This window comes from Salinimonas chungwhensis DSM 16280 (assembly GCF_000378185.1).
Classification (GTDB): Bacteria; Pseudomonadota; Gammaproteobacteria; order Enterobacterales; family Alteromonadaceae; genus Alteromonas; species Alteromonas chungwhensis.
In genome coordinates, this window is sequence record NZ_KB899382.1 from 1 (window position 1) to 115,343 (window position 115,343).

At 47.0% G+C, this 115,343-nt stretch carries 87 protein-coding genes (1 of these 87 running past the window's edge); 34 read left to right on the top strand and 53 right to left on the bottom strand.

Features of this window, described 5'->3' with window-relative positions:
- The coding region (locus F458_RS20930) for a hypothetical protein (protein WP_211213196.1) at nucleotides 1-238 on the top strand (238 nt) is incomplete at its 5' end.
- A 315-nt stretch (nucleotides 239-553) separates the two neighbouring features.
- Here F458_RS20930 and F458_RS0111470 read toward each other — a convergent pair.
- The 3 genes from F458_RS0111470 to F458_RS0111480 all read right to left on the bottom strand — a co-directional run bounded on the left by F458_RS0111470 (nucleotide 554) and on the right by F458_RS0111480 (nucleotide 5,185).
- Nucleotides 554-754, bottom strand: a complete 201-nt coding sequence (locus F458_RS0111470; protein WP_018983571.1) for a hypothetical protein — start codon at nucleotides 752-754, stop codon at nucleotides 554-556.
- A gap of 143 nt (nucleotides 755-897) precedes the next feature.
- Complete coding sequence (locus tag F458_RS0111475; protein ID WP_018983572.1) at nucleotides 898-3,264, bottom strand: DNA polymerase II; 2,367 nt, start codon at nucleotides 3,262-3,264, stop codon at nucleotides 898-900.
- Entirely contained in the window at nucleotides 3,251-5,185 is a 1,935-nt protein-coding gene (locus F458_RS0111480; protein WP_018983573.1) for a tetratricopeptide repeat-containing diguanylate cyclase, read from the bottom strand. The genes F458_RS0111475 and F458_RS0111480 overlap by 14 nt, the downstream gene beginning before the upstream one ends.
- A 199-nt stretch (nucleotides 5,186-5,384) precedes the next feature.
- Here F458_RS0111480 and F458_RS0111485 point away from each other — a divergent pair, with 199 nt between their 5' ends.
- A complete protein-coding gene (locus tag F458_RS0111485; RefSeq protein ID WP_018983574.1) occupies nucleotides 5,385-6,404 on the top strand; it encodes a patatin-like phospholipase family protein in 1,020 nt (339 codons plus the stop codon).
- A 160-nt stretch (nucleotides 6,405-6,564) separates the two neighbouring features.
- On the opposite strand, the gene F458_RS0111490 is transcribed toward F458_RS0111485, so the two are convergent.
- The 16 genes from F458_RS0111490 to F458_RS0111565 form a co-directional block, all read right to left on the bottom strand.
- Nucleotides 6,565-7,074 (bottom strand): Ig-like domain-containing protein, encoded by a 510-nt coding sequence (locus tag F458_RS0111490; RefSeq protein WP_018983575.1) that lies wholly within the window; start codon nucleotides 7,072-7,074, stop codon nucleotides 6,565-6,567.
- A 9-nt stretch (nucleotides 7,075-7,083) separates the two neighbouring features.
- Nucleotides 7,084-8,670 (bottom strand): DUF4331 domain-containing protein, encoded by a 1,587-nt coding sequence (locus tag F458_RS0111495; RefSeq protein WP_018983576.1) that lies wholly within the window; start codon nucleotides 8,668-8,670, stop codon nucleotides 7,084-7,086.
- A gap of 243 nt (nucleotides 8,671-8,913) precedes the next feature.
- Nucleotides 8,914-9,606: an anti-sigma factor gene (locus F458_RS0111500; RefSeq protein ID WP_018983577.1), complete on the bottom strand. Its 693-nt coding sequence runs from the start codon at nucleotides 9,604-9,606 to the stop codon at nucleotides 8,914-8,916.
- Nucleotides 9,603-10,124: a sigma-70 family RNA polymerase sigma factor gene (locus F458_RS0111505; protein WP_018983578.1), complete on the bottom strand. Its 522-nt coding sequence runs from the start codon at nucleotides 10,122-10,124 to the stop codon at nucleotides 9,603-9,605. Before F458_RS0111505 ends, F458_RS0111500 begins: the two co-directional genes overlap by 4 nt.
- Nucleotides 10,125-10,482: 358 nt before the next feature.
- Nucleotides 10,483-11,526 (bottom strand): protein-glutamate methylesterase/protein-glutamine glutaminase, encoded by a 1,044-nt coding sequence (locus F458_RS0111510; protein ID WP_018983579.1) that lies wholly within the window; start codon nucleotides 11,524-11,526, stop codon nucleotides 10,483-10,485.
- Nucleotides 11,523-12,149: a chemoreceptor glutamine deamidase CheD gene (gene cheD, locus F458_RS0111515; protein WP_018983580.1), complete on the bottom strand. Its 627-nt coding sequence runs from the start codon at nucleotides 12,147-12,149 to the stop codon at nucleotides 11,523-11,525. The genes F458_RS0111510 and cheD overlap by 4 nt, the downstream gene beginning before the upstream one ends.
- A complete protein-coding gene (locus F458_RS0111520; protein WP_018983581.1) occupies nucleotides 12,142-13,017 on the bottom strand; it encodes a CheR family methyltransferase in 876 nt (291 codons plus the stop codon). Before F458_RS0111520 ends, cheD begins: the two co-directional genes overlap by 8 nt.
- Entirely contained in the window at nucleotides 12,998-15,169 is a 2,172-nt protein-coding gene (locus tag F458_RS0111525; RefSeq protein WP_018983582.1) for a methyl-accepting chemotaxis protein, read from the bottom strand. The genes F458_RS0111520 and F458_RS0111525 overlap by 20 nt, the downstream gene beginning before the upstream one ends.
- Nucleotides 15,170-15,664: a chemotaxis protein CheW gene (locus F458_RS0111530; RefSeq protein WP_018983583.1), complete on the bottom strand. Its 495-nt coding sequence runs from the start codon at nucleotides 15,662-15,664 to the stop codon at nucleotides 15,170-15,172.
- Nucleotides 15,661-17,526 (bottom strand): chemotaxis protein CheA, encoded by a 1,866-nt coding sequence (locus tag F458_RS0111535; protein ID WP_018983584.1) that lies wholly within the window; start codon nucleotides 17,524-17,526, stop codon nucleotides 15,661-15,663. The genes F458_RS0111530 and F458_RS0111535 overlap by 4 nt, the downstream gene beginning before the upstream one ends.
- A 13-nt stretch (nucleotides 17,527-17,539) precedes the next feature.
- Nucleotides 17,540-17,905: a response regulator gene (locus tag F458_RS0111540; RefSeq protein WP_018983585.1), complete on the bottom strand. Its 366-nt coding sequence runs from the start codon at nucleotides 17,903-17,905 to the stop codon at nucleotides 17,540-17,542.
- 48 nt (nucleotides 17,906-17,953) lie between these two features.
- On the bottom strand, nucleotides 17,954-19,231 hold the full coding sequence (locus F458_RS0111545) for a methyl-accepting chemotaxis protein (RefSeq protein ID WP_018983586.1): 1,278 nt from the start codon (nucleotides 19,229-19,231) through the stop codon (nucleotides 17,954-17,956).
- A 167-nt stretch (nucleotides 19,232-19,398) separates the two neighbouring features.
- Nucleotides 19,399-20,151: an endonuclease/exonuclease/phosphatase family protein gene (locus F458_RS0111550; protein WP_018983587.1), complete on the bottom strand. Its 753-nt coding sequence runs from the start codon at nucleotides 20,149-20,151 to the stop codon at nucleotides 19,399-19,401.
- Nucleotides 20,139-22,325, bottom strand: coding sequence for a VTT domain-containing protein (locus F458_RS0111555; protein ID WP_018983588.1), 2,187 nt, complete (start codon nucleotides 22,323-22,325; stop codon nucleotides 20,139-20,141). The genes F458_RS0111550 and F458_RS0111555 overlap by 13 nt, the downstream gene beginning before the upstream one ends.
- Before the next feature lie 257 nt (nucleotides 22,326-22,582).
- A complete protein-coding gene (locus F458_RS0111560; protein ID WP_018983589.1) occupies nucleotides 22,583-23,419 on the bottom strand; it encodes a DUF4198 domain-containing protein in 837 nt (278 codons plus the stop codon).
- A 4-nt stretch (nucleotides 23,420-23,423) separates the two neighbouring features.
- Nucleotides 23,424-24,497: a PepSY-associated TM helix domain-containing protein gene (locus tag F458_RS0111565; protein WP_026294645.1), complete on the bottom strand. Its 1,074-nt coding sequence runs from the start codon at nucleotides 24,495-24,497 to the stop codon at nucleotides 23,424-23,426.
- Between the two features lie 204 nt (nucleotides 24,498-24,701).
- Here F458_RS0111565 and F458_RS0111570 point away from each other — a divergent pair, with 204 nt between their 5' ends.
- Nucleotides 24,702-25,616, top strand: coding sequence for a LysR family transcriptional regulator (locus F458_RS0111570; RefSeq protein ID WP_018983591.1), 915 nt, complete (start codon nucleotides 24,702-24,704; stop codon nucleotides 25,614-25,616).
- Between the two features lie 60 nt (nucleotides 25,617-25,676).
- On the opposite strand, the gene F458_RS0111575 is transcribed toward F458_RS0111570, so the two are convergent.
- Complete coding sequence (locus F458_RS0111575) at nucleotides 25,677-26,276, bottom strand: porin family protein (RefSeq protein WP_018983592.1); 600 nt, start codon at nucleotides 26,274-26,276, stop codon at nucleotides 25,677-25,679.
- 670 nt (nucleotides 26,277-26,946) lie between these two features.
- On the opposite strand from F458_RS0111575, the gene F458_RS0111580 reads away from it, so the two are divergent.
- Nucleotides 26,947-29,799 carry a TonB-dependent receptor plug domain-containing protein gene (locus F458_RS0111580; protein WP_018983593.1) on the top strand — a complete coding sequence of 951 codons (2,853 nt, stop codon included), beginning with the start codon at nucleotides 26,947-26,949 and terminating at the stop codon, nucleotides 29,797-29,799.
- A 164-nt stretch (nucleotides 29,800-29,963) separates the two neighbouring features.
- Here F458_RS0111580 and F458_RS0111585 read toward each other — a convergent pair whose 3' ends face one another.
- On the bottom strand, nucleotides 29,964-30,923 hold the full coding sequence (locus tag F458_RS0111585; protein ID WP_018983594.1) for a carbohydrate kinase family protein: 960 nt from the start codon (nucleotides 30,921-30,923) through the stop codon (nucleotides 29,964-29,966).
- A gap of 378 nt (nucleotides 30,924-31,301) precedes the next feature.
- Between F458_RS0111585 and F458_RS19440 the strand changes: the two genes are divergently transcribed.
- Nucleotides 31,302-31,592, top strand: a complete 291-nt coding sequence (locus F458_RS19440; protein ID WP_018983595.1) for a putative quinol monooxygenase — start codon at nucleotides 31,302-31,304, stop codon at nucleotides 31,590-31,592.
- A 33-nt stretch (nucleotides 31,593-31,625) separates the two neighbouring features.
- Here the strand turns inward: F458_RS19440 and cyoE are convergent, their stop codons facing one another.
- From cyoE to F458_RS0111625, 7 genes are all read right to left on the bottom strand, one after another.
- The gene (gene cyoE, locus F458_RS0111595) at nucleotides 31,626-32,510 is read right to left on the bottom strand and encodes a heme o synthase (protein ID WP_026294646.1); all 885 of its coding nucleotides are present in this window, start codon (nucleotides 32,508-32,510) and stop codon (nucleotides 31,626-31,628) included.
- 53 nt (nucleotides 32,511-32,563) lie between these two features.
- Nucleotides 32,564-32,914 (bottom strand): cytochrome o ubiquinol oxidase subunit IV, encoded by a 351-nt coding sequence (gene cyoD, locus F458_RS0111600; RefSeq protein WP_018983597.1) that lies wholly within the window; start codon nucleotides 32,912-32,914, stop codon nucleotides 32,564-32,566.
- Nucleotides 32,914-33,549, bottom strand: coding sequence for a cytochrome o ubiquinol oxidase subunit III (cyoC, locus tag F458_RS0111605; protein ID WP_018983598.1), 636 nt, complete (start codon nucleotides 33,547-33,549; stop codon nucleotides 32,914-32,916). Before cyoC ends, cyoD begins: the two co-directional genes overlap by 1 nt.
- Nucleotides 33,546-35,534 (bottom strand): cytochrome o ubiquinol oxidase subunit I, encoded by a 1,989-nt coding sequence (cyoB, locus tag F458_RS0111610; protein WP_018983599.1) that lies wholly within the window; start codon nucleotides 35,532-35,534, stop codon nucleotides 33,546-33,548. The genes cyoC and cyoB overlap by 4 nt, the downstream gene beginning before the upstream one ends.
- Before the next feature lie 2 nt (nucleotides 35,535-35,536).
- The gene (gene cyoA / locus F458_RS0111615; protein ID WP_018983600.1) at nucleotides 35,537-36,487 is read right to left on the bottom strand and encodes a ubiquinol oxidase subunit II; all 951 of its coding nucleotides are present in this window, start codon (nucleotides 36,485-36,487) and stop codon (nucleotides 35,537-35,539) included.
- 149 nt (nucleotides 36,488-36,636) lie between these two features.
- Entirely contained in the window at nucleotides 36,637-37,056 is a 420-nt protein-coding gene (locus F458_RS0111620; RefSeq protein ID WP_018983601.1) for a hypothetical protein, read from the bottom strand.
- Nucleotides 37,057-37,410: 354 nt separating this feature from the next.
- Nucleotides 37,411-38,721: a mechanosensitive ion channel family protein gene (locus tag F458_RS0111625; RefSeq protein ID WP_018983602.1), complete on the bottom strand. Its 1,311-nt coding sequence runs from the start codon at nucleotides 38,719-38,721 to the stop codon at nucleotides 37,411-37,413.
- Nucleotides 38,722-39,012: 291 nt separating this feature from the next.
- Here F458_RS0111625 and F458_RS0111630 point away from each other — a divergent pair, with 291 nt between their 5' ends.
- Nucleotides 39,013-39,774, top strand: coding sequence for a hypothetical protein (locus F458_RS0111630; RefSeq protein WP_018983603.1), 762 nt, complete (start codon nucleotides 39,013-39,015; stop codon nucleotides 39,772-39,774).
- Between the two features lie 83 nt (nucleotides 39,775-39,857).
- Here the strand turns inward: F458_RS0111630 and F458_RS0111635 are convergent, their stop codons facing one another.
- Nucleotides 39,858-41,741, bottom strand: coding sequence for a methyl-accepting chemotaxis protein (locus F458_RS0111635; protein WP_018983604.1), 1,884 nt, complete (start codon nucleotides 41,739-41,741; stop codon nucleotides 39,858-39,860).
- Between the two features lie 19 nt (nucleotides 41,742-41,760).
- Nucleotides 41,761-42,543: a hypothetical protein gene (locus F458_RS0111640; RefSeq protein WP_026294647.1), complete on the bottom strand. Its 783-nt coding sequence runs from the start codon at nucleotides 42,541-42,543 to the stop codon at nucleotides 41,761-41,763.
- Between the two features lie 253 nt (nucleotides 42,544-42,796).
- Between F458_RS0111640 and F458_RS0111645 the strand changes: the two genes are divergently transcribed.
- On the top strand, nucleotides 42,797-44,464 hold the full coding sequence (locus F458_RS0111645) for an acyl-CoA dehydrogenase family protein (protein WP_018983606.1): 1,668 nt from the start codon (nucleotides 42,797-42,799) through the stop codon (nucleotides 44,462-44,464).
- A gap of 2 nt (nucleotides 44,465-44,466) precedes the next feature.
- On the top strand, nucleotides 44,467-46,026 hold the full coding sequence (locus F458_RS0111650; protein WP_018983607.1) for an AMP-binding protein: 1,560 nt from the start codon (nucleotides 44,467-44,469) through the stop codon (nucleotides 46,024-46,026).
- A 37-nt stretch (nucleotides 46,027-46,063) separates the two neighbouring features.
- Here the strand turns inward: F458_RS0111650 and F458_RS19445 are convergent, their stop codons facing one another.
- Complete coding sequence (locus F458_RS19445) at nucleotides 46,064-46,912, bottom strand: helix-turn-helix domain-containing protein (RefSeq protein ID WP_018983608.1); 849 nt, start codon at nucleotides 46,910-46,912, stop codon at nucleotides 46,064-46,066.
- A 141-nt stretch (nucleotides 46,913-47,053) separates the two neighbouring features.
- Between F458_RS19445 and F458_RS0111660 the strand changes: the two genes are divergently transcribed.
- The 4 genes from F458_RS0111660 to F458_RS19450 all read left to right on the top strand — a co-directional run bounded on the left by F458_RS0111660 (nucleotide 47,054) and on the right by F458_RS19450 (nucleotide 50,807).
- On the top strand, nucleotides 47,054-48,859 hold the full coding sequence (locus F458_RS0111660) for an acyl-CoA dehydrogenase (protein ID WP_018983609.1): 1,806 nt from the start codon (nucleotides 47,054-47,056) through the stop codon (nucleotides 48,857-48,859).
- A 19-nt stretch (nucleotides 48,860-48,878) separates the two neighbouring features.
- A complete protein-coding gene (locus F458_RS0111665) occupies nucleotides 48,879-49,364 on the top strand; it encodes a MaoC family dehydratase (protein ID WP_018983610.1) in 486 nt (161 codons plus the stop codon).
- Nucleotides 49,361-50,278, top strand: coding sequence for an SDR family NAD(P)-dependent oxidoreductase (locus F458_RS0111670; protein WP_018983611.1), 918 nt, complete (start codon nucleotides 49,361-49,363; stop codon nucleotides 50,276-50,278). Before F458_RS0111665 ends, F458_RS0111670 begins: the two co-directional genes overlap by 4 nt.
- Nucleotides 50,279-50,465: 187 nt before the next feature.
- The gene (locus F458_RS19450) at nucleotides 50,466-50,807 is read left to right on the top strand and encodes a hypothetical protein (RefSeq protein ID WP_018983612.1); all 342 of its coding nucleotides are present in this window, start codon (nucleotides 50,466-50,468) and stop codon (nucleotides 50,805-50,807) included.
- A 294-nt stretch (nucleotides 50,808-51,101) separates the two neighbouring features.
- On the opposite strand, the gene F458_RS0111680 is transcribed toward F458_RS19450, so the two are convergent.
- The 4 genes from F458_RS0111680 to F458_RS0111695 all read right to left on the bottom strand — a co-directional run bounded on the left by F458_RS0111680 (nucleotide 51,102) and on the right by F458_RS0111695 (nucleotide 55,051).
- On the bottom strand, nucleotides 51,102-51,530 hold the full coding sequence (locus tag F458_RS0111680; RefSeq protein WP_018983613.1) for a hypothetical protein: 429 nt from the start codon (nucleotides 51,528-51,530) through the stop codon (nucleotides 51,102-51,104).
- Nucleotides 51,530-51,736, bottom strand: coding sequence for a hypothetical protein (locus F458_RS0111685; protein WP_018983614.1), 207 nt, complete (start codon nucleotides 51,734-51,736; stop codon nucleotides 51,530-51,532). The genes F458_RS0111680 and F458_RS0111685 overlap by 1 nt, the downstream gene beginning before the upstream one ends.
- A gap of 119 nt (nucleotides 51,737-51,855) precedes the next feature.
- Nucleotides 51,856-53,001 carry a DUF1624 domain-containing protein gene (locus F458_RS0111690; RefSeq protein ID WP_018983615.1) on the bottom strand — a complete coding sequence of 382 codons (1,146 nt, stop codon included), beginning with the start codon at nucleotides 52,999-53,001 and terminating at the stop codon, nucleotides 51,856-51,858.
- Nucleotides 52,991-55,051: a TonB-dependent siderophore receptor gene (locus tag F458_RS0111695; protein ID WP_232362656.1), complete on the bottom strand. Its 2,061-nt coding sequence runs from the start codon at nucleotides 55,049-55,051 to the stop codon at nucleotides 52,991-52,993. Before F458_RS0111695 ends, F458_RS0111690 begins: the two co-directional genes overlap by 11 nt.
- 964 nt (nucleotides 55,052-56,015) lie before the next feature.
- Between F458_RS0111695 and F458_RS20155 the strand changes: the two genes are divergently transcribed.
- The gene (locus F458_RS20155) at nucleotides 56,016-58,121 is read left to right on the top strand and encodes a hybrid sensor histidine kinase/response regulator (RefSeq protein WP_018983618.1); all 2,106 of its coding nucleotides are present in this window, start codon (nucleotides 56,016-56,018) and stop codon (nucleotides 58,119-58,121) included.
- On the opposite strand, the gene F458_RS0111710 is transcribed toward F458_RS20155, so the two are convergent.
- From F458_RS0111710 to F458_RS0111720, 3 genes are all read right to left on the bottom strand, one after another.
- Complete coding sequence (locus tag F458_RS0111710; RefSeq protein ID WP_018983619.1) at nucleotides 58,098-60,209, bottom strand: EAL domain-containing response regulator; 2,112 nt, start codon at nucleotides 60,207-60,209, stop codon at nucleotides 58,098-58,100. The two genes, F458_RS20155 and F458_RS0111710, sit on opposite strands and share 24 nt — an antisense overlap.
- 92 nt (nucleotides 60,210-60,301) lie before the next feature.
- A complete protein-coding gene (locus tag F458_RS0111715) occupies nucleotides 60,302-60,910 on the bottom strand; it encodes a response regulator transcription factor (protein WP_018983620.1) in 609 nt (202 codons plus the stop codon).
- A 272-nt stretch (nucleotides 60,911-61,182) separates the two neighbouring features.
- Nucleotides 61,183-61,665, bottom strand: coding sequence for a tetratricopeptide repeat protein (locus F458_RS0111720; protein WP_018983621.1), 483 nt, complete (start codon nucleotides 61,663-61,665; stop codon nucleotides 61,183-61,185).
- A 220-nt stretch (nucleotides 61,666-61,885) separates the two neighbouring features.
- Between F458_RS0111720 and F458_RS19460 the strand changes: the two genes are divergently transcribed.
- Nucleotides 61,886-64,204: a winged helix-turn-helix domain-containing protein gene (locus F458_RS19460; RefSeq protein WP_018983622.1), complete on the top strand. Its 2,319-nt coding sequence runs from the start codon at nucleotides 61,886-61,888 to the stop codon at nucleotides 64,202-64,204.
- Nucleotides 64,205-64,237: 33 nt separating this feature from the next.
- On the opposite strand, the gene F458_RS0111730 is transcribed toward F458_RS19460, so the two are convergent.
- Nucleotides 64,238-64,789, bottom strand: a complete 552-nt coding sequence (locus tag F458_RS0111730; RefSeq protein WP_018983623.1) for a hypothetical protein — start codon at nucleotides 64,787-64,789, stop codon at nucleotides 64,238-64,240.
- Nucleotides 64,790-65,182: 393 nt separating this feature from the next.
- On the opposite strand from F458_RS0111730, the gene F458_RS0111735 reads away from it, so the two are divergent.
- From F458_RS0111735 to F458_RS0111765, 7 genes are all read left to right on the top strand, one after another.
- Nucleotides 65,183-66,412 carry an MFS transporter gene (locus F458_RS0111735; RefSeq protein WP_018983624.1) on the top strand — a complete coding sequence of 410 codons (1,230 nt, stop codon included), beginning with the start codon at nucleotides 65,183-65,185 and terminating at the stop codon, nucleotides 66,410-66,412.
- A 53-nt stretch (nucleotides 66,413-66,465) separates the two neighbouring features.
- Nucleotides 66,466-67,416, top strand: a complete 951-nt coding sequence (locus F458_RS0111740; RefSeq protein WP_169334837.1) for a helix-turn-helix domain-containing protein — start codon at nucleotides 66,466-66,468, stop codon at nucleotides 67,414-67,416.
- A 207-nt stretch (nucleotides 67,417-67,623) separates the two neighbouring features.
- Nucleotides 67,624-70,101 carry a glycoside hydrolase family 3 C-terminal domain-containing protein gene (locus F458_RS19465; protein WP_018983626.1) on the top strand — a complete coding sequence of 826 codons (2,478 nt, stop codon included), beginning with the start codon at nucleotides 67,624-67,626 and terminating at the stop codon, nucleotides 70,099-70,101.
- Between the two features lie 28 nt (nucleotides 70,102-70,129).
- Nucleotides 70,130-71,320, top strand: coding sequence for a porin (locus tag F458_RS0111750; RefSeq protein ID WP_018983627.1), 1,191 nt, complete (start codon nucleotides 70,130-70,132; stop codon nucleotides 71,318-71,320).
- A gap of 149 nt (nucleotides 71,321-71,469) precedes the next feature.
- Nucleotides 71,470-72,693, top strand: coding sequence for a sugar MFS transporter (locus F458_RS0111755; RefSeq protein WP_018983628.1), 1,224 nt, complete (start codon nucleotides 71,470-71,472; stop codon nucleotides 72,691-72,693).
- Between the two features lie 13 nt (nucleotides 72,694-72,706).
- Nucleotides 72,707-74,578 carry a methyl-accepting chemotaxis protein gene (locus tag F458_RS0111760; protein WP_040610389.1) on the top strand — a complete coding sequence of 624 codons (1,872 nt, stop codon included), beginning with the start codon at nucleotides 72,707-72,709 and terminating at the stop codon, nucleotides 74,576-74,578.
- A 230-nt stretch (nucleotides 74,579-74,808) separates the two neighbouring features.
- Nucleotides 74,809-75,405, top strand: a complete 597-nt coding sequence (locus F458_RS0111765) for an outer membrane beta-barrel protein (RefSeq protein ID WP_018983630.1) — start codon at nucleotides 74,809-74,811, stop codon at nucleotides 75,403-75,405.
- A 160-nt stretch (nucleotides 75,406-75,565) separates the two neighbouring features.
- Here F458_RS0111765 and F458_RS0111770 read toward each other — a convergent pair whose 3' ends face one another.
- Both F458_RS0111770 and F458_RS0111775 read right to left on the bottom strand, forming a co-directional pair.
- Nucleotides 75,566-77,140 carry a carboxylesterase/lipase family protein gene (locus F458_RS0111770; RefSeq protein WP_018983631.1) on the bottom strand — a complete coding sequence of 525 codons (1,575 nt, stop codon included), beginning with the start codon at nucleotides 77,138-77,140 and terminating at the stop codon, nucleotides 75,566-75,568.
- An 86-nt stretch (nucleotides 77,141-77,226) separates the two neighbouring features.
- Nucleotides 77,227-78,087, bottom strand: a complete 861-nt coding sequence (locus F458_RS0111775; RefSeq protein WP_018983632.1) for a poly(ethylene terephthalate) hydrolase family protein — start codon at nucleotides 78,085-78,087, stop codon at nucleotides 77,227-77,229.
- Between the two features lie 416 nt (nucleotides 78,088-78,503).
- Here F458_RS0111775 and F458_RS0111780 point away from each other — a divergent pair, with 416 nt between their 5' ends.
- A complete protein-coding gene (locus F458_RS0111780) occupies nucleotides 78,504-79,505 on the top strand; it encodes a family 43 glycosylhydrolase (RefSeq protein ID WP_018983633.1) in 1,002 nt (333 codons plus the stop codon).
- Between the two features lie 70 nt (nucleotides 79,506-79,575).
- Here the strand turns inward: F458_RS0111780 and F458_RS0111785 are convergent, their stop codons facing one another.
- The 3 genes from F458_RS0111785 to F458_RS0111795 all read right to left on the bottom strand — a co-directional run bounded on the left by F458_RS0111785 (nucleotide 79,576) and on the right by F458_RS0111795 (nucleotide 84,340).
- Nucleotides 79,576-80,238: an META domain-containing protein gene (locus F458_RS0111785; RefSeq protein WP_083928624.1), complete on the bottom strand. Its 663-nt coding sequence runs from the start codon at nucleotides 80,236-80,238 to the stop codon at nucleotides 79,576-79,578.
- Nucleotides 80,239-80,506: 268 nt separating this feature from the next.
- Complete coding sequence (locus tag F458_RS0111790; RefSeq protein WP_018983635.1) at nucleotides 80,507-82,249, bottom strand: PAS domain S-box protein; 1,743 nt, start codon at nucleotides 82,247-82,249, stop codon at nucleotides 80,507-80,509.
- A gap of 387 nt (nucleotides 82,250-82,636) precedes the next feature.
- Nucleotides 82,637-84,340, bottom strand: coding sequence for a protein adenylyltransferase SelO (locus F458_RS0111795; RefSeq protein WP_018983636.1), 1,704 nt, complete (start codon nucleotides 84,338-84,340; stop codon nucleotides 82,637-82,639).
- 713 nt (nucleotides 84,341-85,053) lie between these two features.
- Here F458_RS0111795 and F458_RS19470 point away from each other — a divergent pair.
- The 6 genes from F458_RS19470 (at nucleotide 85,054) to F458_RS0111825 (ending at nucleotide 95,892) form a co-directional block, all read left to right on the top strand.
- Nucleotides 85,054-87,981, top strand: a complete 2,928-nt coding sequence (locus tag F458_RS19470; protein WP_018983637.1) for a choice-of-anchor D domain-containing protein — start codon at nucleotides 85,054-85,056, stop codon at nucleotides 87,979-87,981.
- 70 nt (nucleotides 87,982-88,051) lie between these two features.
- The gene (locus F458_RS0111805; protein ID WP_156824229.1) at nucleotides 88,052-89,254 is read left to right on the top strand and encodes an MFS transporter; all 1,203 of its coding nucleotides are present in this window, start codon (nucleotides 88,052-88,054) and stop codon (nucleotides 89,252-89,254) included.
- 16 nt (nucleotides 89,255-89,270) lie between these two features.
- Complete coding sequence (gene pdxR, locus F458_RS19475) at nucleotides 89,271-91,064, top strand: MocR-like pyridoxine biosynthesis transcription factor PdxR (protein ID WP_018983639.1); 1,794 nt, start codon at nucleotides 89,271-89,273, stop codon at nucleotides 91,062-91,064.
- 106 nt (nucleotides 91,065-91,170) lie between these two features.
- Nucleotides 91,171-92,025 (top strand): carbon-nitrogen hydrolase family protein, encoded by an 855-nt coding sequence (locus tag F458_RS0111815; protein ID WP_018983640.1) that lies wholly within the window; start codon nucleotides 91,171-91,173, stop codon nucleotides 92,023-92,025.
- A 92-nt stretch (nucleotides 92,026-92,117) separates the two neighbouring features.
- A complete protein-coding gene (locus tag F458_RS0111820; RefSeq protein WP_018983641.1) occupies nucleotides 92,118-94,526 on the top strand; it encodes a TonB-dependent receptor in 2,409 nt (802 codons plus the stop codon).
- A gap of 10 nt (nucleotides 94,527-94,536) precedes the next feature.
- The gene (locus F458_RS0111825) at nucleotides 94,537-95,892 is read left to right on the top strand and encodes a tetratricopeptide repeat-containing sulfotransferase family protein (RefSeq protein ID WP_018983642.1); all 1,356 of its coding nucleotides are present in this window, start codon (nucleotides 94,537-94,539) and stop codon (nucleotides 95,890-95,892) included.
- Here F458_RS0111825 and F458_RS0111830 read toward each other — a convergent pair.
- Nucleotides 95,872-96,816: a LysR family transcriptional regulator gene (locus tag F458_RS0111830; protein ID WP_018983643.1), complete on the bottom strand. Its 945-nt coding sequence runs from the start codon at nucleotides 96,814-96,816 to the stop codon at nucleotides 95,872-95,874. The two genes, F458_RS0111825 and F458_RS0111830, sit on opposite strands and share 21 nt — an antisense overlap.
- 103 nt (nucleotides 96,817-96,919) lie before the next feature.
- Between F458_RS0111830 and F458_RS0111835 the strand changes: the two genes are divergently transcribed.
- Together F458_RS0111835 and gabT are read left to right on the top strand one after the other, a co-directional pair.
- Nucleotides 96,920-98,359: an NAD-dependent succinate-semialdehyde dehydrogenase gene (locus tag F458_RS0111835; protein ID WP_018983644.1), complete on the top strand. Its 1,440-nt coding sequence runs from the start codon at nucleotides 96,920-96,922 to the stop codon at nucleotides 98,357-98,359.
- A gap of 1 nt (nucleotide 98,360) precedes the next feature.
- A complete protein-coding gene (gene gabT / locus F458_RS0111840; RefSeq protein WP_018983645.1) occupies nucleotides 98,361-99,647 on the top strand; it encodes a 4-aminobutyrate--2-oxoglutarate transaminase in 1,287 nt (428 codons plus the stop codon).
- A 102-nt stretch (nucleotides 99,648-99,749) separates the two neighbouring features.
- Here gabT and F458_RS0111845 read toward each other — a convergent pair whose 3' ends face one another.
- Entirely contained in the window at nucleotides 99,750-100,337 is a 588-nt protein-coding gene (locus F458_RS0111845; RefSeq protein ID WP_018983646.1) for a hypothetical protein, read from the bottom strand.
- A 429-nt stretch (nucleotides 100,338-100,766) separates the two neighbouring features.
- Here F458_RS0111845 and F458_RS0111850 point away from each other — a divergent pair, with 429 nt between their 5' ends.
- On the top strand, nucleotides 100,767-102,470 hold the full coding sequence (locus F458_RS0111850) for a diguanylate cyclase (RefSeq protein ID WP_018983647.1): 1,704 nt from the start codon (nucleotides 100,767-100,769) through the stop codon (nucleotides 102,468-102,470).
- A gap of 207 nt (nucleotides 102,471-102,677) precedes the next feature.
- A complete protein-coding gene (locus F458_RS0111855; protein WP_018983648.1) occupies nucleotides 102,678-103,145 on the top strand; it encodes a DUF6314 family protein in 468 nt (155 codons plus the stop codon).
- Nucleotides 103,146-103,181: 36 nt separating this feature from the next.
- Here F458_RS0111855 and F458_RS0111860 read toward each other — a convergent pair whose 3' ends face one another.
- Nucleotides 103,182-104,054 (bottom strand): DMT family transporter, encoded by an 873-nt coding sequence (locus F458_RS0111860; protein WP_018983649.1) that lies wholly within the window; start codon nucleotides 104,052-104,054, stop codon nucleotides 103,182-103,184.
- 442 nt (nucleotides 104,055-104,496) lie between these two features.
- On the opposite strand from F458_RS0111860, the gene F458_RS0111865 reads away from it, so the two are divergent.
- Nucleotides 104,497-107,049, top strand: a complete 2,553-nt coding sequence (locus tag F458_RS0111865; RefSeq protein ID WP_018983650.1) for an acylase — start codon at nucleotides 104,497-104,499, stop codon at nucleotides 107,047-107,049.
- 773 nt (nucleotides 107,050-107,822) lie between these two features.
- On the opposite strand, the gene F458_RS0111870 is transcribed toward F458_RS0111865, so the two are convergent.
- The 4 genes from F458_RS0111870 to F458_RS20165 all read right to left on the bottom strand — a co-directional run bounded on the left by F458_RS0111870 (nucleotide 107,823) and on the right by F458_RS20165 (nucleotide 110,318).
- A complete protein-coding gene (locus F458_RS0111870) occupies nucleotides 107,823-108,857 on the bottom strand; it encodes a rhomboid family intramembrane serine protease (RefSeq protein WP_018983651.1) in 1,035 nt (344 codons plus the stop codon).
- Between the two features lie 51 nt (nucleotides 108,858-108,908).
- Nucleotides 108,909-109,097: a hypothetical protein gene (locus tag F458_RS20935; protein ID WP_018983652.1), complete on the bottom strand. Its 189-nt coding sequence runs from the start codon at nucleotides 109,095-109,097 to the stop codon at nucleotides 108,909-108,911.
- A gap of 182 nt (nucleotides 109,098-109,279) precedes the next feature.
- Nucleotides 109,280-109,858 (bottom strand): hypothetical protein, encoded by a 579-nt coding sequence (locus tag F458_RS20160; protein WP_169334838.1) that lies wholly within the window; start codon nucleotides 109,856-109,858, stop codon nucleotides 109,280-109,282.
- Complete coding sequence (locus F458_RS20165) at nucleotides 109,776-110,318, bottom strand: hypothetical protein (protein ID WP_156824231.1); 543 nt, start codon at nucleotides 110,316-110,318, stop codon at nucleotides 109,776-109,778. Before F458_RS20165 ends, F458_RS20160 begins: the two co-directional genes overlap by 83 nt.
- Nucleotides 110,319-110,690: 372 nt before the next feature.
- On the opposite strand from F458_RS20165, the gene F458_RS19485 reads away from it, so the two are divergent.
- Nucleotides 110,691-111,878: a dimethylsulfonioproprionate lyase family protein gene (locus F458_RS19485; protein ID WP_018983653.1), complete on the top strand. Its 1,188-nt coding sequence runs from the start codon at nucleotides 110,691-110,693 to the stop codon at nucleotides 111,876-111,878.
- A gap of 173 nt (nucleotides 111,879-112,051) precedes the next feature.
- Here F458_RS19485 and F458_RS0111890 read toward each other — a convergent pair whose 3' ends face one another.
- Together F458_RS0111890 and F458_RS0111895 are read right to left on the bottom strand one after the other, a co-directional pair.
- On the bottom strand, nucleotides 112,052-113,974 hold the full coding sequence (locus F458_RS0111890) for a methyl-accepting chemotaxis protein (protein WP_018983654.1): 1,923 nt from the start codon (nucleotides 113,972-113,974) through the stop codon (nucleotides 112,052-112,054).
- Between the two features lie 285 nt (nucleotides 113,975-114,259).
- On the bottom strand, nucleotides 114,260-115,343 hold the 3' portion of the coding sequence (locus F458_RS0111895) for an AI-2E family transporter (RefSeq protein ID WP_018983655.1). It continues 50 nt past the right edge of the window; the window shows 1,084 of its 1,134 coding nt (coding positions 51-1,134); the start codon falls outside the window, past its right edge — the gene reads right to left on this strand; it ends in the stop codon at nucleotides 114,260-114,262.

Here is a 115,343-nt window from a genome sequence, read left to right on the forward strand (position 1 = left end):
TAGGTTTATTTGGCTATTGCGGATAGCCCTTTTACTCAGAAGCGCACTGGCGTGCTCACCCCACGGGAAACCTAACCCATCGGGTAACCGCAAGCACGGTTATCTGCACAACAATCAGGTAACAACCCGTCCCTGGTGTAGCCACCAGTCGCGCCCTCCATGGCGCGCCGCTTCGGTTGCTGCGAATGTTTGTGACATTCGGTCAACCTACGCCCAGTGTGGGTCCAACCCCATGTGACAACGTGGTTGGCAGAGTAGCACACTGTCCCTTGCCGGCTACGGCGCTTCCGTTGATGAAGAAGCCCTTGTCGGAATACAGGGACTTTTTTATTGCGTATAAGAAATGTCGCTGCAGTGAGTGTATGTAGCGAAAGGGGGAGCGCATTTATGAGATATAATTTGCGCGACTGGTTCTGCACTGATAAACCAATCCTGCGCAGAAAAGTCGGTAAACCTAAGCCCAGCGGTGGACTAATAGATCCCTGGTGTAGTGCTACTATCCGAAAACCATCGTAATTAAAAGGCTTCGAAGTTAGACAACAGTATATTGTATTTAATGCATGGCTATTCTCTTGCGCGCAGATTTTTTGATAACACTGTTGAGATACAGACCTACTTCAACAGCAACAAATAAAATGCTCGCGGCAACGATGATCTGTGGCTTTGCTATGTATTCAAAAACAAAAAGCAGTAGGCTTACCATAATGGTAATGAGAGTGATACCGGAATGAATTTCCAGACTCCATTTTTGCATTGCTTAGCTTTCCTTATATCTTTTAATGGTATCTACTACCTGTGGCGCCGAGCTTAATCTTACTGACAGGTTACTGATCTTCTGACAGTTTATTACTACATTTAACTTGTTTTTGTTTAGCATATTATTGATAATTTTTGTTATCAAAATAAATCCAATTGTTGCTCTGCGATTTTATCAAAAGACACATCAGTATAGGGCAAGATGCTTTCAGCAATTGGCCTGATCTGCTTATCAATATAGTGTTCATAATCAAGTGGCGCATCCTGATGTTCTATCGACTGGGGGCCATTTTGAGTCATCACGTATTTGATAATTTTCGAATTATATGTCACAACTTTGCCTGAAATTTTTTGCTCTGCGGCCAGTGCGTGTTGCGCCGCTTTTACGTGGGGCGGCCGGGAACGGGTATAGTTCTCTAAAGGCTTGCGTAGTCGTTTTTGATAGACCAGTTGACTATCCCACCGACCCTGTCGAATTTTAAGTAGCGTATTACTAATGAACTGTTCAGTCGGCTGTGACTTGAACACTTTAAGATATAGCTTTTCCTGAAAGCGCTTAGCCAGTGGGGTCCAATCAGATCTTACATTCTCCAGTCCTTTAAATATAAGTTCTTCATCGCCGTCTCGGTAAACTAATCCGGCATAACGCTTTTTGCTCCCAGTGGCGCTCCCGCGGATTGTCGGCATGAAAAATCTGTCAAAGCAGGTTTCAAATTCCAATTCTAAATAACAATGCAGATTTAATTCTGTGGTAAGCCTTTTCTGCCATTTTTTATTGAGCTCTGCCTGCAATTGCTTACCGGCTTCTATGGCGAAACTCCGGTCTATTGCTTGGGGCAGGCTTACAAATAGTGAGTCTGTATCTCCATAGATTACCTCAACGCCACTTTCTTCTGCCCACTGTGCGGTAATTTGCATAATTTCATGACCCCGCAACGTTATTGAACTGGCCAGCCGTGGATCGTAAAAAGGACAGCCCCCGCTGCCTAACACGCCATAGAATGAGTTCATTAATATCTTTATGGCCTGAGAGCGTGGTTGATCTCCGGCCTTTTTGGCTTCGTCTCGCTGGCGCCACAAATTTGCAATAATCTCTGGTAAAAAGTGTTCGGTACGGGAAAAACAAGCCCCTTTGAAGCCCGGTATCGCTTCTTTCGGAGCTTTTAAACCTTCTGCAAGACCCAGCGGATCAATCTTGAATGTGCGAATAATAGAGGGATACAGACTTTTGAAATCCAGCACTAGGACAAAGTTATACAATCCCGGCTTTGAATTCATCACATAACCGCCTGGCGAAGCGAGCCCGCCGTCTGCAGGACGGATACCACTGACATATCCTTTGCGGTGGAGGCGCGGTAAATATACATTGATGAACGCCGCTACAGAGCCCCCCGGCCGCGATAATTCAAGACCTGTAAGCGTGCTGCGTAAGACTAAAAAATCGACAAGTCTGGTTTGCTCAGCAATCCGGTTAACCAACCGGCAGTCGCGGAAATTATATTCAGCCAACACCTCCGGTTTTTGTTCATACAACGTCTTGATGGCGTTGAGCTGATCATTTTCTTTTATTAGTTTACCGGCGCCCAGAAGACTCGCTGCAACATGGTCCAGCCCAAAGCTATCGAACTGATAGGTCATTGTCTTGAGTGCTTCGATGCCGTCTATAATACTTCTTCCGGGCAACTCAACCAGCGTTTGACCATCTTTCCAGCTTTTTACCCGCAAAAGGTTACCTGCGCGCCCCAGTCTAAGGGAAACACCCAACTCCTCAGCACGTTTGGTCAGAACTGAACAATCAAACTGCTTAATATTCCAGCCTATTATAATGTCGGGATCAGCAGCTTGCACCAGTTCGCACAGGCGAATCAGTAAGCTTTGTTCATCAGCAACGGTTTCAAGGAAGAACTCATCACTGCGATGGGTGACATGTTTATTATAGACAAGCACAACGCGTCTGAGGTTGTTACCATCAAGTCCCAGCGAATACAGGCGACCATTTTCATCACATTCGATATCCAAACTAAGAGAAGACAAAGCAGGCCGATAGTCTACACCCTTGACCTGCGCATCGGTTATTACGCCATCCTTTATGATGCCTTTATAGCTCACACTGCCATACGCAAAGCGTTCCATTAGAAAACGCTCAGTCAGCTTAATATCACTTTCAAAAAGCGTTATAGCCTGCGCTGAAAATAAACGTCTTAACTTGGCGATAGCATTTTCTCGTTTTACACGCAGCAGCGATAAAACACGCTGCTCAAGTGTTTTCAAGTTTGTTTTTTCTATAGATACCGGTAAGTGGTACTGGGTAATCAGATCACGAGCGCGTGATTCGTCATTCCTCAAGATGAAACATACATTAGTCTGCGGTGGTGACATCAAACAAACCGGCCCTGCTTCTGTGGCCAGCCATAATTCAACATGATCCTGGTTGTGCTGACGCACTAATCTGCGGCTTAGAATATGACCTTTGCCATACCGTAGCTGAGAAGAATTATGCTGAGTCATTATCATCAGGTGAAGGACCTAATGGGTAAAGCTTAATCTGATCACGACCTGATTTTTTTGCATCGTAGAGCGCCTCGTCTGCCTTAGCAATGAGCGTAGAGATATCTTGTGAGTACTGACCGCTGACCAGGCCAACAGAAACAGAAAGCGAAATAGATTCGCGGCCTATAGTCGCTGGTATTTGTTTAACTGCTAAGGAGAAGCGGGATAATAATTTACAGGCATCTTCTGTAGAGGTGTGAGGAAAGGTAAACAAAAACTCTTCACCACCAACACGCCCAAGTATATCGGTTCCCCGGAACGTCCGGCGAGCTAACGAGGCAAATCCTTTTAAAATATCATCTCCTGCCTGATGCCCATATGTATCGTTAATTTGTTTAAAGTAGTCCAAATCCAGGATTGCTATACTAATTTCATCGTCGTGACGATGAGCAAGATTCAGTTGCTGTTCCATGTCCTGCATGGTTTTGCGGCGGGTCAGCAAGCCGGTAAGGCCATCGTGATTAGCCAAATTCTCCAGTCGGTTTTGATGCTTCCTGCTAATGCGGTACTGCCAAAATAAGAGCAGACTAATGATCACCAGCAAGGTAACGACAAGTGCGGTATAACGCTGCCTTTCCCGTTGCTGATCAAGCTCTGTTTGTTGCCGGAGATTTTGCTCTTGCAGTAAGGCATTGCGATCTCGCTGCTGTTCAGTGTCGAAAGCCGATTTTAGTTTAATAAGGCGCTGACTGTTTTGCTCTTTGCGAAATGTTCTTTCATCTTCGAGCATATTAAGCAACAAATGATAGGCCTCTTCATAATCCTTCAGCGCGGCCAACGCTTCAGCTTTGAGATAATTAATCTGAATTTTATGAGGAAGAAAAGCATCTCCTACCGCAATGCGCTTGGCTGCCTGAATAAGAAAAAGCGCCCGCTCGTTGTTGGTTTCAATCAGTGCTATACGAGCCTGGAGTAGTAAAACACCAACTTGCTGATATGGATTATTGGCTTCCTGGAAAAGATTCAGCGCATCATCCAGATAGTCTTCTGCCTCACTGAGTTGACCGGCCTTAATCAGCTGCTCAGAGATTTGCTGGTAGCTGTACGCTGCACCCTGAATATCTCTGATATCAAGGGCCAGTCGGGCTGACTCGATCAGTAATTTGAGGCCGACCTCGGTATGACTGAGTTTCAAATGGCTGCGACCCAGGCCAAATAGCGTGTTTGCCAGCTCGAGGCGTCTGTTGGACTTACGATAGTATATCTGGGCCTGTTCAAAATACGGTATCGCGAGTGAGGGTTCATCTCTGTATTCATACACAAGAGCTATCATGCCGCTAAAATCCTCTGGCGCGATATCCAACAACTTTGTTTCGGCCAGACGATAACCTTTTTGAAAATTAGACAATGCCTCATCGGTCTCACTTAGTGTCAGGCTCATATAACCGGCCACACTATATGCATACGCTAACAAATTATATGACTGATGGTTTTTGGCCCATTGAATCGCGTCAGCGACCTGCTTTTCCCCCTGACGAGCACGCCCCAGCCCCTTCAATGCCTCAGCACTGGCAAGCTGCATATAATGATATCGTTTTGGTTGCCTGATTTGATCCGTATGGAATAAACCCTCCCGGGCCGCAGCAAGTGCTTTGTCGTGAAGCATTAATGAGGAATAGGCCCGGCTTATTACGTAGTAAAGGCTGGCCGAGGTCTCTTTATCATTACGTGGACTGACCTTCGGCAGAATATCATCCAGTACCTGTTGAGGATTATCACGAACGCGTTCCAGATAAGACATGATAGGTTGTGACCAGTCTGGTTCAGGGGCATTTTGCGCAGCGTAGGAGGCAAAAGAGAGAAAACAGCCCATTGATAAAATTAAGGTTGTTAGCAACACTCGGCAGACCAGAGTGGCCCAGCCGCTATAAAAATTCAAAATATCTGCTCATCAATGGCATGGTTTACATAGTGCTATAATAAATTGGGCGTTTGCGCCAAACAATGCTTAGGTTGCATTAGTAGTAATTGAAGTTCATTCGTAGGTCTGAAAATTCATTTGAACTCGCCATAAGTTCAGTTGACTTACTGCAACACCAGCTTAACGTAATATCTGGCAAGCGAGAGTAGGAGAAATTATGGGAAAGCTAATACTGACGCTGGATGGTGGTGGGATAAGAGGCGCTGCTTCCACTGAATTTTTGCACAAAGTCGAGTCAAAACTTAAAGCCAGACACGGGGTAGCGTTGCGTGATTGTGTGGATTATTTTGCCGGTACCAGTACCGGTGCCATTATCGCGTTAGCGCTGGCTACCACAGATATGCCTGTGGAGCGCATCAATCGGTTGTACAATCATCGCAGCGGCCGAGAGGTATTTCAGCGAAATCGCGGCTTTTTTGAAATAGATGGTATCAATGCTCCCAAGTACGAAGGCGCAGGAAAAACCCGCTTTCTCAGGCGCTGGTTCCAGGATGCCACCTTAGCATCGGCGGCTGAAAAAGCGCGCCACGTACTAACTGTGACCTTTGCTGTGGAACGACACCAGCCGCTGGTTTTAAAAAGCCATCATCCGGATCATGCAGCATTGAAAAGCTCTGCTGTGGCAGATGCGACATCAGCGGCACCTACTTATTTTCCCAGTCGCCCGGTAAATTTAGGCCCTGCGGCCTCACAATCGTGGTTAATAGATGGTGGCGTGGTGGCAAATAACCCAACATTATGTGCTATTGCTGAGGCGCAACATCTCTGGCCTGATCTTGCTAAAAAAGATCTGCGAGTGCTATCAATTGGCACGGGCAAACGTACCAGAAAAATCAACGGGCCAGCCACAACGCAATGGGGCGCCTTTCAGTGGATACGCCAGGGTCAGATTATAGATGTACTTTCAGATGAGCAGCTTGTGGCCTATCAGGCGAAGTCATTGGTTACAGAGGGTAATTATATTCGTGTTAACGCCAGCATGTGCGCGCAACCAGGTCTGAAAAGTCCACCAGATGATGCCATGGATGACTACAGTAAAGATAATATTGCCTTACTTAAGCAGATGGGGGATTTCTGGTTTAAACAGTATGGCGAGGCGACCATTGCTTTGCTACTTAATCACTATCAGGGACGGTCTTTGGATGCCATAGATCCTGCTACCGGTGAGCCGGGCTAAAAAGCGACTTAATCAAGACAGTTTACTTTCGAAAAATGGTAATAACTGATTGAAGCTAACGGCTGTTAGACATGATAAAGGAGCAATGCAGAGATTCTAAAATAAAGGTAAAAGCAGCAGGCTAAAAATAAAACGGGCCATCCATGGCCCGGCGGTTTGGTTATTGATCGATTAAATCGTTAAACGCATCGGGATCCTCGACATCCTGTTGGAACTCACGACCGTTAACAGGTAGTGGTTCGTCAGTGGGCGCCTGATTAAAGGCAGCACGCACGTAACTCGATACCGCTACTTGCTCGGCTTCGATAGTAATCGTAATGGTTGCTGCAACCGGGTCGTTAACACCATCACTCACAGTGAAAGTGAAACTATCCTCTCCGGTGGCTTCCTCAGATGGTGTATAAGTAAAACTTCCATCATCTGATAACTCTAAAGCACCCCGCGCAGGCTCTTCACCTACAGCATAGGTCAGCTCATCACCATCAGCATCAGATGCTGTGAGTTCTTCCGAGAAAGCAGTATCTACCTGCGTAGTGAAGCTTTCAGAAATAGGCTCTGGTGCAACATTTTCTTGATCCGGCATTCCATCGTTATCATCGTCATCATCAAAACAACCTGATAACGATAATGTAAGGGGAAGTGCCAGTAAAAGTGATAATCTCTTTTGCATAATGTCTCCTTACTCAGCTGAGCCAGAGATTGGCGTCGTCAGATAAGGGAAGCTGTTATCAAACATTGAAGCGTCTACAGGCGCGCCGTCAGTAAAGGGTACATTACCAACTGCAGCATCTTCCGGCGCACAAAGTCCAAGATCTGTATCTTCGCCATTAACCGGAACCGGATAGCATAAGCGTCCCATTACAACCCGCAGCGCAATATCTACTACATCATCACCAGGGCGACGGCCATTTGGAAAACCGGCCAGATCGTCTCCGGCTACACCAAATGCAGACTGCTGATCAGCTGGAACAGCAGGGATGCCTGTGTTTAATCGCAGCATTTCAGACGGTGTCACAGTAGATTGCTGATTTACACCTTCAAAACCGGTTAAAAATGCAGTAACGAGGTCATTACGCGGGAAATTTGTCGGTGCTAATGTATCTAGCTCTGTGCCCAGCGTTTGATTCACCGGATCCAGGAACAGAATACTTAATAGTTCTGGCAGCACGGGATTAGTTACATAATCCGCAAACTGGCCATCGCCAGCCGGTTCTGAAGATGAAAATTTATCTTTATCACCTATACCAATTACCAGTTCATTGACCAAAGGACTACCCAAACGGGAAACCTGTGTCATCGCACCGCCTGATACTGCTGGTTTTTCGAACGTCGCATTGGGGTTTAAAATACGAGCCTGCGGTAAGCTAGCAGTGGTCCATCCACCAATTACGCCATTACCGTCACCAGTTACACACGAAGCGGGAACTTCTACCGCAATTGACGTGACGTTCTTATCAATCAGATCGTCATTGGCGCTATCCTGAGTGATGCCTCCAGGGAAACCACCTTCATCACCAGCACCTGGTGCACTGTCACCTTCTACAGGAACATAGTTTACCAAATCAAAGGTATCACCAAGGTTTACCACGAACGGGTCTTTACGCTGTCCAACAAAAACACGACCCTGGGTGTCACAACCGTCAATGGAAAACATATAGACAAATTGATTCGCGTACTCGCTATATCCTTCGGGGCTGCCGAATGTTTTATCGCCAATATAATCTAATGGTTTTTTGAATGTGTCACCGTTAGCCGGCATAAGTGATGTTCTGGTGCCTGTGCGCATGTCACCCGAAATCATTTCAATCTCATAGGTTTCCATAAAATTAGCTGCAGAGGCGTCACTGGCAGAAACCGGTCCGACATTTTTCAAGGGCACCTTAATCATCTTTTGATCGCCTTCCGGTCCGACCGGAAGGGCAATACCTTCGCCGTCAGCAGCCAGCATTTTGTCGAAGCTAAATGCAAAACTGATGTCTTCCACCGCATCGCCATCGTTATCTATGTGAATAACATATTCAGCTGAAGGGTCCATTGGGAAGTAGTTTGGACCGCCATAAGGATCTTGTAAGGGAATATAATTGGCGATCATGGTCACGAAACCTTCTTTTCCTGACTCATAACTATTGAACATATAAAAATCAGTGGCATCCACAGCTGGCATTTGTGTCAACTGGGGCGCTTCCCGGTGACTTGATGCCTGGGCCGCTGATGAAATGACCAGGGCGCTGCTTACTGCTGCAGCCAGATAGGTAAATCTAAGCATACTCTTTCCTTTTCTTGCTTGATAATTAACCTAACCTTACGGGGCGAAGCTCGCTTTAGATGCAATTAAAGTTAACAATAAGATTAACTTTAATTAACAAATTGGGCGATTTCGTAGATATTCAAACGTAAACTTCGCTGGTGTTTACGAATAAAGCTTTTAATTTCGAGAATACGATTTGCGACTTATCGAGATGTACTGGGCACTTGCTGTTCCTTATTGAAACAGCAAGCGCACGCCGTTTTAAAGTGATGCCAGTGTAGTGGTAAATAAAACTTCGGCAGGAGAGCCGGTGCGCGAACCGCCTTTATCCTCTAAGCTCACCGCTAATGCTTTTACCGCATTTTTCACAATAAGCGGATGTAAGGGGCGCTGCCATATGCCTGATTGAGGGATCACGCCAAGCGAGACTGGCGCGGTTCCATCTTCGGGAATAACCCACAACTCATAATCTCTGGCGTTGCGGTTTTCAATATTGCCAGTGGCTTTCACGATAAGCTGATCATTTACCACTTCAATTAGCCACAGTGGCGCAGACTGCTCATTGTTGACCACAGCAATTTGAGAAGGGGTTACTTCCTGAGGTGAAGGCAGGCGGGTCCATAACAGTAGCGCCGCAATGAAGAAAGTCGCTGCAAGCCCGCCCCATAACCACCAGCCAGGCTTAGTCGAGGCCTTTGACGCGGGCACATTAGCTGTTCTGTCCAGGTCAATAGTGCGCCCGGCGATATTCTGCCAAACATGTTCAGACGGCGTCTGCCCGGGTAGTGATGTGGTTAGTGAGTTAAGCTGACGCTCCCAGTACCAGGTTGTGCGCGCCAGCGCTTCGTGTCGCATCATTAGTTTTCTAAAACGTTCTCTGGCAGGCCCTCGCAGGGTGCCAAGCACATATTCAGCCGCCAGTGCATGGCGTCTTTCCCGATTTAAATAATTCATAATGAAAGGCACCGCATTAAGTTTTTCAGCCCCCGGCGAATCCAGCTTTTTACCGTTCCCAGCGGACTTTCCAAATGATTTTTTACTTCCTCATGAGACAACCCATGAAAGTAAGCCAGCGAAATGGCCTGACGTTGTTCATGGTCCAAATCTTCAATACACTGGTGAAGTTTGCGCTGGTCATCACCTCTAAGCGGCGCATCTGAAATGCTGATTTCACCGTCAAGGGACTGCTCCGGGCGGGCTTTTTTGTATCGAATACTGTCCAGTGCACGATAGCGGGCGATACTGACCATCCAGGTTAATACCGTGCCCCGGCCCCGGTGATAGCTGTCTGCGTGTTGCCAGATCTGTACGTAAGCATCCTGCAACGCTTCCTCAGCCAAATCACGGCGTCGTAACATTTTCAAAACGACAGCAAAAAGATGGTCACTGGTGTGCTCATATAATGTGGCAAATGCTGCTTTTTCGCCGCGGCTGACATCATATAAAAGCGGGAGGAGTTCTTCTTGTTCCATTTATTGTAAGGCCTTCATGCTGGCGCTTGCTGTGTTTTCCCTGCGGGACACAGCAAGTATAAGGATATGTTATGAGTACCTTTTTAACACGAGTAAGGTTCAGGTGCTAATTGTCACCAGGGACTTGTGGTGGACTATGGGTGCTGAAGAGCGATGGAATACAATGCGACATTTATCAGCGCCTGCACGGGTAAGATTGCAAAAAGGTATCTAGTCATAAAAAACAACGTTCAGGTTTAACTACTGTTGGAAAATGAGAGTCTTTATTAAAAGCCGTTAACATGTCTTTGGCGAACAAAAGTGTAACTGAGTAATATGTAGTCCCGATGCTGTAAGCCCAAAAAAAGCCTGACAGGCACTATACCCTTGAGCCCGCGTTCGTCGCCTCCAGGTAACGTATAATAGCTGCCGGGATCTGCTGAAGACTGAGGACCTCGCTGGCTGCGTTAAGCGCAATGGCTGCTTTTGGCATACCAAACACCACACAGGTTTCCTCATTTTGACAAATAGTGTGCGCGCCTTGTTTATGTAACGCCTGGAGCCCACGGGCGCCGTCTTTGCCCATTCCGGTCAGTAATATACCCACCGCATTGTGCGCAGCATGCTTATTGACGGCCTCAAACATGACATCTACCGATGGCTTATGGCCACTCACCCGGCCTGAGTCGAGCAGGGCAGTTCGGTAGTCAGCGCCACTTTTCTCGATAATCAGATGTTTGTCGCCAGGCGCAAGATATACAGTACCTGGTAATAGACGTTCGTTACCTGCAGCCTCACGAACTTTGACACGGCTGCAGTTGTCCAGTCGTCGGGCAAAATTTTTGGTAAAACCGGGCGGCATGTGCTGGGTAATAATTGTCGCTGGTGCATTAGCAGGCAGCGCTTCAATAATGTATTTGATGGCTTCTGTCCCACCCGTTGAGGCGCCGATGGCGATAATTTTTTCGGTACTGGTGTAATGAGTAGGTAGCACGGTGGTTACTGGTGGAGGCGGTTTGATTCGTCTTGCTGTGGCTGCAGCATATATTTTCTCGGCAATGAGCGACTGGTACTCTTCAATACCTTTGGCAATATCAATTTTGGGTTTGGGAATAAAGTCAACGGCGCCCAGCGCCAGCGCGCGCAGCGTTGCATCCGCTCCGGCTTCGGTTAAGGTAGAAATCATTACTACCGGTGTAGGGCGGGATTGCATAAGAACTTCTAAAAAACGCAATCCGTCAACTTTAGGCATCTCAATATCCAGCGTAATGACATCCGGAGCCTGTTCAATAACCATCTTTTTTGCTACATAGGCATCCGGGGCCACACCTGCCAATGAAAGGCCGGGCGTTTGGTGGATAATCTCTGCTAGCAATTGACGGATGAGGGCTGAATCATCCACCACCAGCACCTTAATCGTCATTGCGGTTCCACGTTAAAAAAATCAAAGGTAGTGCGCAAATGCTGCTCTTTGAGTTTGCGCTGGTAGATAGACTCACGATCGATGATTGTCGTATTCTGCAGTCGTTTAATTTTCTTAACTCTCACTTGGCCTGATTCTGGAAGAAAATAAATTTTACGCGGATAGTCGCCTAATAAATCTTTGGCTCTCACCGGGATGTGCTCTGTGCGCAGATAGTCAATAACAAACTCGGCGTTCTTTTCGCCCACACAGGAATGAGAAAGTTTACTCATTACATTGCCGCCACCAAATACTTTTGCCTGGATGTGACGCCTGTCAGCCCCCAATCTGATCATATCGTTAATCAGCAGCTCCATAGCATGCATGCCGTAACGCGCCGGGCCGCCATGGCCGTGGTTATCGCCTGGATAATCACAGGGTAATAAAAAATGATTCATACCATGGACTTTGTTCTTGCAGTCCTGAAGGCACGCGGCCACGCAAGATCCTAAAACCGTCACAATCATAGTGGCTGTGTTTGAGGCAAAATATTCGCCGGGCAAAATTTTAACCGCCTGACGCTCGAACCGCTTGTCAAAATAGGTGTTCAGTCCGGACAGGCGTTCTCGGGCAGGTTCAGCCATTAGACTTCCGTTTTACTGGCTGATAAGTGGTATGCCCAAGCGGTTGGACTAAATGTGGTGCCATTGAAAAGTTTTCGGAATGTCCGGCGATGTACAAGCCTCGCTCAGGTAATAACGTCACCATTTTTTCTAAAAGGCGTAGCTGGGTCTGCTTGTCAAAGTAGATCATCACATTGCGACAAAAAATAATATCAACCTGTTTAGGTAACGGCCATTGAGGCGCAGTCAGATTAATCTGGCGAAAATCCACCATGGCTCTGAGTTCAGGGACAATGCGTACTCTGCCTTTGTTGTTATCCCGCCCACGGTGCAGAAAATGTTTACACTGCTGCACTGATAAATGCTGGCTCACCTGTGCCGGATAAACACCTTGGCGAGCTTTATCGAGCATGTTGCTGTCGATATCTGACGCGATGATTTTTACCGGTGTTTTGAAGCTCCCAAAGTGCTCGGCCACGGTCATCGCTATTGAATAGGGCTCCTCGCCTGAACTACTGGCGGCGCACCAGATGGTTTTTACGCCCGGAGTTGCTGCCAGATATTCAGACAAAATTGCAAAATGATGGGGCTCGCGAAAAAATGACGTCAGATTTGTCGTCAACGCATTTATAAAATGCTGCTGTTCGCGGGGCGTACGTTTCAGATAGTCTAGATAATCAGTAAAACTTCGCTGTTTTAATGTTCTCAGTCGCCTGACCAGGCGACTGTAAACCATGGCGTCTTTCGTATCCGCCAGGCGGATCCCGGCGATACGGTAGAGCGTTTGCCGCACACTGTTAAAATCATCAGGGCTATAGGCAAACTCGGTGGCAACAGCACACGCCGGTGTACCGTTGCCATCGATACCATCAGAAACTTTCCCATTCATCTTCTTCAGGCGCCGATGTTTTTAGTTGTGCAAGTTTATTGACGGGTTTCTCAACGCTTCTGGCGGTTGATTTTGGTAACGCTCTGGGGACCGCCGCCAGTTTGATATCATCTTCTTGCTCATCGGTTAGCTTAAAAGTGGCTACCCGTTCGGCAAGCTGTTCTGATTGTTGTTGCATACTTTCGGCAGCCGCAGCGGCTTCTTCCACCAAGGCAGCATTTTGCTGGGTCATTTCATCCATTTGTGACACGGCTTTACTGATTTCGTCAATGCCGGTGGCTTGTTCGGCTGATGCTGCGGCAATTTCAGTCATGATATCATTGACTCTTTTGATCGATGTCACCACATTACCCATGGTCTCACCTGACTCATTGACCAGGGTGTTACCCGAAGCTATTTTTGCCACCGAGCCGGAGATCAACTCTTTGATATCTTTTGCCGCACCCGCTGAACGCTGGGCGAGGGTACGTACTTCTGAGGCGACCACAGCAAATCCACGACCTTGCTCTCCAGCCCGCGCAGCTTCCACCGCAGCGTTTAGTGCCAGAATATTGGTTTGGAACGCGATCCCATCAATCACCCCAATAATGTCAGAGATTTGCTGGGCCGATTCATTAATACTGGCCATGGTTTCGACCACTTCCTGAATAACTTTTCCGCCTTTAACTGCAATCTCAGACGCCTGCGACGCAAGTGAACTGGCTTGTTCAGCGTTTTCAGCATTGAGTCGTACAGTGCCGGTAAGCTGCTCCATGCTTGATGCTGTTTCTTCCAGGCTGGACGCTTGCTGTTCTGTGCGACTCGACAGGTCGGCGTTACCACTGGCAATTTCGCTGGATGCTGAATTAATAGTTTCAACCGCTGTATTGATGCGATTGACGGTATTGCGTAAATCTCTGATGAAATGATTAATAGCTGAACCGAGAACCTGAAATTCTCCTTCCAGTTCATGGTTAATTTCACAGGTTAAATCACCCTTTGCCAACTGGCCCATTACTGCTTTGATATCATAAATAGCGGTAGTTCGGGCAGTGACATCCGTTGCGTATTTTACTACTCGGAAAGGGTCGCCATTTTGGTCGAAGATGGGGTTGTAGGACGCCTGAATCCAAACTTCTTTTCCGTTTTTGCCGATACGTCGATACTCGCCTGACTGGTACTGACCTTTGTTAAGTCCTTCCCAGAAGGTGCGATAATCAATGCTATTACGGGTTTCACTGTCGACAAACATACTATGATGTTTGCCTTTGATATCTTTTAACGCGTAGCCGGTGACACTTAAAAAGTTCTCATTGGCATCAAGTATCATGCCGTCCATGTCAAACTCGATCACTGCCTGGGACTTACTAATAGCGGCAATCTGGCCTTCAAAGTAGGCGTTTTTCAACTTATCCGCAGTAATATCAATGGCAAACTCAACCACCTTTACCACACTGCCTTTGGTATCAAGAATAGGATTATAAGATGACTGCAGCCAGATTTCTTCACCAGATTGTGTAATGCGCTTAAACTCACCGGATTTGCGTTCGCCTTTGCTTAGCGCTTTCCAGAAAGCCTGATAACGTTCCGGCGTACGATCTTTGCCATCTAACAAAATGCTATGGGGCTTGCCTAATACATCGTCTTTAGCGTAGCCAGTTAATACAGAGAAGTTGTCATTGCAGTCAACAAATTCACCGTCTACCGTATATTCAGCAAGCGCCTGGGCATTACTTAAGGCAGTAAGCATTCCGCTTTTCACCAGTAATTCGGTTTGATCAACCCATTCGACCATGGTTCCAATATTTTCATTATTGTGGTCGAGCATCGGATTGAGGGTGAGCTTAAAATTCAGACTACCTACTGTTATAGAAGAAACCATTGGCTCTTTCAGTGAAGCGAGAGTGTCACGCTGATGGGCCGGGTGGCGATGGAACTGGTCTATATTCTGCCCCACAAGATTGTCGGCGGAAAAGTTGGGCAGGGCTTTTTGAAGTTCGTCTTCATTTTCTTTAAGAAGACGCTGAACGGCCTTATTGGCATAAATAATATTACGGTCTTTATCCGCCATCATTATACAGGTGGTTGTGGCTTCCAGTGACTGTTCAATGCGCAGCATTTGTAATTGCTGAGCTTTGATAGCTTCGGCTTTAAATAGATTAAACATTCCCATTTATAAATCCCCGGTTTGATTATGGGTGTCAAAGAGGCCCAGTTCGCTACTGGATATCAGGTGCTCAATATTTACTAAAATCACCATGTTTTCTTCAACAGAGGCTAAACCTTGCAGATATCTGCTATCGAATGCCACGCCAAACTCGGGTGGCGGTCTGATTTCGTCATCGTTAAGCCGGATAACATCCGACACGCCGTCCACTACAATACCTACAATGCGATCCAGCACGTTGAGCATGATGACAATAGTGAACTCGTTATAAACAGGGGCGCCGACATTAAACTTAATGCGCAGGTCGATAATAGGTACGATATCGCCACGCAGATTGAGAACCCCTTTGATAAAGTCCGGCGCATTGGCAATTTTTGTCACTGGCTCATAGCCTCTGATTTCTTTTACCGCGCTTATGTCCAGAGCGTAATGTTCTTCGCCCAAAACAAAGCTCAAAAATTCGTTTTTTGTTTGAAAGTGTGTTTGCTCTGCTGCACTCATGCCAGCATTTCCTCCTGGTAAGCGGGGCGACACTGATAAGCGATAGCATCTGCATCCAAAATCATGGCAACCTTGCCATCGCCCATAATAGTGGCGCCGGAAATCCCCGGAACTTTACGGTAGTGCTGCTCCAGGCTTTTAATGACGACCTGTTGCTGTCCCAGTAAATTGTCAACTAAAATACCGAATTGCTGTTTGCCGCTTTGCAGTAAAACAACAATCCCCTCAGTAGGATCGGTAACGGCATCATCCACATCCATAAGCTCATGGATGGCTACCAGAGGCCAATACTGATCCCGAATATGTAAAAGAGTGTCACTGCCTAATCGCTTAAGCTGGGCGCTGGCAGGTTGAATGGATTCGATGATGTTGACCAGAGGCACCACGAAGATTTGATCCCCAATAGCGACAGTGATTCCATCCACAATCGCCAGTGTCAGGGGAAGATGAATATAAAACGCAGAGCCGCTGCCGGCTCTGGATTCAATGTCGATGCGTCCACCGAGCGCTTCAATATTACGCTTTACCACATCCATACCTACGCCACGACCAGAGACATCTGTGACTTGCGCTGCGGTGGAAAAACCAGGCTCGAAGATCAGTGGCCAAACATCTTCGTCCGGCATATCGTGGCTAGCCACCAGCCCGTTTTCACTGGCTTTCTCCAGAATGCGCTGACGATCAAGACCGGCGCCATCATCAATGATACTGATAACAATGTTGCCGCCTTTTTGTTCAGCCCGAAGAATCACGGTGCCAGACGCAGCTTTACCAGACTGTTCTCTGATGTCAGGAAGCTCAATACCGTGATCAATACTGTTTCTGACTAAATGCGTAAGCGGGTCCACCAGCTTTTCAATCATGCATTTATCAATTTCTGTGGCGCCGCCTTCAATCTTCAGCTCCACCTTCTTGGCAAGCCGAGAGGCTAGATCTCTGACGACCCGCGGAAAGCGGTTGAAGGTCATATTAATCGGCAGCATACGCATCGACATTGCAGATTCCTGGATCTCCCGGGTATTGCGCTGAAGCTCGGCAATCGCCGATTGCAGTTTCTCTCCCAATGCGCCTTCAATTTGCTCACCAATCAGAGAAAGCATGGATTGGGTGATAACCAGCTCACCAACCTGGTTTACCAGCGCATCAATCTTACCGGTATTAACACGAATAGATGAGGAGGACTTATGGCTTGCGTTGTTATTGACTGAGTTTGCAGTGCCTTTCGGCGCAGTACTGTCAGAGTCAGATACGCCACGGGGTGCCTCTACCTGATTGGTTTTTTGCGTATTGAAAAAGCCAAACTCGTTGTTATTTGGTTCAGCGCCGGCATTGCTAGCCTGCGCAGACTCTGTTTCGGTATCGAAGAAGCCGAAATCGTCTGTATCTGCGTTTGCACTGACGTAATCTTCGTCATCAAAAAATCCAAAATCATCATCGTCAGGTTTTTCAGAGTCTTGCTGCGCGGCGGCAGGCTGACCAGCTAACACGTGTTCCAGCTTTTTTTTTCCCGTTTCAATTAGCGTCTCTGGAAGGGGATCCTGATCCCGGTATGCATCCAGAATTTGCTTAAGGATATCTACTGTTTCAAGGAGTAAATCCACAGTGCTGGTATCGATGTGAAAAGTGCCAGTTCTGGCCTTGTCCAGTAAATTTTCCAGAACATGAGTGACTTCTCCTAGCGCAGAAAAGCCAAATATACCGCTGCCGCCTTTGATTGAATGAGCTGCACGAAAAATACTATTAAGTTGCTCATGATCAGGTGATTGCACATTAAGCGCCATCAGCAACTGTTCCATCGTATCCAGGTGTTCCTGACTTTCCTCAAAAAACACACCGTGAAACTGCTCAATATCAATAGACATAGCAAGTAAGGCCCTAACTTAAAACTTTACTGGTCACAGTAAGTAATTTATTCGGATCAAACGGCTTGACCATCCAGCCGGTAGCGCCGGCCGCTTTTCCCTGAGTTTTCATGCTGTCACCTGCCTCTGTGGTAAGAACCACGATAGGCGTACTGGTGTAGGCACTCATTTTGCGCAGCTCGCGAATCAGGGTAAGACCATCCATGCGAGGCATATTCTGGTCAGTAAGGACAAAATCGAAACGATTAAACTTGCACTGTTCAAGTGCGTCCTGTCCATCCTGCGCTGTCGTCACGTCGTAACCTGCTGACTTAAGCGTCATCTCTACGACCTGACGAATAGAGGCAGAATCATCAACTGCAAGGATTTTTTTACTCATTAGTGTTTCTCGTGTTTCGGATTAACGTTAAAGACATGGAAGCAAGGTTTAGAAAAATTCTACGTCTCCGGCCTCTACGCTGGTGGCAGAGACGGGGTTGTGACCAGGGCGCCCACGCTCGGATATTCTGGCTTGATAATCATTAAGGTGTTGGGCTATAGCTTCGGGTGAATCAGCCGCATTTAAAGCGTCAGTTATGCTGTGCAGAACTTCTTTTGTGTAGTCAATATTCTGCTGATTGATATCACCAAACTGTAAGCCGCGAATCGTATTACTTAACGCGATGTCTAGCTGCCGGCCAACTGCTTCCAGCGCCTGGGTGGTTTTTGTATCGTTTTGCGCTTTGGCAATAATCCTATCGAGTTCTGTCTGAATAGTCTGTTTAGCGTGCGCCATGTAACTGGTGTCCTGAGAAGCCAGCTCACGCACATTTTTAGTCAGCTCGTCGATCAAGGCACTCATGCTTTCAATCTGTTTTTTTATAACGTCACTAAACTGGGTAGAGCGATTTGACAGGGCCCGTACTTCATCGGCTACAACCGCGAAGCCTCTGCCGGCTTCACCGGCTCGGGCTGCTTCAATAGCTGCGTTGAGAGCCAGCAAATTGGTTTGGGATGAAATGTCATCAATGTCGCCCAGTGCCTTCATGACTGTTGGCATGGTTTCATGCACAACATTGACCTTTTCGAGAATTGTACTGGTCCCGGTTGAGATAGTTTCTGTCGACGCTAGAAATTGCTCAAGGGAGCGTTCCGTATTGTCGGCAAATGTCTGCATACGGCTTGCGTACATTTCTTCAGAATCACTGTCGGTGTGGATCAGATTCTGAATACAGCTGTTTTGCTCATCAACCATAGTGCGTAACGTTGCAAAAGAGCCGCTTAGCGTCGTCATTGCACTAGACTGTGTGCTTATTACATCATTGAGATTATTCTCACAGGTGGTGATAATTTCACTGAGTGAGTGTTTCAGCGGCTCGACGTCACAGTTTGTGCTCTCTGGAATAGGCGCATCAATATACTCTGTCTGGACAGCGTTGCGTGCGGCTATAAAGCCTAACGAGGCCAGGCCGCTTATCATTCCGGTAAGCAGGATTGCACTGTAGTGATGACCAAAGTGCATCAATAAACCGCCAGCAGCCATACCTGCCAGTGGCAGTAACCAAATCAGAGAGGAAAAAGGAAAAGAACCGCTTGCGTGAATATTTACAGTGTTACCACTTGCCATGTTGATACCTGTTAGGCGCTGCGCCTGTGTGTGCGTCCAATTTTGCGAAAACCTAGCTTCAATGCTGTACTGCTCACCGGAGCCGGCGGCAGTTTCCATAAAGTTATAGACAAGATTTTTCGGAATGAAAGGAAAAAAATAAAAAAAATAAAATTTTTTTTCAGACGTTTTTTTGACACTTTTAAAATTCTATAACTATCAGATATATATAGAAAAGTTGTCAAAAAATTGACAGGTGTGAAGATGGCTGCAGAAGGCGGAACCGCTTATGCGGAGGCGCGGTTCCTCTCTTCAAAAAATGTCGGCATCTTCTTTTTTTCGGGGAGTTCTATATCTACCTGGACAGGCAAGTGATCAGATAAAATACGAGTATTAGTATTCTTGAGTTTTTTGATCCGCTTTACCCGAATATCATCAGTTGTCCATATTCTGTCTAGAGAAAACAGAGGAAACTGACTGGGAAAGGTAGCACCAACTGTATGATGGTTCAGGGTCTTATTCAGTTGTTTAAAAGCAGATGTGAAAAACTGCCACTCATTGAAATCTCCGCCCAGAATAAGAGGGGTGGGGTGGCTTTGCAGACGAGCAGCAATATATTCATGAAGGAGCGCAAACTGTGAGCGCCGTTCGTGCTTTTTCAATCCCTTGTGTGTATTAACCACCGTCAACGGCCCATCCGGTGTATCGATAACAACAGCCTGGATGTTCCGGGGCTGAAAACCATCCTGACTTACATCCAGTGTCTCATTACTTATCACTGGAAACCGGGTAAGCACAGCGTTTCCGTACCATCCATTGTCCTCGCTAAGTGCCGGGGACGGGACCAGGTGATAAACGTTTGCTGCACAAATATCATGGATATCCTGAGTAACACTTCGTTCAGCTGGTCGCGTGTCCATTTCCTGCAACAGCACGATATCAGCATCGCGCTGTGCGAGATAATTGCCTATTCGACGATAATCATGCTTTTTGTCTCTGCCTACCCCACTATGAATGTTGTAACTGATTATGCGACACATTCTTCCGCCTTCGCTTTATTTTTCTGTTTGCGTTCCTGATACCAGCGAGCAAATTTTTGTGAGCCCCATATCATCATACCCCACAAAATAATGCCGCCAGCAAGATAGGAAATAGTTTCAGGTGATGGGTTACGGAATATCTGAGTTATGGAGTCACCCACAAGACCTTTTGCAATCATTGGAGGGAACATGCCCAAAAAAGTGCCCATCAAAAACTGAAATAACCCGATTGAAGATATACCAGCAACCAGATTAACCAAACTGAATGGCGCGATAGGAAGCATACGGATAGCTGCGACACCGACAATGCCACTGCTTTTTAATTTCTGATCGACAGCTTCAACTTTAGGGCCACCAATTTTCTTTAAACCAGCATTACCCAGCAATTTACCAACACCAAACATGGTCGCAGAGCTTAACAAAGCGCCGAGGATACCGTAAACAGGCCCCCAGATTGGCCCGAATACGGCCGCCACTGCAATGGAAAGCACAGTGACCGGGAAAAAGAGTATGCCGCCTACAAGATAAACCAGCAACACAGTTGGCAGGGCAAAATAGGTACCCCGGCTTTCCTCAAGAAATGCATTTATACTATCAGCACTTAACCAGGAAATTGACTGACTGGCCCAAAACATTAACCCACCTAAAATGGCGATAATCAGTACACCCAACCCAACCATAATTGTCCGACGGCGCGGGTTTTTGACGGGCATTGACGTACCGTCCATAGTCGGCATCGCAATAAGTGGTTCTTCAGGATCCGATAAGCTTCTAAAAAGGTTGTCCGAAGAGGGCTCGGTAAATATTTCATCATTGACCTGCGTAAGCACATAACCATGCGCCAGCTGTCCTTCCATCAAGGCTCTGGCAGGATTGTCACCTTTCATAAGTTGCGCTGTGGCGGCCACTTCGCGCCCGCTGTGCTCAGCCAGCAGGTCATCACGCACCCGGGCAATCTGCTGCGAGTTATGTTCGTCATTGCCAAAATAAACTGTATCTATCTCAGTATCCAGCGTCATTGAGCGGTTACTCAGATTTGATGAACCAATGACCAGATATTTTTCATCAATTGTCATCACTTTAGAATGGATACGTTTATAAGCAGCACGACCCTTTTCATCTGTAATCGACGAATAGGTCATAATTACGCGGTTCGGGTCTATGTCTTTAAACAGAATGTTTTTAAATTCAATACGGCTTGCCCAGAATGCCTCACACTCAAAACGACCTTTTGGTTCGTAGGAGCTGACCACTACCACGTTAAGTTCAGGGCACGTTTTTAGACGTTTATTGAGCGCCTCGGCAATTTCCTGACGGCTGGTAAACTGGTTTTCAATGTAAATCACACGCTCTGCCTGATTGATTAGGTCCAGCAGCATGTTTCTGACTTCCTGCACGGGCTCAACTTCATCCATAAACGGAATAGTGCGAGCCAGAGCACAATCTACATTTTCAAACCACGGATCATAATGGTCAGGCCATGCATCAGGGATACCATCGCTAAGGCCAACTCGGGCATCTTCACGAAAATCGATGGGGTTGGATTCTGCCACACGTAGCCAACGCCACCTCACCAGTTCAGAAAACTCTTTTACCAGTGGGCCGCTGTAAACTGCCTGCACATCGTGCAGGGGACCATACTCGCCATCAGGGCCATCCCGCTCTTCGGAAACAACCGGGTGATCGCGGGTATCCCAACGGTTAGTTGAAACATCCATACCACCGGAAAACACCACCTCGTCATCGATAATAACAATTTTCTGATGCTGGCTGCCGCCCATTGGGATTGTATCGTCTAATACTGTCTCGACATTGTCTGGCGTATTTTCATCCCAGACTTCTTTCGCCCACATTTCCCGCTGAGCAAAAAATGCTAATGAAGAGTCCCACCGTAACAGGTACACCCTCAAATCGGGATTCTGCTCTGCTTTCCAGGCAAGTAAATCACTGATAACTGAAGGTGCTTCTGAATTCGCTTCTTCTTCCCCACGAATCAGGCGAATCCGGCTGTCAATATCCCACCCGACGATAAAGATAGAATGTTTAGCCTTTACAATCGACGAGTGCAATGCTCTGTAGTAATTGGCACAGTCAATCAGCGGGGTCGCGTGGCTCGCTTTACTGCTTACCCAACAGTTCTCTCCCTGTTTGAAAATCGACGCGGTTGTCGACATGACGCCTCCTGACTTTATACGACGCTTAAATAAAATAATAACGTATACTGCAAAAATCGCTCCATTAATAAAAAAGTGCTATATTTTTTCAAATTATTGTTTAGTAAGTGTTTTTTTGTGTTCTCAGGAGAGTGGGAGACAATCAATATATAGAGATAAGTCAAAGTGTACAGGTGCTTTGTACAATTTACTCAGGCACCTGATCATTGGAATCGGTATCTGTGCAGACGGCACCGAAACTGCACAGATTTTTCGTTCTAAAGAGGTAATACTTCAAGCACTACGACATAATTACCACGTCGCTCACTGGCAGGGGGCTGAGCATTCTTATCTTCATAAGTGGCTTCGAGCCAATACATTCCCGGTTTATCGAAAGTGATTTCAACTTTTCCTGATTTATCCGCGGTGTAAGTCTCAGCAGTGTTGGTATCACGATAACGAGCGTTTTCCCTTACCAGGGTAACTGATGTGCCCTTTGCGGGCTGGCCATCAAAGGTGAATGTTAGCTCATTGGGTTCAGCGGTATACAAATCGTTGGGGTGGCCGAGAAACGACATTGTCAGGCCAGTTGCATCATCACTTTCAGAGATGTCACTGGGCGCGCCCAGAGTAACAAACGTTTCTAACCTGCGAGAGTAATCAACGACATTTAACCCTTTAGCATCCATAGGCACCGCCGCCATCAGCGCTTCTTTGGTCCCCGTTTTTCCTCGTTCAGGCCACCTTACCCGGTCACCGTTTTCATCTTCCCATGATGCCATAAGTGAGCGACTGCTATTAACCACCCGGTATGTTCCTTCTTGCTGCATATGTAAGTCGAACACACTTCGGTATTTCAGCTTTGCAGCATTTTGCACGGAGATTTCATCGCCTCCCGGGGCGATAGCAGTTAGCTGCTCAAGGGGGTAGGCATAGTGATCAGGATTGAAAATATCGTTAGCGATGGCCGCATCGAAAGTTACCCAGGCTTCATCGCCTGATACGACTGTGGTATTAGGTTTAACCCAAACCCGGTGAGCTGAAGCGTTGGTGCTTAATAGCGCCAGAGTACCGGCAAGGGCAAGCAAACGCTGTTTTTTTGATATTAAGTTCAAAATGTTAAGGCTCCGTTTTAAGTGTGATTGTACCAAGTTCCTGGCGGCCGCTGCGAGTTAACTGAACAGGTGATGAGAAAGGGAGTTGCAGGGGAATTTTTACCAGTTCCCGGCCCCCCAGCTCTCTGGCAGCTTCCACGAATATGAAATAATCGCCAGCTGGGAAGCGTGTAAGCTGGTTCATATAGGGTGACAAATTGACAGTGAAAGAACCCGGAGGGCGTGTGGCTCCGCTAACGCCATCGATGGGTAAGGTGGCGAAACGGCCAGCTCTGCGCCACCAAAGGCGTAAATCCTTAAGCCACTTTTCCCCTTTACTGTTGGCCATCCGACCATCGTACAGCACCTTGATATTCATAAGTTTTTGATGACGTGTATCAGCAAGCCAAATAGCCAGGTAAGGATTGTGATATTCCGCCACATCTTGACGCTGGATCTGAACCGTTAGCTCAGATTCTGCTGCACTGGCAGTGGTGCTGATAAACAACATCAGGGCCGGCAGACCTATACCAGCGAACACGAGTGGCCAGGTGGACTGACGGCCTTTTGCGTAACGCTTAAGTAGCCATAACCCAGTAGCAGCAAAAATTAACGTAGCCACTGAGAACAGATCTAAAAACATTTGCCACCAAAAGCCAGTGTTGCGGCCCTTGTGTAAATCGTTAAAAAAAGCAATCCAGCCACCGGAGACTGATTCCTGATACATTGTTCCGGTTTCAAGATCCAGACTGAACCAACGCTGCGTAGCTGGCTGGGCGTATTTGCCGTAAAGCTCATATTCACTCCATTGGAGCTCAAAATTATTGAGATCCAACCCGGTATGGGCATCCATCCATTTTTCAAAGCTCAGTGGCAACGTTTTACTGTTTCTCGATCGGTTTACCGTTTTAAGCAACGGTGCTGGTAATGTTTTCTCCACACTCTGAACAGAGGCTTTAGATTCGACGAAGTCGGCATGATTAAGGGTTATTCCTGTCACCGCAAACATAAGCAGTCCCGCTAAGCATATTGCAGAGCTTATCCAGTGCCATGATCGGATATCCCCCCATAAGCTTTTCCTCTTTCTGTTACGTCCCATCGAATATGCTCCCAGGCTGGATAAAACAGTCGGTATTACTATGCAACTTTATTGGCAGCGTAAAAGCTATTGAAAAAAATGCCGTCATAAAATGGCTCAAGCCCTCTGAAATGTAAATGATATCTATTCGCATTGATGGTAAGGTTAGAGCCTGTATGAGAGCAACGTTTAAATGCTTAAAGGTTCAGTAAGGAATGCTTAAACATGAACAATAAATTGACAAAAGCGCTGCGTGTGCTGGCTAAAACGGTGGAAACCGGAAGTATGAGTCAGGCTGCACTGCAACTTAATATGACTGCGTCTGCCGTATCGCAGCAGATCTCTAAACTTGAGCAGGATGCCGGTCTGTCTTTATTCAATCGTAGTACGCGAAAACAGACACTTACTGAAGCCGGGCAAATTTATTACAGCTCTGCTAAGCAACTGCTGGCTACAGCTGAAGAAGCGCAACGCCAGCTTGAACGTTTACAGCACACGCCGAGTGGTCAGCTAAAGCTAATCGCGCCGATTGGCTTTGGGGGGGGGTTGCTGAGTCATCCTATCAAGCAGCTAATCGAAGAGTTTGGCGAAATCAATATCGATCTGACCCTTACCGACGATCCTGTAGATGTAATTGCCTCTGGAACTGATCTTGCGATTTGTATTGGTCCTTTGACATCCTCTAATCTCATTGCCCGGCACCTGGCAAGATGGAACTTGGTGATGTGTGTCAGTCATAAACATGTGTTGGCTGGCGCCGTTATAAATCATCCGGATCAGTTGCGTGATTTTACCTACGTAGGACATACCAGCGTCAGCCGACGATATAATGAGTTATCGCATGCAGCGTCCGGTCAGTCGTTTGAACTGGAGCCACCGCGAGTTCGGGTTAACAATATGCAGGCAGTTATTCAGCTTACCCTAGACGGATTTGGTTACGGGCTATTACCAGAGCCGGAAGTCCGTGAGCATTTGAAAAGAGGCAGGTTGATTAATTTGCTGCCAGAATGGCAAATGGGAAGTTATGATGTTTATGCTGTTACGCCACAGCGCGATAGCATAGCGGCGAAAACTCAGGCGGCTATCGCTAATTTGCGCCAGTGGTTCGATAATGTATCAAAAGAAGCCTTAACGGTCTGATGAATCAAAGAAAGGCCCTGCATCGGGCCATTCTCTGATAATAGTGCCAGGTAGCCGATCTTAGAAACGATATTCGATACCCAGGCTGGCTTGCTTCAGATCTGTTTCAAAATCGGTATCGCTGAAGTTTTCACTTAGCTCATCAGTGTCCAATTCCGTATCATAGATTGTGTATTCAGCATTTATGCTCAGGTTACGGGTTATGGCATAGTTTACGCCTGCTCCGATAAACAGGCTTTCGTCATCAAAGCTGCCGCCAAATTCACCTACAGCATAATCACTTTCCCACCATAACTGACCGCCTTTTACAAATAGGGCAATGTTTTCACTAACTGGAAGCATTCCCTTAATTGCCGCGGTGTAGCCGTCTGTATCCGCATTGGCCATTGACGAACCGTAGTCACCGAAATCAACATAACTGCCTTCAACAGCAATATAACGATTAAAACGATAGCCAATCAGTCCTTGCCATACATCATTGTCATCATCAAAATCATCCTCACCATCGACTTTAAGATAACCATAGTTGCCGCCAACGTACACGCCCTGATGGGCCTGCAGGGTATTATCCGTCACCTGTGCCATCGCCTGGCTCGCACTTAAGCCGGTAGCAAATAATACGGCTGATAACGTCATTGAAAGTTGTGTTGACTTTTTCATCACTAAATCCTCATTTCACAATCAAAGTTAAGAATTTACCCATCAAAAAACAAAAACCTCAAATAAATGATGATTGAATGCTTTTGCAAAATGATAAGTTTTATTCAATGTATTCCTGCCAAATACCATCAAATACTGTGCCGAGTATAGTTGATTTAATAATAATCAAAACTTGCTTAAAAAGTGATAAATACTAACCATTAAGTATTATATTTCGTGTATTACATTCCCATTAACATTAATTTTACTGAATTTATTTCATATTAATAATGTAATAAATTCTAATAGCTATAACTTAAGTTGCTATGTCGTCAGCTATCTCATGGCTCTACGCCTATATCGCGGCAGATTAATTTAAACAGGCTCTGCAGCAGCGCTTTATAGAAAAAATTAACTAATAGTGAGTTAATATCCTCCTCGTAATCTCTTAATTTTAATAATACAAATCTTAAAAGTTTAAAGTTTAATCATTTTAGTTTTTTCTTAACTTTTATAAGCAATTGAAATTAGGCGTCAAAAAAACAAATTAATAAATTTTATACAAATAATTGAGTTTTATATCGATGAGTTATTAAAATATTCAAGAACCAATCAATACTATAAAAATAAATTAAATAAGGTCTGCACAATTTACGAACAGGCTAAATAAAATAACTTTTAGGATTTGAAGATGAAAAAATTAGCTTATGCTGTCCAGATGGCACTTGCAGGAAGTGTGGCACTCAGCACCGGTTCTGTCAGCGCACAGGAAAATCAAGATTCATTGCAGGATGCTGCAGTGGAAAAAATTCAGGTCACTGGCTCGCGTATCTCTCGTCAGGGCGCAATTGCTCCTTCTCCCGTTACGGTATTAAGCGGCGAATCGCTATTAAATACCGGTGCAATGAATATCGGTGAAGTTCTTAACGAGCTGCCAGCGCTGGCGAATACTTACTCTTTGGCAAACTCTGGCCAGTATATTGGGACTGCCGGACTCAATATACTGGACCTGCGCGGAATGGGCACTGACCGCACGCTAGTTTTGGTGGATGGCAAGCGTCACGTATCTAGTTCAGCCGGCACTGCGTCCGTTGATACCAATACGATACCTACAACCTGGATTGAGCGTGTAGAAATCATTACTGGTGGTGCCTCAGCGGTTTACGGGGCTGATGCGGTAACGGGTGTGGTCAATTTTGTGTTAAAGAAAAACATTGAAGGTTTTGATATAAGTGCTACGCGCGGTTACGCCAACGATAACAATTATAAAAATGAAAAGTATCAGGCGTCATATGGCTTTAATTTTGATGATGATCGCGGAAATATCGCGTTCGCTGCAGAATACAGCAGTCAAAATCGCTTAAATGCACTAGATAACCCGTGGACGGCGACGCCATACCGAAATATGAGTTATCAGAGCATTTTCGGTGTGGAACGAACACCTGAACAAGAAAATTCGCTCGCTTACCCTGATAATATTTATACACCGAATGCTGGTTACTATGCGTTGAACAACAAAGGTGTTTTTGGTGCTGGCTATGACAAAACATTTAACAGTGATGGATCTCTGGAAAATGTGTATTTAGGTGACAGTGTCGATGAGCTCTCCTGTGCGGGCCCCTGTGACTTTTTCAATCTGCGTCAGTTTACCGATCTGCAGCCAGCTTTTGACCGCACAAATTTCAACGTCAAAGGTAATTATGACTTAAACGACGATACCCGGATTTATGCGCAGGCAAAGTATGCCCGTACCCGCGCGGAGAGCCTGGGCCAGCCCGCATTTTTCTTTCGGGACTCTACGCATACTATCAACCGTAATAATGGATACCTGAGCCCCTCTGTTGCCCAATACATGGATGAGCAGGGACTGGATAGCATAGAGGTTAATCGTATGATGACCGACTTAGGTCGTCGTACGGAAAACGATGAGCGTGAAACCACACGCATTGTATTGGGCGTTGAGGGCATGCTCAACGATTATTGGGAATACGAAGCGTTTATTAACTACGGTAAAACCGAACTTGAGCGCGTAAATAGCAACAACATGATCTTAGCCAATTATAAAAATGCCCGCGATGCCATAAAAGTCGACGGTGAAATTGTTTGTGCGGATGAAGATGCGCGGGCAGCAGGATGTGTACCGGTAAATATTATGGGCTTTGGCGCGCCCAGCGACGCCGCTCGAGACTACATAAACACAACCTCTGTAGGTACTAGCAAAATAGAGCAGTACAATATAGGTGGTTCGGTTTCCAATTCTGGTATCTATGAATTACCCGCCGGCTATGTCGGCTTTGCTGCGGGTGTTGAATACCGCAAAGAAGAAAGTCAGATTAACGAACCTGACAATGCGGCCGGGACCTTCTTCAACGCACTCGGTGAAGATCGGGGCTACTATGAAGTTTCTGAGGTTTTCACTGAGGTAACTGTACCGGTTCTGGCAGATTTACCCGGCATCAACATGATGACAGTGGACGGTGCAATTCGTATCGCCGACTATACCTCCATTGGTAATGCAACCAGCTGGAAACTCGGTTTGGACTGGGAAATTTTCGATGACCTGCGTATGCGCGCCACCCGTTCGTCAGCCCTGCGAGCGCCCAATATCGGCGAACTGTTTGGTGAAGCGAGTCAAACCTTCTTTACTGTCGATGACCCATGTCGCGAGGACAATCTGGCAGATTTGGAAGACAGTGAACAGCGACGCACTAACTGTGCAGCGCTGGGTATTCCGGCAGGATTTGACTCCAACTATGACTCGCAAACTCTGGAAGGTGAGATTGGTGGTAATGCAGAGCTGGATGCTGAGCAATCAACGTCTGAGACAGTTGGTATAGTTTATACACCTGGTTGGTTTGAAGGATTCACGGCCACAGTGGATTACTGGAAGATTGAACTAACTGATGCTATTTCATCGGTTGGCGCCCAGACCATTCTGGACCGTTGCGTTGACTCACTTAATGGCGTTGATAATGAGTACTGTAATCTGGTCACTCGTAACAACGTGGGCGAAGTTACGCTTATCAGAAGTTATGCCCTGAACCTCGCTGGTCAGGAAGCCGAAGGTGTAGATTTTGAGTTTGGCTATGACTTCGATGCACTAGGCGGGGCATTTCGCTCTAATCTCATCGCCACCTATCTGGATGAGCGCAAGGAGTTTCCGTTCCAGGATGACCCTGCTGATTTTTACCAGTATGCGGGTACAGCCGGTGAAGCTACCTGGCAGGGCACCTTTAGTCTGAATTACGATCGCGGCGACTGGGAAGGAAGCTGGAAAACGCGATTTATCGATGAAGTGAGTCTTTATGATAACCGGGAACTTGCACTTAACCCAAACCCCAGCAGTCGGATGACATATGGTTCGTACGCTATTACGGATGTAACAGTAGGGTACAATTTCAAGAACGGTATTAGTGCCTCAGTTGGCATCGATAACCTGTTTAACCGTGAGCTACCCTTAGGTACTACCGGCACAGGGGCTGGCGATGCAGCTTATGATAACATTGGTCGCTTCGGGTACGTGACCATTAGCTACGCAATGTAAACTCAAAGACGTGCAACAAGCCGGCTTCAGGAAGCCGGCTTTTTTGATCCTGGACGGGCTCAACTAAGCTGCATCAGAGCGGCGCGCGTGGGCTGTTTGTCAACGGCAATGCAGCATTGCAAAGCAATAAGCGGTGGCGTTAGCCCATATGAGGGCAATACCCCCTAGCTTGAGGCAAACATATCCTCTTGATCAGGCAAGGCATCAAAGGCACCAAAACGAGATACGGTTATGGCACCGCAGCGGGTGGCAAAATCCAGTAGGGTTAAAACATTCTGCTCATCTGATAAAAATCTATTTAGCCCATCTGACGTTTTTAATTGTCTGGCCAGTTGGTAAAGAACACCACCAATAAATGCATCGCCTGCCGCGGTAGTATCACTCACCTGAGTGGCCGGTACGTCAAATTCGCCTGCCAGCGTCGGGGTGTAATAGTGCACTGGCATTGCCCCATTACTGATAAGTACCAGTTGAACGCCTGACTCCAGCCATGTCTTGATAATGTCGCAAGGGTCGTCAAACAGTTCGTCCAACTCTTCCTGGCTGGCTTTAATTACGTGCATTGAGCGGGCAGCGGCGTCAATAGCAGCCGGTGCGCAGCCCGGTTCAGACCAAAAGCCCGGCCGAAAATTGATATCCATACACAGTAATGCTTTATCACTGGTTGCGTTTTGAATTAGCAATTGCGTGCTTTGCGTTAAACTGTCTGTGGAAAAAGAACCAGAGCACAGATGCACAATGGTATTGTCATTGAGCGGCAAGTGGCGAACGTCATCCTCAGTGATATTTTTATGTGCGGCATTTTCCACGTAAAAATCAAAGGTTCGCTCACCATGCTCGTCCAAATCCACAAACGCCAGTGCAGTTTTACCATTATCTGACTTTATAAAGTGTGTATCTACGCCAAAGTCTGTGAGCGTGTTTAGCAGCATTTTTCCAAAGCTGTCCTTACCGACCTTAGAGACCAGCGCACTTCTGCCACCAAGTTTTGCAACAGCCACAGCAACGTTTGCAGGCGCTCCGCCAGCAAAAGGCTCAAAGATCTTTTTAGAATTTTTTTCGGGCGCGGAAGTCTGCTGGCCGAGCATATCAACCAACACTTCTCCTAAGCATAAAACCTGCATGATCACCTCTGGCATGGGAATTATTGTGCATGTATTCGTATTGTTCGCGTCAGATACAATGAGCAAAGAACAATGAATATTAAAGTCTGAGCAGTAAGTATGTAAAAGTTATCCGATTAAATCAACTTTGTTTACTTAATCGTAACACGACGTCTCAGCGGGTTTAATTTATAGACTGTCTGCTCGCCCTGACTTCTCGTTTGAGGATATCTGGCAAACTAGCGAACGTTTTCTTATCGCCCACTGATTGCGACTAATTTGACTGGATAAACACAGTAATGTTACCCCTGAACAGGCAGATGGCGAGGAAACAAATCGTAAACCTGTTGTCAGCGTAGTAAACAGTATGATGAAGATAATTCTATCCGGGAGAAAATTATGATTGCTGTTATTGCTACATTGCATTGCACTGAGGAAAACGAAGAGCATCTTGTCAGTGCGCTTAAAACATTGCAGTTTCATTCCAGACAGGAAGAGGGGTGTCAGCGTTACGACCTGTTACAGCGTAAAGTGGGCAAGCAATCCGAGCTTATTTTGAGTGAGTTGTGGGATAATGAAGATTCATTGGAAGCCCATTTTAACGCAGGGCACTTCAATCGTTTCACCGCACAGGCGGAGGATATCGTTGAAAACACTGAGATTCGCAAATTTGATGTGCTGGAAGAGTAAAAAAAATGGCTCCGTGCAGGAGCCATCTTAAACTTAACTAAATACGAATAGCCGGGGAGCGACCGTGTGATAATCCACGGCCATTGCAACACTTAACATTGTGATATTGAGGATGGAAAAGCCGAAAACTCGTCTGGCCCAGCCGTTATCATCAACATCGCTGCGATAGCCACGCAAGGCCATGACAAGCCACCAAATGCTGGTGGTTGCTGCCACAGCCATGAAGCCAAGACCAGTGTAGCCGCCCAGGGGTAACAACATAGTTACCAGCGCGTACACCGCAATATACAATACGATATGCAGCTTAGCGCGCTCTATGCCCTTTTCCACGGGTAACACCGGAATGTTCGCCGCCTCGTAATCTTTGTAACGAAAAATGGCGATGGCGTAGGAGTGGGGCATTTGCCAAAGGCTGAACATCAACAACAAAATGGCTGCTCCGGCATCAAATTGCGCTGTCACTGCACAGTAACCTACTACTGGTGGCACCGCTCCGGAGAGGCTACCAACCAGGGTGCCGTAGACTGAATTCCGTTTCATATACAAGCTGTAGATACCGACATATACCACATAGCCCAGCGCAGCAAAAAATACTGCTACAGGATTAGTGTAGATAGCCAGCAATGCAAAACCGGCAATACCCAGCACGATACCGTGGGCAAAAGCGGCTTTCACCGACATCTCGCCAGTCACGGTCACCCGGGTCTTGGTGCGTTGCATTCTTGCATCGATATCACGGTCAATGCAGTTGTTAATTGCACAGCCAGATGCCACTACCAGCGACAAACCTAAAAGCGTGGCAATCATTAGCATCCCATTCACGTCGCCCCGAGAGGCTAGCAAAAAGCCTCCGGCGACAGAAATCAGGTTGCCCATGATGATGCCGGGCTTCGTCACTTGTAAATAACGTCGGAACATTTACTCAGTTACTCCAGATACTTCTGCACAGCGAGTGCACCAGCCCAAGAAGGCTAGTACATCATCATGGCGTTGGATTCGTAAATAATCCAAACAGACAGTCCTACCACCATTACAATAACAAGTGCACTGAATAAAAACGAAAAGGTGCTCGCTCGTCCGTCTTCAGTAATAAAGTTAAGGTGTAGGAAAAATTTAAGGTGAACCCAAATCTGTACAATTGCCGCAACGACGATTGTCCACACTGTTGTTGATTTGGCTAAATCACCTTCCATCACTGCCCAAAAAGGAATCACAGTGAGAATAACCGATAATACAAAGCCGATTATATAAGACTTCACATCCCCGTGGTCAGCTGAATGTGATTCAGTCTGTCCGGGGGTAGTAGAATGACTTTGACTCATTACATAGCTCCCATCAGATAGACAACGGTGAAAACACAAATCCAGACAATATCCAGAAAGTGCCAGAATAAGCTCAGGCAGCTTAACCGGGTTACTGTTTGTGTGCCCAGACCACGACGAACTATCTCAATGATCATAATTGTCATCCAGATAAGTCCTGCACTGACGTGCGCGCCGTGTAAACCAACCAGTGCGAAAAAGGCGGACAGAAACGCACTTTCACCTGGTCCATTGCCATTCACGATCAAGTGGTGGAATTCATAGATTTCCATACCGATAAAGGTCGCACCAAATGCAAAGGTGATACCCAACCAGGTCAGCGTTAACGCTTTTTTCTGGCCGTGGGCAGCAATCATGGCAAAGCCGAAGGTAATACTACTTAATAGTAAGGCTGCGGTTTCTACCGCCACGAAATCCAGCTCAAAAATATCCTTACCAGATACACCGCCTGCGGTGTTCATAAACAAGACTGCGTAAGTTGCAAAAAACGATGCAAACAACAGGCAGTCAGTCATCAGATATAGCCAGAAACCAAAAATGGTGTCTCCGCTAGTATCATGATGCTCGTGGTCATGGCTATCGCCATGACCTCCGATATCACTGTTCGGGTTTAGGCTTGATGGAATTGAACTCATGCTGTTACCTCTTTTGGCGCATTTTTCAAATGTTCATCCTCGATTTTCTTAATCTCGTCAGGTTGAACGTAGTAATCTACGTCCTTGGTATAGCAGCGCTTGATGTAGAAGCCGATAGCAGCTACCAGTCCTACAGCGGCTAACCACCAGATGTGCCATATCATGGCAAAACAAAAGACCGTCAGACTGCCGCTGATCGTAACACCTGCAGATGTATTCTTGGGCATATGAATAGGGTCATAGCTCTCGTAGCGCTTATACGCTTCACCTTCTTCTTTCATGTCCGTCCATGTATCAATGTCTTTAACATGCGGAAGTTTAGCGAAGTTATAAAACTGCGGCGGAGAAGCAGTTGACCATTCCAGCGTGTGTCCATCCCATGGGTCGCCGGTTTTATCATTCAATTCATCACGCTTCATGAAGCTCACTACCAGCTGAATAACCTGGGACAGAATACCAAACGCAATAACGACGGCGCCGATAGCTGCGATGTACAGCCAGATATTCCAGTCTGGGTTATCAGTAGAATTAAGACGACGCGTCATGCCTAAAAAGCCCAGCACATAAAGTGGCATAAAGGCTAGCAGGAAGCCAATTTGCCAACACCAGAAGGCAGATTTGCCCCATTTTTCATCCAGTTTGAAGCCCATCGCTTTCGGGAACCAGTAAGTAAATCCTGCCAGATAACCGAATACAGCACCGCCAATAATGGTGTTATGGAAGTGAGCAATCAAAAACAGACTATTGTGCAAGACATAGTCCGCGCCTGGAATGGCCAGCAGAACACCTGTCATACCGCCAATGGTAAAGGTCACCATGAAGCCCAGTGTCCATAATACTGGCGTTGTGATGTGCAGACGACCGCGATACAGCGTGAATATCCAGTTAAACAACTTCACCCCGGTGGGTACCGCAATGATCATTGTCATGATACCGAAAAAGGCATTAACGTTAGCGCTGGAGCCCATGGTGAAGAAGTGATGCAACCATACAATAAAGCCAAGAATGGCGATGGCACCGCTGGCGTAAACCATGGATTTATAACCAAACAAGCGTTTGCCGGTGAAGGTTGACAGTACCTCTGAGAAAATACCAAACGCTGGTAGAATCAGAATATATACTTCCGGATGTCCCCATGCCCAGAACAGGTTGATATACATCATAGAGTTACCACCGGCTTCATTGGTGAAGAAGTGGAAGTCCATGTAGCGATCAAGCGTCAGCATAGCAAGCACTGCTGTCAGGATTGGGAAGGATGCCGCTATCAAAATATTCGCCCAGGTACATGTCCAGGTGAAAATCGGCATTTGCATCAGTTTCATGCCCGGTGCACGCATCTTCGCTACAGTAACCAGAAAGTTAACTGCAGTCAGTAGCGTACCGAGCCCGGATATTTGCAAGGCCCATATGTAGTAATCGACTCCCACGCTCGGACTGTAAGTCAGGCCTGACAGAGGAGGGTAAGCCACCCAACCGGTTTTAGCGAATTCACCTAAGCCCAATGACAGATTGATCAGCACGGCACCGCCGGCTGTCAGCCAGAAACTTAAGTTATTCAAAAATGGAAAGGCCACATCTCGGGCACCAATTTGCAAAGGCAACACGATATTCATCAGACCGACCATAAATGGCATTGCCATGAAGATGATCATGATTACACCGTGGGCGGTGAAAATCTGGTCGTAATGATCCGGCGGCAGATAACCTTCAGCACCGTTGGTGGCCAGGGCCAGTTGGGAGCGCATCATGATGGCATCAGCAAAGCCGCGCATAAGCATGATGAGCGCCAGAATGATATACATAACGCCAAGGCGTTTATGATCAATAGAAGTGATCCACTCGCTCCAGAGAACGCCCCACTTCTTATATTTAGTTATCAGGGCGGCAATGACGACACCCAGAATAGCGACTACCGTAAGCGTACTCATGATAATAGGATCATGATACGGCAGTGCTTCTATAGATAATTTACCTAACAAAGACATGACTACTCCTCGGCCTCTGTTTCATGAGCGCCGGAATGCTGCGCGTGACTACGCGTTGCTTCAGGACGACCCTGGACCGCATTTTTAGGTTTGCTGTAGTAATTCATTTCACCGTGGTCTTTCATGAATTTCATAATGATGTCGTGAAACAAACCGTCTTTGACATCGGCGAAATACTCGACCGGATGAGACTTGGTCGGCTCTGTCAACGCTTTATACGACGCTGAATCAAGCTCTCCCCCTTCGCGTTTAACCTTTTCTACCCACGCCTCAAAATCATCGTTGGTAGGTGTGGCAATCGCGTCAAAATTCATTCCGGTAAACCCTTCGCCACTATAGTTGGCTGAAAAGCCATCGTAAGTGCCAGGCTCATCTGCAATCAGATGTAGCTTGGTTTCCATACCTGCCATTGAATAAATCTGACTACCTAACTGCGGAATGAAAAAGGAGTTCATTGTTCCTTCAGAAGTGATCTTGAACGCCACTGGCTTATCAGCGGGGAATACAAGTTCATTAACTGTTGCAATACCCTGTTCAGGATAAATAAACAGCCACTTCCAGTTCAATGAAACCACTTCCACGGTCATATGCTCCCCTTTGCCTTCAAGCGGCTTGTAAGGATCTAACGCGTGAGTGGATTTCCACGTGATAACGCCCAGTACAACGATGATCAGAATCGGGATAGACCAGACTGCTGATTCAATTTTTGTCGAATGAGCCCATTTAGGTGTATAAACTTCAAAATCCCGACTGGCGCGATACTTCCAGGCAAAGTAGAGAGTCAGCACGATAACCGGAATAACAACAATCAGCATCAAGAGTGTGCAGATTATAATCAGCCACTTTTCTTCAACACCAACCTGTCCTTTCGGATCGAGTACTCCGCCACTACAACCTGCTAGTGTCAGCACGACGGCGGTAAAAGCAATTGTACAAAGGTTACGAATAAGCAAAGGAATTTTCCTACAACCCAGAGGTTTACAATCCTGCCGCCCCGGTAACAGAACGACGCTCAGATTCGGGAATTACCGTAAGGTAGTTCCCAGCTAGTTTAAGTTCACCCGTATTTTCAGACCGCTAAACAACCGCTGTCTGGCAAATACTAAGCAAAACTTAAAGGGGGTGCGCGGGAGCCATGTGATAAACGAACACGAGGGCTAACGGCAAATACGGTATGAGTAAGTAACGACTTACTTAGTATGACGCCTGCGCGACGCGCAGACATATAACGAAAAAGTTCACTAAATATTGCATTACGAAAAGCTCTGAAAACGGCTTTGCAAGCAACCAGAAGACCCAGCGAAGCCACGGTGACCGGGCCAATAAAGGGGTTTTCTATAACCGCTGAGACCACATCTGTGGAGTCAGCGAGAGCTCCACATAATAATAATGCTATATTCAGTACACTAATGAACAAAGTGGCACCCACACCTTTACACAGCCAGTGCACTACAGCACTCGCTTGTTGTTGGCCAGGCAATACCTGTCTGCAGGTTGTCATCAATAAAGTCAAAATAGACATTTGCCACTCACTTCACATTTAATCTGAGCAAAAATTAGTCAGTCATAAAATTTGCCGCGAAAGAATAGCAAAATCGATGGTCAAGTAAAATGAGATTTACTGTGTAAAATGTGAAGTAACACCCAAAAGAATTTAACAGCAAATTAACATTGATGTATGTTCTTGATATTAAATAATAAAAAAGTTCGAATAATATGTTTAGTCAGAACATAACTGCATGTATTTTTTGTCATTAAACACAATTAAGCTAAGACTAATCTAAAAAATCGGGTGAAATTTAATCGTAGACCGTATTTTTCTTATTTATTGAAAGACGATTGGCTTCGTTTTGAGATAAACCTGAGTCTGGACGAGTTACCTAAGACTATCCCGGTCTAGAATTCGTACTTCGCGTTGAGGGAAGGGGATAGTAATATCATGTTCACGAAGTGTTTCAAAAATCAGCAGTAATAAATCACCGCCTACGCGGTTTTTACCATCGTCGATACCTTCCATCCAGAACTCGACAAACATATTCACGCCCGAGTCCCCAAAGCTGTCAATTTCACAATCGGGTCGCTCTTCAAGAGGAATGTCGTTACCACTAAGCACCTGCGGATGCTCAGCGACAGTGGTTTTGATAATTTCTACCATGCTTCTGATATCAGTCTGATAAGCGACGCTAAAATCAATCCGGTAGCGTTGTTTGGGATCTTTATGCGTCCAGTTGACCAACAATGAACTGATGAACTTTTCATTAGGAACAAGAATGTCCTTCCCATCATATGTCTCAAGAACGGCATATCGCATTTTGAACTCGCGAACAAAACCTTTGCTACCGTCTTCCAGTTCAACATAGTCGCCTACGGTTAGCGAGCGGTCCAGCAGAATGATAATGCCTGAAATAAAATTAGAAGCGATGCTTTGTAAACCAAGACCCAGCCCTACTCCCAGCGCTCCACCAAACACCGCCAGAGCGGTAAGGTTAATCCCCATCACATTGAGTAATAGCAGGAAGATAACGCAGAAAACCGCTACCTCGAATAACTTGGCGAAAACTTCTTTGGTCGCTACATCCAGCGATTTCTGGTTGCGGATAATATCTTTACCTACTGTATTTGACGCGCGCCCCAGCCAGAAGAGCAAAGCACCAAAAATCAGCACCCGGAAAATTCCATAGGCCGAGAGCCGGATGTTACCCACTGATACTGACACCGACTCTAATGCAGTTACTACCAGGGGTAATACACCTATCAGATGTAAAAATACAATGGGCAGCCCTATCCAGCGCATAAAACTGGCAATAACAGTATTGGCCACAAGGCTTTTGATGCAATTGTTTAAAAATATGAGTACAGCCAAAACCAACGCTATATCAAGCAGCCAAGCGTCCAGTTGAAAAAGAACGCCCAGTCGCGTGGTCAGTAGCAGCAGAAAAACCGTCAGCAGGGGAAACAGCATCGTTCCAACCCGGTAGCCGATCATTTTTAATGAATGAATTTTTTGATTTTCGGGACGTCGCATAAACGGCACAGCGTTACGAATCTGTCCTGCGATCAGATACGCCACCAGGTAAATACCCAGGATGAGTAGTAACTGGTACAAAAACTCCGTGCTATACAAGGCATCCTGCACCCGCGCAAAGTGTTGCTTAGCATTTGAGAGCCATTCATTAAAAACCGGCATTTGCAATTTGTCCTTTTTACAACCGAGCGACAACACGTGGTTTTAGCCTGAAGCGAGCGTCACGTAAAGTAAAATCACTACAAATTCGCCGGTCTGATTGGGTAGCTAGCGGAATTAATTTGAATCTTAATAGTTTTAAGCTATCAGTTGAGTGTCAGTAAAATTTACATTCTTATATAGGGGGAAATTTATGTCACTGATTTAAAAGGTATATTTTAAGGGTATAAAAATTGCTCAGCAAAATTGAAGTATAAATAACAATCAAAGTGTATTGAAAAAAGGAATGAAAGCATGGCTATAAAAAAACTACTTCTAGTCTGTGGCATTTTAGCAGCATTACCCGTTAGTGCAGACGTCATCAAGGTGGCTTCGGAAGATTTCACAGCAAACGCGAACCTGATTACCTTTTCTGAGGTTGGGTTAGGTACGACAAATCCTGTTTACACTGCCGACATGTATGGTGGTACCGGTGACGATCCAACGGTCAGTTTTGGCGGCTATTTTTTAGGTCAATCGTTAAGTGCTGATGCGGGCAATGATTGCCCGGGTGCGGCCGCTACAGCTTGTATTATAGGCAGCCCCACCGGCCCGTTGTCCCTAGACCCTGATGCGCCAGCAACCCTCACAGTCAATGATGGCGCAAACCCGACGTCACCAGTACTTTCAGGGACGCCTACTTTTAACGGTGGTGTGGCCCTGCTATTCAGTGAAGATCAGTTTGCGGTCGGTTTTGATGGCGGCTTCTTCGATGCTGTAGCGTCAACTGCTATTACTGCCTTTGATCGTGACGGTAATTTACTGGGCTCAGTCAGTAACGAAGTCACCGGCATTGAGTTTCTGGGCCTTGCTGTTGCGTCTGGGGCTAATGGCATTGCCGGCGTGTTCTTAGATTTGATCGGCAGTGAACCGGCGGGATTTGCTATTGATAATGTTCGTTTCGGTCAAAGCGATGATGTGGTGGTCGGCCCTCCTATCAATGTCAATGAGCCTGTTACCTTTGCGCTATTTGGCATGCTGATGGCAGGCTTGGTAAGCGCCAGAAGAAAGTTCTAGGTTAAGTGATAAAAGACACTACCAGCTGTTATTTAATGGTAGTGTCTGCATATTTGAGCTCTTAATTTTGCGCTGCAAAAATATTATTTCAGGGTAAACCGCCCGATGGTCGCGTTTAGCCGCTTTGACTCCTCATCAAGCTCGCCGACCAGCCTGACTGTTTCAGTCATACTATGAGACGTTTCGTGGGCAGTCTGAGAGATAACCGCAATATTACTACTGATTTCATGGGTCGCCGTCGACTGCTCCCGCGTGGCGCTGGCCACATGAGTATTGACCTGGGTCAACCTGGAAACTTCGGCAGAAATATTTTCCAGGGCCTGCACACAGCTTGAAAGATATTCAGAGGTGCTGTGTGTGCTGCTGCTGCCTTGCTGGATATCCTGAACCGTTTGGAAAGCTTTGGCATTGAGCTCGGTAATCATGCTGTCAATTTCTTCAGTAGATTCATTGGTTCGCCGGGCCAGATTACGCACCTCATCAGCGACCACAGCAAAGCCGCGCCCCTGATCACCAGCCCGTGCCGCTTCAATCGCAGCATTTAAAGCTAATAAGTTGGTTTGTTCTGAAATATCCCGGATAACATTCAAAATCCGCGTTATCGAATCAATGCTATCAGACAGCGCGTTAACTGAATCTACCGAACGATCCATCAGCGTATTGAGTTGAGCCACATTTTGCATGGTGTCATTAATGATGCGGGAGCTTCGGGCGACATTCTCCTGGGTGGTATTTGCCACCTCGGAGGCCCCCTGAGCGCTGTCAGAAATCTCTTTTACGGTAAGATTCATCTCCTCCACAGCGGCGGCTACTGACTGTGTACTATCACTTTGGGTGGTAGAGTAGGACTGGGTCAGCTCAATTTGCCGGTTAACATCCATCGCAATGCCTTTAACGTGCTCTGCACTGTGGGAAACCTGAAGAAACATGTGTTGCAGTTTTTCGATAAATGTATCTACCTGACTTGCCAGTATACCGATTTCGTTATTCTGGCTAATATTAAGTCTGGCGGTAAGATCTCCGTCTTTTTGATTAAGCGCCGTAACTGCATGGGTGATACTTTCGATAGGCTGAAATATACGCTTTGAAACAACCATCACCACAAATGTGCCAACGATAATAATGATACAGGCCACAATCAGGTTAGTAATAATTGCCTCATTGAGCGGCCCGTATAATTGTGCAGAAGGCACCTCTGTTACGACATACCAGTCCACTGTCTCAAGCTTTGAGGCAAGCTGTGTAATTCGCCCGTTGTCACTGTTAATTTCCCGGACATTACCCGTCGTGATCTCCGCCAGGGGTATTTTTTCGCCATGCCTGCCAGGATTTGGATGTAATTTAATAACACCATTGCTGTCAGTAAGATAGACAATGCCATTACGGCCAATTTTGTATGAGGAAATAAGCGCCGACATGTTATTAAGCGATTGACCAATACCGGCCAGACCTACCCGTTCACCATTAATAGTTATTACATAATTGATAAACGCTGAGGCGATATTAGTTTGTTTATCCACATCTATGGCAACTTCCATTTCTACAGCGCTGTTTATGAACGCGTAAAACCAAGGGTCAGAGCGTTTTGAAATGACCCTGCTCACCCCATTCGCGGTGTAATAGTTGCCCGTCTGCGCAGACACAACATACGCACTCATGCCGCCATTTTCAGTTTTAAGGGTATTCAAATGTCTGGTCAGAAGAGTGGTGCCAGTTTGCGGTTCACCACGGGCCAGCCAATCCTTAAGGTATTCACTGTTGGCCAGTGTGCGCGACGGCGCAATAGTTTTAAGCAGATCCAGCTCAACAGCATTTTTTATTTCTCTTAATGCGGTGGGCAGGTCTTCCTGTTCAACCTTGTTGGTAAGAAACGATGTCATTGAGGTAGCAAAAACGGTAATCGTAATAACCACAGGAACAACAATGGAGGCAAAGAGCACAAGATATAACAGCTTTTTTAATTTCATTTTTTTACCTCAATAGGCACTAGAACCGCCACACAGCTAGCAGCTGCAGAGCGCTTTCATCTTCACTGGTACCAAGTTTGTTGTTCCAGTATTGGTATTCGACACCCAGAAACATCACATCCTTTTGGTTAAACCAGATGTTACCTGCATCCCAGCGCAACTGAATTTGCGCCAGCACCCAGTCTTTGACCCTGACACCGGGGAGCTCAGTGTTTCTGCCCTGAATATATTCAGCATGGCCTTCTACTGACCAGCGCTGTTGGCCGGTTTCGATAGGATATCGCCAGGCGGCATCTATCATATAGCTGTCACCTTCAGCAGGCGCTCCACCGGCCGTAATACCCTTACTGTCATCAACATAGGCGGTCAGCAGAGTGTTAAAAAAAGCAAACCCCGGAATATCCCAGTTTATTTGTATACCGGGTAAATATTTCAGCACATCAGAATCCGGTGCTGCATTAACGCCCAGTACCAGGCCAATGTCTCTAAGCCCTCCTGCATACTCAATATCAAACATGGCCTGGCTGCTAAAAAAAGGATACCACTCAGCGTAAAGCTCATCGCCGTGATCAGTTCTGGCATAGTCGAAGAACAAAAAGTTGGCGCCATATTCCCAGCCACTGGCGTGTTGAAATGTAATGATGGTGGTATCGGTATGGGTGCCAGGTTGCGCAGCGAAGGGCTGATTAAGCTCTCCTTGCTGCAGGTGGATCTCATTTTCGCTCCAGGTTGTTCCTGATACAGCTAAAGGCCACATCAAAAGACAGACAGCAAGGCAGGAAGATCGTTTAGCTCGTGCCATTAATCGAATCCTAAGGGGGTTGTTGATAAGCCATGTGAATGTTGTCGGCAATAAGGCTGGAGATATAAGCCTTGACTACTTAGCCTTTGAGCATCCCTATGCTCACGTAGGTATAAATAAATATACACAAAATCAATTTAACGGACTGGCATTTTCTGTGACTTGCAAGGTGCGTTACACTGAGGTGTGAAATCTGTGTTAATGTCAGGTAAATTGATGTTTGTAAGAGACATCAGACCACATGGGAGTAGCTATGGCTCAGCCTGTTTTTCATTACGACACTCACAGTGTGTTTAATCAGCCAGCCCCGTTAGCAAATTATAACGTTTATTCTGCTGACACTATTTTACAATATTGGGTAAATCGCTTTGACGCCCCATCAGACCAATCCCTCTTACAGGATTTTGGTCACAATATCGGCCACCACCTACAGGAGGCGGGCTTTCTGGCTAACCGCCATAGCCCCGAATTTGAGCCGCACAATCGGTTTGGTCATCGCGTCGATGAGGTTATTTATCATCCCGCTTATCATCAGCTTATGGAGCATGCCATAAGGCAGGGCCATTGCAGCTTACCGTGGGTCTCTGAACAATCTGGTGCTCATGTAGTTCGAGGTGCCATGGCGTATTTGCACACTCATGCGGACCCAGGTTCGGGCTGCCCGTTAACCATGACATTTGCATCTGTGCCGGCTATATCTGTACAGCCCGATGTGGCCCGACGCTGGCTGCCCAAAATACTATCCGGCATCTATGATGGCAGTAATCGGCCGTGGTATGAAAAAGAAGGCGTAACTATCGGGATGGCCATGACCGAAAAGCAGGGCGGCAGCGATGTACGGGCCAATACAACCACTGCCATACCGGTGAATGAAGCCGGACCTGGTGAATGCTATGCATTAACCGGCCACAAGTGGTTTTGTAGTGCCCCTATGTGTGATGCTTTTCTGGTGCTGGCGCAGACCGGTAGTCGCCTTTCGTGCTTTCTGGTGCCACGCTGGCGTGAAGATGGTACAAAAAATCCCATTCACATACAGCGTCTCAAAGATAAGCTGGGGAATAAGTCCAATGCCAGCTCGGAAATTGAATTTCGCGAGGCCCATGGCTGGCTGCTGGGTGAAGAAGGCAAAGGCATCAACACTATTATCCAAATGGTCGCATTGACCCGGTACGATTGCATGTTGGGGTCGAGTGCGCTGATGGCCCAGGCGGCTAAAGAGGCCATTTGGCATACCGCAGGTCGTGAGGTTTTTGGTAAGCCACTTCACGAGCAACCATTGATGGTGAATGTCCTGGCTGACCTTGCATTGGAAGCGGAAGCCGCGCTGGCTATCAGCCTGCGTATTTCCAAAGCACTGGATCATCAGGACGATAATCACGAAGCCGCACTGGTCAGAAGCGCTACCGCCATCGGTAAGTACTGGATTTGCAAACGCGCTGTTCAGCACACTTACGAGGCGATGGAGTGTATTGGCGGGGTAGGCTACGTAGAAGATAATGTAACCAGTCGGTTGTATCGGGAAGCGCCGGTGAATGCAATTTGGGAAGGATCGGGTAATGTGCAATGCCTTGACTTGATTCGCGTATTGACCCGTGAGCCGGAGACACTAGAAGCTTTGCTCGCCGAGTTAAATAAAGCAAAAGCGCATTTTTCGTTATACGACGATGCGCTGGACGCGGTCAAAACCGATCTTATCAATACCGAAAATCTGGAGACGCGCGCGCGGCAGTTAATGGAGAAGCTGGCCATCTGTTGGCAGGCAGCCACGCTTATCGTTTACGGTGAGAGCTGGATTGCTGAAGCGTTTGTCAGCTCGCGGCTGGATCCACAACAATTTCATCAATACGGTACATTGCCGGCAAATATCGATGCCCAGGCAATCGTTCAACGCGCTATGCCTATTACGCAGGAGAACAAATAATTATGTCACTGAATGAGCAATACACCAACTTACGTGAGTTTACCGACCATCAGTTTGAACGCTTCGGGAGCCGGCTGGCATACCGGTGTATGGGTCAGGCGATGTTGTACAGTGAGCTGGACAGACATGCTACCCATCTAGCGCGCTACTTTGAGCACGAGCTGGGGCTTAAAGCCGGGGATCGGATAGTTATTCAGCTTCCCAATCTTATTCAGTATCCGCTGGCAATGTGCGCAGCAGTACGTCTGGGCCTGGTGATAGTAAATACTAACCCACAGTACACGCCGCGGGAAATGCTGCATCAGTTTACTGATTCAGGCGCCAAAGCCATTGTGATTCTGAATGATTTATTGCCTCAGTTAGAACAGATTAAGGCCAAAACTGATATTGAGCAGGTTATTGTTACCGGTGCCGCCGACTTTATTCAGCCTGTCGCACCGGATAACAACTACCACTGGCTGATGAACGCGCTGGAAAAAGGCGAATCCCTTGCTGAATATACTCCGGGTAATGCCACCCGCGACGATATTGCCGTTTTACAGTACACCGGAGGGACTACCGGTGTATCCAAAGGAGCTGTGTTGTCCCACGGCAACCTGCTGGCCAATGCCGGCCAAATGGCGGAGAGACTGCAGGCGCGCTGCGAAACGAGCGAAGGCGTATTTGTCTGTCCGTTGCCGCTGTATCATATCTACGCATTTACAGTGAACATGATTGGACTGTTTGGTATGGGCGAAGCTAATCTGCTTATCCCTAACCCCAGAGATATGGACAGTTTTGTCAATGCGATTAAAGCCGTGCCCTTCAAGGGGATTGCCGGCATTAACACCCTGTTTGTGGGGCTCTGCCAGCATCCGGGGTTCAAAGACGTTGATTTTAGCAATCTGAAAGTCACTCTTTCTGGCGGGGCGGCCCTAACCCAGTCTGCCGCTCATATGTGGGAGGAGGTTACCGGCTGTCCGGTCACTGAAGGTTATGGATTGTCGGAAACCTCTCCGGTGGTCACCTTTAACCTCTTTGGGGAGGAGGAGCTGGGAACGGTAGGTAAACCGCTGACAGAAACTCAGGTGGCAGCATGGGATGAAAACAACCAGCCACTTCCGACGGGCGAAGTAGGTGAGCTGGTGGTAAAAGGACCGCAGGTCATGAAAGGTTACTGGCAGCGGCAGGATGAAACTGATAAAGCCATGATAAACGGATGGTTTAAGACCGGCGATATGGGAATGGTGCAGCAAAACGGTAACGTCAAAATCGTTGATCGTCTTAAAGATATGATTATCGTGTCAGGCTTTAATGTATTCCCGAATGAAGTGGAAGATGTGCTGAGTGAGCATCCGTCAGTGATGGAGGCGGCTGTGGTCGGGCAGCCGGATGAAAAATCCGGTGAGGCTGTTAAGGCTTATGTCACGCTCAGTGAATCGGTCAGCGAAGAGGTGTTGCGGGATTATTGCCGGGAGCACCTGACTAATTACAAAGTGCCTAAAACTATTATTGTGTTAGATGAGTTACCTAAATCCACCGTGGGTAAAATCCTTCGCCGCGAGCTTCGCAAAAGCGAATAATGTAAAGATTGCCCGCTCATCCGACGGGCAATAACATTTAATAAGCCAAAAGAGGATGTTCCCACTGGTCGGTACAGCAATCGGGCAGCGTATTTTGCGGGACCTCCTGATAAAGCGTGTTAATCGTGAGGCGAGGCTCAGACACATAGGCGGTCGGACCCATTGCGCCGACGGTTTGGCTGACGCTGAAAAAACGCTGCAACTTACCGTTAATCATTAGTTCTACCCGAAAACTTGCCATGGGGTCGCGCTGTGCGGCCCGTCTGGCCCAGTCATCGGGTATCCCGGGTGTTGCCAGTAACCGGCGCAGCCGAATTTGCATAGCGGCATCCTGCGTAAGTAATACATCTTGCTGAATACTCATCAAAATCAGGCACAGCGCATCCGTATAGGCGTCTGAACCGGTAAACTCATTGTGCAGACTGAACAGCAAATCAAAGTGGTTGGTAATATTCTTTAGCGCATCTTCACCGACAATGGCGCGATATAGTCCTACCCAGCTTCGGTTGACCATTAAAATATCGCCGCTACCATCAATTAAAATAGTCGGGTTGGGGTCAAGAGCGCGTAACGTTAATGTCATTGCTTTGCGTAACCATTTTAACTCTGGTGCAGCAAAGCTGGCTTTTTCCCCCTGCGCCCTAAAGCCTGCAGCGATGAGCAGGTGATTCGCGTCGCGCTCCAGCATGCCCAGACTGTTTACGATACCCAGGGTCATCTCGTAGCTGGGACTGACATGGCCATTTTCCAGTCTGCTGATATGTCGAGCTGATGAGCCGGTGCGATAGGCCAGCTCTTCCTGACTGACCTGATGCACCTGGCGCCAGAATCTTAACAATCCGGCAAAAGGCGGCGTCAGCGCTTGTGTTGATTCAGTTTTGCTCATTACTGCCTGTTTTGTGCATCCGGTAAGTAAGAAGACGCCGGGCAAATTTGATGATACCTGACATTGCAGGTCATGTTATCTGTTCTGAATCGTGGCAACAATACGGTTATTACAGACTGTTGAAAATCAGGAGCCACAGACATGGCCACATCTTTACTTAATGAGCGTGACCTGGACTTCATGTTATACGAATTGCTTGAGGCGGAATCGCTGACCGAGCGCGAACGCTTCAGTGATCATAGCCGTGAAACCTTTCAGGCAGCGATGGATACAGCAAAAAATGTTGCTGAAAAGTACCTTTTGCCTATTCGACAGAAAACCGATTTGGTGAAACCAGAATACGATGGTAATAATGCCCATCTGATCCCTGAAATTAAAACCGCGATGCAGGCTGTCATTGACGCGGGGCTTGCTTCGGCGACTGCCGATTTTGATATGGGCGGTATGCAGCTGCCTTCGCTGGTCTCCTGTGCTTTAAATACTCACCTTACCGCTTCCGGTATGAGCACCATGGGCTACACCACACTGACCAATGCCAATGCCAACCTTATTCAGGCCCATGGCACCGACGCACAGATTGAAAAATGGGTACGCCCTATGCGTGCAGGGCGCTTTACCGGAACGATGGCGATGACCGAGCCGGGGGCAGGCTCCGGACTGGCAGATCTTATTACCAAAGCGGTGAAGCAAGAGGATGGCAGTTACAGGATTACGGGCAATAAAGTGTATATTTCTGGCGGGGATCATGACCTCACCGACAATATTGTACACCTTGTACTTGCGCGAGTGCAGGGTGCACCCAAAGGTATCAAGGGTATCTCTTTGTTTATTGTGCCTAAATTTCTGGTTGGTGATGATGGGGCCCTTGGCGCACGCAACGATGTTGCACTGGCGGGGTTATTTCACAAAATGGGCGGTCATGCTATTACCTCAACATCTTTAAGCTTTGGTGAAAAAGACGGGGCTGTCGGGTATCTGGTAGGTGAAGAAAATATGGGCCTCAGTTATATGTTTCATATGATGAATGAAGCCCGTCTGTTTGTGGGGATGGGCGCGACAGTCATGGCACTGGCGGGCTATCAATATTCGCTCAATTATGCAAAAGAGCGGCCGCAGGGGCGTCTGCTGGCGGAAAAAGACCCCCATTCAACACCGGTAAATATTATTGAACATAGCGATGTGAAACGTATGCTGCTGGCACAGAAAGCTTATGCAGAGGGAGCCCTGGCCCTGTGTTTATATGGCGCACGTTTGCATGATGATGAAAAAACCGCGCCGGATCATGACTCCCGTGAAGCTGCTCACACTCTGCTGGACTTTTTAACACCGATCATCAAATCCTGGCCATCAGAGTACGGACTCAAAGCAAATCATTATGCGATTCAGGTGCTCGGCGGTGCTGGCTACACCAATGAACATCCGGTGGAAATGTTTTACCGTGAGAACCGTCTTAACCCGATTCATGAGGGTACCACCGGTATTCAGTCGATGGATCTGCTGGGCCGTAAAGTGCCCAGAAACAACTTTGCCGGTTACAAAGCCTGTGTATCGGCCATCGGCAAAACCATCACCGAGGCGCAAACGTTTGAATCACTCAACGACTATGCGACATCCCTTGAGTCAGCACTTAAGGTGTTGGATGAGACAACCCAGCGTGTACTTGGCGCCAGTCAGACCATGAACGTTGATGCGGCATTTTCCAACTCGGTGAAGTATCTGGATATGTTCGGGCATATTGTTATTGCCTGGATGTGGCTTAAACAGGGCGTCATTGCGAAGCAGCAACTTAACGGCTCCTTACATGAAAGTGATGAAGCCTTTTATAACGGCAAACTTCAGGCTATGCGCTTTTTCTTTCGCAGCGAGCTGCCTGAAATTTATCACTGGGCGCACCTGGTCGGCTCACTGGATACCACTAACTTTGACATGAAACCTGACTGGTTTTAACCAATTTTAAGGAGCGTTTATGCATAAAGTATCTCGAGAGGAGCTACTTGGCAGCGCCGGGCAGTCATTGCCGGTCACTGACTGGTTCACGGTAACGCAGTCACAGATTGATGCCTTCGCAGACTGTACCCACGATCATCAGTTTATTCATACAGACCCGCAACAGGCCGCTCAGACACCATTTGGCGGAACGATAGCCCATGGTTTTTTGAGTCTTTCCATGTTGTCTTATTTTGCCCAGTCGTTTGGCCTTGAGGTTAACGGCGCGCAAATGGGGATAAATTACGGCTTTAATAAGGTCAGGTTTATTTCGCCGGTGAAGGTGGATAGCCGCATTCGCTGTCATGCTCGGGTGGTCGAGGTAACGGAGCCTAATCCGAATCAGTTTTACGTTACCTACGATGTTACCATCGAGCTGAAAGGCAACGATAAGCCCGCACTTGTCGCTCAGTGGATCGGCATTCAGATTGCAGGCGATAACAACAGTGAGAAGACTGAACAATGAAAGTAGCATTTAATAATCAGGTCGCGATTGTTACCGGAGCAGGTAATGGTCTGGGTAAAACCCACGCGCTGGCACTGGCTGATCGCGGTGCCAAAGTCGTCGTTAATGATTTCGGCGGTGCCCGGGACGGCTCCGGCGGCTCCACTGAGGCGGCCGAAGAGGTCGTTGCGCAAATCAGAAAAAATGGTGGAGAAGCCATTGCCAATGGTGCCAACGTTGCTGATTTTGAGCAGGTCACGCAAATGGTCGATGAGACCGTTAAGCAGTGGGGTCGGGTCGACATTTTGATTAATAACGCTGGTATTTTGCGGGACAAATCATTTAGTAAGATGTCGCTGGACGATTTTAAAGCTGTGTTGGATGTTCACCTCATGGGGTCGGTTAACTGTAGCAAAGCGGTGTGGAATATCATGCGTGAGCAGAACTACGGACGTATTGTAATGACCACCTCATCAAGCGGCCTTTACGGTAATTTCGGACAGTCCAATTATGGGGCCGCTAAAATGGCTGTGATAGGGCTGATGAACACCCTGGTACTGGAAGGTGCTAAACATAATATCAAAGTGAATGCTCTTGCACCTACTGCAGGGACACGGATGACCGAGGACTTGTTACCACCGGAAATATTCAAACTGCTGACTACCGAAGCGGTGACCGCCGGGGCGTTGACCTTGTGTCACGAAGAGGCGCCCAATCGGATAACATTATGTGCAGGCGTAGGCGGTTATTCAGTTGCACGGATAGTTGAGACTGAAGGCGTGTTTTTGCCAGAATCCGATCAGACACCTGAAGATGTGCTGGCTCATTATGCGCAGATCACAAGTGCTGTTGGTCAAAAAGAGTTGAAAGCCGGCAGCGAGCAAGGTGAGAAATTCCTTAATAAAGCAATGGCTTTTATCAAATCACAACGCTGAGCGCACAGGATGATAGCAGAATGCGGTGTCTACAGTTACAATCCGCCCCGGCGGGTTGTAATTTTGTGAGAGCTGGCTCTTAAAAAACGCTGTTCAAGCGTCTTTTTTATGAATATCCTTACTATACATAAGGAAAGCTGATGTTTATCAGCACCATAACAAAGTTTATAAAACAGAGCGAATAACAATGAAGATAGGAAAAATAGCTATAGCTAGCCTTCTGTCAGGGCTGCTTTCAGCCTGTGGTGGTCACGGTTACGAGGGCACATGGAAAGCAACGTCAGATAACGCGATGCTGGAGAAGCTTATAAGTCAAAGTGGCGCAGGAACGCTGGTAATCGGTGATGACTTTATCGAAGCCAATGGCCAGCGTAATAACGTTGATGAAATCTTTACCCGCGAAAGCGGCGGAAAACAGTATCTGGTTTTTGCTAAAGGTGAAGATGAGCAGACCTTTGAAATTACCGACGACGATAATCTTGAAATAGGTCAGATGGGCGTAACGTTGACGTATAAACGCGCTGATTAATTTCTACTAGCGCTGAAAGATCATCAGCGCTTTTCACTATGCCCTTGCTATTATCCTACCGGCGCTTCGGTTATTAACTGGTTGGGGAGCCGAGGTATAAAATAAGATCCGAGTTTTCAACAGATTTTTAAATACCTTCATAAGCCGGGCGTTAAAATAGTATTTTCGCAAAGTTTCATCGTATCTCAGTAAGCGCGGCTCTCACCAGCATCTCTCATCAGTACTACACGCCTATCACTGAAATTGCACATTATACAACGTCCCCAAATTTAAACGCTGGCAACAGCATAAGCGCTATCTGCTAATGGGGGGCTTAAATGGCGACATAGCTCGCTGCGAAAACGCGCCGCATAGTTTGTATACTCCATGTAGCAGTAGCGCTGTAATAAATGTGGCCAGGATATCCAGCACATCGAAGGTACGCTCAGCAATGACTAGCTGAAGGAACTCATAAATTATAATACCCGCGGCGACACCCCAGACCAGCTGATGTAAGCCAGTTCTGACCCAGATTGCCGATACACTGGATGCACTGGCAACGGCGGTAATATTTGGCGCAACCTGCCAGATAAGCCACGAACTGTAATCCCGCATATCAAGACTAAATAGATACGCCTTATAACTTACCGCAAACACCGTGATGCAGCACAGTAAGCGCAGATAGTTTAGTTGCAGCAGGCGCTGTTTGACCAGCTCCCACTGCCACCTGAATACAGTGATCACTAGCGTAAATGTCTTTGCAAGCGGCGGGTCCACAGCCTGGTTGACGTACTCATGGATGCCCATCCGTTGGCGAAATAATTGTCAATACCGGCCTTACTACCTATAGACTCATAGATATAAGAGGTCGCTATGCCTATACCCACACCGACCATCAATGGATTAGCGCCACTGACTGACATTAATTCTTTTTGCTGTAATTTTCTCATTCGTACATATCCTTATGTTTTCAACGTTCTCAAGCTCCCATCTTATACATCAATATTCAGACAAAAACTGGCACAAGGTAGGGTTTTGCGTCACCCTGCGACGCGGAGATTTTCTACGCCTAAAAGTATTTAACCCATGCTTTATTACTGGTCCGCTTGTAGTGATTGAACCAGCGGGTCGGAAAGTAAAGAAGCCCGGCAAGTAGCAATGTTGTTGCCCAGACCCAGTACATATTTGGCAGGCTAAGGTATTCGTTGTTCGGTACAGGAAAAAATAAAATTCCTATTTTGTAGAGGACGAGAAGTACATACAGGTGCAGTAGGTAAAAGAACATTGGCGCGCCGCCATAATTTTTTAATATTTGCGTCCAGCGCCCCTGAAATCTCTCCATCAGGTATAACATTAAAAAGATACCGGTAAAGGTTATCTGAATAAAGTTCAGTGACGGCGGATATTTGGTTACATTGAGGAAGGATGCAAAGGTCTCGAACATCGATTCATGTACCTGCCAGTTCAGGTTTTCCCCATAGACATTAAAGCCTCTGAGTAGCACGAAGCTACCAAAACAGGCTAGCGATAACCCCAGTAACCAGCGCAAGCGTTGCGCTCTGTCGATAGCAGCGGAATAAAGAGGTCCAGCAGCATAACCTAAGAAAATGACGCCAAACCATGGAAGTACCGGATAGCTGGCTTTCACGGCAAGCAGTTCACTTTGCAGAATAATGCCGCGATCATGCAAAATAGCCCAGGCTGTATACCCCCGCTCACCAGGCGAAAGGTTAATAAAATCAAACGCATTATGACCCGCCACAATAACCAGTCCGATCCATCCAATTAGCATTGAGGGCAAATTTAGCAATAGCGCCAAGATGATCATGCTGACACCTATGGCCCAGATAACCTGAAGGTAAAGTACCTCGTAAGCGCCGAACCAGGAAAAGTTTATGACAGTCATTTCAAGGGCTATCAGAAACAGGCCCCGTTTAAATAAGAATGACCGGGTCGCGTTCACTGGCTCTGTCTGTTTTTGCCGGAAGAGCCACGCCGACAGCCCGGTAAGAAAAACAAACGCTGGTGCGCAAAAATGTGCCGCAAACCGACTGAAAAACAGCTCCGGTGGTGTATCAACAATACTCATGGGATCGGTGATAGGGTGATTATAAAAAAAACGCTCGCGCACATGGTCCAACAGCATTACCAGGATAACCAGTCCGCGCAGCGCATCGATGCTGTCGATACGTTGTTTTTGTGCTTCAAAATGCATAGGTAAGGCTCGCTGAATACTGACGCGGCGCGCCCGGGGTGGTCCAAAGTGCTGAGTAAGCATTTGATAAATAATAGTCGTCAAAAATATTGTCCACGTTAAATTGTAGTTGTGTGTTGGGCGTAATCTGATGATTGTAAAAGGCGTTGAACACGCTGTAAGCCGGTAAACGGTAGGAAAGAGTCACCGAGTCGCCGAGTCTTTCATCTATCCACCTTGCAGTTGCTCCCACTTGCGCATCCACGCCCAGATAGTGAAGGTCATGTTTGATTCGCGCGCTCACACTGTGCTGTGGAATGTTCACAAGGTCACTGCCTGCCGGTACTGTGACACCCCAGTCTAAATTGGTAATTGCATTTTTTGTCTGACTGTCAGTATAGGCATAGGCCAATCTTATTTGTGTGTCATCAGCAATTACAGTGTTGATTAGTATTTCCGCGCCTTGACTGGTGGCAGCGCCCAGCGTGGCCGGGTACCCCTGATGAACCGGATCTGAGGTAAGAATATTAGTTTTAGTGGCGTCGAACACCGCGGCGGTGACATCAACGTAGCGGCCCGTGTATTTCATCCCAATTTCAACAGAGTCGCTTTCTTCTGGGTCGAAGCCGCGCCCTTGATAATCAGTCCCGCTAATAGGCACAAATCCTTCAGAGTAACTGGCATACAACGTCAGATCATCAAAAGGAAAATAGCTCAACGCGATACGGGGGCTTGAACGGCTGTCGCGTTGGTCAGATTTGGTGCCTGAGATTCGCTCCACTGTTTGTTGAGAATACTGGTCAAAACGTAACCCCAAAAGCAGGTGCCACTGGTCATGCAGTTCTATCTGGTCCTGGATATAAATGCCGAACCCATGTTGTTGTTCGTCGTTGACGTAAAGCGTCTGTGGCACGGGGGGCGCTGCGCCATAAACCGGCTCATGAATATTTAGCTCATAGTCACCAGGTTCAGGACGAACCCGTGCGAGCAGCGTGTATAAGTCATACTGGTACGCATCAACACCTGTGAGTAAATGATGCGTCAGACCAAAGGTATTTGCATGGCCGTTAAATTCCAGACGAGCAGATAAATCGTCAGCGTCGTAGTCACGCCTGCGCCGCTGGCGGGTTAGTGTCTGTCCATCCTTAAACACCTGCTGGCGAGAGACCGAAAGCTCAGCGTCAGACGAATACCCATCAAGCGTCGAGTGACGAAAATTGATACCACCGGTAACAAACCAGTCGTCGTCAATATGATGCTCGTAGGTAAGCTGGTGGCCCTGAGATATTATCCTGGTGGGGTTATCATTTGGTTCGCCCAGATACCGCTCTCTGGGTATGGTAGGAGTATCGCCTTCCAGCACTACAATCCCCCGGTCGAATAGTTGCTCATGCTGCATGTATTCCATAGCGTACATCACGGTAATATCAGGAGTAGCTCGCCAGCTTATCGAGGGATTGATCACACGTTTGTCACTGGTTACAAAGTCACGGAAGCTGCCGTAATCTTCCCATGCGCCATTGATGCGCATTGCCAGTGATTTATTTATACCGGTGGTGTAGTCGCCTTCTAACCGGTATCGGTCATCGCTCCCGGCGGTTACCTGTAAATAGCCTTCAGGCGCAAACTGGGGTTTACGTGTAACAACATTGATCACGCCACCCGGGTCGGAGCGACCGTATAAAGCAGAGCCGGGGCCTTTTAATACCTCAACGTAATCAATATTGGACACATCTCTGTGACCGCCGAACCCACGTCCGCTGGCAAAGCCGTTTACGAGGTACCCTGTAGGCACATTCTCGTTGCCTGGAAAGCCTCGTATAGAAAAACTATCCCATAAGTTGCCCCCATCATTCTGCAGTGCAATTGAAGGCGAAAACAGCAAAATATCCCGAAAGCGCGTGATATTGCCATCTTCTACTATTGCGCGCTCCAGCGTTTCAATTGATTGAGGGATTTTGGCAACGGGCACATCGCCTCGATATGCCTGGCGATACCTTACTTCTATGTGCTCAATCTTATCAGCCGCCTCGACTTCTGCGCTATGATACATGGAACATAAAAAACTCAAGCTTACAGCTAATAATAGGTGTTTCATGGTGGAACTATACGATAAATAGATATGTTATATTATAACAATAGCACGAAGTGTTTTTAGCAGTCGATAGAGCGCATGACGACTTACGGCAAATGTATTAAATTCTACGATACGCTAACGAGTGGTTGCTCTTTGCAGGCGGGGTATTAGCATAACTGATCGGTTAACGCGCTTTAATTAGCACAGAGCATGCGCATGTAGCATTGCGATAGGATGATTATTACTTTTAGCCAGCGATGCTTGTTGTTTGATGTAAGTGGTCTACGCTTTGAGGAGTATCAACCGGTCTTACAGACTGACTAAAGGTTTATTAAGGTAGCTTCCATAAGACGATGGGCGAGTTACCTTATGAAAATATTTCATTTTCTTCCCGCCTCGTTCGTTTTCCCTGGTAATTACGTAATTTTACTAATAGGTCTGTATTCAGGCAGATCGTACATTGGCGGGTTAAAAAAATAGGTAGAGTTGCTTTGATGCTTACTTCGCATGTGACTCGTGGTTGCCCGTTTGCAAAGTCTGCTTTTTTGGTGAGGGGGAAGCGTGAGCCAGCCCCTGATAATTCAAATTATAGTCGTATAGCAAATATTTGTCTTCGGTTCATCATTGACCTGGCAACTGAGTCAAAGGCATTAACACAGATTATTGAGCAGTTATTAAAAGCGCGCGCTAACGCTTCCGGCAAAAGGATAGTGGTTGGCGCCGATGAAAATCTGATCGTGTCTGCTTCTGTGTCATTCGTGCCTATCCGCTCTCTTTGGTTTTTCAAACCTGATCACCGACCGACATTGGGTTACGGTTATCAGTCAACGTTTACAGTTCGGAGCGTCATCAACTTATATAGCAATAGTCTTCTCGGCTCGTTTAACACTAAAGCGCAAATCTTTCGGCCGATCACCGACGAAGCTCATCTACCAGCGACGGGCAAGAGCGTCTTTTTATGAATTTAATTTCTCGTATTTTCCAGGATAAATGGCAGTGGATTTTGTTTTTAATTCCACTCGTATTAACTATTGTACTGGCGACCAGTGGCATTTTTTATCTGCGTGAAAGTGAAATCGATTACCGAATGCAAATGGTCCATTCCATTGAGCGCGCGGAAAGCGACTTTACCAACGGGGTGATGCATTTTGCTCTGAGTGACGATGGTCAGAGTCCCTGGCAGCGCAGGGTGGGTATAGCACTGATCAATAAGTCGCTGGTTCAGTATCGTGAAATCGACTTAAAGCTAACTCGCAAAAACACCTCCGAGCAGCTCATCGGGCGTGTTGAAGCACTTTCGGAAGAATTGAATACGCTAATAGATAACGGCCGGCGGGTTGATGTGAGATTACGTGAAGACATTTATCAAATTAGCGAACGGGCCGATAAGCTCGAGCGTCAGGTGGTGTCTGATCTCGAACGCAGACGGGTGCAGCAGAAGCAGTGGTTTACCGCTATCATTATTACCAGCTGTTTAATTTTGGCGCTATTGGGCCTCGCCTTGGTGCGCTCTGAGCGTTACCGTTACGCGCTAAACTCAAGCCTGAAAATCAGTGAACAACGTTTTTTAAAACTACTGCAGAATACAGATGAAGTCTTTTGGCTGGAAGGGTTTGAAAGCGAGATATTGCTGTATGTTTCAGAAGCATTTGAAAAGCTATCGCATTTAAAGCCGCATGAAGTGCTGAATCAAAAAGCGGCCTGGCATAAGCTAATTCATCCTGATGATATTGATATGGTTGCCCAAAAAAGAGCGGCCTCAACCCAAACTCCCTGTGATTTCGAGTGTCGTCTTATTCGACCTGATGGAAAAACTCGATGGATTGAAGGTCGGATGTTTCCTATCTGGAAAGAGCAAACACACTCGATGCGGGATAACCCCGATTTCATTGCATCTGTGACCAGGGATGTAACAGAAAAACGGGAGATGGATTATCGGCTTTTTCAGGCCCAGAAAATGGAGTCATTAGGACAATTAACTGGCGGTGTTGCCCATGACTTTAACAATCTTATCACGGTAATTTTGGCTAACGCCCGGCATATTATTCACCGTTTGCACGGTGACCCCGAAATGGTGCGGATGATGACCCTTATTTTGCGGGCCGCAGAGAGGGGGATAGGGCTCAATCAGCGTTTACTTGCTTTTGCCAGCAAACAGCAGTTACAGCCAAAAGTTATTCTGGTTGAAGAGCTTATCCAGGAGTCTGTAGAGATGCTTGAGCGGACGCTGGGTGTTAAATACAGGCTTGTATTTCAAAGAACCACGGAACCATTGTGGGTGAAAGTCGATCCGGGTCAGTTACAAAACGCGTTAGTAAATTTGTGTCTCAATTCAAGAGATGCGATGCCCGGCGGAGGCAAAATAACTCTGAGACTGGAAAGCTCATCCCATGAAAATCTGTTTGGCGTGAAAGGTGATAAAGTACACATTTCGGTAAAAGATGAAGGCGAGGGCATACCCCAGGATTTACTGGATCGTGTACTGGAACCTTTTTTTACGACTAAACCCGGTGATAGTGGCACGGGGCTTGGTTTGAGTATGGTATTTGGTTTTGTTCGTCAGTCCGGCGGTAATATGCATATTGCATCAAGGGAAGGTAAGGGTACCACTGTGCACATGGTGCTACCGTTGTGTGAGCATGAACCTGAACCTAAGCGGGCCCTGTTACCAGCTCATTCTATGCAGCCTGCCGAAGGTACTACTATCATGCTGGTAGAAGATAACAGGCTGATTCGTGAAAATATTGCGGCCATACTACACCAGGCCGGTTACCGGGTGATTCAGGCAGAAAATGCACTTGATGCACTTGATGCACTTGCAGTCAGAAAAATAGATTTAGTCATTACCGATATCGTAATGCCCGGCGCATTGACCGGGTTTGAACTGGTCGAGCGGGTCAACGTGACGTATCCCGATCTGAAGATATTAGTGACCTCTGGTTTTACACAAAGTGCGAGTGAATATTCAGGGCGTTGGCACTTCCTGCAAAAGCCCTTTTCAGATGAGATGTTGCTTGAACATGTTAAAAAGACATTACGTTCAGCTTCGAATGAATATATGTGATACCTGGGCGTCTTCTGGCCGACAATACACGTGCTGTAAACTGTTTCCGAAGCCGGGTGAGGGACAATAATGAGTGATGCGCAGGCTGTCGATAACCGCTGATGTTTCTTCCAGAACTTTGAGTTGCTGTTCCAGCTTAATCAACTGTTTGAAAACCTCGTCCTTGCTGCGTTCTATGAACAACACGCATAGTTGGTTCTCTTGCGTCCGACCTAAATCATCGGCTTCTGAGCACACCTGCCGGGCCAGCTTGCTAAGTCTTGACAGCGCTTTATCCCACGGAAGCGACGAAGATATCAAGTTAATCTTTACCACTTGTACCGTAAGTGTGTTTTGTGCGGCGAATGCGACCAGCGCGTCTGCTCGGCGCGTAAACGACGCTTTATCCGGAATCTGACTCACCGCATCAAGCTGCCGGTCTTTTAAGTAGGTAAACTCCGTTTCAATTATTCTTGCAAACTGAGCTAATTGCTCAACATTTTCAGCTAACCAGTTTTCAGCTGAAATATCTGCAACAAATACACTGCCGATGATACAACCATTGGATGCCTTTAGCGCGTGACTGGCGAAAAAGCGCACGGGTTTACCAAAATGTTGCAAAGGCGATTCTTCGTTGCCATGATCCAACTGAAGGTCTGGAATAATCAGTACATCTTTATCTGGCAGCAAGCGATAACATAACGCCTGCTGCGCGGGGATTGACTGAATCTCCAGACCTACCCTGGCTTTTAAATAGCACAACTCCTGTTCAAGTATCGATATAGCAACGATTGGCTTATCAAACACTCGCTGGGCCAATCGCACCAGACGATCAAATTGTTCTTCAGGTTGAGCCGGTAACGGCTTCATTGATCTGACCGTGGCAATTCTGTGTGGAATCTTTTCATCTGCAAACTGAGCCAGCCATTGCTTAAGCGCATCGTCAGCCATCGGCTGCGCAAGATAAAACCCCTGTGCGTAGTGACAGCCAAGCTGTTTAAGTAACGCCAGGGTATCCGCTTCTTCCACCCCAACCGCTGTTATTTTAAGGAGCAAACCTTGCCCCATTTTTATTAACGTGGAGGTGATTTTTGCTGATTCGTAGTTATCCAGGCCGGTACTGATAAAACGTCGGTCTATTTTTAGTTCGCAAAAGGGTAACCTTACCAGTTGCTGAATGGAAGCCAGCCCGGTACCCAGATCATTTACTGCTAATCGGTAGCCCTTAAGTCTTAATCGGGTAAGAACTTCCGGCGGTGGGGCATTGTCACCTATAGCTACCGATTCACACATTTCCAGCATGAGACGGGATGGGGTGACACGATAGTCGTTGACCAGGGTATCCAGTTTATCTATGAAATTTCCATCACTTAATGACTCGCCGGAAATGTTCACAGACAAATGAAAGTCTTCGCTGATAAGACCGGGCGGAAAGCGCTCTCGTAAAGATAAAAATTCAGAGAGCCATTGAATGGCACTGATAAGAACATAGTCAGTCAGCGCAGCGATGTCACCGCTGGCTTCAGCCATTGGTATGAATACGTTAGGATCGATGGTCCCAAAACGCGGACTGTTCCATCGGCAAAGCACCTCTGCGCCAACCATAGACTGCGTCGATATATCCAATTTAGGCTGAAACACCAGGGATAGTTCCCGATTAAGAATTGCATTGTTAAGGTCGCTGGCACTGACTGTTTGCGAATCAAAGGCGGTCGACTTAAAACATTGTTCAGAACTGGTCTTGCTATTGGTAATGAGTTGAACAAGTGCCTTTAGAGGAAAAGGTTTTCTGAGCATTCCTGCTACTTTGAGGCCCCGTGCAGAGGCGGCGTGTAGCGCTGCATCGATTACGTCTATATCAGCGCCGCTGATAACGATAATACTGGCCTTGCAGTTATTAGCTGCTAACGCCGAAAATGCTTCCAGCCCATCTTCTTTGCCCAGACATAGATCAATAAGAATGACGTCCGGATCAAGTGCTGCACTGGCTCTAAGTAACTCATGGATATTCGAGCAGCCGCTGCAGGCGAACCCCTCCATGGTCAAAGCGTGAAATAATGAAAGCCGAATAATTTCATCATCATCCAGCACCAGCACTTTAGCAGTCATTATTACTCCCCTTTATAATTGGCTGGAATATAAAGAAGGTGAGCGCCGTGATAAATCAGTGAAATTACGTAAATTGGTCGTGCACTGCTTGTTTATCTTTCAGACTGTAAGACTATACGGGTAAGACCTGCTACAGAGTGCACATTGAGTTTCGAAAAAATGTTCGATTTGTGTGCCTCTACGGTACGGTTGCTAATATGTAGTTGTTCAGCAATTTCTGATGCTGAATAACCTTCTGCTACCTGCAACGCAACTGCATTTTCGCGCTCGGTAAGCTGGCTCATCAAGTTTTTGGCGTGGCGGGCTTTCGCCATATCAAGCATGACGCTTTTACGTTGCTCAATAGCGGTTTTTACCTTGCTTAAAAGCAACTCAGCGGGGGCAGGTTTCTGAATAAGTGTAACCGCGCCATCTTCCATGGCTCTAACCGCGGAAATAACGTCTGCTTTACCGGAGTAAATAAGCACCGGAAAGCCGGGGTAAGAGTGCTTCAGTGTGGCAAGAATGTCTAAACCGGAATGGTAAGGCATGTTTAAATCGAGCACTACGCATGCGTGGTCTGTATCAATATCATGATGTAAAAATGTGCGGGTATCGCTGAAGGATAGAACCGAAAATCCGTTTGTTTGAAAAATCCTTGTTAGCGTCTCTAAAATCAGCTTGTCGTCATCTACCAGATACACCTTCATAGGTGCGGGCATGAGAAGGATCCTTAATAATATTTAGGTGTTTAATTTCAAAAGGTTAAGTGCTTTTGATAATCTATTAGGACATGTGAGTGAGATTAAGTCAAATTTGTTTCTTCACGCGCAATGGTAATAGCTGGAAAACGGTAGTGAGTGCCTGTGAATATATTGCTGTTTTAACAAAGAAAAGGGGGCAGAAATATTGCTTTCTGGCCCCCGATTGGGAAATAGTCAGCGTACCTGCTTTGAATTGGTGCGCTTGTCACGAACCGTGCGATAGCTGTATGTTATCGCTTAACTAATAAGTTTTTTTGGTTTACAAGGTTAAAGTTGTTGGTAATTAACCGGTTGTGGTTTGCTATGATGCTGGCTTGTTTTAAGTCTTTTTGGCATGCAGACGTAGCGCCGTTCAGACAATTCAGGATGGCTCTGTTGTTCAGTGCGATGGCCTTGTTGCTGGCTGTTTCAACAGCCGACTCGCAGGCTTTTTCAGCAGCACTAATGTTACCTGATGCCACTTGAGCAACACATAAATTGTTTAGTAACGGGGCTCGTCTTGAGTCTACGGTCGTTACTTCAAGCGCAGCCAGGGTTTTGCGAATGCCATCAGCGAAATTACCCGATTCAATTTCTCTGACACCGTTAACGTCTTCGACACTGGTTTTAAGTTGTAACGCCGGTTCACTTGTTGCAGCCATGCTTAGTGGCGCTACCAGTGCGGTTGCTGCCAGTATGCTGCTGCTGATTATTTTGCAACGATGTAATTTCATAACGGTTCCTCAACACTGTAAAGTTTCTTATATTGGTTAACACTCGTTACTGATTTGCTGCAATACACGCGAGCATAACCATGCGTTAAGTGTTACCTTTCGCCCGAGTATGATGCGGAGTTGTTAAATCCGCCTGATGAAGTTGTGAGAAAAAGCTAATGATTTTCTAATGAAGTGTTAGTTTTTGATTTTCCTAAAAATATTTCCTGGTACTGGTGTCGTGCAAGAAAAATTTAAAATCCAAGACTACTTGGTTGATACAGACGACAATACTGTCACATACCGTGGCGAAAAGCGTCATATAGAGCCTAAAGCGATGTTGGTTCTTGCCGTGTTGGCACAAGACGCAAATCGCACTGTGGCCAGACAGCATTTGCTTCAAACGGTTTGGGGCAATCGAGTTGTAGTGGACGAAGCGTTAACCCGGGTTATTTCACAGCTGCGGGTAGTATTTGATGACAGCAAAAGCCGGACTCTGATTCAGACAGTGCCTAAAAAAGGTTACCGTCTGAATGCACACATTGACCTTCACACTGAAGCCATACAAGGTGACGACGAATTTAATGACGTGCCAGCCTCTGGTGAAAATGAGTCGCAGGATAGTCCTACACCGCTGGCTACAGTCTCACCGGACGCCGCAGAGACCGAACGCAGTCAGCAAGCACCATCTAGTGAGGAAAAAGTCCGCACCACATCATTGCGACGTTGGTTTGACGGCGCCTTATTTATCGCCGTCATCGTTTTGTCAGTCCTCGCCGCCTGGTGGTTTCCCGAAGAGCCCGAATCTCAATCGCCACTTTCTGTGGCCGTGCTACCCCTTGAATCGGTGGGTGAGGGGAGCCAGACAAAATATCTGGCTGAGGGACTATCAGAAGAATTACTGGGCGCGCTGTCTCAGTCAAAGGCGCTACGCGTGCCTTCCCGGTACTCGACTTTTGCTTATGCTCGACGGTTTGAAAATTTAAAGGATATCGCCAGAGCACTAAAAGTAACCTACCTTGTTGAGGGAACCGTGCGTGAACAGGCAAATAATTACAGTGTGACATTCCGCTTACTGAATGCCAGCGAAGATCGACTGGTTTGGTCAAAAACCTATGAAAGCACTACCTTATCGCTTGCAGAAGTCACTGAAGATGCGGCAGAAAATGTAACTACGGTACTGGCGCCCGCACTAAGTCAGGCGAGTCGAAACACCACCACTGAGGAAAGCACCTCTGCATCTGCTTATCAGGCCTATATGCGAGGTAAGTACTGGCTTATGAATGGCACCACCGGCGAATGGTTTTTAGAAGCCAGCACAGCGTTTTCCGAGGCAGTTGAAGCAGATCCTAACTATGCCAAAGCCTATGGAAGTCTGGCGTATATTTATGCACGTTATAACTATCACGACGCGTATCTGGAAGATGCGCAGGCCAGGGAAAAAGCCCGTGCAGCCATTGAGAAGGCGCTGTCACTCGATCCGACTGAGCGCAATGCATTGCTGGCCAGCGCCATTTTATTTACTTCGGGGCAGCAATTCGTGCAGGCAGAAAAGGCCCTCAATACGGTACTTTCTATGGATGCATCTGATAGTACCGCTCTTTATTTGTTTTCAGAATTGTATTTGGCCAAAAATGAGTTTGATAAAGCACTTGCACTGGCCCGGCAAGCCAAACAGGCGGATCCTCTTTCGCCCTGGATCAATGTAAATCTTTCCATCGTGCATTTTTGGCGCGGTGAGTATCATAAAGCGCTGGAGGCGGCTAACGAGGCTATTACTGTTGACGCTGGTTATACCTGGGCCTATGTATGGAAAGCAAAAACGTTGCAGCGCATGGGTGAGGTAGCCAGCGCGATAGACAGTATGGAGGCTTGCCTGGAAATTGACAACGCCTCGCCTGTGAATATCGCATATACCGGATTACTTTATCTGGAACTTGGCTTGCCGGAAAAAAGTACTGATTTTTTTAAGAAAACAGCAAAATTATTCGGCGATTCTGATGATGCCAGGTTCTGGAAAAGCTTTCGTCGATTTGGTTATCGCCACGAGCAGCCCGATCTGGCTATTCAGTTACTGACTACGTTAAGGTTGCTGGATAACCGAATTTTCACCTTAATGCCCTTGCTCACTTCACTGTATCTGGAGGTTCAGGAAGCTGATGCAGGTGTAGCATTTATTACGAGCAGACTGATGCTTGATTCCGGTGAAAGTAAATCAATTAATTATCTAAATAGTGACCTGTATGCTTCGCTAGGCGTTTTAAACACGGCCGCTAACTCTTCGCAGCCCGAAGATAATACGCGTACAGACTTTGGTTATGGGCAATTGAGAATTTATGAATTGTTACAGAGCCGGGCAATCTCGTCACCCGGTCAGTACAAAAGTGAGCTAGCAAATGAGGCTTCGCCATATACTGATGAAAAGTGGTGGACGTATCTATGGGTATTGCCAAACTTTGACTCTGATAAGTTGAGCCCTGCTCAGCAGCAGGCCTATCGGCGTTTTTTATCAAGACGCAATCAGCAGCGTGACTCAGTGATGTCAGAAAATAGTGAATAAGCAGCAACCAGCATTTACTGGTTGCGTTACCCCTTAAAATTTACTGGCTACCCCGAACGATGCTTTGTGAGACTTTTCGTAACGTTGCTTGGCTTTCATCATATGAACAAACGTGCGCCGAAACTCGTTATTTTCCGCATACAATTTCTCCATCAATGCAATTTTCTTGGCTTTGAGTGCATCTATTTCGGCAGACCCCATTTCGGCCGATGCCATCCCGTACGAGGCATTTGTCATAAGGTCACCGGGTCTGGTAGTTTGTTCCTGAAGTAACTCACGCCTGATACGAATATCGAAAGCGTCGCGACATATTTTCTGTTTAGTGTTAGAACCAGCGCGTTTCTCACGTTTACACACGTAATGCATATCCGGGTCTTCGATAAGATCATTGAAGTTATCAAACAATGCATGCTGAGCCAGTGTAAACTCTTCTCTTAACAAATTAAGTGGCCGCTTGCCGGTAACCTCTATTTGCTCAATATCTTCAGCTTGCGCTGATTTATTATCAGCGTGTGCCGCCCAACCATAACTGAGTAAGCACCAACTCAGGATGTAGGAAAAAATATTATTCCCTTTTTTTGTCATGACTATTCCCTATCGTTTTTTAATTAGTCCGCGATTAATTTCGACACTGTTAACTATACTCGCCACTTACCAACAAATCTCAAAAATATAATGAAAAGCCAGAGCCGTGAAAAATTGCGTTATCCGGCATATTGTCTTACTACCATTATCACTTTTTGGAATGATTAGCGCAATTGGAACATATATCTACTGCACTGCGCTAAGCCAGTGTAAATATGCGATATCTGTATGGTTTGAATATTGCGATAGGCGTTATAATAAAGAAAAAAACATCAATATCAGCTGATCGACAGAGCAGTTTTAACATATCGCCACTAACCACTTTTCACGTAAAGTCCAGGTAGTATGAAAAGTGCAACTCCACAGGCAAAGTCAGGAATATATTTTTAAAATATGAGTAAGCAAACAATGCTTCTGCTATTTGCATTCGTAGTGGGTTGTAGTTCATCGATGCTGCCATCAATAGCCATAAGCTATGGCATAGCGCAATTTAAATTTGTCACCATTGTGGGCGAAGAAAACGCTCTTGAAGCGTTTAGCTTTGCCCAGGGAATGGTCATGTTGCTGCTATTAATTGGGGTGCCAGTGGTGGGCCGTCTCGCCGATCAGTTTTTCTCAGCTGCAAACAAGCGGCATTATTGGATTGTCATCGGCAATGCGCTGGGACTGATTGCGCTATATGGCTTTTCCCAGGCAACCACCCGCGGTCAAATTCTGACCAGCTGGTTATGTGTGTTATTAAGCTACACCTTTGCGTCCAATTCCTTCAGAGCACTCATTCCACAGCTACTTCCGCGAGAAAAGCTATCCGCTTATTCTGGTCTTATCGGTTCGTGTATTCCTGTGGCGCTTACACTCAATTTAATGCTCATACTCGGTGCTCTGGCTGACGCGGCCATAAATATTAAGCTTATGTATCTGGGCGGTTTACAATTTTTATTATCAGCAATTGCCATCACCATTCTTCTACAATATCGCCGCAAACACGTGCCAGAGCGAACTGTCTCACGACGCTCTGAAGAAACCAGTTATCGGCAGTATTTGGTGGTGCTGGTGGCCAAAACCTGTATCAGTATCGCTATTTCAGGCACCACCGTTTTGCCGCTGTATTACATCACCCGCTTTGGTATGGAGCAAAGCGAAGTTTTTGTACTGAATGCGGCGATGTCTGCAGGGGTGATACTGATCTTATTAACCGGCGCGTTGTCTACGCATTATGCTGAAAAGTTTAACAAGCAACGATCCTTTTTAGCGCTTGGCGCGCTGTTTATTGGCGTAGGACTGATAGGCTACGCCAGCGCCGACACGCTGGTTTGGGCTATTATTAGCGGTATTTGCTTTCAGTTGGGGTTGGGTCCGGTTAACGCCTTAGGAATGGCATTGGTCAACCGTGTGCTTCCCAATGAACGGCGATACGGACGAGATCTTGCCATTGTTGAAGCTGCCACCCACTTCGGCCCGGCGATGATGCATTTCGCAATGCCTGTTGTAGTGGCAACGGGCATCTCGTTAAGCGGCGGGGATGGCTATTCTTTGTTGTTTTACTGTTTGGTACTCTTTGCGGCAGTATTTACAGGCACACTATTTTTTATAAAGAAAGAAAAGAGTAAAGGCCCTATATGAACCCCCGGTATTCTAAAGAAGTATTGCAGCATCATATTTTGAAGCTAATCAGAATGGGGTACACACGGACACAGATTTCGCAGGAAACGTCACTTAACCTTGCACGGTTATTCAACGACGACAGTTATTATAAGGCCAAATCTGACGACATTTACAAGCTCGTCGAGCTACTGCATAAGACCCGGTATCATGAAACTGATGAGCTACCTGAAACGCTGTCATTGGTGCAGCGAGCAACCTCATTCAATGCTTATTTATTAAACAGCAAAAATGCTGTTGATATGCTTTCTAAAATCATCACGTTTAATAAAGCGTGCTCCCCGGACAATGAATATGGGTGGTACGAACATGATGAACGCATCGAGTTTTTTATAAAGCAGCATCCTGTAGAGCAGCGCTACAGTACGTCACAGGGGATGACATTTTATATTGTGTTGATGCTGCGGCAGTTACTCAACCAGTCTCTTAGGTTGGAAGTCGGCGCAGCTTCTCAAACTTATCCGGATCTAATTACATTTTGTGAACATGCCACGCCGAATATAACTTTTGATCAATCTTACTCTTTCATCAGAATTGACAAACACACCGCAATGTCGCCAATTGCCACATATAACCAACATGTGACTCATTATCTGGAAAACCAGTTTTTCTCCAACTTCTATATTGAAGAGCCGGAAACAGACTTAAAAACCCTGATTATTGCGGATATAAAAAATGCAGTTGAGAACAGTGATGATAACCGATTTTTCAATGTCGATTTTGTGGCTGCTCGTTTTGGTTTAAGTCGTTCAACGTTGTACAGAAAACTTCAGGCAGTCGATACGAGCTTTACTCAACTTATTGATACGTTTAGAAAAGAGGAGTCGATAAAGTTATTGTCTGACAGTTTCTTAACGCTTGAGGAGATCAGTGAAAAACTGGGGTATTCAAATATCAGTGCGTTTAACCGGGCTTTTCGCCGGTGGCATGCGATTTCACCAGCAAAATACCGGCAACAATCCTGAATAAATCAACTGCAACCAGATGATTCATCCTTTGAGCTTAAAGGGTAAACACAAAATTTAAACAAAGACTTAACATCACCTCCCTCGATTTTATCGATTATCAGATATAAACAGGAGAATGATGTGGTCTGGCTTTCCTACACCCTAATCCGGTCAAAAAATGCGCATGCAGATCTTTCTTCCCAAATGCTGAAGAGAGGATAACTCATGCTCAATATTCAACGAAAACAATTACAAAGATTTTGTCTGACAATGTCTGCCGTGGCCGTGCTTACTGCCTGTGGTGGAAGCGACAGTGAATCTGATACTTCCGAGCTGCCTGCTCCTCAGAATAATGGCTCGACAGTCTCGCCAGAGGCGATCCCCGCTGGCTACACAACCACTGATAGTGAAGCTGATCGGCGCGCCAAATCAATGCTTGCCCAACTTTCTTTGCAAGAAAAGATTGATTTGGTTCATGGCCATGGTTCGCCAGTTGGCCAGCTTGGTTATATTGGCCTTAACTTTCCACAAGTGCCCTACGCCATGGACCATGCGGTTGGTTATATTCCCGGCATGAGCGGAATCGGTTTACCTGAAAACAACATGGTCGACGGCTCAAGTGGCGTAACCGCTGAAGGTCTTCAGGCAACAGCGCTTCCAGCTACCATCGGCCTTGCCTCTACATGGTCGAAAGAGCTCGCTCATGATTTCGGTTCCAGAATTGGCGCAGAAACACGATTGTTGGGTTTTACCACTGTACTTGGAGGCGGATTAAACTTAACCCGCGAACCTAGGAGTGGCCGTGGTTTCGAGTTTATGGGAGAAGATCCAATATTAGCGGGCGAACTTGGTGCCCAAAGAACAATTGGTGTTCAAAAAAACAAAGTACTTTCTACCATTAAGCATTTCGCGTTTAACAATACCGAAACCAACAGGATGATAGCGAATTCTGTTATCGACGAGCAAACCATGCACGAAACAGAGCTGCTTGCGTTCGAAATTGCAATCACTGAAGGTAAACCCGCTTACATCATGTGTGCGTTTAATCAGGTTAACGGGCAATATGCCTGCGAAAATGAATATTTGCTTCAGGATGTACTAAAGGACGGTTGGGGCTTTAAAGGCATGGTCATGTCCGATTGGGGCGCGCAATCGAGTACCGTTGACGCCGCATTGAATGGTCTTGATGAAGAACAACCAGGTAAAGAGGCACAGGACACCGAAGTGCCAGAATTCTTCGCTTTGTACATGGGCGGTCCATGGTTTATCGATGATCTTTATGAAGCCGTCACTAACGGAACGGTTCCGATGAGCCGGTTAGATGACATGGTTTTCCGTAAGATACGAACCATGATTGCGTTAGGTCTGGTTGACGAACCGCCGCAGCCAAGATCAGAAGTTAACGAAACAGCCGGAAATAGCGATGCTAAACGTTTTGCTGACGCATCCATGGTGTTAATGCAAAACAACCCTGCAAATGGGCAACCGGTACCGGTTTTACCGCTTGATAAATCTAAAATTCAGACTATCGCGGTGATTGGCGGTGATGCTGACAAAGGCGTTTTGTCGGGTGGCGGATCGGGTGGTGCCGCGCCACTTATTGAAAATCAGGTGGACAAATGCGGCCAATTGCCTATTTCGCCCTATCCAACTTGCCCGACGTATATTGGCATTGCGCCATTAGATGCGATTCAAGCCGAGTTTCCGCAAGCGGAGGTGACTTATCTCAATGGAGAAGATGTAGACGCAGCAAAAGCGGCAGCGAGTGAAGCCGATGTCACTATATTAGTCGCGGGTGCGTGGTTTAACGAAGGTGTAGATAACAAAAACATGCATCTTTCTTCGCCGGAAAACGACACGTCGGGTGTCTTCACCTACGATCAGGATGCCATGATAAGTGCAGTGGCGCCTGTCGCCAAACAATCTGTGGTCGTGCTTGAAACGGGACAACCGGTACTTATGCCATGGGCCGATGACGTTGATGCTATTCTGAACGCCTGGTACCCCGGTGTACAAGGCGCACGCTCTATCGCCGATGTGCTGTCTGGCGATGTGAATCCGTCAGGCAAACTGCCGGTTACATTCCCAGCGTCAGAAGAAGATTTGGTCTCTCCTGAGATGCCAACAAACCTGGGCCAATTCCTGGGAATTTCTTATGCCATTAAAACAATCGCCGGCACGATTAAAAATATCGTCAATTCTAACCTAGGCGAGGGTGCCTACGATGCGCTAAGGCAAATTCATTACGATGAAAAACTTGCCTGGAATGGCTATAAGTGGATGGATTCTAACAACATTCAACCAGCATTTCCCTTCGGCTACGGGTTGTCATATTCGACCTTTGTATATAGTGATGCTGAAGCCGTACAGAAAGAAAATGGCGATGTTGAAGTGACATTTAGCATTGATAACGCCAGTAGCAGAACAGGTACCGAAATCGCACAGGTCTATGTATCGCTACCCGATAATGTTCCAGGAAATCCGCAGCCTCCCAAACGCCTTGCTGGATGGGCCAGAGTAGACCTGGCACCTCAGGAAGTTCAGCGCGTGACGGTGTCTATACCGAAGAAATATATCAGTACCTGGGATGTTGAATCTCACGCTTGGATCACAACGCCAGGCACCTACCGATTTACCGTTGCGGAACACGCAGACCTCAGCCGTGCCTCGAACGTTTTAACTACATCGACTGATATTAGATAACTTACCGATAAAAAGTAGCAGGTTTATTATGAAAACAATAATCGCATTACTCTCCGCCTCCATTTCTATGGCTGTGGCGGCGCAGACAACGACACCAACAGAATCAATGCTGTCGCCTCAGAACAACGCCACTAAATTCACGTATGACAAAATCACATTAGCGCCCTATGCACGCCTGGTGGGTGGAATTAGCTACGCCAACAATGGCTATGAAGCGGGCGAAAGCGGCAGTCTCACGGAAGTTGCATCAAACCAATGGGGCACATCGTTTATTGGGGCTGGAATGACGGTAGAGCTGACGGATTCCATGCGCGGCGTTGCCAATTTGGAAACAGGATTTGGAACAAAAGATGGGCAGACCAATATCGAAGACCGCTTATTCGATCGTAGAGCTAATGTAGGTGTACAACATGACAATTACGGTCAAATCACATTTGGCACGCATCTGATGCTTAGCCAACAGGTTATCAAGATTGACCCTATGGCGTTTCAGTCTATTGGCGTTAATACCCTCGTTAATGGCGTTAATGACACGTTTGCTGAGAACTCCGTGGTTTACCGTTCTCCTGAGTTGTATGGTTTTAAGCTGGATTTGATGCATAAGTTCGGCGGTAAAGTTACCGAGTCGAAACGCGATGAGGGCTCCAGCGCGACATTAACCTACAACAACGAAAATCTCGAAATACTGGCACTGTATCAGGAAACTAAAGACGAATTTGGTCATTATACCGGCGGCGAATTCTATGGCCTTGGCACACAAGGGCAATGGCGTTATGCGGAAACTTATGCATTGGGCGCTTCCTATCAGTTTTCTGATCTTAAAGTGTTTGTGGGTTATCAAGACGTGGAGGCATCTGATTCAGGCTACCTGCTTTCCTATGAGTTTGATACCGACGCTAAAATGGGGTGGGTAGGAGCCAATTACAATGTGACGGACAAACTGACCGCGAATGCGGCATTTTATCGCGTAACAAAACCCTTTAGCGGCAAGCAATCTAACTTGTACGCGGCGGGTATTAATTACGAGATGAATGAGTATTTCTCCTTCTATACCACGGTAGGCTATATCGGTAATAACACCATCAACCCAGATTTAATCAGCGACGTAGGTGCCAATAACCATGCATTGGCGTACTGGAACGTAGCTTGTGATAACACTGAAGACTGTGATGGTACTAACCAGCTGGGTGGCTACACCGGCGTTGTATTCCGTCTTTAGTCTGGCTAGACGTCGAGGGGCGACGCGCCTGCGCCCCTTTTTTTATATGTAATTCACACACTGCATACATCCTCAACCATCGATATCTGCACACCTTTCGTTGTCATGACAACGTTGCCTGCGTAGTGTAAAAACAAAGAAATAAGAAAATGCCTGATAATTTAAACCACGATAATGCCTCATCCCGCAGTTACTCATTCGCGTTTAGTGTCTTAGTTTCTTTATTTTTTTTCTGGGGGTTCATTACCTGTCTCAACGACATTCTTATTCCTCATTTAAAAGCCGAGTTTGATTTAAGTTATTTTGAAGCAACGCTTATTCAGTTTTGTTTTTTTACTGCTTATCTGCTGGTGTCTATCCCTGCCGGTAATATGGTGAGTCGCATTGGCTACAAAAACGGCATAGTGACAGGCCTGTTTGTGACGTCAGTCGGGTGTCTGCTTTTCATACCGGCGGCAAGCTGGGAAATTTACAGCTTATTCCTTGGTGCTTTGTTCGTGTTGGCGTCCGGCATTACCATCTTACAGGTTTCTGCAAACCCCTACGTGAACGCCCTGGGCAGCGAAGAAACCGCCTCAAGCCGATTGAATTTGTCGCAGGGTTTTAATGCACTTGGTACAACGTTGGCACCGGTGCTCGGAGGGGGACTTATCCTGGCGGGGGCCAGTAGCTTAGACAGTAATATAGGCACGGTAAAACTTCCCTATTTGATACTTGCTATTTTGCTGTCATTAGTAGCGCTTACGTTCATCAATCTCAATTTGCCATCTATTTCACACGAACGGGGAGAAAAAATATCCACGTTGGCCTTACTCAAGCGCTTCCCTACATTAACCTTTGGTTGTGTAAGTTTATTTGCCTATGTGGGCGCGGAAGTTGCGATAGGCAGTTTACTTATTAATTATCTTGGACTGGATAATATCAAAGGGTTAGCTGAAAACCAGGCTGCTCATTTTGTGGCGTTTTATTGGGGTGGCGCGATGATAGGCCGCTTTATTGGTTCAGTCATTATGCGGTTTATAAAGCCTGCGCTGCTATTATCGTTTAATGCGATTCTTGCGTTAACGCTGCTGGTGATGGTTGTGCATGCTGATGGCGACATTGCGTTTGGTGCAGTACTGCTCATTGGTTTATTCAATTCAATTATGTTCCCCACCATATTCAGTCTATCGCTTAGAGGCACCGGTGTTTATTCTGCCCAGGCTTCGGGCGTGTTGTGCCTGACTATATTTGGTGGTGCTGTGGTGCCCCTGATACAGGGGGCCGTGGCCGACACTGCCGGTTTGCAGGAATCCTTTTATGTTCCGATGGTCAGTTACCTAGCGATTTTACTGTTTGCACTTCATGTGTTGAAAAATAAATCACAGAATTAGTGAGAGCTATTTTATGACGCTTTACAAAAAGATTTCATTGTCAGCAGGCGTGATTATTTGTCTTTGCTGTGGGGGCATTCTTCTATTTTCACTGGGTAGTTCGGTGTCGATGGTAGAGCGAAACGTTAAGCAGTCGGTAAGGACAAATATCAGTGCTTACAACGCGTATATAGACAGCTGGCTCAACGCAAAGAAGGCGCTGTTGAAAGCTTTTCCTGCGCAAGGTGAAGAAACCTACATTTACCTTCAACAGCTACGTGATTCTGGTGATTTTGAAAATGTGTTTTTGGCCTTTTCCGATGGTAGTCAGCTAAACGCGAATAAAGACACGCTGCCTGAAGGTAACAATGACCCAAGAAAGTGGGGCTGGTATATCAACGCATTAAAGGATAAACCAAACGCCTTTATTGATAACCCATCGGTAGCAGCAGCAACAAATACCTATGTTGTATCGATGGGAAAGGCTGTTACCTATAACGGTAATCAAGCGGTAATCGGTGTAGATGTCGGTATTCAGGATGTCTTACAGCATCTTGAAAATGTAGAACTCCCCGGTGATGGTTATATGTTTGTTTTAGGCAAAAATAATACGGTTTTTGCCCATGAAGACAGCCTGTTACTTAATCAGCCGGCGGAGAGTCTATTTAAGAACGCTCGGTTTTCTACGGTGTTGGAGAACACCAATTTGCACGATCTTTCTACCGTTGAAATGAATGGTGAAGACTATTACATCAGTGTTGTTCCCTTGCAAAATAATGGCCTGAAAACGGTAGCCATTATTTCAAAGCGCAGCGTACTTGACTCCACCTATCAGACATTAACGATGTTGGCGATTGGCGCTATGATTGCCATCGTAATCTTCGTGTTAGTGTTCAGCCGCTGGTGTCGCTACCTTTTTTCACCGCTGCTCGCAGTGTCATCACAGTTACAAAAAATTGGCGAGGGAAGAGCCGATTTATCTGTAAGAATAAACAACGCCAGTAACGATGAGGTGGGCCAATTGGCAAGAAGCTTCAATGCGTTCACATCAAGGTTGGCGGGGCTGTTAAAAGAAATAGATCAAAAAACAGTCCAGCTGTTCGACTATGCCCAAACCAGTTCTACAAGTGCTGAAACTATTAATCAGAGGCTTGACGCGCAGAAGAAAGAGACTGCTCAGGTTGCGGTAGCAACACAGGAATTAACCAGCGCGACCCAGGAAATCTCTACGTTAGTTACTCGCACAAGTGATGCGGTCAAAGACGCCGAAACATTGGGTGAGCAAGGGCAGGTCGTTGTACAGAAAAATACCGAAGCGGTAGAAGACCTTTCGGCACAAGTCAACAGAACGGTTGATGCAATAAATAATCTTGGCCAACATGTAAATAAGATCAGTGTGATCCTGGCTGGTATTAAAGACATTGCAGAGCAGACAAACTTACTGGCGCTGAATGCGGCAATCGAAGCAGCCCGAGCCGGGGAGCAGGGAAAGGGGTTTGCAGTGGTGGCTGACGAGGTAAGGGTATTGTCTCAAAAAACCTCTACGTCTACGGAGGAAATAACCAATTTATTAAGGGAACTGCAATCAACCACTGACAACGCATTGGGGTTAATTCAGTCGAGTCATCATGCTGCAGACGAGACTATACAAAGCAGTAAAGAAGCAATTGCGGCTATTCAACAGTTGCACAGTGCCGTTAGCCAGATATCAAATATGTCTTTACAAATAGCTGTTGCAACAGAACAACAAACCCAGGTTACTCAGACTATTGAGCACAACATCGCAACCATCAATGACGTTTCGTCAATTATTGCCAAGGAATCTGATGCGTCCCTGGACCACGCAAAAGCACTGAGAGTTTTAGCCAGTGAGCTAAAACAGAATACCGCGACGTTGACCGGTTAGTCTGTTTTAATCAGCCATTGTAAAGCACTGATGGCGGCGTCTTGGCAAGTACAACAGACCTATTGTCAGCGAAGGACTAACAAGCTTTGCTGACGAAGAAAGCGCGAAGTATATTTAAAATATCAAGGTATTAAATTTTATAACATATATTGCTTTTAACATCTGAGTTTTAGATTTAAAGTTCGCCCGTCAAATGATGACGATGTAGTATTTATAAGGATTATACTCGGATGAAACGCGCTCTACTTGCAATGGCAATCGCCAGCTTTTCTTTTAATGCAGTCTCTGCTCAGCCATTTTCTAACGGCCCTACATGGAATTATGCTGAAGTAGGTTACCAGACAACAGATATCGACGGCCTTGACGAATTCGAGCCGGCTGGATTCAGCGTTAAAGGCACAACTTCAATTGGCGAAAAGTTTTTCCTGACCGCGTCTTACCGCGATTTAAGCGATGATGAGATGGGTTTAGATCTTGATATGAGTCAGTTTTCTGCCGGAGTTGGTTATCGCTACAGTGTTACCAGGAGTACGGATATATTTGGTATTGCAAGTTTTGAAAACCTTGATGTGGAAGCTTCTGGTCCAGGTGGTTCTGTAGGTGATGATGAGAGCGGTTTTGGTATCGCCGCAGGTGTTCGCTCTATGGTCATTGACCAGCTTGAGCTATCTGTAACAGCAAAGCATATCGAGCTGGACGATACGGGTGACACGGGTATCGAAGCTGGCGCCACGTTTTATATAACACCCTCTATTGCATTTGGTGCGACTTACGAAAAGCTTGATGACTTTTCGTTTGCCGGCGCTAATATCCGTTATAGCTTCTAACGATAGAGCGGGCTTGCAAGCCCGCTTTTCTTATTTCGAAATCACATTTACCAACCTTTCCCATCACGTCCCCAAAGTACTCAGCTAAAACATCCCTTACCACATTAAATACTAAGGCCTGCTGCGCAATAGTCTCTTCATGGGGAGAGAGCTGCCGTGCTTAACGTTGCAATTTCTGGTCATCGCCTGTACGACGCCATTCAAAATAATCATCCAGTACCTTTAACGCGTTCTCGTCGGCAACCGGGCCGGTTTTTGGCGTGGTATTAAAATGCATTACCGTCGGTGCGCCGGGCTCGAAAACAGGCCATTGTGGCAGACCGCTGCCATTGGGGTTGCCTGACTTTACAAAATTGGTCCAGTACGTTGCCATTGACTCAGAGAGTTGCAACGCCTGTTTGCCACTATCCGGATTGCTGGTATCCAGGTGTTTAAAGACGTAGGCAATTTCCTGCCCGTGCGCAGCGCCCTCGTTGTAATGCTCAGACCCTTTTGCATGGTCAGGGTGCTGATCAAAATAGTAAAGATAGGCATCACCATCGCCATGAGCAGTTTGCAGCTTAGCCCAGCTCCAGGTATGCCAGCCAAACGCTGCGTCGCGTATCAGGTTGCGGGCATTGCGCGTCACTGCTTCACGGGATATGGAATACGCGTCTATCAGTTTTGAGGAAAATACACCGAACCGCTGATTCATACCGTCAATAAATTGCTGGGGATCTTGTGCTCTGACAAAGCTGAGGCCTTCATCCGAGTTGTAGCCTACCAATACAGGCGTATCGTTAAATTTACCCTGCTGGTAGAGTTTGTACTGGTCATCCGGAATAACGTACCCATCTACGATTGGCCACCCACCGGGCAATGACCAGCCTTGCGGTATGAATGTTTCTGCGTCCATTTTTCGTAGGGCGTCGATGGACGTGGTGCCGAATTTTTTGACGTACTCTTTACCTTCTGACTCAGCCTGTTGCAGCAGCGACATATTCTCACCCGGGTAATTTACCTCACGGGGCGGGCCAAAAGAGCCACCACTTTGCGAAATCGCTTTTTCGAAAAGTCCTTTAGCCAGCGGTGATGCCGAAAGCATACTCACCGATATTCCCCCCGCGGACTCGCCGGCTATGGTGATGTTATCGGGATCGCCGCCAAACTGGCTGATGTTTTTCTTTATCCACTTTAGCGCAGCTATCTGGTCGAGAATGCCATAGTTACCTGAAACCCCGTTGGGGCTTTCTGCGGAAAGCTCAGGGTGGGCAAGGAAGCCCAACTGACCTACCCGATAAGCAATGCTTACTACGATAACGCCTTTATTCGCCAGTGCTCTGCCATCAAAAATAGGATCGGAGGATGCACCAAAGCTGAAACCGCCGCCATAAATCCATACTAAAACAGGGACATCGTCATCAGGTGATGTGGCTGGTGTCCAGATATTTAAATACAGGCAGTCTTCGCTTTTTCCCGACGGTGGCTCGCCTGCCTGCATCGGCGCTGGTGCATAAGCTTGTGCGGTCTTAACGCCATCCCAGGGCTGAGCGGGCTGTGGTGCTTTCCAACGAAACTCACCGACCGGCGGGCGGGCAAAGGGCACACCTTTAAAAATAGCAATGTTATTTTCCATGGTGCCTCTGAGCTTGCCTTCCTCGACGGTAACCTCATCCATAGAAGCAGCCGTAGCCTGAAAGGAAAAAGAGAAAGTGAAAAGCAGTAGTAACGCACTTATAACAGGTCGTGTTTTCATTGTAGGGTTCACATCCGTTTTTGGTGTTTATCCTTCAGCAAGGTAATTCAAAACCTTCCTGATTTTTTAGGATCCATTTAAGTGACTCAGAAGTTTTTTGATTTCATTGTCCAGCCAGGAAAGTCACTCAAATCACTTTTAAGAAAAACCGCCGAATTTTCTTTTTTTCCTTTTAATTGCCAGTCAAGCCATTTAAGCGCCATTCGGGCAAAGGCGCCGCCATTGGCTTCTTCAAATGTACCAGAGTGTCCGGCATTAATAGCATTGGCAAAGGCCACGGGGACATTGGTAATACGCTGGTAATCTTTTAATGCATTTTCATATGCGACATCGGATTCACCGCCAATGAGATAAAGGGTAGGGGCGTGAAGAAGTTGAAGGGATTGCTGATCAGCGTCTGCCATGGTCATGTCGCCGATGCCTGAGTTAAACATCAAGTAGCTGGTAACGCGCGGCTCATCAGCCATTGCTAGCACCTGAGCACCGCCACAGGACTGGCCGGCAAATGCAACATGCGCCGTGTCTATGTTGTTATAATAGACGCTGGATTCTGTCTTATTTTGCGATTGCGCCCAGTCGATAGCCTGGGGCATTTGCTCATTGGGCGACTTTTTTAATGTGCGATCGTCCAGGCTGCGTTGCATCGCGCCAAGCGCTACCACCAGATAACCCTGGGAGGCCACCTCTGAAAGCATGCGTTCAAAAGGCAGGGAGGTATCATTGCAGCCGCCATTGGCAAAAACGATTAACGGCAATGCGTGCTGTTGTTTGGCTGCAGATTGTAGGTCTTTTGGACGATACACCACATAGTCAGAAAGGCTTGATTCACTGGTCGCAATGGCTTTAAAAGGGCCAGAGCCACCATCATCAATGGTTTTCTGGTCCACTATCTCGGCAGCGACTGAGAACGTCAAACAATATAAAAGTAGCGTACTTGCCGTCTTCATCGGGCGAGTCCTCATGACGTGAAAATAAAAAATGATATATTTATGTATTATTGTATTAACAATATGTCAGGTTGTGAGGGCAAGATCAACTTCGAGCACCATCGCTTATACAGCGTCAACTGAAAGTGGACATTCGCTGTATCAACAGATGATACGTTGCTTTTCGAATGGAAATAAAACGCGTAATGCTTGCAGAGTGTGCCTGCTACAGGCAGTGATGCGCCCAGCATACCGTGACTATTTATTTAGCCACGCTGTCCGCAGCAATGTGTTTAAACTTCCAGGTAGACAGGCCGTTTGTAAAGAACTTATAGTATTATATGTTAAACGGTGTCGGGCGCGCAGTTTATATTTTACTGTTCGGTGCGTGCCCCAATTATTTTCAGACACAATCCAACGTGAATTAAGGGTGAATGATGACCAATAGAACAAACAGCCCTCTGGTAGAGCAGAGAGCCGATCCATTTGTACATAAGCACACAGATGGGTATTACTACTTTACTGGTTCTGTGCCTACCTACGATCGTATCGAGCTTCGAAAATCCAACACGCTGGAAGGGTTACAAGACGCTGAAACCGTCGATATATGGTTTAAGCATGATAGTGGGCCGATGAGTCGTCATATCTGGGCGCCGGAAATCCATTATCTTGACGGTAAATGGTATATCTATTTTGCTGCCAGCGAAGAGGACGATATCTGGGCGTTGCGCCCTTACGTGCTTGAGTGCAAAGGGCAGGACCCACTCAATGATGAATGGCAGGAGCTGGGCATGATGCAGGCTGCTGAGGGCGATGATAAATCATTTACCGATTTTTCATTAGATGCCACCATTTTCGAAAATAACGGTAAACGCTATTTTTGCTGGGCTGAGAAAACCGGCGGGCAGTTTGCTGCCTCCAATCTGTATCTGGCAGAGATGGAGTCACCCATAAAACTGAAAACCGTTCAGTTTATGCTGACCACCCCGGATTATGATTGGGAGCGGGTGGATTTCTGGGTAAATGAAGGTCCGGCGGTCATAAAACATGATGGCAAGATTTTTATCACTTTCTCAGCCAGTGCAACGGGTGCCTGCTACTGCATGGGTTACATGGAAGCGGATGAGAAGGCTGATTTGTTAGACCGCAACTCGTGGACAAAAACCCGCCATCCCGTGCTTGAAACCGATTATGAAAAGCGTATCTATGGCCCGGGTCATAATTGTTTCACCGTCGCTGAGGATAACGAAACCCCCTTGTGTGTCTATCATGCCAGAGACTATGAAGAGGCGGTAGGCGATCCGGCGGTTGTGCCCAAAACTGACACCCGCCCACATGAAGAAATCATCAAGGATCCTTTATACGATCCGAACCGTCACGCCCGTATGTTCGAAATCAAATTTGATGAGCAGGGTAAGCCAGTGTTCGATCTGTATTAACGAGTATTTAAAGGCCTGCAATCCTCGCAGGCCTGGTAACAGGACGCTTAGGTGAAGTCAGGGCAGACTTTTATTGGATTTGGCACTGTTGTCGGCTGCTATTATTTTCAGTGATCGTATTTTGGCCCTTATTCCATAACGTAATGGTGCCGTAGCTATATTTTGCGCCAGATGCGGAAGGGATTCGCGCTAATAAATAATCGTCATTGTCTATTGTCAGACTGAGATGCTCAGTGCCAGCCAGCTGAAAATGAATCGCTTTTTCGTTTCCACATACCATTGTATACAGGTGGCCAGAAGCCTCTTTCTCATTTGCAGAAGCAAGAGACTGAGCCGCTAATGACAGAATCTGTCGGCCTTTGCTATCGAGAATGAATAGCTGTCCGTCACTATCCTGCTCGAAGAATCTTGCGTCAGCTAACAATTGTAAAAATGCGGTCTCCTGCTTTGAGATCGTAGGCCTGCACGCTTTTCGTGTGGTGACGATATTTTCAAACGCCAGTGTATTTGCCGCTTGATGGTAAAGACCTCTGAAATTGTTACAACCTGCAAAGCCAGTTACAACGTGATTTTTTTCAAACGTCATCATTATTGAAGAATTATCCGAAAGGCTATGTTTATTTATCGAAGCTACCTCCCAGGTCCCCGAGAGCGAAACGGTACGGGAGGGTATGGAAGTACAAGCGCCAATGAATGTCATAAAAATGATCAGCGGTAATAGTCGAAAATACATCGTGAGCGCTCTTGTGCAAATAAACAGATAGGACGAGATTACTCAAATCCGCAAAAGATTGAAACCGCACGCGAGATACAACGCAAAGCGACGCTATTAGGCAAAGAATAATGTCAGTTAGCAATCATTCGGGCAGCCTGGTGTCAGGTGTGAACTTACCTTTAACCCAGGACTTTTATGCGGAAGTCAAAATCACGCCCCCAATAAAGTAAGGCTGATTTTACGACACAGACGCTTTGCCTCATTTCAATGAGTGGCTGCGAGGCAACTACCCATCAATGCGTTGAATCAGCGACGCCAATTCTTCTATCTTGGCCACTGTTTCTTTGACTAAGTTGTCGATCTCATTAGATGACGACTGAGAGTTCCCGGCCAGCGTACGCACTTCATCAGCAACTACGGCGAATCCGCGGCCCATTTCACCCGCACGCGCCGCTTCGATAGCTGCATTCAAGGCTAGCAGGTTAGTCTGTTCAGAAATGGAGTTAATGGTGCCAACGATAGAACTGATGGTCTGACTGGTGGTCAATAACGACTTCATTGCCTCTTGTGTATCGTTAACAGCCTCTTTTCGCGAAGTGATGTCCACGGCAAAAAAGACATAACGGGTTATCTCTCCCTTGAAATTACGCAAAACACACAAACGCGCATCAAACGCCAGGTAAGCGCCAGATTCTTCAAACTCCATGACTTTTGACACAAAGCCGCTGGACTCCAGCTTGGTTTTCTCATCCTGGGTCAGCTGCTGTAATACCTGATGGGCAAAGGTTTGCGTATCGCACAGATCCTGCAGTTTGTTTTTTAATAAACTATTTGCCTCAATGACAGTACCATCGGGTTCTGCTTCCAATAATGCTAATGCACTGCCGATTGCTTTTAGCTTATTGGTAAAGTCCAGCGCCATTTGTTTCACTCGGGTAATATCCGCCTGAATAGCAATGAAGTTAACCAGATTCTGGTTTTCAAACACAGGATTAATGGAAAGAGACGTCCAGTAAGGGGTGCCATCTTTTCTGTAATTTAATATTTCATCGTAAAAAGATTGCCGGTTTTTAAGCTTATTTCTGATCACATCGACCGTGCGGGGGTCGGTCTCCTGGCCTTGTAAAAATTCACCGGGCTTTTTCCCTGAAACTTCCTGCAAATCCCAGCCGGTAAGCCTTGTAAACCCTTTGTTGACGTATTGGATAAGTCCGTCAGGACCAGTAATAATCACCGCATTATCTGTTTCATTTGCAACCAGCGACAGCATCCGCTGCTGTTCGCGCTGCTCCACTTCCTCGGTGACATCTTTCAAAAATGCGGTATACAGAGTTCGATCTTGCAGCGCGACTTTAGATAATGAAAGCCTTGCCCAGCGTGTAGCACCATCTGTTCTTTCAATCTTTACTTCACGACTGGTCCCTACAATCTTATCCTGGCCGGTGGTCCGGTTAGCATTGACATAATTATCGTGCTCTGACTGTATGGCATGGGGAACCAGCATCTTAACATTCTGGCCTATAACCTCTTCGCGCTTAACGCCCCACAGCTTTTCGGCAGACGCGTTGAACAGCGTTACGGCATTGTTCTCGTTGATACAAACTACCGCATCCAGCGCTTGCTCAAGGGTTTGTTCTACAATCTCGCGGGCTTCACGCTCCTTGCTGATTTCCCGAACAAACGCCGTGTAGTGTTTTTTGCCTTTGACCAGAACCTGCGACAGGGCCAATTGCACCCATACCCGCTCACCGGTTTTTGTTTCAAGCTCAACTTCCCTTGAGCTGCCAACAATTTTATCTACACCAGTTTGTCTGTGTGTATTTACATAGCTGTCATGATTAGCTCTGTGTACCTGAGGCACCAGGATTTTAATATTCTTGCCCATGACCTCATTGGGCGTGTAACCCCATAATTGCTGGGCAGCCTTGTTGTAAAAAGTGATGTTATTGTGCTCATCAATGGTTACAACAGCGAGAATTGATTGAGAAAGAGCTTGTTTAGCGGCGTCATCGGCCAGGAATAAACGCATTATCGTACTTCCGACTTCATCAATAAAAACAGCGTAAAACAAGGTATAGCTAATTTTTTACGATGTGCCACATAATGCATCTACATAATTAGTATAATAAAACGATGATATCGCCCACTCATAATCATTGCCAGTTCACCACCGAATTTCAGGGCTAAACATATATATTGATATAACGGCTGCGGTATACAGGGAAACGTACCGAGTCTGATTACTTTTTTAAAGCTTTGTCGATGACATGGTAAATCATCAAAAATTACGCGATACCTAAGACTGATAGAAAGAAATATTACGCATTTTTTTGTTAAGCGCTTACGATAAAACTGGTTTTCTCAAGTACAAAAACCGGCGCGAGGCCGGCTGTGGTTTGCTTGTGTGCTTCTTAGGTTATGATGAGCAGCTGTAATGCGAAATGCCGCCTGCGTCAAAGTATTCTGGTGGACGCAGTCGATAAAATTTATTCTCAACTTCTTTGGACTGTTCACTGTAGGGGGCAGTCAGTACATCCTGAAGCTCTTTTATCAAAGTGAAGTCGCCTTTCTCCGCCTGCCGGTAAGCAGGGACTACAAGCCACTCTCTCCAAGTGTACTTTGGATTCACCCGCTTCATTCTTGCTGCAACTTCATCAATTTTACCGTTTTGTCCGACCTGGCTACGCCAGCTTTCAAGCCAATCAGCCCACTGGGCAACCAGGTCGTCGCTGGGTGTGATATAAAAGCTCCGGCTAAGGGCCGAAACCTCGTTCGGAATTGCGCAAAGCTCTCGAAAGAAAATAGTGTAATCGACGGAGGTTTTAACCATCAACTGAAGCAGTTGCATTAATAGTGCTGAATCGAAAGTGTCCAGCCCCAGCTTGGCGGCCCACATGGATGCTGTTTTTTCCTGCATTACGCGAGAAAACGCATTACAGCATTTTTCCAGCTCTTGCGTGCACATCGAATCATGGGAAAGCAAAGGTTTGAGTGCCCGACAGAACATTTCATAATTTTTCTGCGCCGCGACAGGCTGGTTCAGAAATGAAAAATGCTGACCGCCTCCAGTCCAGGGCTGAAACGCCGGGTCAAAAAGTTCACAGAATCCAAATGGCCCGTAATCAAGAGTGAAGCCACCGCCGGCACAGTTATCACTGTTAAAGTTACCCTGACAATAGCCAACCCGGATCCAATCAGCAATCAGGGATGTTAAGCGTTCACGAAAGGCCACCGCCAGCTGAAGCAGTTGCTCCTCCCATGTGCTGCTCAGGTCTACATCGTCACTGTATTCCCGCTCAATTAAATGGCGGACAATTTGCCTGAGTTCACTATGAGCCTCGCTATACTGCTTATTACGGGTGCGTCTGGCGAAGAGCTCAAGCTGACCTACCCGTAAAAAAGACGGCGCCACCCGGGTAGTAATAGCCACCGGGTTGGAGACCATTATTTCTGGATTCTGAGCCTGGGATCCTTCCCGGTACCAGGGCCGATCTACAGTTTCTGTTTGGGAAACGATGAGACTCAACGAGCGGGTAGAAGGTACGCCCAGCGCATGCATGTGATCCTGAACCAGAAACTCTCTGACACTTGAGCGCAACACCGCGCGACCATCGGCACCGCGACAGTAGGGTGTGCGCCCGGCACCTTTTAATTGCATTTCCCAACGCTTGCCATTGATAACAGCTTCCAGCACAGATATCGCGCGACCATCGCCGTAGCCATTGCCGGTTTGAAACGGACACTGTTGTACAAACTCAGTTCCATAAATAGACAGCGCGTATCCCGTCGCCCAGCCTGCTTCACGCATGGGGGGAACAGCGCGTGCCATATTACCTGAAAAAAACTGGATAAAATCATCACTTCGGGCAAATTCAGAAGCAAAATGAAGCTCCTCAAACAGCGTTTTACTGTGGGCGACGTATTGAGGATTTGCGATGGGGGTCGGCTTTACGGGCACATAATGTCCTGAGAAAACCTGCCTGGGATGATAATCGTCGGCGGTATCTGAGGCATCTGGGTCCGCTGTCAGTGAATCTAACAAAGAGTAACTGGCAAACCCGGCGAGTTCCGCCAACGATGTTATAGGATTTGAAGACGATGTAGAATCATTAGTTGTCATAGCTCACCAGATATAGAGATCATGTGTAGTGTACGCATCACATTTAGCATTGGATGAAGCTGCCATTGAATGCAGAGAATAACAGTTAACAGATAGGTGGTTGGCTCTTATAATTTTCAAAACGGAAGATGCAAAACCTAATCATTCTTCTGCCTAAAGTAGCCATTGTAGGTAACCTGGCGCAAACTAACTTTATGCAGATTTAGTCGGCGAATTGAAGATATCCAGGTCGCGCGAATCACCAATTTCTCTCTAAGAGACATTCTACTATCCTTGCTGTAACGGCTACCCAGGGCCTTTTTGTTTGGCTAAGACAAACTCACCACAGGTATTAAACCATACATTTTGATATAACAAACGTGGTCGAGAGATTAGCCTGCACGCAATACGCTTTATAGTTCGATAAATGCTCAAAAAGGGCATTTAAATTTTCCCAATAACTGCTTTTATGTTGATGGAGACATCGATGTTTCTAAAAAGCGCATCAACCTAAATCGAAAGTAACGCTCTTCAAAGCTCAGATGTAGCGTTTCATGACCGTTTGAATCTGGTGCCCACATGTGGGCCGCTATCTGACAGTGAAATAAATGTTGGGCTAACCGGTGGCTGAAGACAGGTGTTTCGGTCTGGTTCTATCCAAATACATATCTGGCTCTGTTCGCTGGCAGGTTTTTCCTTAGGCTGGGTAAAAAAGCGACAGTTGAGAGAGCGATATGTATAACTGGCAACACCATTTATTTCTTCTGGTGATCTTATGTAGTGGACGAGCTGCAACTGCAGACGTTATTTACCAGAGTGACTTTCAAACGGGTAACTATGCAAACTGGACAGCCACAGGTGATGGTAATGATGCCATTAATCTGTATCAGGGTAATTATTCGATTCGTCATGATGGACTTCGCACGCTAACACTAGAGGTTTCCACACAAGCTTATCAGAACGTGGCACTAACTATGGACGTTGCGGCGACAGGGTTGGTAGCGGGCGATACCTGCTTTGCTGAAGTGTCGGTTGATGGTGGGGCAAATTGGCAGTCGCTGGGCAGTGTGGGCACTGGCCAGTCTGGCGGTGTTTTCAGTAGCTTTTCGCTTAATTCCGGGCTTGATAATATTGCGCAACTGAGGCTGCGATTTCGCGCCTATACCCTCTACGGGCATTACTGCTATGCCGACAACGTAACGCTGACCGGTGAATCAACCAGTCAGGGCGCGGTGTTTGAAGAAACCTTTCAGGACGGTGAATATGGTAACTGGCAACTGAATGGCAACGGTAACGACACGGCAAATGTGTATCAGGGGAATTACTCACTCAGACTGGACGGGGTGCGCCAGGCAACCTACACCGTCTCAACCCAAAATTATCAGAATGTATCACTGTCTGCAGATCTGGCTGGACTTTATCTGGTTGCTGGCGATGCCTGTTACATCGAGTATTCTGATAATGATGGAGCAACATGGCAGGTGTTAACCTCCATTGTGAATGGACAGGATAACGGGAGTTTTACTACCGGCACCGAAAACAACGGCCTGGATAACCTGGCATCTTTGCACGTTCGTTTCCGGGCTTATACGCTGTTTGGCAACTACTGTTACGGTGACAATGTGTTGCTTACCGGCACGCCGGCGATCACTTCGGGCCCGGCACTCGCGGTGTCCGGCAACACCAATTTCGGGCAGGTGGCCGTCGGGCAAACGTCACAGACCGCACTGACTGTAACGAATACTGGCGATGCGGCGCTGGTCTTGGCAAACCTGTCAGGCCTGAGCACGCCATTTGCGTTGATTAGCGATAACTGTAGCGGACAAACGCTAACTCCATCAAGCAGTTGTCAGGCCACGGCGACCTTCACCCCTGCGACGGACGGTACACAAAGCGCAACCCTGACACTACCTTCAAACGCAATGACATCACCTGACTCTGTTACTTTTAGCGGAACAGGTGTGACGGCGCAGGCCTGTGACTTTGACTGTCTTGATGGCTCTGGCAACATCAGTAGAAGTGCGTTGACCTACTCGGTGTTAACCGGCAGTACGCCAGTCTCCCTGGTAGACTTTAGTCAGTATGGCGTTCCCGAGGAAGCTGCCAATCCTTCAAACACGCTGGAAGGATCGCTTTCCTTAACAGTTACGCCGGGCACGCTTACCGAGCAGGGGACGAATCTTGCGTCTGCCTATACTAACCCAAATTCACTGCCACCCTTTGACTTTACGTTTGTTCAGTACGGCACCCACCTGTTGCCGAGTGAGCGTCAGGTCGTGAATACTGGTCATACTGCCTGGGAGTGGGTGCTGCTGCCTGGGCGTGTGTGGGATGAAGCCGGCGACAATGGTTACTCTCGTGTGGCGCTGCCCTTTGCATTGCAGGAAATTAACGCAAACTGCACCCACAACGGCGTGATGACCTTTCTGTTTAAAGATGATGGCAGTGTATCGGATGTGGCCTACCAGGTTGCGCAGGAAACCTGTGAATACTTTAAATATAACCTGCACGGCAAGGTAGACGCAGATTATACCCCGGGCACCGTGGCTGAGCGTGATGCCATCATCAGCGACTATGTGCAGGAGTATGCTAACCGGTTACCGGTAAAACCGCTGTCAGCGCTGGCTACTGACTACCCGTCCGCGGGTATTTCGGTAACCGGCATCGGCAGTGATCAAAGCGCGTCACATCTTACCGCCTATGGCGTATTATATAACGGCACCCATTATCGGGGCGCCTGCCAGACGCGCTTCGGCGAGTATCCGTATTGTGACGTGATGGCGTTGCCCTCCTATTCAACGGCTAAAACGGTGGTAGCAGGTTTAGGCGTAATGCGCGCCGAGCAGCGTTACGGCGGCAGTCAGCAAAACATCGCCATTAGCGATTATGTAACGGCCTGCAGTGGGTCGCAGTGGCAGGATGTTACCCTCCTCAACGCCTTGGATATGGCGACCGGTAATTATGATGCCAGTGGCGACTCCGTCGACGAGGGGGCGCAAAAAACGGTCAGTGATTTTTTTCTGGTGGACACCCACGCCGATAAAATCAGCCACAGCTGTGGCTATTCCCGTAAAGCAGCTCCGGGCACGCAATTTGTTTATCACACATCTGACACTTACATTGTGAGCCGTACGCTGCAGCAATATCATGAGCAGCAAGCCGGAAGTGGTGCTGATTATTTTAACGATTTACTGGTCAGCGATATTTATAAGCCGCTGAATTTAAGTCCCCTGAGTTACCAGAGTAAGCGCACTTATGACAATGAGCTGCAGGTATGGGGTGGCTACGGCCTGACCCTAACGGGTGATGACCTTGCTAAACTAGGTAAATTTATGGGCCAGGATAACGGGAAGATCAATGGCCAGACGGTACTGGATGCCTCGTTACTGGCGGATGCGCTTCAGCAGACCAGTAATACTGGTCTCAATGCGGGAACGGCAAGCCGCTATCAGCATAGCGTATGGGCCTATGATTTAAGCGCGTCAACACAGGTGACCTGTTCCACGCCAACCTGGCTTCCTTACATGTCTGGATTTGGCGGCATCGGCGTGGTTATGCTGCCCAATGATATGGTTTATTATTACGTGAGCGATAATAATGAATACGGATTTACCAAAACCATCAGAGAGCTGGAAAAAATCAGCCCAGTGTGTGGACGTTAATCATCTGGTGCCCTGCTTAGTATCAAACTGGTACTAACAGGGCACCATCAGGTTCAGTAGGGTGAGACGTATGTTAACAACACTGAGTGAGTCTTGGATGAAATCCACAATGACAGTGAACGCTGAAGGGATGGCTGCGCGCATTATGCTGGCGTTTTTAGCAACCGCCGGCTTGTTCTATGTGAATATTATGCCAGCCATTGTGTCGGGTCTGATTGATTCGTTGGGATTTAGCCGTGCTGACGCCGGACTCGTGGCGTCTTTAAATATTTATGGCGCTGCAGTGGGGGCGCTGATTGCTGTGTTCATTATCAGTCGGGTAAAATGGAAACCACTTGCCGTTGGATTATTACTTGGCTTGATAGGGCTGGATACCTTATCAATGTGGGTCACTGAACCGATGACTATGAAGATGATTCGCGGTCTGCACGGTATGGTCGGGGGTCTGCTAGTGGGTGTCTCGTTCGCAGTGATCGCCAGAGTAAGTCTGGTACATAAAACATTTGGTTACCTGTTGTTCGTGCAGTTTGGGCTTGGCGGTCTGGGCGTAATGTTTCTGCCGCCGTTGGCGCCAGTCTACGGTACTTCCGCGCTGTTTTTATCGCTGATAGCCTTTAGTGTAGTTAGTTTTATCATGTTATTTTTTCTACCCGCCTATCGGGTTGAAGATGCACCTAAACCCACGATAAGTGCTGACGTAAAATGGTGGCCCCTGGGAGCAGCTCTGTTATCTGTCTTCCTGTTTCAGGGCGCAAACATGGGGCTCTATGCTTACATCATTGACCTGGGCAAATCTTACGGACTCACGCTTACATTTATTTCACCGACCCTGGGGGTTTCGGCCTGGGCTGGGCTGGTTGGAGCCTGGCTGGTTATCGTATTCTCCACCCGTTTTGGGCGGATGTATCCACTGCTGATTGCGATGACACTCACATTACTTGCCACTATTGCTCTGCACTACAGTGCCTCGCAGGCTATTTTTTGGCTGGCCAACGTATTGGTGGGCATCACCTGGGCCTTTTGTATTGCGTATCTGCTGGGGATTTGTGCAGAATTCGATAAAGAAGGCAAGATGGCGGCGCTGGGTGGGTTTGCATCGAAAACCGGACTTGCCTCAGGGCCCATGGTTTCCGCGCTGTTACTGGGCGCTGGTGACTATACAGTGCTGATCAATGTCGCCGCGATTGCGCTTTTCGGTTGTTTGTTAGTTTGCCTTTATCCTACACAACTACTTGATAAATTGGATAAAACCGTTCAGGGTAGTGTAGGTTGAAAATAATAAGAAGACTATGCTGCAACACCTGTTTACTTTTGATGACGATGGTACAACAAGTCTCCAACGCCAGCTGCAAAGCAAACTGATAGAAGCCATTTTAGGCGGTTACTTTGTGGCCGGCTCGCGCATGCCCTCATCCAGAAAGCTGGCCGAAACTCTGGGGGTCTCACGCAATACAGTCGTTGCGGCTTACGAGCAACTTGCGGACGAAGGTTATCTGGTCAGTCGTGAACGCAGCGGGATTTTTGTTAACGAGCATGTGTTTGATGAACACGCCGAAGCTGCCAGAATAGAAATTTCTGACGAAACACAATTTGACTGGCAGACAGCCTGTAATCCTACAAGCATCGAGACCAGCCAACCTGCCTATCCAGACAATTGGGAAGATTATCGCTATCCCTTCATTGATGGCCAGTACGATCAGTCGCTCTTTCCGCTGAATCAGTGGCGTGAATGTTCACGACTTAGTTTAAATGTCGATGAGATACGAAGCTGGGCACGTGATAGCGGGTATCAGGATGACGCCAGCCTGATTCATGAAATCCGTACCAAAGTTTTACCCCGTCGCGGCATTCAGGCCCATGCTGACGAAATCCTGGTCACTCTGGGTTCTCAACAGGCGCTCTATTTGGTCAGTCGCCTGTTGATGAATACCACAACCCTGCTCACGATGGAGGAGCCGGGGTATCAGGGCATTCGGCAACTGGCGCAGCATAACCTGTGTCCGATACGTTTTGCTGGCATTGAAAAAGACGGCATTGCCTTACATGAAATCTCACCCCAGACCCAGCTACTCTACGTCACACCGAGTCATCAGGTACCCACTGCGGTCACGATGTCCCGTGAAAAGCGCGAAGCACTGATAGCGCTCGCCAATCGAGATGACTTTATCGTGATCGAAGACGATTATGAAAGCGAAGCTAATTTTATCAGCAACCCTAATCCGGCCCTTAAAAGCCTGGATTTTCAGGGGCGCGTTGTGTATATCTCCAGTTTTTCTAAAGCACTTGCACCGGGACTGCGCCTTGGCTTTATGGTGGCCAGCCCTGAACTTGTCCGTCGCGCCCGACAGCTGCGTGCACTTATGTTGCGCCATCCACCGGCTAATAACCAGCGCATCATGGCGCTGTTCTTATCGCTGGGTTATTACGATATGACCATGCGGCGTTTGTACCAGGCCACCAACGAGCGCTGGCAGGAGTTACGCGAAGCCCTCAATCATTATCTTGGCCCTTACATTGTCACCAGTGAAACCATGGGCGGCAGTACCTGCTGGGTGAAAGGGCCTCCGGGGCTGAACAGCCAGAAATTTGTGGCTGCAGCGGCTGAAAAAGGGATCCTAATCGAGCCGGTCGACCGTTTTTACGGCGGCCATGACCGCCCGGAGTGTTACTTTCGGCTGGGCGTGCGCAGTTTACCGAAGGAAAAGATACGGCCAGGCGTCGAGGAGCTGGCAAAACTCATTGACGATATCCGCGCCGATGGCGACCCTTCTTTTGGGCAGCACCTGAAGGGCGACAAACTCAAGCGTTTTTTGTCCAATGTTACTTTCACCGGTTACACAGTATTTGGCGATCCGTATCGAATTACTTTGTTTGCTGACGGCAAAATGGAAGGGGTGGAAGGCCATAACGATGAAAAACAGGATACCGGCACCTGGTGGCTGAAGGGCAATACCTGGTATCGTCAGTGGCAAAGCTGGTCATACGGCGAATTACTGGGCTTTGATATATTTATTACCGATACCCGGATTCACTGGGTACGTGACGGTAAGCTTGTAGACGCCGCCAATTATAACAAGACGTGACGCTGGCCCTACATTCATTTGCTAACTGGACCTACCCGGTAACCAACGTGCTGTTTACTCTGTTAATCAACAGGATATCGATCCTTCGAATGACAGGAGAGTGAACATGACGGTCATGAGTATCGCCGGTTTGCAGCTAGCGTTGCCGGCGAACCAAAACAACTTTGACACCATTGCCCGGGAAGTGCGCAATGTCAAAAAACGCTTCCCCCATGTGTCCATGGTCGTGCTCTCAGAGCTGGCGACTTTTGGGCCCGCCCCCCGCCATGCTGAAACCTTGCCGGGTGAAACCGAATCACGCTATGGCAAGCTGGCTGCCGATACGAACCTGTGGCTGGTAAACGGCTCCCTCTTTGAGCGCGCTGAAGACCGCGTGTTCAATACCACCTCGGTTTTGTCTCCAAAAGGGGAAGTGGTCGCACGCTATCGTAAAATGTTTCCCTTTTTACCGTATGAGGAAGGTATCTCCTCAGGCGATACGCCCTGTGTATTCACCATACCGGGCGTGGGGACAATCGGTATCTCAATCTGTTACGACATGTGGTTTCCTGAAACAGTGCGTGCGCTTAGCTGGCTGGGCGCAGAGGTCATTGTTCATCCAACACTTACCAACACTATTGATCGCGATGTCGAGCTGTCAATTGCGCGCAGTAGTGCCGCTGTAAATCAGTGCTATATGGTCGATATAAACGCTGCATCCACCATGGGTGTTGGCCGTTCTATCGTGGTTGGGCCGGGTGGAGAGGTGATTCACCAGTCATCCGGTGAGCATGATGTCATTTTATTCGATGTGGATTTCGACTATGTTCGCCGGGTGCGCGAACGGGGCTGGCAAGGGCTGGGGCAGACACTTAAAAGCTTCCGCGACCATCCGGTGGCGTATCCGCAATATCAACCCAACGCGCGATCCCAGACACTCGATGGACTGGGACCGATGAAAAAGCCAGATAATCTGGTCTGACGAAAAAGCGTAACTGGCCCTAACACAACCATAACAAAAATTTTTACAGTCAAGTCACGCATAAAAACAATAGATTGAAAGGGAACGGACTGATGAAACAGATAAAGAAAAACAGCTTTTCACTGTCACCACTGGTATTAGCCATGAGTACTGCTTTATGCAGTAACGTCGTCACTGCACAAGAAGAGGAAGATTCGGACGCACGGACTGTAGAGCGCATTGAAGTGACATCTTCCCGGCGTATTTCTACGGTGGAAGAAACACCCTACAACCTTTCTGTGATTAACGGCAGCGAGCTGAGCGAACGTAATATTGTAGATACCGTTGAGATGATCCGAAGCGTTGCCGGGGTGACAGCCGTAGATCGGGGGTACCGAAACTCTGGTGTACTGAATAACATTATTATCCGTGGAATGAATGTAGACTCCTCAGGTAATGGCGACTTTGCGCTAAACGCTGCACCTACAGTCTCCTCTTACGTAAATGACACCCCCTTATTTGCCAACTTTATCCTTAAAGATATCGACGCAGTAGAAGTTTTGCGCGGGCCCCAGGGGACCCTTTATGGCTCTGGCGCACTGGCCGGTACAGTGCGCTATCGTATGAAAAAACCAGAACTTGAGTATTTTAGTGGCAGTGTCAAAGGGAATGTTAGTCAGTCCGAAGGTTCAGAAGGTTTTAATCAAAATTATGATGTGTTGATTAACATACCCATCAGTGACTCTGTGGCATTTCGCGCCAATGCCGGGGTGATTCGAAATGATGGCATTGTAGACTATGCCAATGTCTATGAACTCAACAGCGACGGTGACCCGGTGGCAGAAGGCGGCGACATCGCTTCTGGAGATCCGGTTTTTCGCGATGTCGAGGATGCAGATACGGTAGATATTGATTATGGCCGTGCGTCCTTGCTGTTTTCACCTTCTGATACCTTTAGCGCATTACTTTCTTACCAATGGCAGTCAGACGACATTGGTGGTCGACGCCAGGTCACGACCGGCACTAACTGGGTGTCAGGTGAAGAGCAGGATTATGATGAGTATGAGAACGGTGCTATTCAGCTAGAGCCTTCAGAGCGCAAAGTTGATTTGATGGCGCTGGAAGTAGAATGGAATCTCGGCTTTGCTACCTTGTCCTCCAGTACGTCAAATTATGAACATACCGGGAACTCGGTCAGCGACAACACTGGTTTTTATGCACAAAATAACTGGTTTGCCTGGTTTTACGGTGGTTCACCACGCCCTATGGCAAGTGCACTTCGCGCTTATGAGGATGAAGGTTTTAGTCAGGAAATTCGTTTAGTGTCCGAACCAGGCGAGTCATTTGACTGGATAGTTGGCGCGTTTTATCTGGATCAGGAAACCCGCGCTACACAATCCAGCATCATGCCAGGGTTTTCAGAATGGGCCATGGCGAGCGGCTTTGATGAAACACTGGCAAGCTGGGGCGGCACATTAACCGACCAGGATTTTCGCTACCGCGATAATGGTGAATTCGAAGACCTTTCGGTATTCGGTGAGCTAACCTGGCATGTCAATACGGATATGGACCTGACCATTGGATTGCGACGTTTTGACAACGAAATTTCCAATGATACAGAAATTGAGTTGCCTATTTATCCGGGCGCGTCAGAAGTAGGCGCCACAACAGAAGAAAGCGATACGTTATTCAAGGTGAATTTGTCCTACGATGTCAGCGATGAGATGATGGTTTATGGCACGGTATCAGAGGGTTATCGCCGCGGCGGTACCAGTGCTGTGCCACTAACAGGCGGATTTGCAGAAAACCCTGAATACCTGAATTACGAATCAGACTCTGTGACCAATTATGAGGTTGGGGTAAAAGGGAATACCGGCGAAACCTTCTACGCGGTAACCCTGTATCGTATGGATTGGGATGATCCTCAGCTTAACGTTACCACACCGAATTGGGGATTTTATGCAGCGGTTAACGGAGAGTCAGCACGCACTCAGGGTGTGGAGTTTGAAACCCGGGGTTATCTCACCGACAACCTCCAGTACGGGGTGCAGTATGCCTTCACAGATGCCGAACTGACGGACGATCTTTTTATCCCAGCGGGTATACAGGGCGATCCCAGCGAAGTACTACGTGCAACGAACGGTGAAAGACTGCCAAGTACAGCAAAACATACCTTTAGCGCAAATTTAGAACACTACTATGAGATGAAAGGTGAGTATTACTTACTTAGCAGAGCAAGTGCTTACTACCAGTCTGACTCACGCAACTCTTTAGGAGACAATCCAATTTTTGATATCACACTGCCGTCTTTCTGGATTGCGAATCTGAATACCACGTTGCATGCAGAAAATTGGAACGCTAGTCTATACGTGAAAAATGTATTTAATGAAGAGGGTGTGACCGGCGTGCTGTCTGAAGGCTATATGGGAACCGATCCGGAGGAAAACTTTTATGGCAATGCATCTAAGTCATACATCACTCAGCCGCGCACTATCGGGGTTGCTTTGCAGTATCAGTTCTAGGAGCAGTTAATTGGAACATCTTGTCCGGCCTCACCTTGAGGCCGGAAGCTTCGAACAGGCGCAGCAGACAATCCAGTGTTATGTGGAGCGCCTTGTCTCTCCAACGGCGGCACAACTTGCTGAGGCTGCCTACTGGAGTTGCCAGGCCAACGATTTTTCTTTTGCAGCAGGGTTGTATCAGCGCGCCTGCGAACAACTGCCAGAACATCCCACTTACCATTACAACCTTGCGACCACACTGCGTATCGTCGGTGACATAGACGGAGCTGAAATAGCGCTTAACCGTCACCTTATAAATAGCCCGAAGGATGCTGAGGCATATTGGTTAAAAGTATATTTGCGGCCACAGAGGGCCGAAAAAAAACAGCTTGAATCACTCCATAATCTGACCAGCGAAGCGATACCTCCCAAGCAAAGGGTGCATGCCTGGCATGCACTTGGCAAAATCTATGAGGATGCAGGTCAGGACAAAGCTTGTTTCGATGCCTATACCTCCGGAGCCAGTCTTCGTCGCCGCTATTTGAAATATTCGGTAGCACAGGATGAAGCGATTATGCAGGCCATTGCGAAGACCTTTTCAAAAACATGGTGCGCTAACACCGCGTCGGGCGATCAGGGCAAAAGCAACATATTTATTGTCGGAATGCCGCGCAGTGGCACCACGCTGGTTGAAAATTTATTAGGCGCACATGATAGTGTAGCTATGGGGGGGGAATTAAACGCATTTTCCACAAGCATGATGACTGAAGCAGGAAGGCAAGGAAAGCCCGCTAACATGCAGCAGGCTATCACCCAGGCGGCGCGTTGTGATTTTGAGGCGATAGGAAAGCGCTACGAGGTAGCCGTCGGCGACTATCAAAATAACAGCTCACGGCTGACGGACAAGCTACCACTGAATTTTTTGTATCTGGGTCTTATTCACAAAGCCCTGCCACAGGCGCGTATTATTCATGTTGAGCGCAATCCGATGGACACTGTCTGGTCGGTATACAAACAACTGTTCACCCATGCGTATCCGTTTTCCTATGTTCTGGATGAAATCGCTGATTATTACATTGCCTATCGCCGGTTAATGGCGCACTGGCAAGACCTGCTTGGTGATAATATCCTGCACGTGAGTTACGAAGCTCTGGTTAAGAACCCGAGAGAAGAAATCAGACGCATCACTGCGTTTTGCGATATCCCTTACGACCCTGAGTGTCTGGATTTTTATCAGCAGAAAACCCAAGTAACAACCGCAAGCGCGGTGCAGGTCAGGCAACCTATCAACGATCGCAGTGTGGGTCAGTGGAAACGGTTTTCATCGCAACTTGAAGGTGTCAGGGCCAGGTTTACCGAGGCGGGATTACTCGACAACCCCGCCTGACCAGGTGTCACTTTGCTCGATATGCTGATTCAGCACCCGGCAAAATAACGCCACTTTTTTCGGCTCTGCCGGAACTTGCTTACTTACCAGAGACTGCGCGAAGTTATACTGGTAACGCGTCGGGCAGAGTAATCTGAACTCCCCATCTTTTAACTCTTTATCTACATAACTGCCGGGCAAATAGCCGATAAAGCGTCCTGATGCAATCAGCGCCTTACGGGAGTCAAACTGATAAGCGTGGGCCCCCCGAGAAAGTTTTTTAAGCTGTTCACGGCCTCGCTGGCTGATTTCCACACCAGGTACCACCGCTGCATGTTCTGCAACAAGGGCATCGGTGATGGCATCATCGCTCAAAGCAAATAGCGGGTGTGCACGGGCACAGCATAAATAAATAGGTTCGTTCAGCGTATCGGTATAATTTAGCCCTGCCATTTTCCGGTAGCCCGGGAAAATGCCCACGTGCGCTTTGTCTTTCAGCAGCGCCTGCTCAATATTTTCGATACGGTCGCCGTCTAACGTAATTCTTAGCTTTGGCGCCTCGGTCATGAGCGTATTAATGGTTTTTGCTAATAACCGGTGTCGGGCGTCATCGAGCACATCGGCGTGCAATACCACCAGTGGACCGGCAATCTCGTCACTAAGCTGGGAGACAGCGTGTGAAAAGTCGCCCAATGCACTAAAAAGCGGTAAACAGGCCTGATAAACCGTTTGTCCGTCGGGGGTGAGCATAAAGCCGCCACGGCCGCGATGGCACAGGGTCAGGCGCATGCGGGTTTCCAGATTATTCATATGCACGCTGATCGTCGAGCGGGTAATGCCAAGCTCGTCTTCGGCGGCGGCAAAACCGCCATTTTCTACCACTGACTTAAATACCTTCAGCAGTTTTAGATCATATTCGGTGATGGCTCTGCCAGCGATTTTCAAAAGTCTTATCTCATAAAACTAAAGGTTGAATGTTTGTTATTTAACGATCTTCTTTCTGCTGTTTCAATAGCCTTATAACAAAATACACAAGCAGGAGAAGCGTGTGGCAGATACGTACCAAACACTGATCATGCCGGGTTCGTTGATCAACGGACAATGGCATAAAAGCGAGCAGACATTTTCGGTTAAAAACAAAACCAACAGCGAAATAATCGCCACCCTGAGCAATGCAAAACCTGAAGACATGGAAACAGCAGTTGAGCAGGCCACAGCAGCCTTCGCCCAGTGGCGTAACACGACTGGCGCTGAGCGTAGTCGGCTACTCATGGCCTGGTACAACAAGCTTATGGAGCACCGTGAGGCTTTGGCAACATTGCTTACTCTTGAACAGGGCAAACCCCTGGCTGAGGCCAAAGGAGAAATTGACTACGGCGCGGGTTATGTGCGCTGGTTTGCCGGTGAAGCAGAGCGCATTTATGGCGACATCTGCGATGGTTTGCATCACGGCCAGAGTGTGAATGTAATTAAAAAACCTGTCGGTGTGGTAGGGGCGATTACACCCTGGAACTTCCCTAATGCGATGATCGCCAGAAAGGCCGCCGCCGCACTGGCCGCAGGCTGTACATTTGTGGGGCGCCCAGCCTCGGAAACACCATTAAGCGCACTGGCGATGGCGAAACTGGCTCAGGAGGCCGGTATCCCTGACGGGGTGCTGAACATAGTTACCGGCACCGACGCGAGAAAACTCGGTAAAGTGCTCACCCAATCACCGCAGGTGGCGAAATTTTCGTTTACCGGTTCGACTCGGGTCGGGCAGCAACTGATTCAGGACTGTGCATCAACGGTCAAGCGCGTGTCTATGGAACTCGGCGGTAACGCCCCGTTTATTGTATTTGATGATGCCGACATTGAAGCAGCGGTTGATGGTGCGATGCTCGCCAAATTCAGAAACGCCGGCCAAACCTGTGTGTGTGCCAACCGCTTTCTGGTGCACCGCCAGTGTCACGATGCGTTTGTCAGTGCACTGGCAGAAAAAATGCGCACGTTGAGCGTCGGTGATGGATTGGATGCTGCAGACATGGGGCCGCTTATCAGCACGCAGGCTGCGAATAATGTGCACGAGCTGGTGAGTCAGGCAATCGCTGAGGGGGCTACATGTGATTATTCGCGGAAGTGGGACAATAGCGCGTTTTATCCGCCAACCCTGTTAACCGGGGTGAATACATCAATGCGCATTTTTAATGAAGAGATTTTCGGACCGGTGGTTACGGTCACACCATTTGATGAAGAACAGGAAGCGATAACGCTGGCCAATCAGACCAAATATGGACTGGCGGCCTACCTTTATACCCAGGATTACACGCGCATACGCCGGGTTGCTGACCAGCTTGATGTGGGCATGGTAGGCATTAACGATGCCGCAATTTCTAACCCTGCCGCGCCGTTTGGCGGTGTTAAACAATCCGGTTTCGGCCGCGAGGGCTCAAAATACGGGCTGGACGATTATCTTTCACTTCAATACCGCTGTCTGGGGGGATACTAATATGACGACTAACCTATCGCTACAAGAACGAAAACAGGCAGTGTTTGCCAATGGTCAGGGCAATCTTTATCCGGTGTATGTGTCTCATGCAAAAAACGCTGAGCTGTGGGATGTTGAAGGCAATCGTTATCTGGATTTTGGTACCGGGATTGCCGTATGTAATACCGGCCATGCCCATCCTGCGTTGGTCGAGGCTGTCAAAGACCAGATGGAGAAGTTCAGCCACAGTTGCGTGATGGTCAACCCTTATGAAAGCGCAGTGGCATTGGCCGAAAAACTCACTAAACTGGCCCCCGGTGACAGTCCCAAAAAAGCAATGTTTGTTACTACAGGCGCCGAAGCGGTAGAGAATGCTATAAAAATCGCCCGAGCCCATACTGGGCGTAGGGGCGTCATCGCATTTAACGGCGGCTTTCATGGTCGCACCAACCTCACCATGGGTTTGACCGGCAAGGTTACGCCCTATAAAGATCACTTCGGACCGTTCCCGGGCGAGATTTATCACGTACCGTACCCCAATCCACTGCATGGCATTAGCGACGAGCAAAGCCTGACTGCGTTAAGCACGCTGATGAAAGTGGATATTTCGCCGCGCGATGTGGCCGCCATTATTATAGAACCTATACAGGGCGAGGGTGGTTTTTATATCGCTTCACCGGATTTCATGCGGGCATTGAAGGTACTGTGCGAGGAGCATGGAATTCTGCTGATTTGTGATGAAATTCAGTCCGGGTTTGCCCGTACCGGACATATGTTTCATACCGAAGCGGCGGGTATTGAACCTGATCTGATGACTATGGCAAAAGGCATTGCTGGTGGCATTCCCATCTCCGCGGTAGTGGGCAAAGCCAACGTGATGGATACGGCGCCGGTAGGCGGTCTGGGCGGCACCTATGGCGGCTCGCCACTTGGCTGTGCGGCAGGTCTTGCTGTATTAGAGGTTATCGAACAGGAGCAACTGAAGGATCGCGCGATGATGATCGAGCAGCGCTTTATGGAGTCTCTCAACGAATTAAAAGCACGTTATCCTGAAGTAGTCGCTGATGTGCGTGGTCACGGCGCCATGATTGCATTGGAGCTAATGACTGATGGCGAAGTGTCGAAGCCTAATCCGGCATTGACCAAAGCCATAATTGCAAAGGCGCTGGACTATGGTCTGATTCTGCTGGCTTGCGGATTTTATGGCAACGTCATTCGCTTCTTACCACCCCTGACCATTCCCGAAGCGCACCTGCGGGAGGGATTGTCTCAGTTTAGCGCGCTATTTGATGAGGTTATGGCTGAGTAGAAGTACGTGCCCCATCGTATAATTCTGTCGCGAAGGGGCGCTATTTATCAAGGCCACCAGAACGTTAATACAGCACTATGTTGCAGCAATAACACTGTCCGATTATCCGGCTCCCCAGGGGGCGGGCGGCGTATCCACAGGCTGGTTTAAGTCAAAATCTACGCGAAACTCTCTGCCTTCACGAACTAACTGATAACTAAAGCGGTCAGGATAAACAAAAATCTTCCAGATATTATTGATGGATTGGGGTAGCCCTTTTTCAGCAAACATCCATTGGGTGTAACTGTCAGCAGGAAATGCCTGAATTTGCGCAAAGCCTGGTTGGTGGGCTAATCCACCATACATAGTTACTGCATCTTCACTACCATCCTTATGCCGGTGATCATGTTTCAGGCTTAAGCCACTTCCGGTTCGGCTGATAATCCACGTGCGCGAGCGATCTTCCCCCACATGAAAAGGAATATGAATCTGGGTGTCGCTACATTCTCTGACATGCATTACAAGGGTTTTATTGTTGAATGTCTCTGAGCTTGCTGTATCAGTGACAACTTTCCCTTCAAATGCCTTGCCGCATAATGCTGTCAGTGCCTGGAAAAAAGTCTGCTGGGTAGGGTGAGAGTTAAGCGGGGGCTCGGCTTTCGCTGCGTGCGCTGTTTGTATCATTACAAAAGCGATTGGAATCAGAAGCATCGTGTATTTCATGAATAAATCGTAATCAGTAACTATGGGAGGCACTACTATACATGATAGCCATGATCTTTTGGGATGCTAAAAGACACGGCGTAGATTCTGTTACCAACAGTCGTCGACCTTACTAGACAACCAGAGCGACTGACGTGTCAGGCGATTAGATGAGGTGATGAAGACAGCGTTTGAAGAAATATAAATAACTACCAATAAGTGCGCGATCTGGCTAGAATTTGAACCGTCTAATGCTGTCGTTAGAAAGTGGTAAGCATCTGGATTAAATGGATCTTTTATAAACACTGCGGCTGCTGGCTTTTGAATGTCTACTGCAGATATTTCAAACAATGGATTGTATTAGTTGGAACTAAATGCCGTTCACTTGTTTGCGAGCATAAAAAAAAGAGCCGTAACGCCATGTGGAAAATTAAGATAATGGAAAGGTCAGCCATCGTTCTGCTGCTTGTCTTTTCCTTTGCTGTTCACGGAATTGAAATATCAACCTCCGACCAATACAAACTGATAAATCATGAGCTTTCTTTATTACTAGATGCACCGGCTGATATGGGCGTGGAGGAAGCATTTCGAAAATATGAAAATGCTGAGTTTGTGGAAAACCTGAGCGGACGGGTTAGTTTTGGCTTTACTGATAGCGCCATCTGGAGCGTTTTGCCGGTTACCAACGAACACACTGACACGCAAACCAGGCTCATCAGGATCGATAATGCCTGGCTCGATGAAATTGATCTCTACTATTTTATCTCGGGACAGTTAATAAAACACCAATCGCTGGGCGATACCCTGACATTTAAGCAGCGGCAGCTGGACACCCGGATGCCCTCCATATCTTATGCCTTCCCCAAAGGCACCACATACGTGCTATTGCGGTTTCGTTCTCAGGATCCGATGACCATTCCGATATACTTTGGTCAGGATAAAGCCGTTACTGCGAAAATCCTGGAAAATGGTTATTTCTACGGCGCTTTGTACGGGGCCTTATCTATATTACTGATTTACAACATGGTTTTGTATTTTTATCTCAGGGAAACTCGATACCTTTTGTATTCACTGTACCTGCTCGCTTTCACTTTATTTAACATTACATATACCGGCCATGGCTTTTGGTGGCTATGGTCACAATGGCCCTTCTTGCAACAGTGGCTGATGCCCGTGTTGATGTTCTGCTATTTGTTTGCTGGTGTGATGTTTACAATCGAATTTTTGAACGCCCGGGTGTTTTTACCCACACTCTATACATCTAGACGCAAGATATATTGCGGGTTACTGGCAATTGCCGCTGTGCTTATAATAAGCGGCAGCCGTTCCTTTGCTGTTATGGTCCAGCTGGCGATATTAACTACTTTGTCATTCTGGATGTTGCTCATTGGCTTTTTGGCGTATAAAAATGGTAACCCCCTGGCAAAATTCTTTGTTCCGGCCATTGCCCTGGGCACAGGGGGGGCGACAGTGTCCAGCCTGGCAACCTGGGGCGTCATTCCTTATTCTCAGTGGGCTTTCAGAGGCATAGAAATTGGAATACTGCTGGAAATGTCGTTGCTGTCTATTTCTCTTGGCTTTAATTTTAAGCTGGTACAGGAAGCCCGAAAAAGTGCCGAAACTAATGCGCGTTTGGATCCGCTAACCGGACTGTATAATCGTCGGGCATTCTCCGACTTACTCTATCCGGTTTGGGAGCTGAGCAAAAGAAACAAAACATGCATGACCGTCATGCTTATCGACCTGGATTGGTTCAAACAGATAAACGATGAACATGGGCACGCGGCGGGAGATCAGGTGCTGCAGCGTGTCGCGATGGAGCTTAAAAGCAGGCTGAGAGCGTCCGATATTGCCTTGCGATGGGGCGGCGAGGAGTTTTTAGTGTTTTTGCCAGAGACCGATCTTAAAGAAGCCACTTACCTTGCTGAAGTGTTACGCAAACATATTCAAAGCATACGAGTAGAAAAGCGTATCTCTGTCACAATGAGCGTTGGTGTTGCCAGCGCCAAACCCGCTGACTGTAGTCTGGATAATCTGGTTAAGCAGGCCGATGAAGCACTTTATATGGCCAAACAAAAAGGCAGAAACCGTGTTTTTGCAAGTGACGTAGCGTCTTCCCCAGGTCCTGTGGGTCAGTTATAGTCTACATTTTCAAACGGTAAATCTTCCGAAACGATTTTGTTAAAAGCAGACAGCTTAACAGGGCGAAGCGGTATTTAGAGGGCTATTCAAGCATCAGAATTATTATATGCAGCCTGAGACTCTGTAGTTTGAGTGTTTGCTTTGTGCAGGCCCTGCTTTTATAGTCACGCCAATATTCATCGGTGAAACTAAAAAAGGTGTGAGCAAATGCAGCAAGAGACAGCGACTGTGAATGACGCCAAGGCGTCGACCCCAGCATTTATCGCCAGTCTTGAACATTTTGCCGGGAAATGGCGTCTTAACCGCGAAATCACATCAGGGTCAGGGGATGCGTTTGTCTTTGCCGGGCGGGCAAACTTTACCTGGCAACAGTCAGGATTAGAGTACAACGAATCTGGTGAGGTTACTTTACCCAACAACAAAACCATGCAGTCGGAACGCACCTATTTCTGGCGACAGGGGCCGGCTAACCAGCTGGAGGTATATTTCGACGACCAGCGCTATTTTCACAGTTTCTCAGGAACGACACCTTATGCCGAACATCTTTGTGGTGATGACCATTATAAGGTGCGCTATACCTTCGGACGATGGCCGTTTTGGACATCGGTGTGGCAGGTCTCAGGGCCCAGAAAAGACTATACAATGGTAAGCCGCTATCAGCCATTTAGCGATTAACAGCATTATCATCAACTATCAGCAGTCAACGCGTAACTAGTTAACAGGCTGTGCCCGTGTTCGTTTGCTGTGGTGGTGGGATAACCACAATGCCGCGGCAATAATAGCGCCACCCAGCGTCAGCCTGCTTAAATCAACATCTTTGTGCCAGAGCACCAGGTTTACAAATAATCCGGCGGGAATAAGTGCATTATTCATAATTGCCAGTGTGCCAGCTGATACTTTCAGTGCGCCCTGGTTCCAAAAGTAGTAACCAAGACCTGAAGCGACAACACCCAGCCATAGAAGTATGCCCCACTGCATGGATGTAGCGGGAAGCTGGTTAGAGTCACCGAAAATGAAAAAACCGGGTAGCGCGACTGCCAGGGCGCCCAAATAGAACCAGCCGAAAATGTGATAGTGCGGTATCGATGAAGCAAAGGTCGATATCAGTTTTCGGTAACCAACCTGACCTAGCGCAAAACAAAGATTAGCCCCCTGAACGATAAAAAAGCCTGCCCAAAAGTCTGTACTAATTCCCTCAAAGCGAATTACTGCTGCACCTGCCATAGCAATACATGCGCACAATACATGAAAAGGCGTAAATCGTTTGAACAGGGCATCATTGAGCAAAGCAACATAGAGAGGCGTAATTATCGTAAACAGCAGTACTTCAGGTACTGATAAATATAAAAACGAATGATAGAAAAAGATATACATCACGCCTAACTGTATTGCACCTAAGCCGGCGAGAAGAAGTTTCTGGGCGCCCGAGAGCACGCTAAGTTTTAAAAACGGCAGAAAGACCAGCGCAGCAAGTAAAACGCGGGTCAGAACAGCAAAGTAGCTGTCAACGCTGCCTGCCAGATACTCACCAATCAGCGAAAATGAAAACGCCCATAATATGGTCACGGCTACCAGTTGAATCACGCGTCACTCTCCTCAATATCAGATGCGCAGTAACCTATTGCATTTGAGATGGTGAAGCAACTATAACGGCAGTGTCCACTTCGCCTAATTAGCAAGTAGCTAATATACAGCTGCCTCAAACAGCTCCCATCTGTGGTCCGGTAGTGCTTGATGCGGGGGGTGTCTGCTGCGTTTTAGTCTGGATGTAAGCGTTACAGAAATCGCCCACCCTGGCTTTTAGGGTGAGTGTCTATCCGTTAACCATGAATCTGTAATTGCAAACTGGTCGGTATATCCACTGCATTAGCAACGTCAGCCCAGAGTGAGTTTTTAAAACTGCGTGTTATTTGCGTGTTTAAAATGTTAATTTAATGTAAAGTTGCCTGGTGTGTTATCGCTGTTAACGAAGTATTTTGTCGCTTTTGGCTTGTCGTACCTGGATTTATTGATAAGGAAACTATTAATGACACTCACTAAAAGTACCAATCCTACACGGACTTTACTCGCACTTTCCATTGCCGCCTGTCTGGTAGGGTGTGGTGACAACGAAAGCGACGCTTCAGATGAACAGGGCGGGGAGCCACCACCATCTCCACCTGTAGTAAGCGAACCAGTGCCTGCTTTTGCCAGCGATGGTTTGTTAAACGCCGATATCACATGGACCACCTATGGTGTACCTCATGTTAAAGCCGATAACCTTGAAAGTATGGCTTATGGTGTAGGCTACGCATTTGCCAGAGACAACATGTGTGTCCTTGCTGATCAAATACTGAAATATAATTCTGAACGAGCAAAGTATTTTGGACCCGACCTCGTGCCGGGCAGTGGTGACTCAGAGCATCTTATTAACGACTTCGGGTTTCTTACTCTGGGTATTCGTGAGTTGGCCGAAGATAATTTGTCGAGCCTTTCCGATAATTCGCGAGCCATGTTTCAGGGGTACACGGCAGGCTACAACCGCTATTTAGATGAAACTCCAGTGGAAGATCAGGATCAAAGTTGTGCAGGACAACCGTGGGTTCAACCTATCGATAGTGTCGATTTGCTGACTTATTCTTTAGGTGTTGCTCTATTGCCTGGCGCAGCTAACTTTTTAGGCCCCATGTTCCTGGCGGCGCCGGAAGGCGAAAATTATCTGCCAACCCCCGCGTCTGCTCCAGCAGGTCAAACTGCATCTGCAAAAACGGTATCAAGTACGCCAAAGACGACGTTAAATATGACACCAACCATTACCCTGCCAGAAAGAAACCCACAGGAAATGGGGTCAAACGGATGGGGATTGGGAAGCGATAAAACTACCAACGGGAAGGGCATGGTATTAGGTAATCCACACTTTCCTCACACAGGTAACTTACGCTTTTGGAACTTCCATGTGCAAATTCCAGGTTATTTGAACGTGACGGGTAGCTCATTACTGGGCTTACCTGGTGCAGTAAATATTGGATTTAATGAAAATGTCGCCTGGACCCACACCTTTTCAACAGCCGAGCATTTTGTAGTGTATCAATTAAGCCTGGATGCAGATGATGCATCGGGAATGAGCCATATAGTAGACGGCCAGAAAGAAACAATTAGTGAAAAACAACTACAAATAGAAGTCGCGGTAGGCGAGGGACAAACTATAGCACTCAATAAAACAGCCTATTACACCAATTATGGGCCAATGATAGAAATACCGGGTAGTTTTGGGTGGGATAATGAAAGCGCGTTTGCCATTAAAGATGCGAACTTACCGAATTTTGATGTAGTCGATCACTGGCTGGCGATGAACATGGCGGCGTCTATGGACGAGTTCAAACAAGCATTTAAAGATTATGACGGCGTAATCTTTAATAATACAATGGCGGCCTCAAGCGATGGCCAGGTTTTTTATATCGACGACTCTACCGTACCAAACCTTTCAGAAACGGCTATCAATGAACTAACTACCAACCCGAGGCTCATTCAAACCAAAGCTGCGGCAGGCTTTACCGTACTGCCCGGCCTTAGCGCAGAATTTGATTTTGACGGACCTGTTCCATACGAAGAAGCCCCAAAATACGAGGGTGCCGATTCGGTACAAAACTCAAATGATAGCTTTTGGCTAACAAACTTATCTTCACCAATAACCGGCGTGAATCCGCTATACGGAGATACTCAAAATCAACAATCACTGCGCTCAAGAATGGGGCAGAAATTTATTGAGACTGAAGCAGGGAGTGATGGGACTTTTACCCCCGAAGAGGTAGAAGACCTATTGTTAAATAACCGCAGTTACCTTGCCGAAGATATTTTGCCCAGTCTTTTACAATTGTGCGCCGAGCAAGGCAGCACCCCGGTAAACGTTGATGGCGAAGACGTCGATATTTCCGATGCATGTGATGCCCTTGCCGCGTGGGACAGTACGATGAACACATCAAGTGTTGGTGCGCACGTGTTTAGAGAGTTTGCCTTTCAATTTGATAAAGCGCCTCAATGGGAAGTACCCTTCTCTGCGGATGCCCCGGTCACAACACCGACGGGCTTAGTTCAAAATGAAATCACGTTGCAGCAATTAGCCAAAGCGGTTCAGGTGATTGAACAAGCTGGCGTTGCTTTTGATGCCACTTTAGGTGAGGTTCAGTTTGTAGAGCGTAGCTTGCCGGATGGTACGGCGTCGGGTGAAAAACTACCCTGGGGTGGTGCACACAACATTGAAGGGGGATTCAATGTGTTTGATAGCATCAGAGGCCGCGATGAAACCCTGCTTCCAAGACATCGTTATGAGCCGGTAAACAACGATACCATTATGAGTGCAGAGGCTAATGGCTACCACATCAATTATGGAACCAGTTGGGCAATGGTGATTAGTTTTACTGATGACGGTCCACAAGGACGCGGAATATTGACATATTCACAATCTCGTCAATTTGGAAGTGAACACTTCTTAGATCAAACTCGATTGTACTCTGAGCAACCCACACTACGAGATATTTACTTCACAGATGAAGATATTGAAGCAAATACAATTGAGAAAATGACTCTGTCGTCAGAATAAGGGGCCATTCCCCCTTAACTGGGACAAGCTTAATTTAAGTTGTCAGCGATGATTAATGTAGAGGCGACAATAAAAAATTGACGGTTTACTGAAGCTCACATCATTGTTGTATTTCAGTAAACGCTTTGGAGCGATGTTTGAAGTGGATAGGGGAACACGGGCGTATATGGATACCTCATTGCCAGCTGAACGCAAAGTGCGCGTAATTGAGCGACCCAGAGCAAAAAGGGTCTGTGGGCCGCTTTAGCGGCTCACTCGGCGATGAGTTTTTAATGGCTATTGTTCGAAAATATCTATCGCGTAAGAAGGTTGATGTGAAGCTGGATCGCCTCGACCCAGGAGTCTATGGAAGCTTCGGTGATATACCTTGCACAGCGTACTGAGCAAATGTGGAAAACTCCAGTTTAGACTGTGCTATCAAAGGGAAGTGGGCACGTGGACTAAACAAAAAGTTTACCCACTTGCTACATAAGAATATCTGGACAGGCTCAAATTTACGCTCGGTAATGAAGAAAAAATTGCTGACGCTCAACGTGCCTCTAACCTTCAGCCATAGAAATTACGCCCGCCGGACCTTGTTCTCGATGAACTATGTGATGCAGCTGAATGTAGGATTTGAATCCGTAATTCGTTGGGAAGTGAATGGGTTCAGCATGGCTAGAATAATGGCTGACTTTAATCATAGAGTTGGCTCAAATTAGGTAGTGAACATCTAAAAATATAATAATAATCTAATTGAAAATAGCGAGGTGTGAGCAATAGGCTACGTACGTTTAGTCATTGGCGGAAACTGGCGTTTTATGCTTCTGACACCGCGCAAGGGCACGCAGCGCTACACTGCAAAAAAGACCGGTAATCAGGCTTGCCAGATGGCCGGTGGTGGCGGCGTTTTCATTTATGAATTCGCTATATATTAGCCCGGTTGCTATCACTATACACAGGGAGGCACAGAAGCCCCTAGGGAAGAGCGGGCGAAAAAAACAGTTAAATCCGATTAAAAAACCGCAAAGAGTATAAATACCGAATGATATGCCGCCACAACTACTCAATTCATGGGCACCCCATAAGTATTGAAAAAAAGCGCCGGAAATATTACCTGCAACAAAGATAAATATGCTCGCATATCCGGTAAGGGCTATACATAAAGGGCCGATTATTGCTAAAAAGAACACATTAGCCAAAAAGTGAAAAAACGAATAATGTAAAAAAGCGCCCGTGGCCAGCCGCCAGTATTCACCTTCATCTACATTTTCGTACATAACACCATATAAATAAAAGGCTGTACTGTTGTTACCAGAATAGCCTTCTAGTCCTCGTTGCAATAAGAAAAAAAGAATAGGAATGATCGCACAATACAAAACCGATCTCCGTGCTTTGTTATCGTTGAAAAACCAGTAATAAAATAGCCCTCGCTCCTTTAATTGGCGGATTTTTCTCATGCCATGTTTGTATTCATTAATGTATAACAGTGACAAAAGTAGAAAAATAAAAGACCAGGATAAAGCGATGCGACTAAACTCATAGTAAACGTTGAAAACCATAAAGAGCGTGAAAAATAATATATTCCCGAAAATCATAAAAAAGTATTTTTTTCTTAGCTTTTCAAGTATAGGTTGCTGATAGCAAGTACAGTAAATAGGAGGGACTTTCCGACGATATTGCGCTGAGTCGATGACAATATTTTGTTGCGGTTGCCATTGCTTATACATTTCGCAATTATCAGAGATTTCTAAACCTGAATTATAGACATGATCGCATTTTTCTTTTAATGGAAAAATATTATGTAAAAGCCAGGGGGGTCTTTTCATTTCACCCGATAACCTAAATACATGAGCGAACAGAGCCCAGCTAAGCGGGCTTTATCTGAGGTTGTAATCAGCGATGAGCTGCGACAGAGCGAGCCCTCCGGCTGCACCTATTGCAATACCACCAGTTATTATGCCAATTGGTGTGAAGAGTGAACCAAACCCGACCACAGCCATTACAGCCCCCGCACCCTCGTAACCGCTGATGCCTCCTCCTACACCTGCAGTTTCGTTTTCGTTCAACTTTGCATGCTCTTACTTCCTTGTTTAAGAATTAAATGTTTTGTGAGCCAGTAAATTATTGGTTTACAAAAGGCGAATAGCTAAGCCTTCTGTTGTAATAGATTAATAATAGACTTCCTATCTGTAAACGGCCGTAAGTTCAGTTTCGAGAGGGTTGCTTAGCGAGGTACTAAACAACGTGATTAGACTGCCTTTTGCAAAATCGTAGCGCCAGTGGATTTCTCAATCTCTTTGCGTATCCTTGCTTCGGCAAGCTCTGGTGCTTCCACAGTCAAATAAATGTCGCGCACAGGTTCAACTATCATGGCCATCATGGTCAGCCAGTTTACTGAACGATGAAAGGTGAGTTTGAGATTGGCCGTATCACCACGTCCAATTGTAACAGCATCTTCGAGGGCATCCTTCGCCCAGCGCCCCGACTCAACATGCGATATTTCGGCAAGGGGCGCGCACAGCATATTGAAAAAGGTGGCATTTATCATTAACTGGCCGTGACTTATATATATAGAATAGTGACGGCTTACCCTGTGACTGGCAATAAGTGAAACACTGCTCCAGCACAGTACTGTTGTAACGATTACAGCAGCAATCTCACTTAGCGGTACAATCAGGTAATAGCTCACCCCCGTAAGGGTTATAAGCAGAGCAAGTAAAAGAGAAATATGCCAGCGCGTTCCACTAAGAAGCATCAACGTTGCAACAGCGGGCGGGTGATTTTTTCGAAAGCCGGGGGATAGCGTAATACCAACTGGCAGGCTCACTGGCCGCCATTACGCCAACAGACTGTTTTTTATCATCGCCGATACACTCTTTTAAAGCATGCAGCCGCGGATCGCCGCTTAATTTTCTGGCTTTCCACAGAGAGGAGGTAACATGGAAAATGACGGCAAATTCGATTACCAGTATCACGGCAATAATGGGATAGCGCAGATAGCTGATAAATTCAAAATGACTGGCCAATGGCGCAGGCAACGTATATTTGGCCACCACAACACCAAGGCTTAACGGGATAACCAGCCGCCACAATTTCTGTCTTCCGCCCACAATTACCAGCAAATAAAATAAAACAGGGAGTGCAACGAGCAATACGCCCAAATAGACATAGCTAAGAAGAGGTTGATGCGGGTGCGTCATGGACTGAGGTAGCCAGAGAAAGCCACTCAGGTACGTTGCAATAGCAGTGCACAGATAAACTAGCCTGAGCTTTACGGGTTTTCTCATATCTTTGATTCCATCCAAGGCCCTGAAAACAATGACAGGGCAATCCTTGTTCGTTAGATTATCGGGTTACCTCCACCATCGCAACTACCTGGCTTCTAGCGGCGGTTTTAGTTAAAGCTCGGCATACCCGATGACTGTTCCTGCTGACGTTTTTGAGCGTATATATTTTTTCATAAGGTAATTCTCCCTCGCCTCATTATGGTGAAGTTAGCTGAGAATTTTAGTGAACCAGAAAAGGCGAGTGACTGATCTGATGTAGTGATCATGTGCATTTTGAATAAAAAAGTATTGAATGAGTTCAAACGTCTTTCTGGTAGTCGATTGCCTTAACATGCTTACATTTTTTAATTTCAGCAATCATAGAGTGATGACATGAAAAAACAGATCAAATACTACGTGGCCGGCTGCCATCTGTTACTGTTTTCGTCCTTAAGCACAGCAGCGGAATTTGTCTGCGACGACAATATTGATACAACAACGCAAAATACGAAAGAATCGCAAATACTGTGGCAACAAACGCTGACGTACCTTAGTGGAGTAAAAGAAATACTGACTAAGAGTCACGGATGCGACGTTGGTCCTTTAGCGGTAATTCAGACCAATGACGGTAGCGGCGATATCGCCAGAGACTGCGTAACCGACTATCAGGATGTTCAAGAGGTTATTAAGCATCTTAAACAGGTATTGGCTAATCCGGATGCAGCGAAAGCCTGTTTTGACACGCAAAAAAATTATGACGATTTTCCACTATATACAGCAAGTGAGAAGATAAAATCTACTTATGACGTGGCAGGCTGGCTCGACAGGCCCACGCTGACTGAGTTTTATAGCAAAACGTCTGGAGACATGCAGGAAGCAGGGTTAACACTGGCTAAAGCGTTTTGGCCTATTGTTACTCAAAGCCATATGCCGGATTACCTGGAAACAGATATTACCGCAAACGCACTACCAGAGTTGTGGGCCGCAGTGGGGTGGCTACCCCTCTACGCTGACGGCGACAAAGCGCATAATGAACGGTTTAGAGGGGGTTATGCCTATGCCGATGTGATGAGTCCGTGGGGCTTGTTACGCATTAAGTCGATTGATGGAGAAAGTGTGGGAGCAGAAATTGGTATGACTATACAGTTGCAGGACACTTTCTATCCTTATCACTTTCATCATCCGCAGGAGTTTTATCTGCCGCTCACCGCGCCTGAATGCGGTACTGAGAATCTTTTCTTTGCCGCCCATGCCGACAGCACACTTTTTGAGCATAGCAGTGAGGATAACTCGTTTATCATTGATGCGGACAAAGCAACCGATTTGCCAGCCTGGTTTATACAAAAATCCCCAAATGGCAATAATTTCACCTACTTCGAGCGCAATACAGTGCATGCATTTAATGCCGCTAAGCGTTGTGGTGAAACTCCCTCTGCCCTGGTTTCAGTATGGGGACGTACAACGTCTCGTAATAATGACCAAACTACACTGGTCTGTGAAGTGATAGAGCAACAGGGGGGCAGTCGCAATGCTGAGCCACACTCGCGCTTTCGCTGCACACCTACGCAGTGGGAATATTGATCAGACAAATTTAGCAGCGTCTGTAATACAGAAGTTTCAGTAGCGCTTGCCAGCTAAAAGAAGGGTAAGCCGATACAAAAAGCGGTTACAACGAAAAACGTTATAATCGCTTTTTGCTTATTCAGCTGAGTTCGGGATGGATAGAGTCCGACCATTTTATGTGCCTAAAGTCACTAGTAACGATAACGGCTGAGTTGCTGACGCATTAACTGTAGCTGTTCTGCCAGCTTTTGCGCATCAGCAACCACCGTTTTAGCAAAGTTGCTGTTGTCTTCGCCAAGGGCATGTATTTTTTCAATATGCTCACTGACCGTTCCTGAAACGTTGCGCTGCTCCTGCGCCATTTGCGCATTTTCACGGTTTAGCTCGCTGATGGTGGCGACCGCCCTTAGCGCCTCATTTAAACTTCTTCCTGCTTCCCGGGTGGTTTCCACCGTGTGAAATGCACTTTCTTTGTTATTCTGCATTCGTGTTGAGGCGTCACGACTGTTGTTTTGTAAGCGCTCAATCATAGTACGAATCTCTTCTGTGGAAGATTGTGTTCTACTTGCCAGAGAGCGAACTTCATCAGCAACAACGGCAAACCCTCGGCCCTGTTCGCCTGCCCGCGCTGCTTCAATCGCTGCATTGAGGGCGAGTAGGTTAGTTTGCTCGGCTATGTTTCTGATAACCTCCATAACACCGCTAATTTCTTCGCTGGCTTTAGCCAGTTCACTGATTACCTGTACAGACGCATCAACGTCAACGGCTTGCCGCTCGATATCGGCGATCGAAGTGTTCAGCACGGTGACGCTGTTTCGGGTATCAGTATCCGCATTTTGCGTTGCCTCATCAGCCCGCTGCGTGTTCTCTGCTACATTTTTAGCATTGCTCTGCAACTCGTTAACGGCTAAAAGAATATTATCTGTCTGACTGGTCATGCGCTTTATGGAATCATTGGACTGGCTCGCTGTAGTTTGCAGCTCAGCACTTTTGTCCAGTAGGCTGTTTGTTGTCTCACTGACTACCTGAATAGTCTGTTGAAGGTGGCTTAACAGAAGGTTGAAGCTTTTAGCCATCTTACTGAATTCATCATCTAAATTGGTATCAAAACGAAATGTCAGATCCCCTTCGCCAGTGGCGATGTCGCCTACCACATGGGTAAAGTGCTTCAAAGGTTTACCCACAATTTTCTGAACTAGTACATAAATCAGTAGAAGAAACACAGCTCCAGCGATCAGCACTTTTATCACAGCATCCAGAACGGACGTCCATAACATACTGCTGACCTCGCTGGTGGACGTGGCAAGAACAATATCATAATTCCATTTGGAAAAAGGCACGATAGTGACCTCCCACTTATCTTCGCTGCCGGTAAGAGCATCATTTACCGTGTCTTCATCAACGTGATCAGAGAACATTCGCACGGTGCCCTTTCCATCTCTGATAGCAACAAACCCTTCCTCTAGTATCCTTGCCTGAGAAATAGCCTTTTCAAGCGCTTCTAAATCGGCCGAGTAGCCAACATACCAAATGCCCACCGTGTCGCCGCTGTCGTTAAGCATAGGTTCATATCCGGTAAGGTATGGGCTGCCAAGAATATCGACCTGACCATAATATGCCTGTTTCTGATTGATTTTTTGCATCGCTTTACCGTCAGGTGAAAGTCTGGTGCCAATAGCTCGCTGACCGTCTTTTATTACGTTGGTCGATACCCTGATGTAATCTTCACCGGTCCGGCTGAATAATGTTGCCGTACCGCCCATTATATTTGTCAGATTATCTACTACATCGAAGTTATTAGCCTGTGGTACGTCGCCCAAATACAACTGAGTTGCCTGGCTATTGTTTACCATCACCGGCTCGCCCAGGCGAGGTGTACCTATAGCGCTACCGCGCTCCTTTAGCAGTTTCATACTGCTTTTTACCCTCTCGGACATCAGCGTATCAGTAACAGATAGAATATCGATCAGTTGTGCAGTAACGGAGGCTTTCTTATTGGCTACTTGCGCTGTGACTTTTGAGGATGCCCGATAGACATTAAAGCCGGTTACAATCAACGTAAATAGGATAAGAAGAACGGTGATGGAAATCAGAAACTTTTTCAGTATTGACATATTTTCTCCAGGCCAACAGAGCGCGTTACTCAAGATATATCAACAAAAACACTGATACAGTGTAGTTAATTTTTAAGCTTAGCAAAGAATAGAAAAAGAGCCGTTAAACAATAGTATTAGCTGGTTTTTTCAAAGAAGGTAAAAGGCTGACTATCACGGGATGGTCTGCTTTCAAACAACCTTTTATTTTTATATAGTACCGGCAGTAAAGAGCTTTGACTGGGCGATAGCCTTTTGACAGGACAAGCGGGGATGACTGATTTTTTACGGGCTGGCCAATAAAATTTACTTCGTTTCAATAAGTTTTACCCAGTGCGGCAGCGCGCCGATATTCTCCAGGATAATTTTAAAGCTCATTAAAATAGGCACTGCTAACAAAACGCCGACGACACCCCACAACCAGCCAGCTACAGAAAGCCAGAGTATAATAATAAGTGGGTTTAACTGCATGCTTTTGCCCAGCACCGCGGGGGTGACTAATTGTGACTCCACTATATTGATGCCTAAAAAAACCGCCGCAGGCAGAAATGCAGTGCTCACAAGCCCGAACTGTACAAGTCCGGCCACGAGCAGAATACTACAGCTGGCCAGCCCGCCCAGATAAGGCACAAAGTTCATCAATGCCACCAGCGCGCCCCATAATATAGCGTCATCAATATTCAGGTAAGAAAATACCAGCGCTGTAACCAGCCCCAAAAGCCCGTTGATTAAGCTAATGGTGACGATATAAGCGGACAACTCTTTTTGAATATAGTGGACCAAAACAAGTGCCCGTCGTTTATTACTTACGAGAGGAAAATCCCGTATAAACACTTTAAACAACCCCGGCCCGAAAACCAGCAAAAAGAAAATAAAAATAATGCAGGCAAATATCTGAGCCAGAAGCAGGGGCGCGTTGCTCAATACTGTAAATGCCATCTCTATGCTATTTTGTTTTAATTTGTCGGTTACGGCGCTTTCACTCTCTTGCGTTTCGACTTGTTCTTGTGGGGCGTCTTCATCGTCTTCATCGAACCAGTCAAAAAAGGAGTCGCTTTCTTTTTTCGGCTCAGCCACAGTATTATTCTGCTCATCAACAAGACTATCGCTTAGTTCGTCGATTTCATCGGTTATTTCAGTCGCCATTTTGGGCAGAGCCTGTATCCAGCGCTCTGCCGGTTCTGCCAGCTCTAGTCCCAAAAATGTAAATGGTGCAACGAGCAATACCATCAGCGCGGCGGCTGAAATAGTCCGGGGAATATATAGTTTTTTCGCCACGGCGATGAGAGGACTTAAAAGTAATGCCACAAAAGCCGAGAAAAAAAGCGGTATAAGAAGTGACTTTGCAAGGTATAACGTGTAGATGACAGCAAGCAACAAAAGCGTTTTC

Bases quoted from the DNA above. Each gene is read 5' to 3' on its own strand.
- F458_RS0111775 (WP_018983632.1), bottom strand. From the start codon at position 78,087: ATGAAGACGGCAAGTACGCTACTTTTATATTGTTTGACGTTCTCAGTC.
- F458_RS0111685 (WP_018983614.1), bottom strand. From the start codon at position 51,736: ATGAGAAAATTACAGCAAAAAGAATTAATGTCAGTCAGTGGCGCTAAT.
- cyoC (WP_018983598.1), bottom strand. From the start codon at position 33,549: ATGAGTTCAATTCCATCAAGCCTAAACCCGAACAGTGATATCGGAGGT.
- cyoE (WP_026294646.1), bottom strand. From the start codon at position 32,510: ATGTTCCGACGTTATTTACAAGTGACGAAGCCCGGCATCATCATGGGC.
- F458_RS20155 (WP_018983618.1), top strand. From the start codon at position 56,016: ATGAATTTAATTTCTCGTATTTTCCAGGATAAATGGCAGTGGATTTTG.
- F458_RS0111640 (WP_026294647.1), bottom strand. From the start codon at position 42,543: ATGGCACGAGCTAAACGATCTTCCTGCCTTGCTGTCTGTCTTTTGATG.
- F458_RS19450 (WP_018983612.1), top strand. From the start codon at position 50,466: ATGAAGATAGGAAAAATAGCTATAGCTAGCCTTCTGTCAGGGCTGCTT.
- F458_RS0111805 (WP_156824229.1), top strand. From the start codon at position 88,052: ATGTTAACAACACTGAGTGAGTCTTGGATGAAATCCACAATGACAGTG.
- F458_RS0111565 (WP_026294645.1), bottom strand. From the start codon at position 24,497: ATGGGACGTAACAGAAAGAGGAAAAGCTTATGGGGGGATATCCGATCA.
- F458_RS0111635 (WP_018983604.1), bottom strand. From the start codon at position 41,741: ATGAAATTAAAAAAGCTGTTATATCTTGTGCTCTTTGCCTCCATTGTT.
- F458_RS0111535 (WP_018983584.1), bottom strand. From the start codon at position 17,526: ATGTCTATTGATATTGAGCAGTTTCACGGTGTGTTTTTTGAGGAAAGT.
- F458_RS0111760 (WP_040610389.1), top strand. From the start codon at position 72,707: ATGACGCTTTACAAAAAGATTTCATTGTCAGCAGGCGTGATTATTTGT.
- F458_RS0111470 (WP_018983571.1), bottom strand. From the start codon at position 754: ATGCAAAAATGGAGTCTGGAAATTCATTCCGGTATCACTCTCATTACC.
- F458_RS0111755 (WP_018983628.1), top strand. From the start codon at position 71,470: ATGCCTGATAATTTAAACCACGATAATGCCTCATCCCGCAGTTACTCA.
- F458_RS19465 (WP_018983626.1), top strand. From the start codon at position 67,624: ATGCTCAATATTCAACGAAAACAATTACAAAGATTTTGTCTGACAATG.
- F458_RS0111815 (WP_018983640.1), top strand. From the start codon at position 91,171: ATGACGGTCATGAGTATCGCCGGTTTGCAGCTAGCGTTGCCGGCGAAC.
- cyoD (WP_018983597.1), bottom strand. From the start codon at position 32,914: ATGAGTCAAAGTCATTCTACTACCCCCGGACAGACTGAATCACATTCA.
- F458_RS0111505 (WP_018983578.1), bottom strand. From the start codon at position 10,124: ATGGAACAAGAAGAACTCCTCCCGCTTTTATATGATGTCAGCCGCGGC.
- F458_RS19485 (WP_018983653.1), top strand. From the start codon at position 110,691: ATGAAAAAACAGATCAAATACTACGTGGCCGGCTGCCATCTGTTACTG.
- F458_RS0111890 (WP_018983654.1), bottom strand. From the start codon at position 113,974: ATGTCAATACTGAAAAAGTTTCTGATTTCCATCACCGTTCTTCTTATC.
- F458_RS0111625 (WP_018983602.1), bottom strand. From the start codon at position 38,721: ATGCCGGTTTTTAATGAATGGCTCTCAAATGCTAAGCAACACTTTGCG.
- F458_RS0111710 (WP_018983619.1), bottom strand. From the start codon at position 60,209: ATGACTGCTAAAGTGCTGGTGCTGGATGATGATGAAATTATTCGGCTT.
- F458_RS0111780 (WP_018983633.1), top strand. From the start codon at position 78,504: ATGACCAATAGAACAAACAGCCCTCTGGTAGAGCAGAGAGCCGATCCA.
- F458_RS0111485 (WP_018983574.1), top strand. From the start codon at position 5,385: ATGGGAAAGCTAATACTGACGCTGGATGGTGGTGGGATAAGAGGCGCT.
- F458_RS19440 (WP_018983595.1), top strand. From the start codon at position 31,302: ATGATTGCTGTTATTGCTACATTGCATTGCACTGAGGAAAACGAAGAG.
- F458_RS0111550 (WP_018983587.1), bottom strand. From the start codon at position 20,151: ATGTGTCGCATAATCAGTTACAACATTCATAGTGGGGTAGGCAGAGAC.
- F458_RS0111530 (WP_018983583.1), bottom strand. From the start codon at position 15,664: ATGAGTGCAGCAGAGCAAACACACTTTCAAACAAAAAACGAATTTTTG.
- F458_RS0111720 (WP_018983621.1), bottom strand. From the start codon at position 61,665: ATGAAATTACATCGTTGCAAAATAATCAGCAGCAGCATACTGGCAGCA.
- F458_RS0111575 (WP_018983592.1), bottom strand. From the start codon at position 26,276: ATGAAAAAGTCAACACAACTTTCAATGACGTTATCAGCCGTATTATTT.
- F458_RS0111525 (WP_018983582.1), bottom strand. From the start codon at position 15,169: ATGGGAATGTTTAATCTATTTAAAGCCGAAGCTATCAAAGCTCAGCAA.
- F458_RS0111650 (WP_018983607.1), top strand. From the start codon at position 44,467: ATGTCACTGAATGAGCAATACACCAACTTACGTGAGTTTACCGACCAT.
- F458_RS0111865 (WP_018983650.1), top strand. From the start codon at position 104,497: ATGACACTCACTAAAAGTACCAATCCTACACGGACTTTACTCGCACTT.
- F458_RS0111495 (WP_018983576.1), bottom strand. From the start codon at position 8,670: ATGCTTAGATTTACCTATCTGGCTGCAGCAGTAAGCAGCGCCCTGGTC.
- F458_RS19470 (WP_018983637.1), top strand. From the start codon at position 85,054: ATGTATAACTGGCAACACCATTTATTTCTTCTGGTGATCTTATGTAGT.
- F458_RS0111850 (WP_018983647.1), top strand. From the start codon at position 100,767: ATGGAAAGGTCAGCCATCGTTCTGCTGCTTGTCTTTTCCTTTGCTGTT.
- F458_RS0111715 (WP_018983620.1), bottom strand. From the start codon at position 60,910: ATGCCCGCACCTATGAAGGTGTATCTGGTAGATGACGACAAGCTGATT.
- F458_RS0111790 (WP_018983635.1), bottom strand. From the start codon at position 82,249: ATGCGTTTATTCCTGGCCGATGACGCCGCTAAACAAGCTCTTTCTCAA.
- F458_RS0111580 (WP_018983593.1), top strand. From the start codon at position 26,947: ATGAAAAAATTAGCTTATGCTGTCCAGATGGCACTTGCAGGAAGTGTG.
- F458_RS0111585 (WP_018983594.1), bottom strand. From the start codon at position 30,923: ATGCAGGTTTTATGCTTAGGAGAAGTGTTGGTTGATATGCTCGGCCAG.
- F458_RS19445 (WP_018983608.1), bottom strand. From the start codon at position 46,912: ATGAGCAAAACTGAATCAACACAAGCGCTGACGCCGCCTTTTGCCGGA.
- F458_RS0111540 (WP_018983585.1), bottom strand. From the start codon at position 17,905: ATGAGTAAAAAAATCCTTGCAGTTGATGATTCTGCCTCTATTCGTCAG.
- pdxR (WP_018983639.1), top strand. From the start codon at position 89,271: ATGCTGCAACACCTGTTTACTTTTGATGACGATGGTACAACAAGTCTC.
- F458_RS0111630 (WP_018983603.1), top strand. From the start codon at position 39,013: ATGGCTATAAAAAAACTACTTCTAGTCTGTGGCATTTTAGCAGCATTA.
- F458_RS0111785 (WP_083928624.1), bottom strand. From the start codon at position 80,238: ATGTATTTTCGACTATTACCGCTGATCATTTTTATGACATTCATTGGC.
- F458_RS0111620 (WP_018983601.1), bottom strand. From the start codon at position 37,056: ATGTCTATTTTGACTTTATTGATGACAACCTGCAGACAGGTATTGCCT.
- F458_RS0111820 (WP_018983641.1), top strand. From the start codon at position 92,118: ATGAAACAGATAAAGAAAAACAGCTTTTCACTGTCACCACTGGTATTA.
- F458_RS0111855 (WP_018983648.1), top strand. From the start codon at position 102,678: ATGCAGCAAGAGACAGCGACTGTGAATGACGCCAAGGCGTCGACCCCA.
- F458_RS0111645 (WP_018983606.1), top strand. From the start codon at position 42,797: ATGGCTCAGCCTGTTTTTCATTACGACACTCACAGTGTGTTTAATCAG.
- F458_RS0111500 (WP_018983577.1), bottom strand. From the start codon at position 9,606: ATGAATTATTTAAATCGGGAAAGACGCCATGCACTGGCGGCTGAATAT.
- F458_RS0111770 (WP_018983631.1), bottom strand. From the start codon at position 77,140: ATGAAAACACGACCTGTTATAAGTGCGTTACTACTGCTTTTCACTTTC.
- F458_RS0111490 (WP_018983575.1), bottom strand. From the start codon at position 7,074: ATGCAAAAGAGATTATCACTTTTACTGGCACTTCCCCTTACATTATCG.
- F458_RS0111510 (WP_018983579.1), bottom strand. From the start codon at position 11,526: ATGACGATTAAGGTGCTGGTGGTGGATGATTCAGCCCTCATCCGTCAA.
- F458_RS0111735 (WP_018983624.1), top strand. From the start codon at position 65,183: ATGAGTAAGCAAACAATGCTTCTGCTATTTGCATTCGTAGTGGGTTGT.
- F458_RS0111545 (WP_018983586.1), bottom strand. From the start codon at position 19,231: ATGGAAACTGCCGCCGGCTCCGGTGAGCAGTACAGCATTGAAGCTAGG.
- F458_RS0111690 (WP_018983615.1), bottom strand. From the start codon at position 53,001: ATGCATTTTGAAGCACAAAAACAACGTATCGACAGCATCGATGCGCTG.
- F458_RS0111730 (WP_018983623.1), bottom strand. From the start codon at position 64,789: ATGACAAAAAAAGGGAATAATATTTTTTCCTACATCCTGAGTTGGTGC.
- F458_RS20165 (WP_156824231.1), bottom strand. From the start codon at position 110,318: ATGAGAAAACCCGTAAAGCTCAGGCTAGTTTATCTGTGCACTGCTATT.
- F458_RS0111845 (WP_018983646.1), bottom strand. From the start codon at position 100,337: ATGCTTCTGATTCCAATCGCTTTTGTAATGATACAAACAGCGCACGCA.
- F458_RS0111750 (WP_018983627.1), top strand. From the start codon at position 70,130: ATGAAAACAATAATCGCATTACTCTCCGCCTCCATTTCTATGGCTGTG.
- F458_RS0111795 (WP_018983636.1), bottom strand. From the start codon at position 84,340: ATGACAACTAATGATTCTACATCGTCTTCAAATCCTATAACATCGTTG.
- F458_RS0111570 (WP_018983591.1), top strand. From the start codon at position 24,702: ATGAACAATAAATTGACAAAAGCGCTGCGTGTGCTGGCTAAAACGGTG.
- F458_RS0111870 (WP_018983651.1), bottom strand. From the start codon at position 108,857: ATGAAAAGACCCCCCTGGCTTTTACATAATATTTTTCCATTAAAAGAA.
- F458_RS0111555 (WP_018983588.1), bottom strand. From the start codon at position 22,325: ATGTCGACAACCGCGTCGATTTTCAAACAGGGAGAGAACTGTTGGGTA.
- F458_RS0111665 (WP_018983610.1), top strand. From the start codon at position 48,879: ATGCATAAAGTATCTCGAGAGGAGCTACTTGGCAGCGCCGGGCAGTCA.
- gabT (WP_018983645.1), top strand. From the start codon at position 98,361: ATGACGACTAACCTATCGCTACAAGAACGAAAACAGGCAGTGTTTGCC.
- F458_RS0111520 (WP_018983581.1), bottom strand. From the start codon at position 13,017: ATGAATGGGAAAGTTTCTGATGGTATCGATGGCAACGGTACACCGGCG.
- F458_RS0111670 (WP_018983611.1), top strand. From the start codon at position 49,361: ATGAAAGTAGCATTTAATAATCAGGTCGCGATTGTTACCGGAGCAGGT.
- F458_RS0111740 (WP_169334837.1), top strand. From the start codon at position 66,466: ATGGGGTACACACGGACACAGATTTCGCAGGAAACGTCACTTAACCTT.
- cyoB (WP_018983599.1), bottom strand. From the start codon at position 35,534: ATGTCTTTGTTAGGTAAATTATCTATAGAAGCACTGCCGTATCATGAT.
- F458_RS0111765 (WP_018983630.1), top strand. From the start codon at position 74,809: ATGAAACGCGCTCTACTTGCAATGGCAATCGCCAGCTTTTCTTTTAAT.
- F458_RS0111475 (WP_018983572.1), bottom strand. From the start codon at position 3,264: ATGACTCAGCATAATTCTTCTCAGCTACGGTATGGCAAAGGTCATATT.
- F458_RS0111660 (WP_018983609.1), top strand. From the start codon at position 47,054: ATGGCCACATCTTTACTTAATGAGCGTGACCTGGACTTCATGTTATAC.
- cheD (WP_018983580.1), bottom strand. From the start codon at position 12,149: ATGGCTGAACCTGCCCGAGAACGCCTGTCCGGACTGAACACCTATTTT.